Consider the following 81,274-nt stretch of genomic DNA (forward strand, 5'->3'; position numbering starts at 1 on the left):
CAGGGTGCGCAGCTGACTGGCCAGCGAATGACGGATGCGCAGCGGGTGGCGTCGATCGACCAGGTTGTCCTCCAGCGCCTCGATCACGCCGCTGTTATCGAGGGCTTCACGCAGCAGCAAGGCACCGCTGTCGCTGGTAGCACGCTCGCCGCTGAGCTGGACGTTGACGGAGCCGTTGCAGGACGGCGACCAGGTCGTTAGGGTTTCACCCATGGCGGTTGGTCCTCCTGAATCAGGTTCTGCCAGGAACTTTCTGATTTATCAGCAGGATACCAACCGCCATCTTCATTTTCAGGGCTGCCCGGTGAATATCAGGGGGTCCTGATCGACGTAGCCCTGGCGCATGTGACGGACGCCGTTTTCCAGATGGAAGGATGTGCGCCCATGGAGCAGGCGGTAGTTGTCCATGATCAGCATCTGGCCGGCTTCGAGCTTGATGTTCAGGGTCAGGGCTTCGGACGTGATCAGCCGGTAGAAGGCCTGGCGTGCGGCGTAATAGCGGCGCAGTTCAGCACCGGGCCGGGCCGAGACGCGCTCGGTACGGTTCGAGAAGCGCACCCGCATCAGGTGGTCCTGGCCGTCGAGTTCGATCAGCGGGCCTTCGCTTTCAAGGCGAGTGGTCTCGTCGTGATAGCAAAACCCCGGCGTCACGCGGGTCAGGCAGGCGAAGGCCTCCGGGTCTTCCTCGCGCAGGCGCTGCGCCGCGCTGAAACCGTCGACCAGGGTGTTGTCCCCGCCGCCGGCGGCGTTGGCCAGGCAGTGCAGCCAGACAAACCCCGGGATAGGATCGCGATAAGGGTTGTCGGTATGGGGTTCGAGCCCGCGCTGGGTCATGGTCAGGTCATAGGCATTGGCGACCGATTTGACGTCGGCGACGCCGCCCCAGTTGGTCCGCCGCAGCGGGCCGATGCGCGCCATCAGGGTCTGCATGCCTTCCGCTTCGTCAGGCACTCCATCCACCCGCACGAAGCCGAAGCGATGCAGATTTTCCAGTAGCTCGAGCAGGGCGCCGTCATCGTTTACCGCTGCGGAAAAAGCGCTGTGGGGAATATCACTCAAGCGTGAATCCCACAGACGACGCTCGGCGAATTCGTCGCTCGGCGTGACTTCTTCGTTCAGGGCCGCCAGAGAAAAGCAGCTTTGGTGACCGTCGCTGAAACGAATATCGAGCCGGTCGCCTTCGGCAGTGGCCGTAAGGATCGCCAGGTCCAGCGGCAGATCGGCGGCCTCGATCAGGCGCTGTCCGGTCTGCGGGTCGAGCGTGTCGGCATCCGGGGTGCGCTCTCGCAGCCACAGGGCATCCAGCTCGAGATCCTTCCCGTCGTAGTGGAGGTGAAGCTGCTGACCGTCGGCTGACTGGCTGAGATGACCGCTGATGCTCATGACACTGGGTTCTCCGTTGGGGGGCGATGGCCCCGTTGCTTGAGGACTAGGGACTTACCCTAACGCCGGCCTGTGGCGGCTATTTGATTTTTTTCGCCTTATTCATGATATAAATGGCCCCATGCCCGATACCACTTGGCCCTATGTAAGGCCCGATTCGCCCCCGTTGCTGGCACCTGATGATGCTGAGCTCACCCTCAACGTGTGGCTGGTGCCCAGGTTCTCGATGCTGACGCTGTTCTGTCTGCTCGAGCCCCTGCGGGTCGCCAACCGGTTCGGTCGTGACCTCTTCGCCTGGCGGCTGCTGTCCTCCGACGGGCAGGCGGTGGTGGCCAGCAACGGCGTGCGTATCGATGTGGATGGGCGGCTCGATAGCCTGTGTCAGGATGCTCGTCGGGATCATCTGGCTTCGGAGAGTCGCCTGATGGTGGTGGCGTCCTACGAACCGGAAGCCACCGTCGAGGCCGAAGACCGGGCGGTGCTGAGGCGGCTCGCGGCTCATGGGGCCTGGCTGGGAGGGCTCGACACGGCGCCCTTCATCCTGGCCCGGGCCGGGGTGCTGAATGGCTATCGGGTGGCCATGCACTGGGAGAGTGTGCCGGCCTTTCGTCAGGAGTTCCCTGAGCTTGTGGCGAGCTCGGCGCTCTACGAATGGGAGTATGACCGCCTCACGGGGTCGGGGGGCGCGGCCGGCATCGATCTGATGCTGTCATGGGTCGAGCGGCGCTATGGGCCGTCACTGGCCGATGCCGTGGGGCGACAGATCGGCTATCAGCGAGGCGAGGGTACTGCAACGAGCCGCGAGCGCCGCGGTGATCCGTCGCTGCCGCGCAGCGTGGTGCGGGCCCTGGCGGTAATGGAGGCCAACCTGGCGCAGGCGCTGGATATCCCCGAGATCTGTCGGCTGGCGGGGCAGTCTCAGCGTCAATTGACGCGCCAGTTCGCCGCCCACTTCGGCGAGACCCTCAAGCAGTGCTATCTCGGCATGCGCCTAGACCTCGCCCAGCGCATCCTCGCCGATAGCTATTCCAGCGTGACCGAGGCGGCCTATGCGGCCGGTTTTTCTCACCTGGCCCACTTCTCGAGGGCCTATCGCCAGCGTTTCGGCGAGCCGCCTCGCGCCACGGCGATGCGCGGGACCAAGTCCTGACGTCAGGCCGAGGCAGGCATGGGGTGACGAGTCGCGGGCCGTGTCGTGTCTGGCAGCGCTAGGTAGAGGCGTCCGGGTTGCCCGCTTAGTCAGTGACGGCGGGCGCACAGGGTGAGCAGGTCGTCGGCGAGATCGTCGGCAAGCTCATGGAGCTCGGCGGCGCTGATCGGCCGTTCGGCGTGGGCGCGCAGGCCCATGACTATCGCCTGATAGCGGCGTGCCAGGCGAGCCGGCTGCCCAGCAGAGGCGTTGTCTGTTCGTTCCTCGACCAGTTCACCGGCGTCACGGGCGGCCTCGAAGACCTGCGTGAAGCGCGCCGCCATGCCGTCCAGCAGCTCCTGGGCGAGGCGGGCGTTGGCTTCCTCGGCTCCAAGTTCCAAGAGCGTCTTCACCAGCAGGCAGGCGTGGCAGGGGCGTTGCATGTCGCGAAGGCCGCCGAGGGTTCGCAGGTAGTCGGCCAGCCCGCCCAGCGGCGAGGGGTTGGCGGCCAGCGTGCGCTCGAGCTCCACCAGCCCCTGGCGGCCATAGCGTGCGAGTACCTCGCCAAACAGCCGCTCCTTGCTGCCGAAACTCGCATAGATGCTGCCCGGACGCATGTCGAGCGCACCTTCGAGATCCTTGAGCGAGGCGGCGTGATAGCCCTTGCGCCAGAACAGGGCAAGGGCCTGATCCAGGGAATGCTGGCGGTCATGGCGAGTCTGGCGTGGCATGAAGCGTCCTTTCGACCGTAAGTCGGCCGGATGAATCTTGAGTGAGCGCTCAAATTTTATCTTGAGTGATCGCTCAAAGCCAGTTAGCCTGAGGACACATCTACGGCAGGTAGCGTCATGTCCTGATTTGAGTGATCGCTCAAAAATGAGCTCGGCGCTTCTCTGCTCCATCTATTCGTGACCCAAGGCAACGAGGTAATACATGAGCTCCTATACCCTGCACGACAAGACCACGGCCCCCGCGGAAAGCCAGCCGCTGCTCGAGAATTCCATCAATGCCTTCGGCATGATCCCCAACCTGCACGCAGTGATGGCCGAGGCGCCGGGCCTGCTCGAGGGCTATCAGCAGCTGCACCAGCTGTTTATCGACTCGAGCTTCGATGCCGACGAGCTGACCGTGGTCTGGCAAACCATCAACGTCGAGCACGAGTGCCACTACTGCGTGCCGGCGCATACCGGTATCGCCAAGTCGATGAAGGTCGACGATGCGATCACTGAGGCGCTGCGTAACGAGACGCCGCTGCCCAGCGACAAGCTTGAGGCGCTGCGCACCTTCACTCTGGCCATGGTGCGCAATCGTGGTGAGGTCGATGCCTCCGCGGTCAACGACTTCCTGGCCGCCGGCTATACTCGCCGTCAGGTGCTGGAAGTGGTGCTGGGCCTCGCCCAGAAGGTGATGAGCAACTACACCAACCATCTGGCCGAGACGCCCGTCGATGAGCCGTTCAAGGCCTTCGAATGGCACAAGGTGAGCTGATCCGCGCCTGGGCGAAAACGTAACGCTCAGGCTCTGGATCAGGAACAAGAAAGGCCCGCTCTAAGGAGCGGGCCTTTTGCATGGGTGGGCCTTTTGCATGGGTGGGCCTTTTGCATGGGCGGGCCTTGGTCGGCCGCCCTTTTTGCTACGGTCAGCCCGATGACCTGGCTCAGGAGGCGTAGGCTCCGGCCGCATAGGTCAGCTCGTAGCTGTGGCTGTAGATCTCGAGGATATTGCCGAACGGGTCTTCCATGTAGACCATGCGGAACGGCTTCTCGCCTGGGAAGTACTCGCGCACCGGCATGCGCTGCTTGCCACCGGCGGCCACGATGCGCTCGGCGAGGCCTTCCACGTCCGGGTCCTGGACGCAGAAGTGGAAGACACCGGTCTTCCAGTACTCGAAGTTGTTCCCCGGGGTTTCTTGGCCCTTGAACTCGAACAGTTCGACACCGACCCGGTCGCCGGTGGACATGTGGGCGATGCGGAACGAGCCCCAGCCCGGGCCGAACACATCGGAGCACATCACGCCGATGGCGGAGTCGTCTTCGACGATGGTGGTCGGCTCCATGATCACGTACCAGCCGAGGACTTCGGTGTAGAACTTGAGGGCGGCTTCGACGTCGGGGACTGAGATGCCGATGTGGGAAAAGGTGCGGGGATAGACCTGGCTCATGGTGATGTCTCCTGCCGGTAGGCGAAGGGAAGTGAACGCTTTCCATGCTAGGCGCCGCCGGCCATAATCATAACCACCATGCCGTTATGATCATGATAAGAGATGCTTATGCTTCAGCCCCAGTGGCTGCGTACCTTCGAGGCGCTGGTGGAGCTTGGCAACTTCACCCGCGCCGCCGAGCGCCTGGACCTGACGCAGGCCGCGGTCAGCCAGCACATCAAGCACCTGGAGGCCCGGCTCGGGCAGCTGGTGCTGCGCCGGCCTCGTGGCCTGGAGCTGACCCCGGCGGGGCATGCCCTGCTCGACTACCAGCGGGAAATGCAGGCGGCCGACCAGCGCCTCACGCAGCGTCTGGCGGGCGATGATGCCAGCCAGGGCGAGCTGTCGCTGATCACGCCGGGCAGCATCGGTCTGGCCATCTATCCCCATCTGCTGGCGCTGCAGCACGAGGCGCCGGGGCTCGCCATTCACCATCGCTTCGCCCCCACCGCCGAGGTCATCGACGCCGTACTGAATAATCGCGCGGAAGTGGGGCTCGCCACCCAGCGCCCGGAGGACCCGCGCCTCGCGGTGTCGCTGTTTGCCAAGGAGGCGCTGGAGCTGGTGGTGCCGGCGGGCGTCGAGATCGCCGGCTGGGATGATCTGGAAAGGCTCGGCTTCATCGACCATCCCGACGGCCATGACATGGCCACCCGGCTGCTGAGCCGGCGCTTTCCCGGCAACCCAGGCGTTGGGCGGCTGCCCCGTCACGGCTTCACCAACCAGATCGGGTTGATCCTTGCGCCGGTGGCCCAGGGGCTCGGCTTCAGCGTGCTGCCCCGCTTTGCCCGGGAGGCCTACCCGCATCCCGAGGCGGTCCGGGTCGTCGAGGGCGAACCGGCGGTGGTCGATACCCTTTGGCTCCTGCACCGGGCCGAGTGGCCGCTGTCGGCCCGGGCCCAGCGCGCCGTCGAGCGGCTGAAGGCCCGGCTGGTCAGCGCGCCGTCAGCCTAGCGGCGAGAAGCCGATGCCTTCGACAAAGCCCTCGAGGGCATGGCGACCGGCGATCGAGTTGCCGTAGCCGTCCAGGCGCGGCGACCACACGCAGATGCTCATGCGCCCGGGCAGGATGGCGATGATGCCGCCGCCCACGCCGCTCTTGCCGGGCAGGCCGACCCGCCAGGCGAAGTCGCCGGCGGCGTCATAGAGGCCGCAGGTCAGCAGCAGGGCATTGAGCTGGCGGGTCTCCACCGGCGAGACCACCCGGCTGCCGTCCAGCGGATTGACGCCGCGGTTGGCCAGGAAAGCCACGCTTTGCGCCATCTCCACGCAGTTCATCGCCACCGAGCAGCCATGGAAGTAGGTATCGAGCACCGTCTCGACGTCGGCGTGCAGGTTGCCGTAGGCCTTCATGAGATAGGCCAGCGCCGCATTGCGGGCCTTGTGATCCATCTCTGAGCGGGCCACCCGCTCGTCGAAGCCGATGTCGTCGCTGCCTGACAGTCGCCGCAGATGTTCGCGCAGGGTGTACTGGGTCGACACGATCCGCGATACCAGCAGGTCGGTGACCAACAGCGCGCCGGCGTTGATGAAGGGGTTGCGCGGCACGCCCTGTTCGACCTCGAGCTGCACCATTGAGTTGAAGGCCTGCCCCGAGGGCTCGCGGCCCACTCGCGACCAGATCTCCTCGGATTCGAGACGCTGCATGGCCAGCACCAGCGCATGCACCTTGACGATCGATTGGATCGAGAAGCGCGTGTGGGCGTCACCTGCGACCTGCACCCGGCCGTCGACATGACAGACCGCAATGCCGAAGTGATCCGGGTCGACCTCGCCGAGGGCGGGAATGTAGTCGGCGACCTTGCCCTCATTGAAGCAGCGAGGGGCGTCCTTGCTGAGGCGGTCCAGCAGTGCCTGAAGGGCATCGTGATCAAGGTCGGCGGTCATGTAGCCAGGGCTCCTCTTTTTTAGAACGGTTGGTAAGAACGGTGCGAAAGAACGGTTGGCAAGGGTGGCAGAAATCGGTCGAAATGACTCATCAAAAAGAGGCGCATGAAACGCCCGAAAAGGCTGGGCAGTCTAGCCGATCCGGCAACGCTTCGATATTGAGCGGGCGTTCAGTGACATTTGAAGACCGACCGATGCGCCGGTATACTGCGCGGTTTTTCCAATCGGCTACCCGATTCCCGCTGGCCCTTGCAGGCCACTCCATCCGCCCCCTCGCCACGTCAGGAGGCTCCGTGAACGAAAGTCCCCTCTCGCTCGCGAACACGTAACACTGCTCTGACATCGTCATCCCCGATCGTCTATCAGTGATCGCTCTTCTGACGCCATCGGCGTTGAAATACTCGCTCATCCCGAATGCCATGCTTGCGGCTCCCGCTCGCCTGGACGACGTGATGACATCCCAACCAAAGGCTCCCCATGACCCAACCTGACCATTCCATTCCATCAGAGACCAGCACCACCGGTTCGCGCCTGGGCGACCCGGTGGTGCTGGTCTTGAGCGTCGGCTTCATCGTCGCCTTCGTTGCCCTGTCGCTGTATGACATCGACATGGTCGCCAACGGCATCAGCGCCGGTTTCGCCTGGACCGCTCGTACCCTTGGCTCCTACTTCCAACTGCTGCTGCTGCTGACCTTCTTCATCGGCATTGGCGTTGCCATGTCGCCGGCCGGTGCCGCCAAGGTGGGCAATCTTCAGCGCCCGGAGATCAGCACCTTCAAGTGGCTGTCGATGATCATGTGCACCCTGCTCGCTGGCGGTGGCGTGTTCTTCGCCGCCGGTGAGCCGGTCTATCACTTCGTGGTCACGCCGCCGGCCTTCGACACCGAAGCGGGCACCGTTGATGCTGTCGCCGGCGCCCTGGCCCAGTCCTTCATGCACTGGGGCTTTCTGGCCTGGGCGGTGCTCGGCACCCTGACCGCCGTGGTGATGGCGCATGCCCACTACGTGAAGGGCCAGCCGATGCAGCCGCGCACCCTGCTCACCCCGGTACTCGGCGAGCGCCTGATGAGCGGCCCGCTGGGTGGCCTGGTTGACGCCCTGTGCGTGATCGCCGTGGTCGCCGGTACCGTGGGTCCGATCGGCTTCCTGGCCACTCAGGTCAGCTTCGGCCTGCATGAGCTGTTCGGCCTGCCGCAAGGCTATGGCACTCAGCTGGCCGTTCTGGCCGTGCTGGGCGCGATCTACGTCACCTCGGCGATGACCGGTATCCATCGCGGTATCCAACTGCTCAGCCGTTTCAACGTCTTCCTGGCGCTGGCGATTGCCGCGGTAATCTTCGTCTTCGGCCCGACCCTGTTCCTGACCGATGCCTTTACCCAGGGCTTTGGCACCTACCTGAGCTCCTTCTTCTCGATGGCCACCATGACCGCCGAGACGGCGCCGGCCTGGTGGATGAAGTGGTGGACGGTGTTCTTCTTTGCCTGGTTCATCGGCTACGGCCCGCTGATGGCGATCTTCGTTGCCCGCATCTCGCGTGGCCGCACCATCCGCCAGATGATTCTTGCCGTGGCGGTGATGGCACCGGTGGCCACTACCGTATGGTTCACCCTGCTGGGCGGCTCGGGCATCTTCTACCAGCTGACCGGCGTGATCGACCTGACCGAAGCGCTGAACAACTTCCAGTTCGACGTGGCGACCCTGACCGTGGCGCAGGCGCTGCCGGGTGGCTCGCTGATGGCGCTGGCGATCCTGCTGCTGACCACCATCTTCGTGGCCACCACCGGCGACTCGATGAGCTACGCGATCTCCGTGGTGGGTGCCGGCCATGACGCGCCGAACCCGCTGATCCGCGCCTTCTGGGGCATCGCCATGGCGATCATGGCGGCGATCCTGCTGTACATGGGCGCCGGCCAGATCAGCGCGCTGCAGCAGTTCATCGTGATCACCGCCATCCCGGTGTCGCTGGTGCTGCTGCCCTCGCTGTGGACTGGCCCGAAGGCCGCCTACGCGATGGCGCGCGAGCAGGGGCTGATCGACCAGCCGCGCACGCGCGAAGCCTGATCGACGCAGACGAACGCGTCGCTGCTTAGACGCTGCTGTTTGCCACGGCGTTTGTCAGCGAAGCGTGATAAAAAGCCGGCCCCGAGGGGCCGGCTTTTTTTATGGCCGCCACTTGGGGCTTGGCCGGGGTGACGGTCACTGGGGCAGGGACTTAAGAGAGGGGCTTAAGAGAGGGGCTTAAGAGAGAAACTTAGCCGAGGGGCTTGTGAAGGGACTTAAGGCGCTACTTTTACGCCTTGCCGTGAGGCGCAGCGGCGGGTCTTGATATAGTGGTGAGCCCTATAGGCCATCGGACGGCGACCATGCCCCTGCTCGATCTGCTCTCTCCTTTGCCTGCCGGGCTCAACCTGGGCCTGGTGGCGCTGTCGATCCTGACCTCGATGATCTCGGCGAGCGCCGGCATCGGCGGCGGCACCCTGCTGATTATCGCCATGGCGCAGGTGATGCCGGCAGCGGCGCTGATTCCGGTGCATGGCATGGTGCAGCTGGGCTCCAATGCCGGCCGCGCCAGCATGACGTGGCGCCATATCGACCGCCGGGTGATCGCCGCCTTCCTGCCCGGGGTGGTGCTTGGCGCCTTGCTTGCAGCCTGGCTGCTGGTGCGCCTGCCTTCGGGCGTGCTGGAGCTCACCATCGCCGGCTTCGTGCTGTTCTCCTGCTGGGGTCCGACGCCACCGGCCCGGGCGCTGGGGCGCGTTGGCACTATGCTGGCCGGTGCAGTGACTACCCTGCTGTCGAGTCTGGTGGGTGCCAGTGGCCCGCTGGTCGGCTCCTTTATCAAGCATTCCCAGTCCGAGCGAATGGCGCGAGTGGCGACCTTTTCCGCCTGCATGAGCCTTCAGCATCTCACCAAGGCGTTCGTGTTCGGCGTGGCCGGCTTCGTTTTCCATGACTGGCTGGGGCTGATGGTGGCAATGATCGCGGCGGGGCTCGCTGGCACCTGGCTCGGCCTGCGCCTGCTCAAGCGGCTCAGTGAGGCGCACTTCGACGGGCTCTTCAAGTGGGTACTGACCCTGCTGGCGCTGCGTCTGGCCTGGCTCGGCGTCGAGCGGTTGCTGGGCTGATGAGCCTAAGTTCCAGATGCCTCTCAGCTGCTTTCAAGTTCGTGCAAGAACTGTTTCAGCAAACTGTCCAATTGAGCGCGCTGCTCGTCGGTAAGAACCCCGGCCAGTGTTTCCTGCGTCTCAACATGGGCGCTAACCGCTTCGTCGATAAGCTCGCGCCCTTGCGGGGTGAGGGAAATCAGGAAACCACGCCCGTCCTCGGCATTCCGGACCCGCTCGACCAGACCGGCTTTTACCAGTTGGTCGATACGGTGCGTCATCGTGCCCGACGTGACCAAGGTCGATGCCATCAGGTCGCCAGGAGAGAGCGCATAGGGCGAGCCTGACCGGCGCAGGGTGGCCAGAACATCGAAGCCTGCAGCATTCAGGCCGTATGCGGACCAGCTCTTTTCCATGGCACGCATTAGCAACTGGTGCAGCAACTTGATCCGTCCGATCGTGCCCATGGACGCAACCTCAAGGTCGGGTCGCTCTTGTCGCCATTGCGTAAGAATTTTTTCTATATGATCCATGCCGCTTAGACTTCCACGCGCTTATCTTGACGTCAAGATTTCGGAGTAATATCTTGAACTCAAGATATGTTCCCGGAGGGACGATGATGACGAGCGTGTCCACAAACAAACCTGAGCGCATCAGGACATGGTTACCCGCACTGCTAAGCCTCTTGTTCGGCGGAGCGCTGTTGGGTCTATCGACCAATCTGGCCAAAGTGGCGAGTGAGGCGCGCCTGCCGCCTTTGGCGATTCTGTTTTGGTCAATCGTCGGGGCAGCACTGATTTTGCTCGCGCTGGCCGCGCAACGTCGGAAGCTACCGCCAGTTAACGCTCGTACGCTTGAATACTACTGCGTGTCTGCGCTGGTAGGCGTGGCCGGCCCCAATCTCATCTTCTTCTCGGCGGTTCCGCATGTTGGAGCCGGCTTCGTCGCTCTCATCATCACATTGCCGCCGCTTCTGACCTATGTCGGTGCACTGGCACTCAAACTGGAAGTGTTCAAGGCGATACGTGCCACGGGGGTGGCGGCGGCCTTGGCAGGCGCCGGCGTTTTGGCTTCGGAAAAGCTGGCCTCGCCCGATGCAGATGTCTTCTGGACACTGCTGGCGCTTGTCGGGCCGGTCCTGCTGGCCATCGGCAATCTGTATCGCACACTGCGTTGGCCCCAAGGCGTATCCGGCGATGCACTGGCGCCGGGCATGCTAGTGGCTGCCGCCATGATGTTGCTGTGCGCCGGATTCTTGCCAGGATTCTCGCTGGCGATACCGATGGAGCAAGGCCTATCGTTCGTCCTGATCGCTATACAGTCCGCAGTTTTCGCTGGCATGTTCTTGTTGTTGTTCCTGTTGCAGAAAACAGGCGGGCCGGTCCTGCTGAGCCTGCTGGGATCTGTCGGTGCCCTTGTAGGCGTACCCGTCGCCATATTTCTACAGGGCGAAGCGCCCCCTGGGGGGCTGTTATTCGGTGCTGTTCTGATTGCCGCCGGCGTTATCCTGCTCACGCTTGGCAATAATCAGCGGGTTAACCCAAGCCCTTACCACCACGAAAGAAAAGCCGGATGAAAATCGCTGGATATGAAGTCACCGGTCAAGTTGGCAGCCGTATTGCCCTGGCGAAGGGGGGAGCACGTTCGGGCCCGGCTATTTGCGTAGTTGGGCGTAACTGATCGACGCCAGTGAAGACGGTCACGCTGTTCTGCTTGATCAGGCCAAGGCGCTGAGATCAGTTCCCGATACCTAGGTGCCTGTTGTCCTGGTTCTCGGTGCTTGGGTTCTCTTTTCGATCACCAAGCGTTAGCCGCCCCGGGCATAGACACAGCGCCCCGCCACATAGGTCTGCTGCGGGGTGAGGGTGCGATCGAGCAGGGTCACATCGGCATCGAAGCCCACGGCCAGCCGGCCCTTGTGACCGTCGAGCCCCAGCACCCTGGCCACGTTGCCCGAAATCAGCTCCAGCGCCTGATCCAGCGTCAGCACCTGTTCGTGTACCAGGCGCCGCCAGTCGGCGATCAGGGTGGCGTTGCCCGCCACTCGCATGCCGATATAGCCGCCCTGGGCGTCGAACTCGGGCAGGCTGCCATTGCAGTCGGAACTCATGGTGATGTGTTCGACCGGCACGCCACGTCGCAGCAGTCGCGCCACCGCGCCGAAGCCGGTCAGGTCGTCTTCGTCGGCATCGTCGAAGGCGGTCACATCCACGCAGGCCTTGAAGGTCAGCGCATAGTCGGCGGCCTCTTCTAAGAGGTCGCGATGGCGGTTTACATGGGTGGGAATCACCTGCTCGGCGGGAATTTCGGTCTCGGTGAGCAGCCGGCGCAGCGGCTCGAGCCCCCGCGCGCCGTCGCCGATATGGAAGTGGCAGATGCCGCGCTTGCCGGCCAGCATGGCGCCGACCCTCACCTCGCTGACCAGCCGCTCGATCTCGTCCTGCCGGGGTTGGCTCGAACGGTGATCCGAGATCGCGATCTCACCCAGGCCGATGACCTCGGGAATCCAGGCCAGGTCGCGTTGCAGGTCGCCGGTGAGGGTCGGCGGCGGCACGCGATAGGACCCGGTGTACATGTAGGCGGCGATGCCCTCGGCGCGCAGCCCACGCACCTTGGCCAGCAGGTCCGCCGGCGAGCGGCTGATGCCGTCGGTGCCGAGCACCCCCACCACGGTGCCGATGCCCATGGCGGCGATCTGGTGGGCGGTGATCTCCGGGCAGCGAGATCCGCAGCCGCCTTCGCCGCCCCCACCGGTCACGTGCACGTGCTGGTCGATGAAGGCAGGCACGGCGATCAGCTCCGGCGCCTCCACGACCTGCACCGGCCAGCCTGCCGGCACGTCCAGGTCATGCCCCAGCGCGGCGATGCGACCGCCGGCGATCAGGATCTCGTTGGCCTCGAGCAGCTCAGGAGCCTGGATGCTGCCCACGCGCAACAGGGTCAGTAGTCCCGCATCCGGGGAAGGGCCGGTCAGCATGGGCGGTTGCCTCGTGAGGTATGGGGGGGATGGGTTTTTTCAGCGGGGTTTTCCCCCTCAGGGGCTTTATCTGTAGGGGGCGGGCTATCTGCTGCGCTGACGCTTTGCTCTGAAGTGTCCTTGGAATAGTCCTGGGCAGGCGCCTTGAGGCGTTCCTTGAGGCGCTCAAGTGTTCCTTCAATATCATCGATCAGCAGCACCAGCAGGTCGCCGTCGCTGGCTTCCTCGAAGGCTCGGTCGATGGCCTGCTCCTCTTCCAAGACGAGTTCGGTGTGACATGCTCGCGGCACTGAGGCGGCGCCGTCGCGCAACAGGCCGCCGGCTTCCCCCGGGGGGCGGCCGCGGGCGTCGGTCTCGCAGAGGATGACGACATCGAGCATCGCGGCCAGCCGCGCGCCCAGCTCGAAAAGGTCCTCATCGCGGCGATTGCCCGGGGCGCTGGCCACGCCGATGCGTCGCTTGGCGGGTAGCGCGCTGACCAGTTCGGCCAGTGCGTCGAGAGCCGGCACGTTATGCCCGTAGTCGATCAGCACCTTGAGGCCAGCGGCCTCGATCAGGTTGGTGCGCCCGGGGTTCTGGCTGGGCGTCGGGTGGAAGGTGGACAGGCCCATGCGGATATCGGCAGGCGACAGCCCCAGGGCAAAGGCCGCGGCGCTGGCGGCCAGGGCGTTGGCGACATTGAAGCGGGCGTGGCCCTCGAAGGTGATCGGCACGTCGGCGACGGGGATGACCTCGGCTTCGACCCGGCCCTGACGCATGACCAGGTTGCCTTGGTGGACAGTGAAGGCCACCCCCTGATTGTGAACATGCTGACGAATGGCCCGTGAATCCGGGTTCAGGGTAAAGAGAATGCTGTCGCCCCGCGCCCATTCCAGGGCGGCCAGCACCCGTGGGTCATCGGCATTGATGACGGCGGTGCCCTCCGGGCGGATGGCGTCGATCACCACCGACTTGCAGCGCGCCAGTTCGTCGAGGGTATGAAGGTCATGCTCGCCGAGATGATCGCTTGCGATGTTGAGCAGCACGCCCACGTCGCAGGCATCGAAACCGAGCCCGCGGCGCATGATGCCGCCCCGCGCCACCTCGAGTACCGCGCACTCCACCGTGGGCTCGCGCAGCACGATCGTGGCCGCCAGCGGGCCGCTGTAGTCGCCGCGCATGATGACGTGGCTGTCGATCTCGATGGCGCCGGTGCAGGCCATGCCCACCTTGCGGCCCACCTGGCGCAGAAGATGCGAGAGCAGGCGCACCGTGGTCGTCTTGCCGTTGGTGCCGGTGACCGCGACGATGGGGATGCGCGCATCGCTGCCGCTGTCCGGAAACAGCATGTCGATGACCGGCTGGCCGACATCCCGGCCCTGGCCGTGGGTGGGCGACAGATGCATGCGAAAGCCGGGCCCCGCGTTGACCTCGACCACGGCCGCGGATTGCTCCTCCAGCGGGCGAGTCAGGGTCTCGGCGAGCAGGTCGATGCCGATGATGTCGAGTCCAATGAGTCGCGCGATGCGCTCCGCCACATAGCGCACCTCCGGGTGCACATCGTCGGTCACGTCGGTGGCGGTGCCGCCGGTGCTCAGGTTGGCGGTGGGCTTGAGGAAGACGATCTCGTCTGCGGCAATCACGCTCTCAAGGTTCAGATGCTGCTGACTGATCATCCGCCGCGACTGCTCGTCCAGCTCGATCTGGGTAAGCAGATTCTCATGGCCAACGCCGCGTCTTGGGTCGGCGTTCTCCCGGTCGATCAGTTCCTTGAGCGTGGCCTTTCCATCGCCGACCACATGGGCCGGACGTCGCCGGGCGGCGGCCACCAACTGGCCATTAATAACCAGCAGGCGGTGATCCTCGCCGCTGATGCACTGCTCGACGATCACCGAGTGATGGCGTCGAGCGGCGATGTTGAAGGCGTCGCATAGCGCCTGGTCGTCCTCGACGCTGGTGCTCACGCCTCGACCATGGTTGCCGACCAGCGGCTTCACCGCCAGGGGGTAGCCGATGCGCCGCGAGACCTCGAGCGCCTCATCGACGGTGGAGCACACCTCGCCCTTGGGCACCGGGATGCCGGCATCGCCGAGCAGCTGCTTCGTCCATTGCTTGTCATCGGCGATGCTGTAGCCAATCAGGTCTGTTTGGCAGGTCACGGTTGCCTGAATGCGCTGCTGGCGGTGGCCATGGCCCAGTTGGAGGTAGCTGCTGTCGTCGGTGAGGCGCATATAAGGAATGCCACGACGCTCGGCGGCCTCGATGATTGCGGCGGTGGAGGGCCCCAGCATGTGCGCGTCGCGCACCACCTTTAGGCGGTCGATGATCGCCTGAATGTCGATCTCGAGGCCATGGAAGAGGCGGCGGACCAGCTCGACGGCCTCCACGCCAGCCGCCAGGCCGCTGGCCTCGTCGCGGTAGCGGTAGACGACGTTGTAGATCCCGGCATCATAGCTGTCGATGGTTTTGCCGTAGCCCACCGAGAAACCGATCAGGTTCTGCAGCTCGATTGCCACATGCTCGACCACGTGACCGGCCCAGGTGCCTCGTGCCAGGCGCTCCAGGAAGCCGCCGGGGCGACCGACCGAGCAACGGTGCCCCTGCAGAGTCGGCAATAGCTCGCTGAGTCGCTCGGCGATGCCGGGCACGGTGTCGCTGGGGCGGTGCTCCAGGTCACCGATGTCCAGGCGCATGAAGATGGTCAGATAGCGGCTGTAGTAGTTGGGGCCGCGCAGTGCGCGGTGCTCGAGAATATTCATAGTGTGTTCGCCAGCACGGCTTCGAGCGCCTCGGGGACCAGGTAGCGTCGCGCCCCGAGATCGAAACCGTGGCCGCTGACCAGGGCATGCAGAATCATGTGCTCGATGGCTACCGGCTCTCCCATCGACAGCTCGGCGATATTGGAGCTCGCCAGATCACGGCTGTCGATCAGGATGACGTGCCCCGAGCCGATCGCCTCGATAATGCCGTGAGGGTGGATGATCACGCCGGCATCCTCGCCGATGCCCACGCCCAGGTGCTCGGGGTTGCTCGCGCCGACCTCCATCAGGCGTGTGAAGCGGCCGCGCTCGAGGAAATGGCTGTCGATGATCAGTCCCTCGGCAAGTCCCAGGCCGAAGGTCATGTTGACGGCGCCCTTGCGCAGCGCATCCGCGGCGGCACCGTTGTAGATCATGGTGCCCGGCATCGCCGCGGCACCGGCACTGGTGCCAGCCACTACCGCACCGGCCGCCAGGCGCTCGCGAATGGCCTGCAGCGTGGCCGAGCCGCCCATCACATGGGTCAGGCGCAGCTGGTCGCCGCCGGTGAAGAAGACGACGCCGCTCTGCTCGATCAGCCGCACCGTTTCGGGGTGCCCTGCCTGCTGGCGGTCCTTGATGTCCAGCGAATGAATGCGGCTCGCCCCCAGGCGCGTGAAGGCCGCCTCGTAGTCGGGCAGCACCTGGTCGGGGATGCCGCTCGCCGTGGCGATGACCGCAACCTCATGGTTATCCGCAGGGGCCAGGGCAAACACCCGCGTCAGGATTTCGAGGTCCGAGGTTCTGTCCTCGGCCCCTCCGATGGCCACCAGATGGCCGGATACCGAGCCGAGAGAAGCAGTCATGGTCCTTTCGTCGCCAAGCGACGCTTTTGAGAAAGTGGTCTAGATCACTCTCGAGTTGGCTCTTGAGCAGGGACTTGAGCAAGTGCATGAGCAGGTTCTTGAGCAAGTGCTTGGGATGGCGCTTGATAAGGCCGCGAAAAGCGGCTGAGCACGTTCGGACGCGATGCGCGCACGGGTCATAGATCGCGCGGCGTTGTACATGAAGCTTAGCTGTTTATTCAGCGTAGTTTATTCAGCATAGTCGTCGTCAGGCTTCACACCCCGTCGATGGCTTGCTCCTCTCGAGAGAGCCCGCCATGATGAGTGATCCTTGCTCATGGCGATCTTCAGCCGATCTCTTCATCAGCCCAGTATCAGCCCAGTCTCCTCGCCACCCCATTCCCGATGAATCCAGTCTCTTGATCAGACCTCTCGCCATGCATTCCGCTCACTCCAGCTTTTCACCTTCAAACGCGTCTTCCTCAGGCCCTGTTTCCTCAAGTTCTGTTTCCGCAAATCCGGGGCCCTCAAGTACCCTGCCTGAGCGCTTGGGTTTCCTGCTGCTGCCGCGCTTCTCGATGATGGCCTTCTTCTCGGCGGTGGAGCCGCTGCGCATCGCCAATCGCATCAGCGGGCGGCCGCTGTTCGACTGGACGCTGATCAGCGAGGACGGCGGCCCGGTGACTGCTTCCAACGGCATGACGCTGCTCGCCGACCAGTCCATCGAGGCCGTCCATCATCTGCCGACGCTTGCCGTCTGCAGTGGGTTTGATCCCGAGGCGCACCAGAGCCGCGCGATCACCCGCTGGCTTAACCGCCTGGGGCAGGGCGGCTGCGTACTCGGTGGGCTGGATACTGGCTGCTTCGTGCTGGCCGCAGCAGGTTTACTGAAAGGGGAGCGGGTGACCCTACACTGGGAGAGCCTGCCGGCATTTCGCGAGCGCTTCCCATCGATTGCCACCAGCGATGAGCTGTTCGAGCTCGGCGTGCGGCGGTTTTCCTGTGCGGGGGGCGCCGCGGCCATGGACATGGCGCTGGAAGTGATTGCCCGCCGTCACGGCCAGGCGTTGGCTATCGACGTCTCCGAGCAGCTGATACATGAGCGCATGCGCACCCGCCGCGACCAGCAGCGCATGACCCTGGCGCGGCGCCTGGGCACCCATCGGCGGCATCTGGTCGATGCCGTGGCGCTGATGGAGCGCCACCTGGAAACGCCGTTGACGCTTGCGGCGGTGGCCGAGCGCAGCGGTGTGTCCTCCCGCCAGCTACAACGCCTCTTCGAACAGGAACTGGGCTCGACGCCCCGGCGGTGGTACCTGCGACTGCGCCTCGAGCGCGCCCGCCAACTGCTGGCCGAGACCGATCTGGATATCCTTTCCGTGGGGCTGGCCTGCGGCTTCACCAGCGCCTCGAGTTTCTCGCGGGCCTTTCGCCAGCACTTCGCCAAGACCCCGCGCCAGGTGCGCGAGGAATGAGTGGGCTGCCCCCCTCCAGCGTCACTACCGTCGATGTGGACGAGACGATCTCTCGACGGGCTGCGTTTAGCTCTGCTTCATGTTGGAAGGTGGGTCGAGAAAATACCGGGGCTCCCGTTTTTGACTCTATGCTGTAGTCCAAAATACATAACGCTCGCTTCAAGTGCATGGTGAAAATAAATTACTTTGCAGGCGCTTGTTAATAACTGACATGGTCAATACGGTCAAGCAATTTCAATACAGTTTCTGCAAAAAGCTCAAGGCTTAAGTTTAATGTCCAGGCCCTTTTTCTATTAGTGCCTTTAAGCTGGAAAGATATTTTTACATCGCTATCTAATAAATTCTTCGGGAATATTGGCTTGGTAACGCTATCGGCATGAATGATCTTATCACATATATCCTTAATAGTTACTGGTTTGACTATTAGCTCATGATCCTCGTAATATCCGGCTACCATCGTTTCCACCGGAATGGTTATATTCTCGATTGATTCTTGGTACAGGTTTATTCTTATAGCTACAGCAAGTCTCAGTAAGTGACTTGATAACAAGCTATGCAGTATAGACTTCGTCTCTATCGTAGGATTTGAATATGTTTCGCTACCGAAAATGGTGCTACTCGTTAAGTCTAACCCGTGACATAACAAGCATAGCCGCCTTATTTCATCAAATTCTTGCTTGTGCTTATCTAAAACATCTTCCATGAGAACTCTTAAAGCTATATAAGGTATTGGGTTGCACGCTCTTTTATTGCTTTGAACGCGCGTGTGCATTCAAGATATTATCTTGCACACCCTAGGGTGATCAATTATTTGATATTCATGAAACTATCCATGGTGCTGCAAGCTATGCAGGATTCGCGTGGTTGCGCAACATCCTGCGATAGGTCACCATATGGCACGGCGACACAGGCCCAGACAATGAGCACCCTCGCCTTCCTCTACCGGCATGTAATGAACAACCACTGAAAGATACTGGTGAATTCTCATACGGAACACAACCTCGCCGGCTGTTGGTGCTGCCGTATGAAGAAGTGGTGAGTGTTGAATATGTTATTTGGCCATTGGGCGGCACGGTCATTGAGCCTGGCTGGTGACTGAGAGCGGCTCGCCCAGGCGGGGGGCGGGTTTCGAGATAGGTCTTGAGAGCCACACGGCTAGTATGCGTCCGCTATCTGTTTACCGGCACCGATCTGGATATTCTTTCCGTGGGGCTGGCCTGCGGCTTCACCAGCGCATCGAGCTTTTCGCGCGCCTTTCGTCAGCACTTCGGCAAGACCCCGCGCCAAGTGCGAGAGGGTTGAGTGAGATTAGACACTTCGCGTAACAATCGTCGGTGTGAGATGGCCTCTCGGCGGGGGCTGTGTTTAGCTTTGGTCCACGTTGGAAGGTGAGCCGAGGAGGGGGCAGCACTGGTCCTTCTGACTCAAGCGTGTGGTTCAAAGTGATGCCGTTGCTCTATGGATCCTAGTCCAGTATGTGTAACGCTCGCAATAAACGGCGCGAGAAATGAGCGTCCAGTGTCCCTTGCCTGCGCTGTTTAAATTTTTTTAGGTCTCCTAAAAAGCCGCTCTTGTACCCCAAGTGCTTTAATTCTTTGAATGCCCTACTATAAGCTAGTATCGTGATGCAGATAACTCTGATGGGAAAGATAACCAGTAGTATGGTGATGATTGCCATGAAATAGCTGTATGCGACTTTAGCCAGCCAGGCAACTAAAAAACATAAGCGAGGTTGAAAGGAATAACGGCATACACCAAGGGTGATTCTCGAAGAAATAGTATGACGATCGCGTTGATGGTAATGGCCAGTAGAAAAGTGATGCTGACATACTTGATCGGTAAAGCTAGTTGCACAGCAGGCGATCAGCTGAATCGTTTTAATTATTTTAAATCCAGTAGTTTAACGCTGGTATAACGGGCCGGCCTGTGTGGCGCAGCGGAGCAAACCGGTCCCGTTGATGCATTGGTTAAGTGCGATTTGCTGCGATATTTTCAGCGGCCACATCTAAAATATCTTGATAATTTTGTAAGATAGTCCTAGATGTATTAGTCGGGTGCAACTGTACAATGAACTGCCCAACAGTTGTATTGCTCACCTGACTACCTAGCACCCTACTTGCCAATGCATCTAGTTGATGCTGAGTTGTGCTGCTCAAATGCGCAGCAGCGTTTCTAATCGTTTTAAGGTCAGCTAGCTCAGTTGTGATTGACGATATATTTGTCGAGAAAGGCTCCCCGTCCTCAAAATATAATTTTGAGAGCCGCTTCACTATCTCATGATTGGCCCAGTCAACATATTTCTGAGTGCCAATCAATATTTTCAGCGCGTGCCCCCTATCATTGGGTGTGACGAATTTATTTACGTAGGTGCCATTCGTTGAAACTTCACCAACAAGATATTTTGCAAACGTGTCTTCGACAAATGACTCCCAGAATATAAACATCTTTAAGAAAGCTGAAGATACTATAAACTCTTTCTGGTCTTCGCTGAATATATCATTTCCACTGGGGTCTGTATCGTATGCCTTTTGAGTAATCGAGTTGATTTCAGAAACGCCTGACCTAAAGTTGGTAACAGAATCAGATAAAGACACAGTTCACTCCGTCAGGACTCTAGAAATATATTCACTTCTTCGAATTCGAACGGCTTTATCTGTTGTCGCCCTGCGGCAGTCTTCAAGAAACTGCCTTTCATCACGATTTAGCCGATCCTTCTCTTCTTCTTCGAAGATATAATCAATTTTCTCTAATCTTTGCGATGCCCTGGCATAACCTATCGACGCAATGCTCTCCCTATGAGATTCCATGTTTGGAACTCCATATTCCATATGGAATATGGACATAAAAAGGGAGTAAAAAACATGGGGTCTTCTAAACTCACGTTTCTTCAAGTTGTCGCCAAAAAGCTCTCCTATAATAAAGAGTATATTTTGGAATTTTGCTTCCAGCTCTTCTGTGTCGTAATCAAAATCCTTTTCGTAAAACTCGTAGTACTTTTTGATCTGCTTTTTTGACTGTATTCCCTCAATCATTCCAATTATGAGGTCGGCAGCCATTTGCACATCATTCATCCTCAGGACGTTTTGCTCCGTAATGATTCGGTTTTCCGTCCAAAAAGAGTAATTCAAGTGCGCCAACCGGTCCGCTGTCGTTTTAAATGGTCCGAAGTGATTGGCGTTAATTTTTTCTTGCTCATTCAATGTTACTGCGTAGGAGTTCAGCCTACTAAAAACATCCAAAACATCGGGGTCTGACATATTGACGAGAAGGTCAACTGATATTTCATAATTTAGAATGTCGCTTTGGATGTTTTCATCAACTTCATTCAATTGGCTAAAATATAGCCCTCCGTACTCTTTGTTATGCCTCTTGCTTATTCTAAATCCATCTTTCATAAAGGATAAAATTGTACGCAAACGTTGCTGTCCATCGACCACTTCCCTGATGGATTTTCTTGTTTGAGGGTTGAGTTTTTGTCTAATAAAAACCTTAGGTATAGGCTTGCCGCTTACGATCGTATCCATTAGATACGATCTGGCTGTATCAGTCCAAACTGATCTTCTTTGGAATTTTGGTGATAGCTCGAGCTGATCGTTCTCATGCCACTCTAGAAAGTCATTAATACTATAGGTTCTTGAGTCAAAATTTTTCATCAAATCTCCGAATTTTTATCATTCATTTAACAGGTATTAGACTGCATGCTCGCTTACTAGATTGAACACTAATGCGCGTTCAATAATGTTGTCTAGCGCGCCATCTTTTTTGCCTAGCCAATTAATAGATATAGAAGTATTGGTATAAAACTGCAGCCTATGCAGGGGTCGCGTGCCTGCGTGTTTTGCCGGAACACCCTGCGGTCGGTCGCCCTATGACGCGGCGACACAAGTCTAGGGACTCAGCGCTCTTGTTCCGCTATCGGCCTGTACTTGAGCCACTACTGAAAGATACTGGCGAATTCCCTCACGCAACACAACCTCGCCGGCTTTTGCCTGACGAGGTTGTGATGTGTGCTGAATGAGCTAGGCAGAGAGGTGGCCCGGGCAGGTGCCTGAGGGCGGTTTGCCTCAGGCGGGGCGGGTGACGTAGCGGGTCTCAAGGTAGGCATCGAGGCCTGCACGCCCGAGCTCGCGACCGATGCCGCTTCTCTTCATGCCGCCCCAGCCGAGCCCTGGTGGCGCCACCTGGTAGCTGTTGCACCAGACATTGCCGGCGGTGAGTCGGCTCGCCAGGGCTTCGGCTCGCGCGGCATCGCCTGCGACCACGGTGGCGGCCAGGCCTAAGTCGCTGTCGTTGGCGAGCGCCACCGCTTCGTCGTCGTCCTTTACGGCTCGCGCGCACAGCACCGGGCCGAAGATCTCTTCACGCCACAGGCGGCTTGTCGCGGGTACATCACGGAACACGCGGGGGGCGACGAAGTAGCCTTGGGCGGGCAGGGCTATCGCATCCGCCGTGGTGGCAACCAGCCCTTCGCCTTCGGCAATCGCCAGGTAGGCATTCACCCGCTCACGCTGGGCGGCGTTGACCAGCGGACTGAGCGTGGTGGTCGCAAGCTGGGGGTCGCCGGCACTTAGCTCGACTATGGCGGCGTTCAAGCGCTCAAAGAGCGCCTCGGCGATGCTTTGGTGCACCAGCAGTCGCGAGGTGGCCGAGCACATCTGGCCGGCGTTGTAGCAGAACCCGGCCAGCACCAGCTCACAGGCCAAGTCGAGGTCGGCGTCTTCGGTGACCACAATCGGCGACTTGCCGCCAAGCTCCAGCGACACGTTGCGGGTGCCCCGGGCGGCGGCAGCCATCACCGCTTCGCCGACGGCATTGCTGCCGGTGAAGGAGAGTTTGTCGACGCCAGGGTGGCCGGTAAGCGCCGCGCCTACGTGTTTGCCATCGCCGTGCACCAGGTTGAAGACCCCGGCCGGCAGGCCAATCGCCAGGGCGATCTCGGCCAATGCCTGTTCCGGCAGCGGCGTCACTTCAGAGGGTTTGAAGACCACCGTGCAGCCGGCGGCCAGCGCTGGGGCGAGTTTCCAGGCGCTGCTGACCAGCGGAAAGTTCCAGGGTGTGATCAGCCCGGCCACGCCGGCCGGGTCCTGATAGCGGCGTGCGATCAGCCCGGGTTCGCCGGTGTCCACCGCTTCGCCCTGGCGAGCCTCCAGGCGGCGGGCCTCGCCGGCGTAATAGCGATAGCAGGCAATGGCATCGGACAGATCCTGCTCGGCCTCGGCACGGGGTTTGCCGTTGTTGCGGCTGGAGAGTGTCTCGAGCTCATCTCGGCGGGCCTCGAGCGCGCCGGCCAGGGCGTCGAGGTAGTCGCCGCGCGCCTTGCCGCCGATCGCCCGCCACTCAGGCAGGGCGCGACGGGCGGCGCTCACCGCGGTGTCCACGTCCTTCGCCGAGCCTTCCGTGACCTCGGCAATGACGGTCTCGCGGTAAGGGTCGGTGACCGCCAGGCGCTGATCCCCGCGACTCGCGACCCAGCGGTTGTCAATGAAGTGGTGCATCAGTTCTTGCATGGGGCCTGCTCCTTGCCGCGAACCGGCAGCCAGCGGTGGCGCGTCGGCTGCATGCCGGGGAAGTGGCGCTCCACCTGTCGCAGCACCAGGGTCAGCACCATGGTCATCGCCAGATAAATGCCGGCGATCAGCATCAGCGGCTCGTACACCAGGAAGGTCTCGTCGCGAATGATGTTGGCGGCCTGCAGCAGGTCCATCAGCGCGATGGTCGAGACCAGCGGCACGGATTTCAGCAGCAGGATCATCTCGCCGGTCAGCGTCGGCAGGCATAGCTGGATGGCGCGGGGCAGCCACAGCCGGAAGAAGACCTGGAAAGGCGACATGCCAAAGGCTCGGCCGGCCTCCCGTTCGCCGGGCGGCACGCTGAGCAGGGCACCGCGCAGCACTTCGCCGGAGTAGGCGCCAACGCTCAGAATGAAGGTCAGGGCGCCGTAGAAGAAGGGATCGCGCAGGATCGGCCAGATGAGGCTGTCCTGCACCCCGGGTATGCCTTCCAGCAGGCGGCCGACGCCGTAGTAGAAGAAGAACAGCTGCACCAGCAGCGGCGTGCCGCGCATCACGGTGGTAAAGCCATGAGCGAACCAGGCCAGCGGACGAGGGCCCTTGAGGCGTGCCATGGCGACGGCCACGGCCAGAATCAGGCCGCCTACCGCGGAGACGGCGACCAGCCACAGGGTGTTGACGAAGCCTTCGAGCAGATATTCCTGATAGAAGGGATCGGCGAGCCAGGAAAAGTCCATGTCAGGCCTCCTCGGGTGCGGGCTGGCCACGGCGCACGTAGCGCTCCAGGCGCGCGAAGAGCGCGGTGGAGGTCAGGGTCATCAGCAGGTAGATGACGCCGGCGGCGGCGTAGAACAGGAAGTGGGCCCGGGTGCTGGCGGCGGCCTGCTGAATGGTGAAGAACAGCTCGCTGAAACCGATGACGCTGATCAGGGCGGTGTCCTTGATCAGGATCAGCCACAGATTGGACATGCCGGGCAGGGCGTTGGGCAGCATGGCGGGAATCACGATGCGGTGAAAGCGCGCCCAGGTGGAGAAGCCGAAGGCGTCGGCCGCCTCTAGCTGGCCCTTGGGAATGGCCAGGATGGCGCCGCGCAGTACCTCGGTCATGTAGGCGCCCTGGACGAAGGCCAGCACGCCAACGGCGGTAACGAAGCCATTGATGGCGATCTGGCCAGGCAGCCCCATGGCGTGGATCAGCGCGGTGAGCGCCTGAGAGCCTGCGTAGTAAAGCAGGATGATCAGCAGCAGTTCGGGGACGGCGCGAACCGCCGTCGAGTAGGCGGTGGCCAGGCCGCGCAGCGGGGCCCAGGGGCTTAAACGCGCGCTGGCGCCGATCAGGCCCAGCACCAGGCCGATGGCATAGGCCAGTACGGCGATCTCAAGGGTCGTCAGGGCACCCTGGAGAATGGGGCCGGCCCAGTCGAGCAACCCCTCTTGGGAAACCGTGTTCATGGTGTGTCGCGTCCTTGATAAGACAGGGCGAGGCCGGCAGGCGGCAATGGCCACCTGCCGGGCGAACGTCGTCGAGGACCGGGATCAGGTGCAGATGTCGGTGCCGAAGTATTCCTCGGACAGGGTGCTGCAGGTGCCGTCGTCACGGACCTGGGTGATGGCTGCATCAATCTTCGTCTTCAGGGCGTCGTCGCCCTTGCGGATGCCGATGCCCACGCCTTCGCCGTAGGCCTCGTGGCGCGGGGCGGTGGCCTTGATCTCGTAGCCGTCGGCTTCGTCGCGCTCCAGGAACTCGGTCATGGCGATCTTGTCGGCCAGGATCACGTCCAGGCGGCCGGCCAGTAGATCACGATTGACCTGTTCGGCCTGATCGTAGAGGCGGATGTCGCCGACGTTGTCGCGCAGGGCGCGACGGGCATAGGTGGCGTTGGTGGTGGCGGACTGCACGCCAAGTACCAGACCGTCCAGGCCTTGCGGAACCTCGAGGGCGAGATCGTCGGCGGCCACGAAGGCGCCCGGCGTGAAGTAATAGGGCTGGCTGAAGTCGATGACCCGTTGGCGTGCCTTGGTGATCGACATCGAGTTCATGATCATGTCGATGCGGCCGGATTTCAGCGACGGGATGATGCCGCTCCAGCCGGTGGGGGTGATCTCGCATGCCTCGTCCATGGCCTCGCAGATGGCCATACCCAGCTCAACCTCGAAGCCGGTCCATTCGCCTGAGGCTGAGGTATAGGTGAAGGGCGGGTAGGGCTCGGCAGAAATGCCGATCTTCAGCGGCTCGGCGGCCTGGGCCGTCATACTCAGGCCGAGCGTCAGGGCGGCGGCGGTCATCATCAGGGTGCGTTTCATTGTGGTCTCCTTGGCTTTTTAAAGCTCTTGTGGGTCTTGCATCAGGGGGGTGTGACATCGGCGCTGCTAGCAAACGGTCGGTGCCACGAAGTGACGACAGCGCTCGTGATCGCTGTCCTCGAAGACATCGCTCGGGGTGCCGGCGACGCCGACGACACCGCGATCGAGAAATACCACCTGGTCGGATACATCTCGGGCGAAGGCCATCTCATGGGTCACCAGCACCATGGTGCGTCCTTCGTCGGCCAGGCCGCGGATGACGCTGAGTACCTCGCTGACCCGCTCCGGGTCCAGCGCCGACGTCGGCTCATCGAACAACAGCAGCCGCGGTTCCATGGCCAGCGCGCGGGCGATCGCTACCCGCTGCTGCTGGCCGCCGGAAAGATAGGCCGGATAGCTGTCGCGTTTGTCGGCCATGCCGACCCGCTCCAGGTAGTGTTCGGCGAGGGCATTGGCGCGACGCCGTGACAGGCCCTTGACCCGCATCGGGGCCTCGGTGACGTTGCCAAGCACCGTGAAATGGGGCCAGAGGTTGAACTGCTGGAAGACCATGCTGACCTTGGCGCGCAGCCGCTGCAGCTGGCGCCTGTCGAGGCCGACGACGTCGCCCTTGGGGTTGCGGTCGAAGCGAATGGCTTCATCGGCAATCGCTAGTTCGCCGAGGTTGGGGCGCTCCAGCAGGTTGAGACAGCGCAGCAGGGTGCTCTTGCCCGAGCCGCTGGCGCCGATGATGGAGGTGACGCTGCCCTCGGGGACCTCGAGGGAGACGTCGCGCAGCACCTCGAGATCGCCGTAGCGCTTGACGAGGTGGCGGGCCTCTACCGCTAGCGTGCTAGAGGCCGACGGAGTGACGTGTAGCGATGATGTCATAGGCGATTCACTCTGCAGTGGAAAGAGCAGCGGCATCTTCCCGCGCCGCTTCGGCGCAGCGCGCCAGACGCTGGCTGGCCGTGCGCAGACGTTCTTCGTCGACGGTCAGGCTCAGGCGCACGAAGCCGGCAGCGGAGGGGCCGAAGGCCTCCCCCGACAGCACCGACACGCCCTCGTCGTCGAGCAGGCGGTCGGCGAAGGTCTGGGAAGAAAGCCCGGTAGCGCGCACGTCGATCATCAGGAACATGCCCGCCGCCGGGGTGATGACGTCGATGGCCGAGCAGTTGGCGAGTGCGGCGCATACGGCGTCGCGACGCGCCCGGTAGGTCTCGCGCATCAGCTCGCGCTCGGGAAGATCCTGACTGAGGGCATCGCGAGCGGCGTCCTGGATGAACTCCGGGCAGCCATAGAGCATGCAAAGCGCCAGGTTGGCCATATGGTCGATCAGCTTCTGCGGGCCGAGCACCCAGCCCAGCCGCCAGCCGGTCATGGCATGGGACTTGGAGAGGCTGTCGATGACCACGGTGCGGTCGGCCATGACGGGCAGGCTCGCGGCGCAGATGTGTTCGCCCTCGAAGACCAGCTCGGCGTAGACCTCATCGGAGATCAGCCATAGGTCATGGCGATGGCACAGCGCGGCAATGGCGGCCCAGGATTTGGCGTCGATCAGCTGGCCGGTGGGGTTGTGGGGGCTGTTGAGCATGATCGCCCGGGTGCGCGGGGTGATCGCGGCCTCGATGTCGGCGACATCCAGGCGGAAGTCGTCGTCGCCGCGCAGCGGAATGTGCACCATGCGGGCGCCGGTTGAGCGCAGCACGGCTTCATAGGTGACGTAGCTCGGCTCGGGGACGATCACCTCGTCGTCGGGGTCGAGCAGGCACTGGGCGGTGGCATAGAGGCCGCACTGGGCACCCGCCATGACGATCAGCTGATCCGGTGTGGCATTGACGCCGTGGGCGCGATACCGCGCGGCGATGGCCTCGCGCAGGTCCTGCTTGCCCTGAACGTCGGGATAATGGGTGGCGCCGCCGCGCAGGCTCGCCACTGCACTCTCGACGATCGGTGCCGGGGTCGCGAAGTCCGGGTCGCCCACCGACAGCACCGTGATGTCCTCGCCGGCGGCCTTGCGCGCCAGCGCCCGGTTGTGGATATCCCAGGCGGCGGCGCCTTCGCCGGCAATACGCTCGGTCAGGCGGGAGAATCGCATCGCCGTCATAGGCTGGCCTCCACCGCCGTCAGGGCGTCGTGGCCGTCACGGGTCTCGACGCCCTCGAGGAAGGCGGCCACGCGCTCGGGGTGGTCGGCCAGCCAGTCATGGGCCACGACGTCGAGGTCGCGTTCCTGAAGGCTGTAGGCGCTGATGAACTCGCTCTGCTCATCGGCCGAGAACACGAACTGATCGAGTAGCTGGGTGAGGTTCGGGTTGGCCTCGGCGTAGGCCTTGGAAACGATGGTCTTGACGTCGCTGCGGCCGTTGTCGGGGCCGAAGACGCCTTGCGGATCGTCGAGGATGCGGGTGTCGTATTCCGGCACCATCCAGTGCGGCGTCCAGCCGTAATACAGCACCCACTTCTGCTCTGCCACGGCGGATTTGACCATGGACAGCATGCCCGGCGTCGAGGAGGCCGCGATATCCCAGTCGCCAAGACCGTAGGTATTGGCGCTGATGGCGCCGTCGAGCATGTCGGTGACCGTGGAACCACTCTCGATGCTGAAGATGCGGTTGTCGAAGCGCTCTGCCACGTCTGGGTCGGCCAGCTGCTCGGCACTGGTGATGCCGGCCTCATACACGTAGCCCGGTACGGCGAAGCCCATGCGGGCGCCGTTGACGTTGTTGCCAAGATCGACGATGGCGCCGGCCTGCATGGCGGCGTCGTAGCTCTCCTGCTGCGCGGGCAGCCAGCCGGCCAGGAAAGCATCGCTGTCGCCGGTTTGCAGGGTGTTGTAGCCCACTGTCGAGCTGAGTTCCTGGATCTCGATGGTATAGCCCAGCGGCTTGATGAGCTGCGAGAAAATCTCACTCTTGACGGTCACGCCCGGCCAGGGCGGTACCACCAGGCTGAGGGTGTCGTCCCGGTCGGTGTTGGTGTCGGCGAGGGCGGGGCCGGCCAGGGCCAGGCTCGCGAGCAGGGTCAGGGTGCTGCGTGACGACTTCATGCGTAGACGTCTCCTTATCGTTGTTGTGAGCCGGCAATGCCGGCCCATGGCGGTTCGAGGCCCCGGGGCGTTAGAGCGACGCGGCCCAGGCGGCGGCATCGACCTCAATGATCAGCGGGCTTGCGGCGTCGTCGAGCCGGCCCAGGGCGTCGTGCAGGCTCGCCGGGTCGGTCACGCTGAGGTAGCGGCAGGCATAGGCCTCGGCCAGGGCACGGAAGTCTGGCGCGGCCAGGTCCACGCCCAGGTGCGGGATGTCGCTTAGCGACATGTAGCGGCGAATCTCGTCATAGCCGTCGTTGTTCCAGATCACCACGGCGACCGGCCGGCCAAGGTCGCGGGCGGTGCCAAGCTCGCCGAGCACGAACTGCAGGCCGCCATCGCCGACCAGGGCGACCACCGGCAGGTCGGGCCGTGCCGTGGCGGCGCCAAGGGCGGCGGGCAGGCCGTAGCCGAGGGTGCCGAAGCCGGTCGCGGCGTTGAACCAGCGGCGCGGGGCCGGCATCGAGGCCAGGAAGTTGCCGGCATAGACCGGGCCCGTGGAATCGCCGACCACGATGGCGTCGGGCAGCGCCGCGCGCAGGGTGGCGTAGAGCGGCACATAGGGCGCGAGCTCCTGGTCGTCGGCGAGGGCCAGCGCGCCGCGCACCTCGTCGGCCCGGTCGGCGCCATTGCGGGCAGAAGCATGCTGCACAGAGGCATCGGCCGGCTGCTGACTCAACTGACTGAAAAGTCCGCGCATGGCCTGGCCGGCCTCGGCGAGCATGGCCAGGTCCGCCGCCTGGTTGCGGCCCAACTGCTGGGGGTCGATATCGACCCGGATCAGGCGGCCATCGAGCCGGAAACCGCCGTCGAATACCAGGTCGTAGTCGGTCTCGCCGATCTCGGTGCCCAGCGCCAGCACCACGTCGGCCTCGGCGGCCAGCCGCCGAGCGGCAGGCAGGCTTATGGTGGCGCCCAGATCCAGCGGGTGATCCTGACCCAATACGCCCTTGGCGTTGATGGTGGTGAAGGCCGGGGCATCGAGGCGTTCGACCAGTGCCTGAGCCGCCTCGGGAGCGGCGACGGTGCCGCCGCCGAGCAGCACCAGCGGGCGTTCGGCGTTGGCGAGCCAGTCGGCGGCCAATGCCAGGGCCTCCGGCGCCGGGGCCGGCGGAAAGACGTGCGCCGGGGAGGGCGAGCCCTCAGGCATCGGTGTTGCCATCACATCGAGCGGGATCTCGATATGCACCGGGCCCGGGCGGGCGCTCGCGAACACCGCGAAGGCGCGAGCCAGCACTTCTGGCAGTGCCGTCGGCTCATGCAGGGTGTGGCTGAACACGCTGACGCCAGACAGCGTCTCGCCCTGATGGGGCATCTCGTGAAGCCGCCCCTGGCCGCGGCCCAGGCTGGCGCGTTGGTTGACGCTCGAGATGACGAGCATCGGCACCGAGTCGGCCAGCGCCTGACCCATGGCGGTGGCGATGTTGGTCATGCCGGGCCCGCTGATGATGAAGCAGGCCGCCGGCTTGCCGCTGGCGCGGGCGTAGCCGTCGGCCATGAAACCGGCGCCCTGTTCATGGCGTGGCGTGATGTGGGCAAGCCCGCTGGTGCCCAGGGCGCGATACAGTTCGATGGTATGCACGCCGGGGATGCCGAAGGCAGTGTCGACGCCGTAGGCCTCGAGCAGGGCGACGAGTTGCTGGGCACAGGTCATGGCGCTGTCGCCTCCTCGCGGATCGCCGGCAGGCCGCCGAACGGGTCTCGGTTCAGCACGCGCTCGACCATCGGCACGAAGTGGTCAAGCGGCAGGGTGTCGTAGTCGGGGTCGAAGCTGGCCTGATCCCAGTCGTCGCAGAAGCGCACCGTGCGCGCATAGGCGGGATGGTCCGCAAATTGCTCGCGTGCGTGGCGATCCAGGCCGAAGAAGTGGCGGTAGTGATAACCCTGAAAGAGCTCGTGGTGGCGAATCATCCAGGTGTTCAACGGGTCGATGAACGGCTCGAGAATCCCGGCCGCGATCTCGGCATGGTTGGCCGGCGACAGGTCGTCGCCGATGTCATGCAGCAGGGCGCAGACCACCATTTCCTCGTCGGCACCGTCGCGCAGTGCCCGAGTGGCGGTCTGCAGGCTGTGTTCAAAGCGATCCACCGGATAGCCGTGAGTGTCGCCTGCCAGGCGGTGAAGGTGCTCGAGCACCCGCCGCGGGGCGTCGGCCACGTAGTCGCGAAAGCGATCATCGATCAGCGCCCACTCGTCGCGGCGGGCTTCACCGAAATGCCGGAAGCTGGCCTTTATCATGCGGCCTCCTCGGCGCTGGCCAGCTGCTGGCGCAGCACCAGACGGCGGCTGGCGGTGCTGTCGCGATCCACGTAGCCCTGGCGCAGGTGGCGCACGCCGCCGGCCAGCTCGAAGGCGCGACGACCGTGCAGCAGGCGGTAGTTGTCCATGATCAGCATCTGGCCCGGATCGAGCTTGAGGTTCAGGGTCAGCTCGTCGGAGGTGATCAGCTGGTAGAAGGCCTGACGGGCGGCGTAGTAGCGCGCCAGTTCCTCGGCGGGCAGTGCCTCGACGCGCTCGGTACGATTGCTGTAGCGCACGCGGAAAATGCGCCCCTGGCTGTCGAGTTCGATCAGCGGTCCCTCGCTCTCAAGCCAGGTGGTCGCGTCGCGGTAGCGGAAGCCCGGCGAAACCCGGGTCAGGCAGTCGAAGGCCGCCGGGTCGCGCTCACGAAGCAGCTGGGCCGCCCGGTAGCCGTCGGCCAGGGTGCTGTCGCCGCCGTCGGCGGCATTGGTCAGGCAGTGCAGCCAGATATAGCCGGGAATCGGGTCGCGATAGGGGTTGTCGGTATGCGGTTCCAGGCCGCGCTGGGTCATGGTCAGGTCATAGGCATTGGCCACCGATTTGACGTCGGCAATGCCGCCCCAGTTGGTGCGGCGCAGCGGCCCGACACGCTCCATAAGCGCCTGCATGCCATCCTCTTCGGTGGGCACACCGGAGACCACGACGAAGCCGTTGCGATGCAGCCCCTCGAGCATCTCGAGCAGGGCGGCATCGTCGTCGATGGCGGCAGCGAAGTCGGCATGGTGTGGCTTGGCCCGTTGCGCATCCCACAGCAGGCGTCCCGGGGCGACGAGGTCATCGGCGCTGGCGCGGTCACTGCCTTGGCGACTGTCGCCGAGCAGCGCGTCCAGCGGGAAGTGAACGTGGTGACCATCGCTGAAGCGCAGGGCCAGGGCATCGTCGACCAGCTCGGCGCGCTCCAGGGCCAGGTCGAGCGGCAGCTCGGCGGCCTCGATCAGCCGCTGGCCGGTGAGAGGGTCCAGCGTCTCGGCATCGGGCGCCCGTTCTCGCAGCCATAGGGCCGCGAATTCGCGGGGCTGTGCGTCGATGTCGAGGAGCAGGCGCTGTCCGTCGGCGGACAGCGTTGCCTTGGCGCTTGTGGTCATGGCGATGAATCTCCGGGTAATGCTGAGAGCCTGTTCCTGAGGCTCCTGGGGCGATGTGCTGTACAGATGTGCTGTGGCAGATGCGCTGAGGCGTCATTAGCTCCGTGGCCAGCGGCACCGATGACGCGACTCGCTTTACCCTAGCGGCAGACCGGCCATAGAATTGAACTAAATTAGCCATAAGATTGATATTTTTGGTCAATATGAATGACTACTCAGAGGCTTGGCCGTATCCGCGTCCGGATTCGCCGCCGCTGCTCTCGCCCGAGCAGGCCGAGCAAACCCTGGACGTCTGGCTGGTGCCCAAGTTCTCGATGCTGACGCTGTTCTGCATGCTGGAGCCGCTGCGCGTCGCCAACCGTTTTGGTCGAAACCTATTTGCCTGGCGACTGCGCTCGATGGATGGCCAAGGCGTGGTGGCGAGCAACGGCGTCTGCATCGAGGTAAACGGCGATCTGGCCTCGGTGCCTGACGATGCCCACCTGATGGTGGTGTCGTCCTACGAGGCAGAGGCGGTGGTCACGGCCCGGGAGCGAGCCGTGTTGCGCCGCTTGGCGGCCCATGGTGGGTGGTTGGGCGGCTTGGATACCGCGCCCTTCATCCTGGCGCGGGCGGGGGTGCTGGAGGGCTGCCGGGTGGCGCTGCACTGGGAAAGTGTGCCGGCCTTTCGTCGCGAGTTTCCGCAGCTACGGGTCAGCCGTGAGCGCTTCGAAGCCGATGCCACGCGACAGACGGGGGCCGGGGGCACTGCCGGCATCGATATGATGCTGGACCGTATCGCTCGCGATTATGGCCCGGCGCTAGCCGACGCCGTGGGGCGCCAGCTGGTGCACCATCGCCATGAGGCGTCGTCCGACGATGAGCAGCAGGTGCGCTATGCGGGGCTGCCGCGCAGTGTGGTCAAGAGCCTGGCGGTGATGGAGGCCAACCTGGCCCAGGCGCTGCCGATTCCGGAGATCTGCCGGATGGTGGGACAGTCGCAGCGCCAGCTTGCGCGGCTGTTCCTGGCGCACTTTGGTGAGACGCCCAAGCAGTGCTATCTGGGCATGCGTCTGGACCGGGCGCAGCGTCTGCTCGCCGGCAGCCATTGCCGGGTCACCGAAGCGGCAATGGCCACTGGCTTCCAGCAGCTGACGCATTTTTCCCGCGCCTATCGCGCCCGTTTCAGCGAGACGCCCAGCCAGACCGCCGCCCGGGGACCGGGCTAAGCCTCCTCAGCCCTGTGCCAGCCTCTTTCGCCAGGACGTTTGTCTCAGGGCTCTTCTTTCCGGACGTATCAGGCTTCTGCCGTCAGGCGGCGCCGCCGTTGGGCGCGCTGCACCATGCGGTAGCGCGAGCGAATCTCGTCGCGCTCCATGTAGCAGCCCTGCAGCCAGCGATGGCCGCTTTGGCCTTCGAAGGCATCCCGGGCGTGCAGCAGCCGGCGGTTGTCGAAAATCACCAGGTCGCCGGGCCGGTAAGTGAAGCGGATAGCGAAGGCCGGGTCGCGCAACAGCCGCTGGAGCGTCATCAGCGCCTCATAGGCGGGCTCGATGTCTTCGAAGGCAGCATCCAGTGGGCCCCGCAGGAAGTCGGCGATGCGCACCTCGAGCAGCTCACCCCGGGCGTCGAGGCGGATCATCGGTTCGTGCCAGACGTAGTCGGTGGTCTTGGCGGTGTTGGCGTAGCGCCAGCGCACGCGGGTCAGCGTCGCCCAGGCCTGCGGGTAGTGATCGCGCAGCGCCTCGGCGATGGCGAAGCCGTCGAGCATCACGGCCTGGCCGCCCTCCACGCTGTTCTCCAGGCAGTGCAGCATCTGCAGGCCCGGGTGGTACTCGCGGGTTGGCAGGTCGACGTGGGGCGGCAGGGCGATGGAGGTGTAGGCGTTGGAGTCCGGGTCCGGCTTGGCCTTGACGTCGAACAGCGCGCCGAAGTTGGTGGGGCGCATCGGGCCGATGCGCCCGGCAATGGCGGAAAGCGAGCCAGGCTCGGTGGGCAGGTTGCGCAACCGCACCAGCCCCTTGCCGAGCACGCTTTCGAGTGCCGGGGCGAGCATCGCCTCTTCCGCTTCGCTGTCCGGTGCGGTCTCGAGCAGGCCTGATGCGTCGAGGGTATCGGGCCCGCCGTCCGGGCCACCCAGCCAGGTCGTGACCGGCACCAGCGGCGCTTCCGGGTCGGCGGCCTTGTCATGCTGCTGGTCATAGTCGTTGGCGCGCAGCCAGCCCGGGTGGAAGCGCAGTCGACGGTCCTCCGGGGTGAAATCCACGCACAGGGCGCCGGCGGCATCGATCTCGGCGCCGGCGATTTCCGGCCAGGCGGGCAGGCTGGAAAGATCCAGGATGCGCTCGCGGGTCGCCGGGTTGATGGTGGTGTCGTCGGCGGCGTTCTCGCGCAGCCAGATGCTGTGGTAGCGGCTAACGCGGCCGTCCTTCCAGTGCACGGTCAAAAGGCGCGGCGAGAAGGACACGGCGTCGAGGGCAACATCGATAGGCCAGGCATCGTAATCGGGGGTGATCGGCAGGTCGGTCATGAGACTTCCTCGGCAATGAGTGACGTTGCGTCAGCATGCCAAGACGGGCGGCAAAGAGAGCGTCTGGATTCGACGCCGACTATGCACGATTCGACAGTTCGTGATTCGAGGGTTCGTGATTCGAGAACGGACTGTTTGAAGAGGCGCCCGATGGCCGACCCCGCAGCGCGCTGGGCGTCAGCCCGTGATGGCGACGAAAGGCCCGGGTAAAGCTTGAGGCCGAGCCGAAGCCGCAGGCCAGCGCGATCTCCATGACGCTGTGGCGTGTCTCCCGCAGCAGCCGGTGGGCATGATCCAGCCGGCGTGTCATATAGATGCGCTGTGGCGAGGTGCCCAGCTGGCGCACGAAGAGCCGCTCCAGCCGCCGCCAGGAAAGCCCAAGCTCGGCGGCGAGCTCGGCGATGCCGAGCGGCGTATCCAGGTTGGCTTCCATCAGGGCGATGGCGCGGGTCAGCAGCGGGTCTTCGGGCATCAGCGGGTCGCGCCAGACCGGGTCGCGCTGGCGGCTGGCCGGTCGACGCCCCTGGTCGTGAAGCAGTTGGTCGCACACCCGCTCGGCCAGGTCGTCGCCATGGCGGCGGCGAATCAAATCGAGGCTCATGTCGATGGCCGAGCTGCCACCGGCGCAGGAGAAGCCCTCGGGCGTCACCTCGTAGAGCGATTCCACGGCGTCGACTCGGGGAAAGCGGGCCCGGAACTCAGGCAGAGACTCCCAGTGCAGGGTCACGGTCTGATCATCGAGCAGGCCGGCGGCGGCCAGCACCACGCAGCCGGTATCCATGCCGCCCAGCACGCAGCCTTGTGTAGCGCGCTCGCGCAGCCAGGCAATCAGCGTGTCGTCGATGGCATCGTCGGGGGCGAAGCTCGAGCAGACGGCCAGGCTCGGGGTCAGAGGGGCATCCTCGAGGCTATGGTCGGCGTCGAGCGACATGCCGTTGGAGGCCGTTACCGGCCGACCGTCGCGGCTGACTACCTCCCAGTGGAAGAGCGGGCGTCCACTGATGCGGTTGGCGATGCGCAGCGGCTCGATGGCGGAAAAGAAGGCCACCATGGCGAAGCGCGGCAGCAGCAGGAAGCCGATGGATTCGGGGCTTTGCGCGCTAGAGGTGAGTCGCATGGGGCAGGTCATCGTCGCAAGAGAGGCGTCGACGAGTGTAGCGCCCAGTCAATCCGTTGCAACACGGCAAGTGAGGAAGAGCCTCCGCGAAGACGGCGGCCAGGACAGGCCACACATTCGAGCCCAACAGGCAGGCCGGCGACGCAGGCGTCGCCGACCCGTATGGCGCCGGATGCCGGTGGCGTCAGCGCTTGCCCGACGGCAGGCCGATGCGGCGGCCGGCGAGTTCCGGCCAGGTGTCGGCCTGGGGCAGGGTGTCGATGGCCGCGTCCACGGCGCCGGGAAAGGGCGCGGGACGATCATTGACCGAGTCGATACCCATCAGCATCTGTTCGCTCGAGGCCAGCAGGTTGCCTGCCGTGTCCTGCATCGTGAACAGGACGTGCAGGCGCTTGGCATCGCGCTCGAGCAGCGTCACGTCGATGCACAGCGCCTGGTGCTCGTGAGCGGCGCGGCGATAGCAAAGATGCGTCTCGAGGGTATAGATGGTGTAGCCATGCCGCTGGCGGCCCTCTGCATCCAGGCCGATGCGCTCCATCAGCGCCTCGACGCCCAGCGAGAAGGCCCGCGCGTACTCGGCGTCATTCATGTGGCCGTTGTAGTCGACCCATTCCGGGAGCACCTGTGTGTCGAGCAGTGCCATCAGATGCGTCCTTCCAGGCCTTCGGCCTCGGGCCAGTACTTCTGCACAAGGTCGAGCAGTTCGACCAGGAAGTCATCGCGGCGGCGGTCGAGTTCGGCGACCGGGCGGCCGGCGGCCTGGTGCTCGCAGCCTTCGACCACCTTGTCGATGAGCTCATCGGTGAGCTCCGGTGCTTCGAGCTTGGTCCAGGGCAGCTTCAGTGCTGGGCCGAACTGCTCGAGCATGTGGCGCATGCCCTGCTCGCCGCCCGCCAGGTGGAAGGTCATGAAAGTGCCCATCAGCGACCAGCGCAGGCCACAGCCATAAACCACGGCAGCATCGATCTCTTCGGTGGTGGCCACTCCGTCATTGACCAGGTGCAGGGCCTCGCGCCACAGCGCCTCCATCAGGCGGTCGGCGATATGCCCTTCGATCTCGCGCTTGACCACCAGCGGACGCATTGCCATCGCCTGGTAGAGCCGCTGCGCGTTGGCCAGATGGTCGGGGCTGGTGGCCTCGCCGCCCACCAGCTCGACCAGCGGCAGCAGATAGACCGGGTTGAAGGGGTGGGCGACGATCACCCGCCCCGGCGCCCTTGTACAATCCTGTTGCAGGTCCGTGGGCTTGAAGCCCGAAGTGGACGAGCCGATCACCACGTCCGGCGCTGCCGCGGCGTCGATGGCGGCCAGGATTTCGCGCTTGAGCTCGAGGCGTTCAGGCACGTTCTCCTGGATCAGGTCGGCTCCTTCCACGGCGGCTTCCAGGCTGTCGACGAAGCTCAGCCGCGCAGGGTCGGCGCCTTCGGCGAGGCCCAGCTTCTCGAGCGAGGCCCAGGCGTTGTCGACGAAGGCGCGGGTGCGCTCGGGGGCCTGCGGGTCAGGATCGAAGGCCACCACGTCGAAACCACGGGCCAGGGCCCTCGCGATCCAGCCGTTGCCGATGACGCCGGTGCCGATGACGGCCAGTTTCTTCGTCGAGAGTTGCTGGCTCATGCCTCACCTCCGACGATCTGACCGGTCTTGGGGTCGCGCAGCTTGAGGTGGGCGCGGGTTTCGGCGGGTGTCATGGTACGGCCGCCGAGGTTCTCGATGATGCCGGACGCTTTCTCGACCAGGCTTGCGTTGGTGGCCGGTACGCCCTTGCTGAGATACAGGTTGTCTTCAAGGCCGACGCGGGCGTGGCCGCCGAGCAGCATCGCCTGAGCGACCATCGGCATCTGGTGACGGCCGATGCCGAAGGCTGCCCAGTTGGCGGTTTCCGGCAGCTTGTTGCGCATTGCCAGCATGGTCTCGGTGTCGGCCTCGGCGCCCCAGGGAATACCCAGGCACAGCTGGAACAGCGGGTCGCCGTCGAGGAGACCTTCCTTCTGCAGCTGGCGGGCGAACCAGACATGGCCCAGATCGAAGCACTCGAGCTCCGGTTTCACGCCGGCGGCCTGCACCAGGCGAGCGTGTTCGCGCAGCCAGTCGGCGGTGTTGATGTAGACCATGTCGCCGAAGTTGAGGCTGCCGCAGTCCAGGGTGCACAGTTCAGGCAGCAGCTCGGCCACCGGCGCGTGGCGCTCGGCCGGGGTCTGCATGTCGGTGCCCGGGCCGCCGCGGGTCGGGTCCGCGACGTCGGGGATCCAGTCGCCGCCGCCGCCGGCGGTGATGTTCATGACGATGTCGGTATCAGACTCGCGGACGCGCTCCATTACCTCGCGGAAGTGCTCGGTGGAGTGGCTGATGCCGCCAGTCTCGGGGTCGCGGACGTGGATATGCGCCACGCTGGCGCCGGCCTTGGCGGCCGCGATGCAGTCGTCGGCGATCTGCTTGGGGGTGATCGGTACGTTGGGGTTCTTGTCGGCGGTATCGCCGGCGCCGGTAATGGCACAGGTCAGGATGACATTAGAGTTCATGGTCATCGGCTCCATTGCTGAATATGCCCTTAGTCTCGGCGATGTTAGGCGTTGGATATGTGCGTAAAGCGCCATTTAATTGATGAAAAGCGTCAGTTATGGCGCCGCGCATGCCGCATATGAGACTGCCCCACACGAGATTTCCCCATGAGAGTGCCGCACATGAGAGGCTAAACTGAGCTCAGGCTGTGCGAGAAGTACGGCGAAAGGCGCGGCGAGTCATTGGTCATCGAAAGACGTTAAGAGGAGACGGCGATGGGCATGCGGGGCGAACGGTGGCGAGGGCGGGCTGTTCTTTCTCGGTTGGGGCGGGTTCCTATGGGACTGGCCCCGTTGGGGCTAGTGCTGATGGGGCTTGTCCTTGTGAGCATGATGGCGGGCTGCGCCACGCCCGCTACCCGTGAGGCGCAGGCCATCGAGCTGGTGTCCGGTGAATCGCGCGACGGCTGGCTGGGGCCGGGCGTCGATGTCTATGCCTTTACCCTCTCGGCCCCGGCGCAGGTGAGGCTCGAAAGCGAGACGCCGGCCAGCGGCTGGACGCTTGACCCCAACGCCACCCTGTTCGATGCCAAGGGGCAGGTGGTGGCCCGTGACTGGCGCAGTGGCGAGGGGGAGAACTTCCGCCTGACCCGCGCACTGCCGGCCGGCCGCTGGTATCTGGAGGTCAGCGACGGCGGCGGCTGCACGATCATGGCGGAGGACTGCGAGGCCCACCGCCGCTATTCGGTTCGACTAGACGTCGAGACGGTGACGCCATGAGCCCATAACGCCCTGAACCCGAAACGCCAGGAGCCGGTAAGACATGAAACGGGACGCGGCCGGGGAGCCGGCTTCTCGCGCCGGCCGCCACCGTGTACCGTGAGAGCAGATTATTGGCCAACAAGACGGGGAAGCGAACCAACCATGCAAGCCACACTCGGGGTTACCCCCTACCGGATCGCCTGGCGTTCGGCCATCCTGCTGCTCGTCGCCATGCTGCTGACGGGCTGCGGCGTGAACAACCTGCCGACCTATGACGAGCAGGTGAAGTCAGCCTGGTCGCAGGTCGAGAACCAGTATCAGCGGCGAGCCGACCTGATCCCCAATCTGGTAGAGACCGTCAAGGGATACGCGCGGCAGGAGCAGGAGACGCTGACGGCGGTGATCGAAGCCCGCTCCAAGGCGACGTCAATCCAGGTCGACGAGAGTATCCTCAACAATCCCGAGAAGCTGCGTCAGTTCCAGCAGGCGCAGGGTGAACTCTCCAGTGCCCTGAGCCGGCTGATGGCGGTCTCGGAGCGCTACCCGGATCTCAAGTCCAACCAGAACTTCCTGGCGCTACAGTCCCAGCTCGAAGGCACCGAGAACCGCATCGCGGTCGCGCGCCGCGACTTCATCGCCGCGGTCGAGCGCTACAACACCGAGATTCGCACCTTCCCGGGGCGTCTCTGGCATAGCCTCCTGTACAGCGACATGGATCTGCGCGAGAACTTCGAAGCCACAGCGACCGACGCCGATCAGGCGCCTGAGGTGTCCTTCTGATGCGGCTGTTCCGGCAACTTCCCGTCGTCTTACTGCTGCTCGTGGCGCTGGGCGCCCAGGCACAGCAGTCCGAATTCCCGGAGCTCACCGGTCGTGTCGTCGATCAGGCCGACATGCTCGATGCCGCTGACGAAACGCGTCTGACCGAGATGTTGGCGGCGCATGAGCAGGCCACCACCGAGCAGGTGGTGGTGGCCACGCTGCCGAACCTCCAGGGGCGCACCATCGAGGAGTACGGCTATCAGCTGGGGCGCCACTGGGGTATAGGGCAGAAGGGCGAGGACAACGGCGCGCTGCTGATCGTGGCCCGTGACGAGCGCAAACTGCGCATTGAGGTAGGCTATGGTCTCGAAGGGCGCCTGACCGATGCGCAGTCCTCGCTGATCATCAACCAGGTGATCACGCCGGCTTTCCAGCAGGGGGATTTCGCCCGCGGCATCCTAGAAGGCACCCAGGCGATGATCCAGGTATTGGGGGGCGATCCGCTCGCCACCCCGGCTCCGACAGCTGAACAGGGCAAGCAGGGCCCGGATGGTCCGAAGTCGGTGCTGTTCTTCCTTTTGCTGCTCGCCGTCACCGGGTTCCTGCGCGGTGGTCGTGGCGGTCGCGGACTGCTGGGCGGGCTGCTGCTGGGGGCCGCGCTGGGTGGCCGAGGCGGCCACGGTGGCGGCGGAGGTCTCGGCGGTGGCGGAGGCTTCAGCGGCGGTGGGGGCGGTTTCGGGGGCGGTGGCGCCTCCGGTGGCTGGTAAATCCTTTCAAGCGAGTACAGATACCCCATGGCGTTATTGAGCGACAGCGAGCAGCGAAAGGTAGCCGAGACGATAAAGCGAGTCGAGCAGGAGACCGATGCCGAATTGGTCACCGTGCTGGCCGCCCAGGCCGATGACTACGCCTATATCCCACTGCTGTGGGCCGGCATTCTGGCCCTGGTGGTTCCCGGCGCGATCAACTACTTCCCGGGCTGGTGGGACGCCACCACGCTACTGCTGGTCCAGTGGGCCACCTTTGTGGTGGCGGCCCTGGTGTGCCGTAGGCCCTCGGTCACCACCCGGCTCATCCCCCGTTCGGTTCGCCACTGGCGCGCCGCGAACCTGGCCCGCCGCCAGTTCCTCGAGCAGAACCTGCACCACACCGAGGCCGGCACCGGGATGCTGATTTTCGTCTCTGAGGCCGAGCGCTACGTGGAAATTCTGGTCGACCGAGGCATTTCCGAGCGTCTCAGCGACGATACCTGGCAGGACATCGTCGCCGACTTTACCCGTCACGTCCGCCAGGGGCAGACGGGACAGGGGTTCGTGGAATGTATCGAGTCATGCGGCCAGCACCTCAAGCGTGAGTTGCCCGCCACCCACCCGCGCGACGAGCTGCCCAACCGTCTGGTGATTCTCGACTAGCCGAGTCGCTCGCCGTTCACTGGCTACTCATTCTCCATTCAAAAATAGGCGCTGGGCGGCTGCTCGGCGTCGTCGTTTGGCGTGGCGGCCTCATGGCACTGCCGCGCCGCCCGGTCGAGGGCGATGGCTGCGCCCGGTAGCTGAAAAGTCAGATACCAGGGTTCAGTGCCGTTCTCGATCTGAAGGCGCAGGGTGTCACCCACGTGCAGTTCGTGCAGCAACCGAAAGGGGGCTGCATTGGTGAAGCTCACGTAGGCGCCGTTATCGCCGCGCTCCTTGGCAAGCGTCGTCGGCCCGGCGTGGGGCGTGAAGCGGTCGACGCGCAGGGCGGCGTCGGCACTGACGGTCTCGTCGCGGCTTGCCACCTCGCCCATGTCGACCCGCAGCTCCAGCCGCGGCCGACACTCGGGCGGCGTGAAATCCACAGAAAAGGCGGTGCCCGGCATGTCGTAGCTGTTGCTGGCCCGGTAGGTGCGCTCCTCGCCGAGTACCAGCGTCATCGACGCCCAGTGGCCTGCCGCCTCGATACCTTGCTGGTTGTACATCAGCGCCATGGCCGGCGTAGAAAGCCCACCCGCGAGAGTGATGAGCGCCAGGGTTCTCACCTTCAGGGCTCGCAGCTTCTGCGTTTTCTCCTGCATTTTTCTTAATGGTAGTGTTTTTAACTGCATCGCGTTCGACTGCGGTGTTCTTACTTGTAATGCTCTCACTGACAGCGTTGTCACCGCTCGAGTCATCAGGGCCTGCGTGGCGCGCATCCTTTCGGTCATTCCTGTCTCCCGTCCAGCTCATCTGCGGTTGATCGTGCGGCCAAGCATACGATATCGCCGCGCAGGGCGGCAGCCCATTGCCCTGCGTGGGATGGCTTCGAAGGAGGCCGGCATTCGGAAACAAACCGCGATGGCGATTAAAGCTGGCGGCGCTTTTGCCGATAGTGCGTTAGCTATTGCCCATTATTGCATCGTGCACAAAGGAATTGATGGCAAGGTAATTCTTGTACAAAAATTATATATTATTTAGACTTTGTACATGTTGGCCTTGTGACCGGGCGAAGGGTTGTCCACGGTGCATGAGCTTTCTTCGACACGCCAGATAGGAACAGCACTGTGAAAACCATTTTTTCGTGGCTGCGGGGAACGACGATACGTGCCCGTATGACCGCCGGCTTTGCCAGCGTCCTCTTGTTGATGGTCATCCTGACCGCTGAAGGGGTGCGTGAGGTCAACATGATTGACCACAGCATGAAGGTCATCAACGACGTCAACAGCGTCAAGCAGCAGTACGCGGTCGACTACCGGGGCAGCGTCCACGACCGCTCCGTTGCCCTGCGCGATGCAGTACTCATTCACGACGACACCAAGCTTGAACCGGTGATCGCCGACATCAGGCGCCTCGAGGGGAACTATCGCGAGGCCGCCGCCGGTATGAAGGAGCTTTTCGCCTCGCGGGACGACATCACCGCCGAGGAGCGTAGTGGCCTGGCCGATATCCAGACTATCGAAGCCAAGACCATGCCGTTGATCGACCAGGTGATTGAGCTTCGCCAGACCGGCAAGACCGATGCCGCTGAACGGCTGCTGCTTGATCAGGCTGCGCCGGCCTTTACCACCTGGCTCAACACCATCAACGCGTTCATCACCCTGCAGGAGCAGCTCAACGAGGCAGAGACCGGCTTTGCTCGTAACATCGCCGAGAATTTCCAGATCACCATGCTGGCCCTGTGCTTCGGTGCCCTGGTGATCGGTGGCCTGGTCGCCACGCTGCTGACTAGCCTGCTACTGCGCGAGTTCGGCGCTGAGCCTTATAAGGTCAAGGCCTTCGCAGAGGCCGTGGGTCGCGGTGACCTGACTCGCAAGGTGACGCTAAAGCCTCAGTATCGCCACAGCATCATGGCGTCTCAGATGGAAATGGCAGCGCAGCTGCAAAGGACCGTACTGGACGTGCGTCAGTCCGCTGAGTCAGTGGCCACCAACAGCGAGCAGATCGCCGAAGGCAACAACGAGCTGTCGTCGCGCACCGAGCAGCAGGCCAGCTCTCTGGCCGAGACCGCTTCGGCCATGGAGGAGCTTGGCAGCACCGTTCAGCAGAACGCCGATAACGCCGTGGAAGCCCGCAAGCAGGCGGCCAACGCCTCGAAGGTTGCCGAGGATGGCGGCGAAGTCGTCGCCAAAGTGGTGCAGACCATGCGCGATATCGACGGCAGCTCCAACGAAGTGGCCGATATCATTTCGATGATCGATGGCATCGCCTTCCAGACCAACATCCTGGCGCTCAACGCCTCTGTCGAGGCGGCACGTGCCGGCGAGCATGGCCGCGGCTTTGCCGTGGTAGCCCAGGAAGTTCGCGAACTGGCCAGCCGCTCCGCGGCGGCGGCCAAGGAGATCAATACGCTGATCACCGCCAATCGCGAGCGCGTCATTGAGGGCACAGAGCTGGCCTCTCAGGCGGGCAAGACCACCGAGCAGATCGTCGCCTCCGTCAAGCGGGTTACCGAACTGATGGAAGAAATCAGCAGCGCCACCGCCGAGCAGAGCGATGGGGTGCAGCAGGCTGGCGAAGCCGTGAACCAGATGGATCAGGTGACCCAGCAGAACGCCACGCTGGTCCAAGAGAGCGCCACGGCGTCCAACAATCTCAAGGAGCGCGCGCATCAGCTGATGGACCTGATGTCGGCCTTCCAGCTTGGCGAAGTCTCGCAGCAGGCTGTTCGGCAAACGTCGGATCGAGCTCTGCCGTCGGCTTCGAGGCAGTCAGGCCAGCAGCAGGCATCGTCTCATCGCCTGCCGAGTGCCGGTAATCGCGCTCAGCAACGCGAGACCGAGTGGGAAGAGTTCTAACGCCGTTGCTGTTCGATGCAGGCATCACCAAACGACCGCCCGAGGGCGGTCGTTTTTATGTGGGTAAGGGGCGCTGACATTGGGTAGAGCGGGGTGGGGCGAGAGTTCCTGTGGGACTGATGCGGGTGACATGGCCCTGTCATGGGCCAACCTCTAGTATGATCAGCGTGCTGATCGTCGACGTTATTCGACAAAGACGAGGTCAGGGCGCGCTAGATGGATTGTCCTGCGGTCGGCTGTCCAGTGGCAGGCTGCCCGGCAGTGAGGGCTTGCCGGCGTTTGACCCGCTCCCAGGCCTTTTCATGAAAGAAATAGGCGACAGTGTTTACCGCAGGCTCGGTCAGGGCGATGACGCCGCCCAGCACCCAGCTGCCGGTCAGCAGGTAGGTCACCGTGAAGGCTACGGAAAAGTGGACGATAGCGAAGGTAGCGGTCTTGATCATGTCGGGGACTCCGTCAAGAGCTCTGGTAAGCGTTGGCCTCACTATAAGAGAGTGATTCTCATTTATAAAAACAGTTGCAATTATCTTTCCCATAGCTCTTGGCTATTAAATCTTGGCGATTAGTGCTTGGCCATTAGCGTTTTGCGATGACTTTTCCATGCCGGGACTCGCGACAGTGGACAGGCCGGTCGCGATCGGCATACTGAGACTAGAAGCGGTAACATGTTGGAAACAGCAGGGAACTCAGGGGATAACGACAATGCGGGATATAACAACAAGGCTACCCGCCACCCGGTCACGGCCGTGGCGTGCAACGACACCACTCATGATGAGTGTCTTTATGGGCATGATGCTGATGCTGATAGGGGGCGTGGCACAGGCCGATAACCCGCGCTACGCGGGGCTCGTCGCCGACGCGGCGAGCGGCGAAGTGGTCTATGCGGAAAACGAAGAGGCCCGTCGCTATCCGGCCTCGCTGACCAAGATGATGACGCTCTATCTGCTGTTCGAGGCCATCGAGCAGGGACGGCTGGATATTGATGATGCCTTGCCGGTCTCCACCCATGCGGCCTCGATGCCGGCCTCAAAGCTGTGGCTGCGCGCCGGCGACAGCATCCGGGTGGGCGACGTCATTCCTGCACTGGTGGTGCGCTCGGCCAACGATGTGGCCGTGGTGGTGGCCGAGGCCCTGGGCGGCAGCGAAACCGCCTTCGCTCAGCTCATGACCGTTAGGGCACGCAGGATGGGAATGGAGTCGACGCGTTTTCGCAACGCTTCCGGGTTGCCTGATGATGCCCAGGTCACCACCGCGCGGGACATGGCTACCCTGGCCGTCGCCCTGATGCGAGACTTCCCTGAGTACTACGGCGAATTCTCACGCACCGAGTTCGTCTTCCGCGGCAAGCGCCAGCGCGGGCACAATCGGTTATTGAACAACTATCCCGGCGCCGACGGCCTCAAGACCGGCTTCATCCGTGCCTCAGGCTTCAACGTGGCGACTTCGGCCGTGCGTGACGACCGGCGTCTCATTGCCGTGGTGATGGGCGGCTTCACCTCCCGCTCGCGGGATGAGCATATGGCCGACCTGCTCGATCGCGGCTTCGCCCGATTGGGCCTACAGGAGCGCACAGACTGGCTGGCGGATACCGATATTTCCGGCCCCATCGCCTCGCTGCCACCCCTTGCCGTTGATCCGAGCCGGGCCAATATGCCGGCTCTGCTGGCCTCGGTGGAAGCCGAGCCTGTCGCTCGTCTGGCGTCCAACGCCGTGGACCCGATCCGGGCCCTGATGGAGCGTAACGCCCAGGGGGATGGCGGCAGTGCCTGGGGCTTGCAGAATGCCAGCCAGGACATGGCGCGCTAGCGAGTTAACCCAGCCGATTAACGTTAACTAGACCGCCAATGGCTCGCCCAGAGGCGATGCCCTGCAACGAAGAGCCCCGCGCAACGAAAAGCCCCCGCCGTGTTCGACACGACGGGGGCTTTGCTTTGGGCTTCGCGGAGGGTATCCCTCAACTCGCCGGCATGGGGGGAATGGCCTCCTGCGGCAGCACTACCCTGACCCGCAGACCGCCCTGCGGCGCGCCCTCCAGCGCCAGTTCACCGCCATGACGCTGCACCAGGCGGTCGACGATGGAGAGCCCCAGTCCTGCCCCTGCTCCCGGGCCGGCGCGATGGAAGCGTTCGATTACCTTGCGGCGCTCTGCGGCCGGAATGCCGGGGCCCTGGTCGTCAACGACCAGTGTGAAATGCGGTGATGCATGGCGTGGGTCAGCTCCCTTATCCGTGCTGTGCTCTTTGCTGTGCCCCGTGTTTTGAGGGGCGCTGTGCGTCGCGCTCGGGTCGCCATGCGGGGCGGTGCTTGGCTCGACGCTGAGCGCGACGCGCACGGTTGAGCCCGCCGGGGAATGGTGCAGGGCATTGCCGACCAGGTTCTGCACCAGGGTATCGACGCAGCCGGGCTCGGTGGTGAGTCGCCAATCCTGAGTCTCGTCGGCGTCGAGCTGAAGTTCCAGCGACGCTTCGCCAGCCAGTGGGGAGAGTTTGGCCAGGGCCTCGCGGGTTTCGCTGAGCAGGTCGATCCGTTGGCGCGGATGGTCGGCATCCTGATCGGGGTCGAGCCTGGCCAGCGTCAGCAGCTGCGAGACCAGCCGAGTCGCTCGCTCGACGCCGGCCTGCAGCTGGTCCAGCGACTCCCGGCGGTCGTCGGGCTGGGTGGTGTCGCGAGCGTTCTGGGCATGCAGGCCAAGCACGGCAAGCGGGGTGCGCAGCTCATGGGCGGCATCGGCAATGAAGCGCTTCTCGCGGGTGCGCAGGTTGCGAATCTGATCGAGCAGTCGGTTCAGCGCGCCGGTAATGGTATCCAGTTCCTGAGGCAGGGGGGCCAGCATCAGTGGCTGCAGGTTGTGTGGGTCGCGCTCCCGGATCTGTTGCGCCATCCGCGATAGCGGCTTGAGCCCCCAGCCGATCGCCCACCACAGCAGCAGCGCCAGCACCGGCAGGCCAACCAGGTCGGGGATCAGGGTACGCAGGGCGATCAGGGTCACCAGTTCGCCGCGCACGTCCTCACGTTCCGCCACCACGACCCGAAGCCCCGGTGATGTGGAGTCGCTGGGGGCGGTGAGGGCGAAGATCCGCCACTCGAAGTTGCCGATCTCGGCGTTCTCATAGCCGTCGCGATGGACCTCCAGCGGCGACTGCGGGGCCCGCGCCGAGCGCAGCAGCAGCTGGTCCTGCTGCCAGACCTGGAACACCAGCTTGCTCTCGTAGCGGTGCCCTGCCACATTCATGTCGGCGTTGTCGGCGCGCGCCAGGGCACGGTCCAGACTGTCGAGCAGGCCGGCGCGCTGTTCCTGGGCCAGCGGTGCCTGCATCAGTCCCTGAATCAGCCGGGCGTTCTGCGCCAGGCGTGCATCGAACAGTTCCTCGACCTCGTGGGTGGCATCCCGGTAGCTGGTGATGCCGATGACCAGCATGCTGGCCGCGAACATCAACAGCACCAGGCCGAGAGTGCGGCGCCGAATCGAGGTCATGAGGCGCCGTCACAGGACGTGTCACTCGGCTTGTCGAGCACATAGCCGATGCCGCGCACGGTGCGAATCAGCCCCGGAAACAGCTTGCGGCGCAGGTGGTGCACGTGGACCTCGATGGCGTTGCTCTCCACGTCTTCGTCCCAGCCATAGATCACGCTGGCCAGGGTGTCGCGGGTGAAGACGCGGCCCGGATGACTCAAAAATTCCTGCAGCAGGGTGAATTCGCGCCGGGAGAGATTGATCGGCTCGCCCTGATAACTCACCTGATGTTCGGCGGCATCGAGGCGGATGCCGTGGACCTCGAGGGCGCTGTTTACCTGGCCGTGGCTGCGCCGCAGCAGCGCGCGCAGGCGAGCCTTGAGCTCAGCGACCTCGAAGGGCTTGACCAGGTAGTCGTCGGCGCCGGCATCCAGGCCGTTGATGCGATCCTCGATGCCGTCTCGGGCGGTCAGCACCAATACCGGCACCGGGTTATCGCGCCCGCGCAGCTGCTTGAGCAGACTCATGCCGTCGAGCTTGGGCAGTCCCAGGTCGAGGATCACTACGTCGAAGGGTTCGCCGTCGTTGAGAGTGGCCAGGGCCGAGCGGCCATCGCCCAGCACATCGACGGTGTAATGTTCGGACTTAAGCGCCAGGCGGATGCCCGATGCCAGGCTGGGGTCGTCCTCGACCAGCAGTACTCGCATGCCTGCTCCCTGTAGATCGTGTGAATGGGGCGGCGGTCCGCGCCGGCCGCCAATGACGACGCGGCCCTCGTCTGCCGAGGGCCGCGCCTGATGCCAACTCGCCTCCGGTTTCAGTCTACGGCAGCTGGTCGAGCAATGCCTGGATCTCCTTGCGACGCCCGCGATCGGCGAGCTCGCGCCCGGGCCGCGGCGGTGCCTCAAGGGCCTGCTTCAGCGCCTGGCGGGCCTCGGCGTTACGGCCCTGCTGATGCAGATAGTCGCCCCAGAAGTACAGGCTGTCGATCCCGTCCGGGTTGAACTTCAGCGCCTGCTGCAGGTGCCACTCGGCCTTGTCGTCGTCGCCAAAGGCCAGTGGCCAGCCCGGCACCTGATAATACAGCGCGCCGAGGCTGGTATATGCCGAGCCGTCGAGGGCCGCCGGATCCAGATCGATGGCGGTTTCCAGGTCGTCTCGCGCGGCCTTGACCAATGACAGGGCGCCGAGCCCGCCTTTGGCGCCGGCCTCGGTCGAGCGCACGATGCCGGCCCAGATATACAGCTCGGCGGCCTTAGGGTAGCGGGTCAGATAACCGTCGGCCTCGTGTTCCAGGGTCTCGAGGGCCTTGGCCTGGGCGTCTTCCGGCATCTGATAGTGAATTTCGGCCCAGCGCTGCTGGAGGTTGTGCACGGCATCCTCGATGTCGGGCGTCATGGCAAAGGCGGGCAGGCTTGCCAGGGCCAGCAGGCCGACAGACAGGACGCCGGTCAATGTGGCAGTGAGACCGGCGGTGCGCCGGCCATGGCGGGCCTGCGATCGAGCTTGGACGGAGTGGGTGCGCATAGCGTCTTCCTCAGGGCTTGCCGACGAAGCGGCGAATGATCGGCAGCTGGCGATGCAGGGCGCGATCGACCACCCGCGGCACGATGGCGTTGAGTCGTACGAAGAGGCCTTCTGGCCAGCCCACCTGGGTCTCCTCGCGCTGTCCTTCGATGGCGCGGCGCACGGCTCTCGCCACCCGCTCCGGGGTGTCCATGGTGGTGCCCAGTGCCTCGTTCATTGCTTCCACCTCGGGGCTGTTCATGGCGGTGCGGGTCGCGCGCGGGGCGACATACAGCACCCGCACCCGAGTATCGGCCAGCTCACGGCGCAGCGCCTGGGAAAAGCCGCGCATCGCGAACTTGGTGGCGCAGTAGGTGGCCTGCGACGGATAGCCGATGGCGCCGAAGGTCGAGCCGACATTGACCAGTTGCCCCTGAGGGGCGGCCATCAACTGTGGCAGCAGCTGATGAATCAGCTGCAGGGTGGCGGTCAGGTTGACGTTGATCAGCTCGGCGATGCTGTCGTCGGCCTCGTTCTCGAACAGGCCGACATGGTTGATGCCGGCCGCGTTGATCAGCACGTTGCAGTCGGCACGCCGCGCCGCCTCGACCAGACGAGCCCGAGCATCGGCGTCGGTCAGGTCGGCGGCCATCACGCTGATGTGTTCAGGGTTCTCGGCCGCCAGGGCAGCCAGGGTCTCGGCGTTGCGACCGCTGGCTAGCACCTGTGCACCGGTGGCGGCTAGCTCCTTGACCAGGGCGCGCCCGATGCCGCCGCTGGCGCCGGTGACCAGGATGCGCTGTGCCGGCCAGCCGCCCTCGAGGGTCGGCTTCCTGAACCAGGGCCTGGACAAGGGCTTGGACAATCGCTTAGACCAGCGCATCAGCGAGCTCCCGGCTGACATCGCCGCTGCCGCAGGCCGCCTCGACGCCGCGGAACATGGCGCCGTATAGGCGGTAGACCATGGCCGCGGTGTCGATCACCGCCGCCAGGTCGTCCTCGTCGAGACGTTCGATGAGCGACTCGAAGAAGGCCATGTGGCCGATATCCAGGCTGCCGTGGGAGAGCAGGTAGCTAAAGGCCTCCTTGGGCAGGCCGAGGTTCTGCTGGAGCGCCTCGGCGGCCTGGGTGGCCAGCGCCGTACTGGTGCCTTCCAGCACCAGCACCATGCCGAAGAAGCCGACCGGATTGTCGTGGGTGATCACGTCGCGCACATGGCCGACCATCAGCCGGGTCGCCGGCGCCAGCGTGGCCGCTACCACGGCATCGGGGTCGCCGCCCGCGGCGCGGATGTCGTCGAGAACCCACTGCTCGTGGCCATGCTCCTCGTCGATGTATTCCACCAGGGCATCGCGTAGCCACCCCTTGTCGGCGGGCAGTCGAGCGCCGCAGGCCATCATCAAAGGCACGGTGTAGCGCACGTGGTGATAGGCCTGGCCGAGAAAGGCCAGGTATTCGGCGTGGCTGACCTCGCCGCGCTGGGCGCGCTGCAATAGCGGGATGGCCAGCATGGCCTCGCGTTCGATCTGAGTCTCGGCGAGCAGGCGTTGGTAGGCGCTCATGAGGCGGCTCCTGTGGAATAGGAAGAAGGCGTGGCGGACGAAGGCGTCGACGTGACGATCGATGCGGCCTCGGCAGTCAGCCAGTCGCGGTAGGCCTCGAGCACGGTCCTGCGCCGCAGGCGTCCATTGGCAGTGAGTTGGTCATTGGCCGGGGTAAAGGGCGCCGCGCGCCGCCAGGCGTGCACCCGGGCATAGTCGGGCAGCCGGGCATTGGCCGCGGTGATGGCCGCGCTCAGGCTGTCATCGTCGGCGCTTGGGTCCCGGGGGACGATCAGTGCCCGGTTGTGGTCCAGCGCTTCGCCGTGCACCAGGGCCTGGGCGATCATCGGCTGCAGCGTGAGTTCGGACTCGACCCACTGGGGGTCGACGTTGCGACCGTAGGCGGTGATGAATACATCACGGCGGCGGCCGTCGAGGTGCAACCGCTCGCCGTCCGGATAAGGCATGAGGCGACCCAGGTCACCGCTTGAATACCAGGTGCCGATGGGAGCTTCGCCCAGGTAGCCGAGCATGGTGGCCCCCTTGATCTCGACGTCGCCGCTTGTTGAAAGCCGTACCTCGGCATGGGGCAGCGGGCGGCCGACGCCATGAGCCGGCTCGCCGGGGCGGTTCAGGCACACCACAGAAGCGCACTCCGACAGCCCGTAGCCCTCGAAGACCGGCCAACCGCGCTCTTCTGCCTGGGCAAGCAGCGCCGGGGCCAGGCGGGCACCGCCCGCCGCAACGAAGGACAGACTCTCGGGCGCCTCGGGCGCGACCGCCAGCAGGGCCTGGAGTAGCTGCGGCACCAGGATCAGGCTCTGGGGCTTCACGGACTCGATGACCGACATGGCGGTGCGCGGGCAGAAGCCGCTGGCGCCCTGCCAGCCAAGCGTCACGGTGTCTGGGAGGTGGCAGGTTGCGCCGAGCCATAGCGGCACATAGAGCCCGCCGATGTTCTCGAGCAGGGTGGCCAGCGGCAGCATCGCCAGGTGGCGACAGATGTCGAGGGGCGCGACGAGACTGGCAATGCTCTCGGCGACCCGCAGCATGGCCGCGCTATCGAGACACACGCCCTTGGGCGCGCCGCTGGTACCGGAGGTGAAGGTGATCTTGGCGGTGCCCGCATGCAGTTCGGGAGGCGCGCTGACCGTTCGGGAGGCGATGGCGCCATCGTCGCTAGGGGCGAAGCCGAGCGTGGCCGCCTCGTCGCCGGCGCCGATCCAGCTATCCAGCCCCGCGCTTGCGACCAGGTGCTTTCGCTGTGACGCCGAGAAGAAGCCCGGCACCGGGACGGCCACCCGCTCATCGCTGAGCAGGGCGAGATCCCACAGCGCCCAATCGATACCGTTATCCAGCGCCAGGCCAACGCGCCGGGCGTCCAGCGCCGCCAGCCGCTCACGGCGCCGGTCAATCTCGGCGAGCAGTTCGCCGTAGCTCAACTGTGCCTGCCCGTCGTCCAGAGCGATGCGGTTGGGCCAGGTCCGGGCATGCTCTGTGAGGGCCGCGAGAAAACGCTGACGTTCAGCGGACATGGCTGCCCTCCCTCTGGCGGCGGGGCAGCAGGCCCTGCGCCTCGAGGTTGGCATAGGCAAGCGCTAGCGAGCCGCCCATCACCCAGGGCACCAGGTCATAGTAGCTGCCCCAGGCCTCGCGGCTCTGGGCTGACAGGCGCGTCGGGTCGGCCAGCGCCAGGGGACTCGCGGAAAGCCCCAGTCGGCGAAAGCCATTGCGCACCGCCGGGGTGGCGGTGAAGACCAGCCAGGCATAGCCCTCTTCGTGCAGCTGCTCGACCAAGTTCAGAATCAGCGCGCGCTGCAGCCCTGGCCGATTGCAGGCCAAGTTGCCGATTTCGACGATGCTTGAGCGTTCCACCGGTTGGCCGAAGGACTCACTCAGGGACCGCTCGATGGAGGTGTCGAGGTAGGTCTCGAGAAACAGAGGCGCATTGTCGGCGCACTGGGCGCCGACCGCCGCCTGAGGAAGCTCGCCCTGCCAGAGGCCCAGCAGGCGGGGCAGGAAGTGGCTGACCCGGGCGCCGTGGTCGCAAGCGAAGCGCTCCCGGATCAGGGTCTCAAGGGCGGATTGCTGATGCCGGTTCTCGGCGATATGCCAGGATAGCGGCGCCACTGCCTGCGGCCCTGAGCTGCCAGAAGATCGTTCGGCCGAGCTTACGCCGGGCAGCGGATCGGGCAGGCTGCCGGCAAGGGTACCGGAAAGAGTTCCGGACGAAGGAGCGGAGAGATTGCCTGGTAAAGTGGCGCCGGGTCGGCCTTCTGGCTGTGCGTCGAGCAGGGGTGTGGCTTGGTGATAGGGCATCAGGGTCGCCTCCATGAGCTTCCCTGACAGTGTGGGTGGCCTGGCTTAACGCCGGCTTAAGATAGTCGCCCTTATTCGAATATTAGCGGGGGGATGTTCAACAGCGGATATAGCTCCACCCTGCGGCCTGATGCTCGGCCAGGGTGACCACGGCTGCCTCGACTTCCTCAATGCCGGCCGCATTCTCGAGCCCTTGGGCCGCCAGCGAGTTGCGACACAGCCGCAGCAGCGGGTCGGTGGCCGCATCGGGGGTTTCCAGCGCCGCTGCCACGCCGACGCCGTTGGCCACGATCAGCACCTCGGCCTCGGGGCGCGCGGCCAGCAGGTTGACGGCATTGCGCCGGGCCCTGGCCAGCGAGGCCGGGGTGGGGGCATGCAGCAGTACGTTAAGGGTCGACATGGCGGGACTCCAGGCGTGATGTACAAGCGTAATGTTAAGGCGGGGTAGAAAGGGCTGATAAGGCGGCTGGTCGATATGGTTGATCTAGAGGGTTGATCTAGAAGGTTGCGAAAGACGGCTCAGAGTGATCGTTGAAGCCGCCCGTTCAAACCGCCTGTTTAAAACCTGGATTCAAGCATTAAGCGCATCAGGAGGATTCATCGGCGGCCGAGGTGCCGATCAGGCCTTCTATGCCCTGCACGCACTCGGCGAAGCCAGCGTGCTCGCGGCGCTCTTCCTTGGGCAACGCGACATCGATCACATCCACCATGCCGGCGGGGCCGTCGTCCTTCCCACCGCCCAGCACCAGCACTCGGTCGGCCAGCAGCACGGCCTCCTCGATATCGTGGGTGACGAAGACGATTGCCGCCTCGCTGCGACGCCGCAGGTCGACGAGCTCGGTTTGCAGGCGCCGCCGGGTGATGGCATCCAGCGCCGAGAAGGGCTCGTCCATGAACAACACCCGGGGGCGCACGGCCAGCGCCCGGGCGATGCCGATCCGCTGCTGCTGGCCGCCGGACAGGGTGTGCGGCCAGCGCTCGGCATAGCCGTCGAGCCCGACCAGCGCCAGGGGTTCCAGGGCGCGCTCGCGGCGCTGAGCCCTCGACAGCGCCAGGCCCTCGAGGCCCAGTTCGACGTTGGCACGCACCCGGCGCCAGGGGAACAGCCGCGGGGCCTGGAAGACCATCGACCAGGCGCGGGTATCGTCGCTGTTGCCGGCGGGAATTTCGACCTGTCCCTCGCGGGGCGCGATCAGCCCGGCCAGCGCGCGCAAGAGGGTCGACTTGCCGACCCCGGAGGCGCCGACCACGGCCACGAACTCCCGGGGCTGAACCTCGAGATCGACGCCCTGCAGGATGGTGGTGCCGTCGAAGCCAAGGCTGACACCCTGGGCGCGCAGCACCGCCGAGGGAGACGCGCTCCGAGAGGGCGTATCGTCTTGAGAGGGGGTATCGCTCAGGGTTGCCACCGCAGCATCCTCCGTTGCACGACCATGAACAGCGCATCGAACAGCGCATAAAGCCCGGCGATGGTCAGCATGTAGACCACCACGATATCGGTGGCCAAGAGGCCCGAGGCCTCCATCATGCGCTGGCCGATACCGGGAATGCCGAACAGCTCGGCGGCGACCACGGTCATCCAGCCTTGGCCGAGGCCGGCGCGCAGGCCGCCGAGGATGCCCGGTGCCGCGGCCGGCAGGCTGACCTTGGCCAGGCGATCCACGAAGCGCTGCTGGCCGAAGGCGATAGCGACCTCGTCATAGCCCGGGTCCACCGCGCGCACCGCGCTATAGCTGGTGAAGTAATTGATCCAGAACACGCCGATGCTGATGATGAAGGCCGCCGCGGTGGGATTGACGCCGAACCAGATGATGGCGAACGGTATCCAGGCCAGCGGCGGAATCGGCCGCAGCAGCCGGGCGAGCCAGGCGTGCAGGGCATTGAAGGTTGGCACCAGGGCCGCGCCGACGCCGACCATGATGCCGAGCAGCGAGCCGATCGCCACGCCAACGGCGTAGTGCGACAGGCTCGAGCGCACCACCTCGAACCAGATGCCATCGGCGATCTCCGCCCAGAACACGCCGGGAATGCTCGACGGCAAGGGTACTAGGTTGCCCGGCAGCAGGCCGGCGCGCAGGCTCGCCTCCCACAGGGCAACGAAGCCGGCCAGGCCCAGGGCGCTGATCAGCAGACGGCGGGGGCGCGACAGCCGAATCACGGCGCGCCGGTCTCGGCGTCGTTGCCCTTGGCCAGTGCGGCGCTGGCCGCGTCATACAGGCCGGTGTCGAACAGCGCCTCGATATCCACCGACTGGCGCAGGGTGCCGTTGTCGAGCTGGAAGTCGCGCATCACCCGGGTCGCATCGATGATCGCGTGCGGGTCGCTCAGGTAGTTGGACGACGGCGAGCGCAGCGCGGTCTCGACGGTGGCCAGCGGGACCAGGCGCTTGCCGACGAACTCGCGCACATGGGGCGCGGCCCGCTCGGGGTCGTCGCGAAGCATGTTGGTGGAGCGGATGTGCAGCGTCATCAGCCGCTGCATCGCCTCGGGGTGGTCCGCGAGCACTTGCTCCCGAGCGGCCAGCACGGCGCCGGGCTGGTTGGGCAGCATGTCGCCGCCGCGGGCGACGACGCGGGCGCTGTCGTCGCGCTCCTGCACGGTGGTCAGGATCGGCTCGAGGATCGAGGCGGCATCCACGGCGCCGGCGAGCAGCGCCTGCTGCACCCGGTCGGCGCCCATGGCGACGATGTCCACGCTATCCAGCGACAGGCCCAACTGCTGGGTCAGGTAGTAGCGCAGCACGGTGTCCGGCACCGAGCCCTTGGGGAAGGTGGCGATCTTGGGCTTGCGGCCCTGGGTCTTCGTGAAGCGGGCGATGGCGTCCTGGGCGGTGGCGTTCTCGAACTCGCCGGCGAAGTCGCCGCGGGCCACCAAGCCGATCTGTTCCTTGATGCTGGCGGCGAGCACCTTGAGGGGCACGCCGTTGGCGCGAGCCACCATGGCCGGGCCGATGCCGAAGTACATGACGTCCAGCTCGCCGGAGGCCAGCGCCTGAACCATGGCCGGGCCGCTGGAGAAACGGGTCAGCTCGAGATCGAGGCCCGCTTCCTCGGTCCAGCCTTCGCCTTCCATGACGAATAGCTGCGCGACAGGCAGGATCGGCATGTAGCCGACCTGAAGAGTGGTGACGTCATCAGCGGCTTTTGCATGTGCCAGGCCGGGCAGGGTGAGCAACAAAAGGGCCATGGCGCCCAGATGGCGGGTGAAGCGCAACATGAGCAATCTCCGGAAGGCGTAAGGGGCCGCCGATCATATCGGTTGGATCAGTGGCTCGGAAAGTTCTACTAGGACGATTTGCTTATAACCATATCAATAAAAAAGACCGCCGCCCCGAAGGGCGGCGGTCTGCTGCCAGCGCTCAGCGATCAAGCCGAGCCGGCCGCGCTCAGGCCGCAGGTGCCGAGATGCCCGGCGAGGCTTGTCTCTTGCCTCAGCCTTCAGCCCTTGTTGGGCTGCTTGGTAACACGCAGGTAGGGTTTCTGCTCGTCCCAGCCGTTCGGGAACAGGGTCTTGGCTTCTTCATTGCTGACAGCGGGCACGATGATGCAGTCATCGCCGTCGCGCCAGTTGACCGGTGTGGCCACCTTGTAGCCGTCGGTGAGCTGCAGGCTGTCGAGCACCCGAAGGATTTCGTCAAAGTTGCGCCCGGTACTGGCCGGGTAGGTGAGGGTCAGGCGCAGCTTCTTGTTGGGGTCGATGATGAAGACGCTGCGCACCGTCAGGGTGTCGTTGGCGTTGGGATGAATCATGCCGTACAGGTCGCTGACCTTGCGATCGGCATCGGCCAGCAGCGGGAAGTTCAACGCCTGGCCCTGAGTTTCCTGGATGTCGCCGACCCAGGCCTTGTGATCGTCAAGCGGATCCACCGACAGGCCGATCGCCTTGGTGTGGCGTTTGTCGAACTCTGGCTTGAGGCGCGAGACCTCGCCTAGCTCGGTGGTGCAGACCGGGGTGAAATCCTTGGGGTGCGAGAACAGGATCACCCAGCTGTCGCCGGCCCACTCGTGGAAGTGGATCGGGCCGTCGGTGCTGTCTTGAGTGAAGTCCGGAGCGATATCGCCAAGTTGCAGAGCCATGCTGTCCTCCTTGGAAGTCTGTGATCATCACGTCTTGCCTACCCTCCTATATCAGGGCGAGGAGGCTGGGAAACAAGGCCTACGATAAGCCGATTTCCCATAAAGATATGGTGGAAAATAACGCGCGCGTCTTCAGGGGGCCGGCGCGGCGGCCCCCAGGAAGCGTTTCTGCCAGTAGTCCAGGTCCAGCGAGGTCGTGGTGACCTGTCGTCCGCGTCCTGGGGCGTGAATCATCTGACCGTTGCCTGCATAGATGCCCACGTGGCTGGCGCGGCTACCGCGGCCGAAGAACAGGAGGTCTCCCGGGCGTGCCGCCTCGATAGGCGGTAGAGCCCGGTACTGATCATCGGCGGTGCGCGGTACTTGAAGCCCGGCCGCGCGGTAGCTGACCAGCACCAGCCCCGAGCAGTCGAGCCCGTTTGTCGAGGCGCCGCCCCAGCGATAGGGCGTGCCGAGGGCGTCTCGAGCCTGGTCGAGCACCAGCAGCCGCTCGATGGAGAGCCCGGCGGAGCGATCATCGGTGGCGAGTTGCTGCCCGGCGCAGCCGGCAAGCAGTGTCAGCACAAGCGATGTCAGCAGAAATCGAGTCAGCAGGAACGGGGTCAGCAGGCCCATCAGCCCGGGGCGTCGAGAGATAGGAAGAAGCCTTTGCATGTCGTCGTGCCTGTCCATGTCGTCGTGTCTGTCTATGTCGCCGTGACTGTCCATGTCGTCGTGACTGTCCATGTCGTCGTGACTAGGCCGGTTGGTGCGATAGCGCTGTCGGCACATTGCCGAGGTGAAGATGAACGGCACAGGCCACTCGCAGCATCGAGGCCAGATTGGGAACGCTGCCCTTTTCTGCGATGACTTCTCCATAGAGCTTGCTGATGAAGCGCCCGGCCGTCATGCCCTGGTCGCTGGCCAGGCAGTCGAGGATATCCCAGAACTCGTTTTCCAGCCTGACGCTGGTCACGCTGCCCTGCAGGCGGACCGAGCGGGTAGTGCTTTCGTAGCGCGTGGGATGCGTTGACGCATAAACATGACACATGGAAATACCCGCCGCAGAGGATGGTAATTATTTCTACATTAGCTTCGCTCTGCGCAGAGAGCCATGTTGAAGCGCGTAACTGCTACCTTCGGCTAAGTAGTAATCCGCTGTTACCCCACCCTTCTATTTCAGGCATAGCCTCAGAACAAGATGCCACCACGCCGCTGACATGGTGAGACATCACCGCCTGAGAGGTCGCCGCGTGATGCCGTGTCCTCACTGTCTGATTCCATGGGGAGAACCGCCATGCCGTCCACATCGCTATCACGCCGCACCTTTCTGAAAACGACCGGCGGTGCCCTGGTAGGCACGTTGGCCTTCGCCAGTGGGCCTATCGCCCTGCTGGCACCCAGTCGTAGCTGGGCCATGCCGCTCGATGTGCTGGGCTCCCATGACGGCGAGGTACTGCTTCAGGTCACTAAACACCTGTTTCCGCACCCTGGCCTCGAGGATGCCGTCTATGCCTTCGTGGTCAAAGACCTGGACCGTGCCGCCGAGGCTGAGGCGACCCGTACCCTGCTCCAGGGAGGGATCAAGGCCCTCGATGATGATGCCAGCGGCGATTGGCTGGCTCTCGCGACCAATGATCAATACCTGCGGGTCGCCTCGCTGTAAGGCACGCCGTTCTTCGAGAAGGTCCGTTCCACTGCCATCGTCTCGCTATACAACAACCCTTTGGCCTTCACCCATTTCGGCTACCAGGGCGAGGAGGGCGACAAGGGCTATCTCTACAACGGGTTCAGTGATCTGACCTGGCTGCCCGAACCGCCACAGCCCGCCAACGGCTATATGCCCGGCGAAATGCCGTCCTGAGCCCAAAACAAGACAAAAACAATAAATATAAGTAGAGGAGAGCCATCATGGCCATGACTGACAATCAGACACGCTTCCAGCATGACGATGATCACGTGGCAGTGATCATCGGTTCCGGCGCAGGCGGGGGCACCCTCGCTAACGAGCTTGCCCAGCAGGGCATTGATGTCGTCGTTCTCGAGGCCGGTGCGATTCATACCCGCGACGACTTTCTGGCCGACGAATGGGCGTCCTTTAGCCAGTTGGCGTGGCTGGATCCGCGAACCACGTCCGGCAGCTTTCGGCTGGCCAAGGATTTCCCTAATCTTCCGGCCTGGATCGTCAAGTCGGTGGGAGGCACCACGGTGCACTGGGCCGGCGCCAGCCTGCGCATTCAACCCCATGAATTTCGGGCCCTGAGCGAATACGGCCAGGTCGAGGGTGCCAACCTGCTCGATTGGCCGGTGACCTATGATGAGCTGGCACCCTATTACGCGCGAGCCGAGGACCGCATGGGCGTTACCCGCACCAATGACATTCCCGGCCTGCCGGGCAACAACAACTTCCATGTGATGTACGCCGGTGCCAAGAACCTGGGATATGAATGCGACACCGGACATATGGCGATCAACAGCCAGATCCGCGATGGCCGGGCATCCTGTCAGCAGCGCGGCTTCTGCTTCCAGGGCTGCCGTACCGGCGCCAAGTGGTCGACGCTTTACACCGAGCTGCCGGCGGCGATCGCCACGGGGCACATGGAGCTGCGGCCCCAGTCACATGTGGCCCACATCGAGCATGATGCCCAGGGCAAGGTGACAGGCGTGGTCTACTTCGACGCCAACGGGGATCAGCAGCGTCAAAAGGCGCGTCTGGTGGCCGTTGCCGGTAATTCACTGGAAACGCCCCGGCTGCTTCTCAATTCGGCGTCATCGCTGTTTCCGGAGGGCCTGGCCAATGGCTCTGGCCAGGTCGGGCGCAATTACATGCGTCACACCACTGGCTCGGTGTACGCCACCTTCGATGACCCGGTGCACATGTATCGCGGCACCACCATGGCCGGGATCATTTCCGACGAAGCGCATCACGATCCATCGCGGGGCTTTGTCGGCGGCTACGAGATGGAAACCTTATCGCTGGGCCTGCCGTTCATGGCCGCGTTCCTCGATCCCGGTGCCTGGGGTAGCGACTTCGCTGGCGCTCTCGACCAATACGACCACATGGCCGGCATGTGGCTGGTCGGCGAGGACATGCCCAGGGAAAGCAATCGCATCACCCTGAATGCCGACCTCAAGGATGCCTTCGGCATGCCGGTGGCCAACGTTCACTACGACGATCACCCCAATGACATCGCGATGCGCGAGCATGCCTATCGCCAAGGCTCGGCGATCTACGAATCGGTGGGGGCCAAGAACATCTATCGCACGCCGCCCTACCCCTCGACGCACAACCTGGGATCGTGCCGCATGAGCCAGCGCGCCCAGGATGGCGTCTGTAACGGCTACGGGCAGAGCCACGACATTCCCAACCTGTTCATCTCCGATGGCAGCCAGTTTACGACCTCGGCGGCAGAGAACCCGACGCTGACCATCGTCTCGCTGGCGATTCGCCAGGCCGAGCATATTGGCCAACTGATGAAGGAAGGTGCCATCTAAGCTCTTTTCGGACAGCGCCTAGGCCAGCCTGATCATGACACGGGGGTGGAAGTTGTCCCGGGCCGCCCCCATACCCTACTCAACTGCAACGACTAACTAGAAGGGAGATCCCATGAGCTTTACCGGAGAGCAGCATCCCGGCGTTCAGGCGCCAACCGCCGAGTCCCAGGGTTTTCGCCTCAACCACACCATGGTGCGGGTCAAGGACCCTGCCAAGTCGCTGGCTTTCTATACCCGCGTGTTTGGCATGCGCGTGCTGCGCAAGCTGGACTTCGAGGAGCTCGGCTTCTCGCTGTACTTCCTGGCGCGTCTGGAAGACGGCGATGACGTGCCCGAAGACAAGGGGCAGCGCACCGTCTGGACCTTCAGCCAGAAGGGCCTGCTCGAGCTGACCCACAACTGGGGCACCGAGAACCAGGAGGACTTCGCCTACCACGACGGCAACGCCGAACCTCAGGGCTTTGGCCATATCTGCTTCTCGGTACCGGACCTCGACGCCGCCGTTGAGTGGTTCGATGCCAATGAGGTCGAGTTCGTCAAGCGCGCCGATCAGGGCAAGATGAAGGACGTGGTCTTCGTCAAGGATGTCGACGGCTACTGGATCGAGATCGTCGAAGCCGCGCGCCTAGCCAACATTGGGGACTGACTCGAGGGCCGGTTTGAGAACGGAGTTGAGGACAGTACTGAGGACTGTGTCGGCGATTGCGTCGGCGACCTAGCCAGAACCTAGCCGAAAAGCGTCGGAAGCGCGCCGCCTCATGCGGGGCGTCTTTGCGACCAACGGTAGATTGGAGTAGCGTTGCGCCGAACCCATTCATGGCATGACCTGCCAAGGATTCATCCCTTGAACAATCCCAACCGTCCCATGACTCGCATCCTCGCCAGTGGCCTCGTCGCCGCCCCCCTGGCCCTGCTGCCGGCTCTTGCCTCCGCTGATGAAAGCGCCGAGATCCGCTTCGCCACGCCGTCCTGGCCGGGCGTCACGGTCAAGACTCAGCTCGCCGCCGAGCTGCTGACCGCGCTTGGCTATGAGCCCAGCCAGCAGGAAATTGGCGCGACTATCGCCTACGAGGCGCTGAACCTGAATGAAGTCGATGCCTTCATGGCGGCCTGGCTGCCCGCTCAGCAGCCAATGTTCGAAGCCTCAATGGAAAAGGGCACCCTGGTCGACCTGGGCAACAACGTCGATGGCGCCCTGATCGGCTTCGCCGTGCCGCGCTACGTAGCCGAGGCCGGTGTGAAGCAGGTCGGTGACCTGGACAAGCCGGAGTTTGCCGACAAGTTCGGTCGTGAAATCTTCTCCATCGAAGTCGGCTCCGGCATGAGCGACACCCTCAATGAGGCCATCGATAACGATACCTATGGTCTGGGTGACTGGGAGCCGGTGGAAACGTCTACGCCGGGCATGCTCAGTGCCGTCAAGAACGCCATCAACAACGATGAGTGGATCGTCTTCGCCGGCTGGACGCCGCACTGGATGAACATCGAATACGATGTGGTCTATCTCGAAGACACCGAGGACATGTGGGGGCCGGACGGCGGCGGCAGCGATGTGCGCACGCTGCTCAACAAGCCCTACTCCGAGTCGCACCCCAATGCGACCCGCCTGCTCGATCAGATGACCTTCAGCGCCGACGACCAGAGCGCGATGATCTACGAGTTCAGCTTTGAAGAGCGTGACCCGGACGAGGTCGCGGTCGAATGGATCAACCAGCATCCTGACCGCATCGAAGCCTTTGTCGATGGCGTGACCACCATCGACGGCAAGCCGGCCTGGCCTGCCCTGCAGCAAGCCTTCGACTTCGAGTCCTGATCGCTCGCTTGCCCTGATCCAAGGGCAGACGCGCAACGACAAAGACCGCCTTCGGGCGGTCTTTTTTGTGTATCAGTGCTTATTCGTCAGGGCTTGTTCACAAAGGCGAAGCTCGCAGGGCGGTCAAGCAGGGACCTGTTTTTCAGGCCTGATTCGTTGTGTAGCGAAGGTCACCGCGCCTAGCGAAAGGCGATGCGGGTACCGTAGGTCAGCATTTCCTCGGCGGTGATCGGTTGGCTGGGCACGCCGATCATCTCGTCACCGCACTGGTCGGCCCAGGTCAGCACCCCATGGGTCAGGCCCAGCGAGCCCATCAGGTCGCGGATTGCACCTGTGCCCTTGAAGGTGCAGACGCTGCCTGACTCGTCGACCAGACTCGATATCCCGTTAGCATGATGGAAGCGCACCGAATAGATGCCATCCATGGATTTGACCTCGACAATCGGTGACATGCCCTGTTGCAGGGCGTGGGAGAGGCTGGTGATAGTGAACTGCGTCTCGGGCACGGGATAGTCGTCGGTGTAGGTGTCGTCGGCCGTCATGACGGTAGGCTCCAATAGAAAGATCGTACAATTAATGTAGAGCTTATTGGCTAGGTGTCCAATGCGATGTGAGCCTGTGATGCCAACATTAACGCCTGCTGATGATTACCAGAGCGCCTATCGCGCGCAACGACCGTCAAATATGTACAAGTTTTGTCCTCGATTGATCCCCTGCTGGCTGGCCCAAGGCTGACGGCTCGGGGGCGCTCGAGTCTGAGCGCCTAGTAGCCGGTCATTTCTAGATAACCCTCCCCCCGCGGCCGGCCGTCGGGGCCCTCAACCGTCACCGCGCCCTCCCAGTAGGGCACTTGCGTGGTCATCCAGCGGTTAGGGTGGCGTGCGGAGATTGTCAGGTCGATCCCCTGGCCGGGCACTTCGAGTCGCCAGCGGGTGGGGAGACGCCGGCCGGCCACCGAGCGCTCGGCGATTGGCGTCAGCGAGAGCTCGGTGGGGCCGAGGGGGGTGAGGGTGCCATCGGCGCTGATCAGGCTGCCGGACAGATAGTCACCGGTATCGCCTTGCGTTTCTCCTCCACCTGCCGCGCCGCCGCGCAGGCGAAAGGCCATCAGCTTGGTGCCATCGGCGAGATGCAGCGACAGCCAGTCCCAGCCCTGTTGAGCCTCGCTTAGCAGTTGGCTGCTCCATTCCCGGTCGAGCCATGCCCGGCCGCTGACGCGATGGGTCTCACCGTTGAGGGTCACCTCACCCTCGGCCCGATAGAAGGGCTGGCTGTAATAGAAGGAACCCTGGCCGTCGGCTGCCTTCTGGCTGAAGCCGGCCTCGCCGTGAGCGACGAGCGGCCCCTCGGTGGTCAGCGTCAGCCGGTAGTGGGTGACCTCATCCAGGGTGGCGCTAACGCTCAGCTGGCTCAGGGCATCGGTCGAACTTGAGAGGGTGCTTGCGAGAGTGTTTGGTAGAGCTTTTGAGAGCGTTTCTGAGAGAGCCCCGGTTAGCTGCCAGTCGTCGATCCAGGCGGCGAAGGGCATCGCGCGCACCCCTGCCGGGCCGGCAAGGCCCTCCGGGCTGCCTCGTGACAGGCGCTCGGCGACCACATGCGCCTCGTCCCGGGAGACGGCGGCGTGGGCCATCCAGAGCTGATTCGAGGCCCAGGGGTTGGTCGTGCCTACTGTAGCCTTAGCGTCTTGCTGAGCGGCAGGCGGCGCCAGCGCCTGGCGAAACAGCGTCCACTGCACGCCCAGCGGCCGGCCCTGCTCATCGTGGAGGTTGGCGGTGAGGTACCACCATTCGGTACGAAAGCCGGGGTGGGCGCCGTGATCCTCGGGAAAGCGCAGCGCCTGGCCGGGCCTTGCCTGCGTGAAGCCATCGGCCGCGCGGCCAAGGCCCGCGAAGCCGCCGTTCGACGCCTGGGCCGCAGGGGGCGTCGAGTCGCCTGTCGGCCCCGTCAGCAGCGCGAGGCTAGGTACCAGCCCCAGCACGAGTGCCAGCGCCAGCCCCGCCAGCAGTATGCGCTTCCAGCGTGGAAGGTGGCTGAAAAGACGACGTATCGGCGAGCGACGGTTCATGAGGCGGAGAACTCCTCGAGCAACTGGCGGGGCGGTGCGCGCCATAGCCGCCAGGCGGGCAGCGCGGCGGCCAGCAGGGCCACCAGCACGGCGAGCCCTAGCGCCTGTACCCAGGCGGCGGGGAAGACGTGCAGCGGCAGCCGCCAGCCGAAGGCGGCGACATTGATCTCGGCGACCAGGGCCCAGTTCAACGCGACCCCCAGCGGCAGTGCCAGCAGCGCCGTGGCCAGTGCCAGGCCGCCGAGCTGGGCCAGTGTCACGCCGAGCAGGGTGGTGCGGGCCAGGCCCAGCGCCCATAGCGGTGCTAGCCGGGCGCGGCGCTCGCGGGCCTGGGCCAGCAGGCCGGTGAACAGCGCCAGCGCGGCAACCCCAAGCGTCAGGCCGGTTAGCGCGCGGGTCACGGCAAAGGTGCGCTCGAAGACCTGGCGGGCCTGACGATGCAGGCTACGCTGGTCGATCAGCGATGGTGCCGGCGCCTCGCCCGCCTCCGGCAGTGGGCGGGTCAGCCTCTGGCGCAGGGCGGCTTCATCGGCCGCCGACAGCCCTGGCGTGAGCACCAGCCCCATTGAGCCCGGCTTGGCCGCGAAGCGCTGACTCAGCCGCTCCACCGTCAGAGTCACTTCGCCGCGAGGATTGCCGTAGTCCGGGTAAATGCCCGCCACCTGCGTGGTGAAGGGCCCGCTGGGGCTTGCAAGCGTCAGCATATCGCCCGGGGCCAGGCCGGTGGCAATCGCCAGCTGCTCGTTGATCAGCGCCGCCCCTTCGCGCAGCGACTGCCAGGCCGCCGCTCGGTCAGCATTCAGGGTCGCCAGCAGCGGCCAGCTTGCGGTCAGCGCCGGGGCTGGGGTGATGCCCTGCAGGGCCACCGGGCGCTCGCCCTCTGCGCCGATCAGGCGGGTATCGGTCTCGCGGCGTTCGAGCAGGGTGGCGATCTCGGGCCGGGTTTCGAGCCAGTCGCGCCAGCTGTCATAGGCCGCCGGCGGTGGGCGCAGGTAAAGGTCGGCGACCAGGCGCTGGTCGAGCCAGTCGAGGAAGGTCAGGCGAAAGCCACCGACCATGCCGGCCACACCGAGATTGGTGGCAAGCGCCAGCAGCAGCGCCATCATCGCGAGCTGCAGCCGGGGCAGCTGCAGTTGCAGGTCGGCCAGCGCCCAGCGGATTAGGGCAGTGCGCGGCGAGTTGCCAGGTAGGCAGCGTTTTAGGCCTTCCAGGGCCGCACCCAGCAGCACCGGCAGGCCCAGCGCGCTGCCGGCCAGTGCCAGCGCGACCATGGCGAAGCCGGCGATCAAGCTGGGCGTGCCGGCGGGCGTCGGCCATAGCCACAGCCCGAGCGCGGCAAGCCAGGTCAGGGCGGCGAGCCCCGCCTGGCGCCGGTACCGGCGGCGACTGTTCGCGCGGGAAGGCTGGGCGTGACCGAGGGCGAGAATATCCAACCGCGCCGTGCGCCACAGCATGCCGAGGCCGGCGGTGGCCAAGCCGCCCAGGGTGATGGCCAGGCTACCGGCCCAGAAATGCCAGGGCAGCGACAGGCTGGCCCCGACCGACGCCGAGAAGAGCGCCTCTAGGCTTGCCGCGACGTCCGGCAACAGCACGCTTGCCAGCCACAGCCCGGCAAGAATGCCGGGCAGGGTGCCGGCCAGCCCCAGCAAGACGAGCTCGATAGCCAGCAGGCCGACCAGGGTCCGCCCCGGCACCCCCAGCGCACGCAGGGTACGCAGCAGCCCCAGGCGCTGCTCCAGGGCAAGGCCCAGGGCCGCATGCACGATCAACAGCCCCACCACCAGCGCCAGCAGGCCCATGGCGGTCAGGTTGAGATGAAAGCTCTCGGTGAGCTGGCCGGGCGACAGCCCCTGGGCGGCGGGTATTGGCCGATAGGCAGCGGGCAGCGCCGCCTGAGTGCCCGGCGCCAACAGCAGGGTATCGATGCGGGTGCCGCGCTCGAGCAGATCGGTGGCGCAGGCGATATCCATCATCAGCGTTCCCGGCGGTAACTGGGCGTCTATGACCAGCGGTGGCAGACGCTCGCCGCCTGCGCCGACAAGGCGCTCCCCCGGGGACGCATCGAGCGTGGCCAGGGTCTCAGGGGCGAGCCGAGTCTGGCCGGGCGGCTGCAGCAGGCCGATAGGGCTACCGCCGCTGCGATTTTCACTAACCCCCTCACTACTAGCTCCCCCGATGCCGCCTACCGGCAGGCTTAGCGGCTCGATGCCCAGCACGTTCAGGCGCTGACCGTCGTTAAGCTCGATGGTGCCTTCGACCAGCGGCGATACCGCCAGGCCGGCGCGGCGCAGGGTGGTGAAGTCGGCATAGCTAAGAGGCGCACCGTCACGGCGTTCGATGCGCTCGAGGCTGGGTGAGAGCAGCGCCTCGGCGCGGGCGTAGCTGTCGCGGGCCGAGGCGTTGATCGCCTGCACGCCGCTCCATAGGGCGCTGGCGACCCATAGCCCAACCAGCAGCATGGCCAGTTGCCCTGGATGACGGCGGTAGTGAGAGAGCAGCGTGACCAGCGCGGTGCGCGCCATGGCCAAATGAGGAACCAGACGAGGAGCGCCACGCTCGGTCATCACCTGGCCTCCTCGGCCAGCAGCCGGCCATGGGAGAGCGATAGGCGCCGCTCCAGGCGGCTTGCTACCCGCGCACTGTGGGTCACCATCAACAGTGCACAGCCGCTGTCGCGAACCAGTTCCAGCAGCAGCGTCAGCACCGTTTCGGCGCTGGCCTCATCCAGGTTGCCGGTGGGCTCGTCGGCCAGCAGTAGCGCCGGACGCCCGGCCAGGGCACGGCCGATGGCGAGGCGCTGTTGCTGGCCACCGGAGAGCTGCTCGGGGTGGCGGTCGGCCATCTCGGCAAGGCCTAGTCGTGTCAGCAGCTCCCGGCTCCAGTCCGGCGTCTCGCGCCCCGCCAGGCGCGCCTGCAGGGTCAGGTTGTCGGCGACCGACAGGCTCGGCACCAGATGGAACTGCTGGAAAACCAACCCCAGTCGCGTGCGGCGCAGGGCGGCTCGTGCCGGTTCGCTGGCCGTTGAGAGGCGCTGGCCGTCGAGGGTGATCTCGCCGTTATCGGCGGTATCGAGGCCGGCGGCCAGGTGCAGCAGGGTCGACTTGCCGCTGCCGGATTCGCCCATCAGCGCCAGGCTCGCCCCAGCGGCTAGCGTGAGGTCGACGCCGTCGAGCACCGCCAGTGGCCCCTGCGGGGTGGCGTAGGCCTTGCGGATATCGCGCATCTCGAGCATGACGCCTCCTGGCGAGCGGTGAGCCTTGCTGACAGCATCCCATAAAAAAGGCGCCCCCCGCAGGGAGCGCCAAAGGAAGTAGCTCTTGTCGCGCGTTAATGCTCAGTGTTCATGCTGGTGTTCATGGTCATGGTCATGATCGTGACCTTCTTCATGCTCATGCTCAGACGCACGGTCGGCCTGGTGGCCGGCTACGCCCAGGGCATCATGCAGCACGCGGGCGTTATGGCGCATCATGCCCAGATAGGTCGAGGCCTCGCCTTCGGCCGATAGCGAGCCGGAATACAGGGTGCCGGCGATCGGCAGGCCGGTTTCCTCGGCGAGCTGTTCGAGGGTCGCGGTGCTGGTCATGCTCTCGTTGAACAGCGCGCTGATGCCTTCGTCACGGATGACGTCGATCAGTCGGGCCAGGTCGGCCGCCGAGGGCTCGGCCGAAGTGGAAAGCCCGGTCGGCGACAGGAAGCTGATGCCATAGGCGTTGGCGAAGTAGTCGAAGGCCTCATGACCGGTGATCACGCTGCTGCTGGCGGGCACCTCAGCGAGCAGGGCGTGAAGCTCCTCGTCCAGTGCAGTGATGGCCTCGCTGTAGCGGCTGGCGTTGGTGCGGTAGGCGTCGGCATGCGCCGGGTCGGCGGCGATCAGACCATCGCGGATGTTGGCGACATAGGTGGTCGCATTGCGTAAATCCTGCCAGGCGTGGGGGTCCGGGCTGCCCTGTGCATGGTCATGGCCGCTGTGATCGTGCTCTTGGCCGTGGGCGTGAGTCTCATGATCGCCGTGGTCGTGTCCCTGGAAGGTCAATGGACTGATGCCGTCCGTGGCGGTCACCAGGGCGCCGTCATAATCGCTGGCGGTGATCAGCCGTTCCATCCAGCCCTCGTAGTTCAGGCCGTTGAAGACCACCAGGTCGGCCTTGGCGACCGCGCGAGCCTCGGTGGGGCTCGGCGAGAACATATGCGGGTCGCTGTCGGGGCCGACCAGCGCAGTGACCGCGACGTGCTCGCCGCCGACCTGCTCGACCATATCGGCGAGCACGCTGAAGCTCGCCACTACATTGATAGGTTCGTCGTCGATAGGCTCAGCGGCGTACAGCGGCGAGCTGGCAAGCGTTACGGCAAGGCTGGCGGCAACCAGGCTAAGCCCGAAGGGGAGAATGTGGCGCATGTCATGAGTCTCTTGGTTAGAGGGACGGTTGGATGGCATAGGCGGCTGCAGGGTCCGCCGGCCGTGCGCGGCACGATGGCATCTGCAGCAGTCGGTTTGAGCCAGGCACTACTGGGCTTCGCGAGGCTCCAGCGGCGCATCACGGCGGCGAAGCCTTGCCAGCAGGCTGTTGTAGCGCCCCAGCAGTGCCGAGAGCACATAGCAGGCCCCGGCGAGCAGGATGATGCTCGGCCCCGAGGGCAGTTCCAGGTGATAGGAGAGCAGCAGTCCGCCGCTGGTGGCGAACATGGCCAGCAGAATGCCCAAGCCGATCAGCCCCTCGAGGCGCTTTGACCAGAAACGGGCGGTGGTGGCCGGCAGCATCATCAGGCCCACCGCCATCAGGGTGCCCAGCGTCTGAAAGCCGGCCGTCAGGTTGAGTACCACCAGCCCCAAAAAGACGCCATGCACCAGGCCGCCGGCCATGCCCTGACCGCGCAGAAACAGCGGGTCCAGGCATTCGACCACCAGCGCACGGAACACCACTGCAAGCACCACCACGATCAGCGTGCTGATGGCAGCGATCAGTACCAGGGCGGTGGAATCCACGGCGAGGATCGAACCGAACAGCACATGGGTCAGGTCTACGCTGCTGCCGCCCAGCGACACCAGCATCACCCCGCCGGCCAGCGAAATCAGGAAGAAGCTGGCCATTGCCGAGTCCTCCCGGTGGCCGCTCATGTGCGAAACGCTGCCGGCGAGTCCGGCGACGAGAAGCCCCGAGAGAATGCCACCCAGGCTCATCGCCGGCAGCGAGAAGCCCGCCATCAGAAAACCCAGCGCCACCCCGGGCAGGATGGCGTGCGCCATGGCGTCGCCGATCAGGCTCATGCCGCGCAGCATCAAAAAGACCCCCAGCGCCGGGGCGGCCAGCGACAGTGCTAGCCCCGCGACCAGCGCCCGCTGCATGAAGCCGTAGTCGAAGGGCGCGAGGAAGAGGCTATTCAGCAGTTCGAGCATGGGGCGCGTCCGTAGGGTGAGTCGGCTTCAATGGCGGCAGCGATTGCAGGCCGCCCTGTCGGTGGTCGATGACGGCCTGAGGCGTGCTCCATTGGGCGTGGCCGTCGGCCAGCAGCAGCACCTCGTCGGCGAGCCGGGTCAGTTGGTCCAGGTCGTGGAGCACCACCAGGATGGTGGTGCCCTGACGCGCCATGTCGCGCAGCACCCCAGTCAGCACCTCGACGGTTTCGATATCGACATTGGCGAAGGGCTCGTCGAGCAGCAGCAGTTCGGCTTCCTGCATAAGCGTGCGGCCGAACAGGGCGCGCTGGCGCTGACCGCCGGAGAGCTCGCCAAGCGGGCGGTGCGACAGATGCGAGATACCCAGCCGCGCCATCACCTCCCGCGCCTTGCGATAGTGGGGGCCGCAGTAGCCCTTGAGCGCCCCGTGGCTTGGCCAGGTGCCGGTCATTACCAGCTCTTCCACGCTCATCGGAAAGGACAGGTCCAGCGCCAGCTGCTGGGGCAGCCAGGCACGGCGCTCCCTGGGCACGGCGCACTCAATGCGACCCTGGGAGGGTTTGAGCAGGCCCATGATGCCCTGGATCAGCGTGCTCTTGCCTGCGCCATTGGGGCCGATCAGCGCCGTGATGGCGCCATCCGGAAACTGTCCCTCGACGTGTTCGAGCACGGTACGGCCGCCCTGGGCGAGGCTTACATCGTGCAGTGCCAGGCGCGCCATCAGGACCACCACCCCGCGGCCCAGGACACCGCGAGCCACAGCACCGCCAGCGGCGCCGCGGCCAGCAGCAGGCGCCGCGCCCAGGACAGCGACATCAGTGAGAAATGACAGGGGCCTTCCGGCCGGTGGTGGTGGCGATGTGCCATGGTGCGATCTCTTAGGATTGGGCTTGAAACGGTGGCTTGAAACTGGGTCTTGAAACGAGAGCGAAGGTTATAACATAACAATTGCTATTGAGGCTAGAGGGCGAGAAAGAAGGAAGCCGCCAGTCATCACTACATTCGAGCAGAGCGGTCGACGTTGACCAAGGGGGAGTAGCACACCAGAGCGGCAGAATGCTTAGATGGTTTACCCCTTCCGATTGGCATAAGCAGGCAGGTACTAGTCATGGATGACTTCTCCCCTAGCGACATGAAGACGATCCTGCATTCCAAGCGGGCTAACCTCTATTACCTTCAGCATTGTCGTGTGCTGGTTAATGGCGGTCGCGTCGAGTACGTCACCGATGAAGGGAAGCGCTCGCGTTACTGGAATATTCCGATCGCCAATACCACGTCACTGTTACTGGGAACAGGGACGTCTATCACTCAGGCGGCCATGCGTGAGCTGGCCAAGGCCGGCGTGTTGGTGGGGTTTTGCGGCGGCGGCGGGACACCGCTGTTTGCGGCCAACGAAGTCGATGTGGATGTCGCCTGGCTGACGCCGCAGAGTGAGTACCGACCCACCGAATACCTGCAGCACTGGGTGCGATTCTGGTTTGATGACGATAAGCGATTGGAAGCGGCGCGATGTTTCCAACGAGCCAGACTCGCTCAGGTCGAACGCCTTTGGCTTGAACCGCGCTTCCAGCGCGATAGCGGCTTCACCCCGAGCAAGGCCGAGCTGGGCATGCTGATGACCCGCAGTCGAGAAGCGATCGATCTTGCTGCCGACACCACCGCCTTGTTGACCGAAGAAGCCCGACTCACCAAGCAGCTATTCCGGCTGGCCAGCCATGCTGCCGACTACGGCGAGTTTACCCGCGTCAAACGTGGGCAAGGGGCGGACCCGGCCAACCGTTTTCTCGACCACGGTAATTACCTGGCCTACGGGCTGGCCGCCACCGCGACCTGGGTGCTGGGTATTCCTCATGGACTGGCAGTACTGCACGGCAAAACGCGACGCGGTGGGCTCGTCTTCGATGTTGCCGACCTGATCAAGGATGCCGTGATCTTGCCGCAGGCGTTCATTTCCGCAAGCCGCGGGGACGAGGAGCAGGAGTTTCGCCAGGCCTGTATCGACCGGCTCACGCAGGTCGAAGCGCTCGATTTCATGATCGACACGCTGAAATCGACGGCCGAGCGCCTTGGGAATGAGGCGCTGGTATGAATGTGCTTCTGGTCTCGCAGTGTCGCAAGAACGCGTTGAAGCAGACACGCCGCGTTCTCGACCAGTTTGCCGAGCGGCGCGGAGAGCGCACCTGGCAAACCCCGATTACTAAGGCTGGGCTCGACACGCTCCGCAAACTGCTGCGCCAATCCGCCCGCAAGAATACCGCCGTCGCCTGCCACTGGATCCGTGGTCACGATCACAGCGAGCTTTTGTGGATCGTGGGCGATGCCTCTCAGTTCAACGCTCGCGGCGGTGCGCCGACCAATACCTCGCGGCGTAATATCCTGCGTACGGAAGACGAGAACGACTGGCACAGCGGCCAGCTGATTCATCTGCTGGCCTCCATGGCCGCGCTATTGCACGACCTCGGCAAAGCCAGCCAAGCGTTTCAGGATCGACTCAATGGCCGTTTAGAAGAGCGTAACCGTTACCGCCATGAGTGGGTGTCACTACGGCTGCTACAGGCGTTCGTCGGCGAAGATGACGACCCCAGCTGGCTTGCACGCCTAGAAAAGCCAACCGCGGAAGATGATGCTTGCTGGCTGAACCGTCTGATTCGCGATGGCGTAGATGAATATGCCAGCGACAGTGCACCGTTTAGCCAATTGCCACCGCTGGCGGCGGCAATTGGTTGGCTGGTCGTCAGTCACCACCGGCTGCCGGCTCTGCCCGCCACCGATGAAATTGGCGCCCAGAAATGGGTGGGCGCCAGAGCCCATCTGAACGCGGGAAATCTGCCCACGCTTCCCCAGGCGATTACTGCCGCCTGGAACGAGCGGGTGGAACCAGCGGCCTTTGAACGCGTGGCCCCTTACTGGACATTTCCGCATGGCCTGCCGGTCACCGAAGCGGCCTGGCGTGAACGCAGCCGGCGCCTGGCACGCCAGCTTCAGCAGATACGCAGCGACGCGTCACCGCTCGAGTCGCCCTACGTCATGCATCTGGCCCGACTTTCGCTGATGCTGGGCGATCATTACTACTCCAGCCTCAAGGACCAGGGGCGCCTGAATGGCCAGTGGTCGCTCGATTTCTACGCCAATACGTCCAACCATCAAGGTAGGCGGCGCCTCAGCCAACCATTGACCGAGCACTTGCTTGGCGTGACCCGAAGCGTCGGTGAAATTACACACCACCTGCCGGGAATGGAGACAGCGCTACCCAGGATTGCTCGACACAAGGGCTTCAAGGCGCGCAGCCGTGATGCGCGCTTTCGCTGGCAGGACAAAGCGTTCGACCTGGCAACCGGGCTTCGTGATAAAAGCCAGCGTCAGGGGTTCTTCGGGGTCAACATGGCCTCGACCGGCTGTGGAAAGACCATCGCCAACGGCCGGATCTTCTATGCGTTGAGCGACCCAGAGTCGGGGGCGCGCTTCACCATCGCGCTGGGGCTTCGCACCTTGACGCTGCAAACCGGCCAGGCCTATCGCGAGCGCTTGGGGCTTGGGAGCGACGATCTCGCCATTCGCGTCGGCGGCTCAGCCAGCAGGGCGCTGTTCAATCAACAACAGCTCGAGCATCAGCAGCGCGATTTTGGCGGCTCGGAATCTCGCGCCAACCTGCTGGATGAACAAGCTCACGTGCATTTCGAGGGCAATCTCGGTGATCACCCCTTGCTATCCAAGGCCGTTGCCGACCCTCACACCCAGGGGCTGATCAATGCGCCGATCCTGGTGTGCACCGTCGATCACCTTATGCCCGCTACCGAAAGCCTGCGAGGTGGTCATCAGATCGCACCGATGCTGCGCTTGATGAGCGGTGACCTGGTGCTTGATGAGCCCGATGATTTCGACACCGCTGATCTTCCAGCGCTGACGCGACTCGTCTATTGGGCAGGAATGCTCGGTTCAAGAGTGCTGCTTTCATCTGCCACCTTGCCACCGTCACTGGTGCGCGGTCTGTTTGAAGCGTATCTCAGCGGGCGGGCCGAGTATCAGCGCCATCGTGGCACCCCGGGGGCGCCGGTCCATCCAGTGTGTGCCTGGTTCGATGAGTATGGCTGTACGCACAGCGACGGTGATGATGGCAACGCGTTTGACGCCGCGCATCATGCGTTTGCCCGCCGTCGAGCCGACAAGCTGAGCATGCAGCCAGCGACGAGGCGCGGGCGAATCGTGCCTCTTCTCGCCCCGTCGGCTCACCCGGATGCCGTTCATCAAGTGGTGGCTGACACCCTACTCAGTGAAGCGCTGACACTTCATGCACAGCATCACAGTGTTGATCCGCATAGCCACAAAAGGGTCAGCTTCGGCCTCGTGAGAATGGCCAACATCGAGCCCTTGGTCGCCGTGGCCCAGGCCCTATATCGCGCCGACATTCCCGACGGCTACCAGGTTCATCTGTGCGTTTATCACTCGCAGTATCCGCTGGTGCTGCGCTCGCGACTGGAAGCCCGGCTCGACATAGCACTGGACCGGCGCGATGAAAACGCCGTCTTCGATCTGCCCGATATTCGCTCCCGACTGGACAGCAGCGAGGAAGTGAATCAGCTATTCCTGGTGCTAGGTTCACCCGTCACGGAAGTTGGTCGCGATCACGATTATGACTGGGCCATCGTCGAACCCTCCTCGATGCGCTCGATCATTCAGTTGGCCGGCCGAGTACGTCGACATCGCCCAGCGCTGGTGGAGGCGCCGAACATTGCGCTGCTCGATACCAACATCAAGACCCTCAAGCGGCAGCAAGCGGCCTTCAGTCGACCAGGCTTTGAAACCGAGAAACTCTGGCCGCTGGCCCAACACCGGCTGGAAACGCTGCTGCGAACGGAGGAGTTTGATTCCATCGATTCTCGCCCCCGCCTGCTGCCGGCCGAAGCGTTGGAACCTACCAAGAAACTCGTTGATCTCGAACATGCTCGCCTCGCGTCGCTGATGGTCGAGGGCGCTGCATCTGCTCCCGGCCAACGGCGGCGCAAGCGACGTGGCGAGCCACAGCAGACCGAACTGGGGGCCTATCTGTTTTATCGCACGCCGGCGATGACGCTCGGCGCCGTGCCGATACAGCAGCAGCCCTTTCGCGAAGATAACGAAGCAGACAGCGAATTCGTGCTATTGCCAGACGAAAACGAAGAGGATTTCGGCTTTTGGCGCAGCGACCGGCAAGGCAAGGACGAGCGGCTGGTGCCCGTCGAATCCGAGCTAGATCGACTGCCGGACGAGGCCATCGAACATCCGCGTGTCACGCCCTGGAACGAACCGGACTATCTGGCCGCGTTAGCCGACCAGGCCGACGCGATGGGCCTGGGTCTCGAACGTTGCGCGAACCGCTTCGGCCGTATTCGCCTTAAACCGAATCGCGCCCCGCAGGGCTGGCATTTTCATCCCGCGCTGGGGTTCGTGCGGAAAAGGTAATGCCGGCCCTGGCGGGCCGGCGGGCTGCCTGTGCGGCAGCGAAAGGTTTAGTACACCCACGAGGTGTTATTTCTAAGCGACCTGTACGGCGGCAATAATGATTTTATCACCTCGCATCAATTGTATGCTTACCTTATCTTCTAAATTTAATCATCAACGAGTTGTTAGGTTGTTTTTTTGGGTGAGGTGGAATACTCTGTTTCCAAGCTTGGTTTTGCCGAGTGACGTGCTCGCCCAAAGAGTGGCCGCTCAATGGGCGAGCAAAGCATCGATAACAGCAGTGTTGCTTTCGGAAGAGCAAGGAGGTTTGAGGATGGTTAGCTACTGTCCCGTTAGAAGAGACTGACCGTATGTCCAACCATGCCCCAAGCGTTACCGCGCTTGGGGCTCATTATGTCATGCCTTTGGTATCTCCCCCAAGCTAAGGCAGGAAGCCTATGTCAGAACCTTTACCGCCGACGTCCATCCGCGAGCTGATCGAGCAATTTATCCATGACCGTTTTGCCACCAAAACGGAGAAGCTCGCGCCGGACGATCCCGCCTATCTCAAGCTGCAGCAACAGTTCGAACTGCAGACCTGGCTGGCCGATGCCGCGCGGCGTGTCGGTCAGCTGCAGGTTGTCACACACTCGCTAAAGGCGATCCATCCTGAGGCGAAGGGCACCAACCTTTATGTCGAGCCCGGTCAACTTCACGGGAAAGAGGGGGTCGGAAGCCACTGCTTGCCCACTGATTTCGAGGGTGACGTCGTTGGCAATGCCGCCGCGCTGGATGTCTATAAATTCCTGAAACTGCGATGGCAAGGGCGTTCGCTGCTGGAGCTAGCACTCGAGAACGATGAATCGCTGATCGACGCGCTAAGTGAGGATCGGGCCGAGGCGCAAGCCTGGGTGCATGCTTTCGCCGGTATCGTCGAACCGAAGGGCACTCCCAGTTCGCATGCGCGCGGCAAGCAGATTTATTGGCTGGTCGGTGACGAGCCTACCGACAACGCCAGTTATCACTTGCTGGCACCCCTTTATGCCACCGCCCTTACGCACCGCTTCTATGCCCAGGTCAGCCCCAACACCTGGTTCTTTGGCGATCACAACAAGGCGGCGCGCAAGGCGCTTCGTGAACGAACCGCCTTCGAGGGTGGCTACACGAGCTATCCCAACCTTGCTGTACAGAAACTTGGCGGTACCAAGCCGCAGAATATCTCCCAGTTGAATAGCGAACGTGGCGGCCAGAATTACCTGCTGGCCTCGTTGCCGCCTACCTGGACCTCACGCGAGGTCTACGCTCCGATGCGTGACGTATTCCGGGCATTCAATGGTCGTCCAGAGGTCCGTAGGATTGTGGGGGAGTTGAAACGCTTTCTGGAAGCGGAACCCGCCAAGAACATGCATACGCGCGACCTGCGTGATGATTTGACCACGATGCTGGTCGATGAACTGATGCTGTTCACTCTCGATATCCATTCACTGGCGGCTGGTTGGACAGCCGATGAGAAGTGCCAGCTCGCGCCGGAAGAGCAGTACTGGCTGGACCCTGAGCGGGGGCTGGAAGATGCCGACTTCGATGATGCCCGCCGCCGCGCCGACTGGCAGGAAGCCGTGAGCTCACGAGCGGCCCTTTGGCTTAATCGTGAACTGAACCATAAAAGCCAACTGAGCTTTGGTGACCCAGAACACCAGCATTGGAAGAGTCAGTTCGAGGGCATTGTGACCGAGTTCCGCCGCCAGGTGGACGACCTGCAGGATGCGCTGCGCGATGACGTCGACGACCCCGATGATCCCGACGCCCCAGAAGGAGACGCCGCATGATCAATCACCTTCTGGTACTTCCCCGGCTGCGTATTCAGAACGCCAATGCCATCTCAAGCCCCATGACCTGGGGGTTTCCCGCCATGAGTGCCTTCATGGGCACCATGCAGGCGTTGGAGCGCAACCTGCCCGACGATATCAAGCTGGTCTTCAACGAGGTCGGCGTGGTGTGTCATCACATCGAGCCCCTGGTCACGCAAGGGGGTGTCGCGCGCGCCTTTCATCTCACCCGCAACCCGGTGGATAAATCCGGTGGCACAGCAGCCATCGTCGAGGAGGGCCGCGCGCACCTGGAAATCTCGCTGCTGGTGGGAGTCGAGTCCGAAGGCGATGACCTGAGCAGTGCTGAACGCCGCCAGGTAATCGCCCAAACCTTGTTTGATCAGGTGTTGGGCATGCGCATCGCGGGCGGCAGTGTGATGCCGTCACGCCCCGGCGAGCGGCGCCACCGCCCAGCGCTGATCAGCTTCGATGCCAGCGAGGACGAAAACGCCAAGCAGTGGCGCCGAATCAAACGCCGGCTGTTGCCGGGCTTTGCGCTGGTGTCGCGCGATGATCGGCTGGTCGAGCACACCGCGATGCTTCAAGCGCAGAACGATCAAGCGACTGCGCTGGATGCCTGGCTCGATCTCTGCCGGTTAAACCACGAATGCCGGGTTGTAGAAGAGACAAACGCAAAAGACGGCGAGACAAGGCAAGCGGTGCACTGGGACATTCGTCGCCCCTATCCCGGCTGGCTAGTGCCGATCCCCGTCGGTTATAGCGCCATTTCCGAGCTTTTTAAGGCCGGTGAAGTGGCCAACGCTCGCGATGCCGACACGCCGTTTCAGTTTGTCGAAAGCCTCTACTCGATTGGCGAATGGGTCAGCCCCCATCGCATCCAAGACCCCGAAGCGCTGCTCTGGTACGTCGACAACGACCTAGAGGCAGGAAGCTATCGGCTGAATAACGACTACAGCCTCGCCACAGCACACGTCGAATGACAAGGAGCTTCATCATGGCCAAGAACGATACTCTCAAGACCGCTTCCGTCCTCGCTTTCGAGCGCAAGCTCGACCCCTCCGATGCACTGTTCAGCGCCGGCAACTGGGATGAGCGCGACCAATATGCCCAGTGGAGCAGCATCCCCGTTCGCGAAAAATCGGTCCGTGGCACCATCTCCAACCGGTTGAAGGCCAAGGACCAGGACCCAGCCAAACTCGATGCCGCCATCGAGAACCCCAACCTCCAGACGGTCGACGTTGCCGCGCTGCCTCATAGTGCCGATACCCTGGCCGTTCGCTTTACCCTGCGGGTACTGGCGGGCGCCGGAACGCCCTCGGCCTGCAATAACGCCGAGTATCAGCGCAAGTTGAAGCAAACGGTAGCGGGCTACGTCAGCGAACACGGCTTTGGCGAGCTCGCTCACCGCTATGCCTGCAATCTCGCCAACGGTCGTTTCCTGTGGCGCAATCGTGTCGGTGCCGAAGAAATCGAGGTCGTGGTCAGCCAGAAGAAGGGCGGCCAGGCAGAGAAGTCGTGGACCTTTAATGCACTCGATTATTCGCTGCGCGATTTCGAGGGCAGCCAAGCCACGCGCGAACTGGGTGGGCTGATCAATGATGCGCTTGCCGGCGAGCGCTACCTGTTGCTTGATGTGGTGGCCTTTGCCCGAGTGGGTGCCGGTCAGGAAGTCTTCCCCTCGCAGGAGCTGATTCTGGATCGTTCGCGCGGCGACAAGAGCAAGACGCTTTACAAGATCGGTGATGACGATAACGCCGCCATCCACTCTCAGAAGCTGGGGAATGCCATTCGCACCATTGATACCTGGTACCCGGCACCCAGCGATGACAGCGATCTTGGCCCGATTGCTGTCGAGCCCTACGGCTCCGTGACCACCCAGGGCAGCGCCTACCGCCAGCCCAAGCAAAAGGTGGATTTCTATTCACTGCTGGATAACTGGTTGCTCAAGGATCAGGCGCCTGCCGCCGAACAGCAGCACTTCGTCATGGCCACGCTGATTCGTGGCGGTGTCTTCGGCGATGCGGGGTAAGCCATGGATCACTATCTCGACATTCGCCTGCGACCCGACCCGGATTTTCCGGAAGCGATGTTGATGGGTGCGCTTTACAGCAAGCTGCACCGGGCCCTTTATGACCTGGATGCGAATGACATCGGCATTAGCCTGCCGGACCACAAAAACGGCGTGCGTGCTCGCACGCCGGGCAACCGACTGCGGCTGCATAGCGGCAAGGAACGGCTGGAACAACTGATGGCTGTGCCCTGGCTGACGGGTATGCGGGACCATGTGCAACTCGAAGTCGTCCAGTCGGTGCCAGAAAAGGTGAGTTACCGGGTGGTTCGGCGCAAGCAGTTCAATACCGGAAGCCCCAGCCGGGCAAAGCGGTATGCCAAGCGTCACGACATCGGCATCGACGAAGCCCAGCGTTTGATGGAAAAGCCTGCTGAACGTCAAATCGCCTTGCCATTCGTGCAAGTCAGTAGCCGTTCAAGCGGGCAGCGGTTCGCCTTGTTTATTGAGCATGGCAAAGCGCAGCCACAACCCAGCTCCGGGCGCTTTAACCATTATGGCTTGAGCACGGAAGCAACCGTGCCCTGGTTCTGACCCTTTTTCCGAGCATTTTTATAGAGCTAGGAAAAACAATAAGTTAGCGACGCTTCCGAAAAAAGGGAGGCGTCGCGCTTTACGGCTATTGCTCTTTAATAATCAGAGGTTTAGCTTGAAAAAGCTCTAGTTCGCTGCCGCCCAGGCAGCTCAGAAAATCGCGGGTGGGTGGCGGTGTAGGGGCGTTGCGTTCGCTGCCGCCCAGGCAGCTCAGAAATTCTTGCGATAGTGGGCAGCCACCGGCGGCGGGTTCGCTGCCGCCCAGGCAGCTCAGAAATGACACTGCTCGTCGCTGTGCGTCTGGCCGATGTTCGCTGCCGCCCAGGCAGCTCAGAAAAGCCGGGCCGGATCCCCCAGGCGCTCGGGATGGTTCGCTGCCGCCCAGGCAGCTCAGAAAACCCGCTCGCAAGGCGGCGTTGGCCTCGTTCGGTTCGCTGCCGCCCAGGCAGCTCAGAAAACCTGGTGCCTTGCCCGCCATCGCGACGGGCCGTTCGCTGCCGCCCAGGCAGCTCAGAAACAGGTCAACCAGTACGCCAAGGGCCTGATTGCGTTCGCTGCCGCCCAGGCAGCTCAGAAATAATCCGCGCAATATGAACCGCAATATCTGTTGTTCGCTGCCGCCCAGGCAGCTCAGAAACACGGAAGGAAATCGTTCGAGCAGTACAGGAAGTTCGCTGCCGCCCAGGCAGCTCAGAAATGGGCAACGGCCGCAACTCGCCGCACGTCAGCGTTCGCTGCCGCCCAGGCAGCTCAGAAAATTGCCCATCGCAGACACGTAGCGATAGACGTGTTCGCTGCCGCCCAGGCAGCTCAGAAAAGAGGACGGCGGTATCGACGCCACCATGCTTGGTTCGCTGCCGCCCAGGCAGCTCAGAAATTGTCGCGCAGGGTGTCGATCTGCTCGCGAAAGTTCGCTGCCGCCCAGGCAGCTCAGAAAATCATGATTGGCGGTATGCCAAGAGCCAGCGAGTTCGCTGCCGCCCAGGCAGCTCAGAAAATCATGGAAGCTGCAATCACCGCTGCTCAAACGTTCGCTGCCGCCCAGGCAGCTCAGAAAGACACGCAGCGGAAAGTCGTAGGGAATATCCTGTTCGCTGCCGCCCAGGCAGCTCAGAAATAATGCCCTCTATCGACTACCGCCACGCCCTCGTTCGCTGCCGCCCAGGCAGCTCAGAAAGCGACAGTGGCTCGCCTTTGATGTGGCGAACCGTTCGCTGCCGCCCAGGCAGCTCAGAAAATCACCGGGAGACCACTTGGCGGCATTTCCCTGTTCGCTGCCGCCCAGGCAGCTCAGAAATGATCATCATGCCGGCCAACGCCATGATGATGGTTCGCTGCCGCCCAGGCAGCTCAGAAAACGCCAAGGCCGAAAGCCTCAAGCGGCAGGTGGTTCGCTGCCGCCCAGGCAGCTCAGAAACGGTCCCGCGCTCGCGGGCCGAATACGACAGCGTTCGCTGCCGCCCAGGCAGCTCAGAAAGTCGAGGGTGTCGAAGAAGTCATCCTCGACGAGTTCGCTGCCGCCCAGGCAGCTCAGAAAATGAGCGCGAGCTATGACGACGTGCTGGCGCGGTTCGCTGCCGCCCAGGCAGCTCAGAAATGTGTGCGCCGCTGCTGCTTAGTGATCGGGGTGTTCGCTGCCGCCCAGGCAGCTCAGAAAACCTCCGGCTTCGACATCGCCGGGCCCTGCTAGTTCGCTGCCGCCCAGGCAGCTCAGAAAATCAAGGTGGCGTCGCAGAAGGCGCGAGCGGCGTTCGCTGCCGCCCAGGCAGCTCAGAAATGTGCTTCAGCCCATGCAGCAAGCTCTTCGATGTTCGCTGCCGCCCAGGCAGCTCAGAAATCCATGTCGAGGATCCGCTCGACAAACGCCCGGTTCGCTGCCGCCCAGGCAGCTCAGAAAAGGCT

The 81,274-nt window shown here is 63.8% G+C and carries 78 protein-coding genes and 1 CRISPR repeat array; of the genes, 27 read left to right on the forward strand and 51 right to left on the reverse strand.

The genetic code is table 11. The features are described 5' to 3' along the window. Together BCL93_RS15585 and tmpA (BCL93_RS15590) are read right to left on the reverse strand one after the other, a co-directional pair. Positions 1 to 213: transposase (locus BCL93_RS15585; RefSeq protein WP_181463115.1), on the reverse strand; the 213-nt coding region annotated here is incomplete at its 3' end. Between the two features lie 78 nt (positions 214 to 291). Further along, complete coding sequence (gene tmpA / locus BCL93_RS15590) at positions 292 to 1,383, reverse strand: 2-trimethylaminoethylphosphonate dioxygenase (RefSeq protein WP_112056169.1); 1,092 nt, start codon at positions 1,381 to 1,383, stop codon at positions 292 to 294. Between the two features lie 121 nt (positions 1,384 to 1,504). Between tmpA (BCL93_RS15590) and BCL93_RS15595 the strand changes: the two genes are divergently transcribed. Then, entirely contained in the window at positions 1,505 to 2,533 is a 1,029-nt protein-coding gene (locus tag BCL93_RS15595) for a GlxA family transcriptional regulator (protein ID WP_112056170.1), read from the forward strand. Between the two features lie 89 nt (positions 2,534 to 2,622). Here the strand turns inward: BCL93_RS15595 and BCL93_RS15600 are convergent, their stop codons facing one another. Then, positions 2,623 to 3,243: a TetR/AcrR family transcriptional regulator gene (locus tag BCL93_RS15600; protein ID WP_112056171.1), complete on the reverse strand. Its 621-nt coding sequence runs from the start codon at positions 3,241 to 3,243 to the stop codon at positions 2,623 to 2,625. 202 nt (positions 3,244 to 3,445) lie between these two features. Between BCL93_RS15600 and BCL93_RS15605 the strand changes: the two genes are divergently transcribed. Further along, entirely contained in the window at positions 3,446 to 4,000 is a 555-nt protein-coding gene (locus tag BCL93_RS15605) for a carboxymuconolactone decarboxylase family protein (protein WP_112056172.1), read from the forward strand. Between the two features lie 169 nt (positions 4,001 to 4,169). Here BCL93_RS15605 and BCL93_RS15610 read toward each other — a convergent pair whose 3' ends face one another. Continuing rightward, positions 4,170 to 4,673: a lactoylglutathione lyase family protein gene (locus BCL93_RS15610; RefSeq protein WP_112056173.1), complete on the reverse strand. Its 504-nt coding sequence runs from the start codon at positions 4,671 to 4,673 to the stop codon at positions 4,170 to 4,172. Between the two features lie 108 nt (positions 4,674 to 4,781). Here BCL93_RS15610 and BCL93_RS15615 point away from each other — a divergent pair, with 108 nt between their 5' ends. Next, positions 4,782 to 5,666: a LysR family transcriptional regulator gene (locus tag BCL93_RS15615; protein WP_112056247.1), complete on the forward strand. Its 885-nt coding sequence runs from the start codon at positions 4,782 to 4,784 to the stop codon at positions 5,664 to 5,666. On the opposite strand, the gene glsB is transcribed toward BCL93_RS15615, so the two are convergent. Then, positions 5,658 to 6,599 (reverse strand): glutaminase B, encoded by a 942-nt coding sequence (gene glsB, locus BCL93_RS15620; protein ID WP_112056174.1) that lies wholly within the window; start codon positions 6,597 to 6,599, stop codon positions 5,658 to 5,660. The two genes, BCL93_RS15615 and glsB, sit on opposite strands and share 9 nt — an antisense overlap. Before the next feature lie 477 nt (positions 6,600 to 7,076). Between glsB and BCL93_RS15625 the strand changes: the two genes are divergently transcribed. Then, complete coding sequence (locus BCL93_RS15625) at positions 7,077 to 8,660, forward strand: BCCT family transporter (protein WP_112056175.1); 1,584 nt, start codon at positions 7,077 to 7,079, stop codon at positions 8,658 to 8,660. Positions 8,661 to 8,962: 302 nt separating this feature from the next. Next, a complete protein-coding gene (locus BCL93_RS15630; RefSeq protein WP_112056176.1) occupies positions 8,963 to 9,724 on the forward strand; it encodes a sulfite exporter TauE/SafE family protein in 762 nt (253 codons plus the stop codon). 23 nt (positions 9,725 to 9,747) lie between these two features. On the opposite strand, the gene BCL93_RS15635 is transcribed toward BCL93_RS15630, so the two are convergent. Then, positions 9,748 to 10,236, reverse strand: coding sequence for a MarR family winged helix-turn-helix transcriptional regulator (locus BCL93_RS15635; RefSeq protein WP_112056177.1), 489 nt, complete (start codon positions 10,234 to 10,236; stop codon positions 9,748 to 9,750). An 83-nt stretch (positions 10,237 to 10,319) separates the two neighbouring features. Between BCL93_RS15635 and BCL93_RS15640 the strand changes: the two genes are divergently transcribed. Further along, on the forward strand, positions 10,320 to 11,279 hold the full coding sequence (locus BCL93_RS15640) for a DMT family transporter (RefSeq protein ID WP_220086293.1): 960 nt from the start codon (positions 10,320 to 10,322) through the stop codon (positions 11,277 to 11,279). A 231-nt stretch (positions 11,280 to 11,510) separates the two neighbouring features. Here the strand turns inward: BCL93_RS15640 and iadA are convergent, their stop codons facing one another. From iadA to BCL93_RS15655, 3 genes are read right to left on the reverse strand one after another with little or no spacing between them, the layout of a single operon-like run. Beyond that, the gene (gene iadA, locus BCL93_RS15645; protein WP_112056178.1) at positions 11,511 to 12,680 is read right to left on the reverse strand and encodes a beta-aspartyl-peptidase; all 1,170 of its coding nucleotides are present in this window, start codon (positions 12,678 to 12,680) and stop codon (positions 11,511 to 11,513) included. Continuing rightward, positions 12,674 to 15,418, reverse strand: coding sequence for a cyanophycin synthetase (gene cphA / locus BCL93_RS15650; RefSeq protein ID WP_112056179.1), 2,745 nt, complete (start codon positions 15,416 to 15,418; stop codon positions 12,674 to 12,676). The genes iadA and cphA overlap by 7 nt, the downstream gene beginning before the upstream one ends. Continuing rightward, entirely contained in the window at positions 15,415 to 16,263 is an 849-nt protein-coding gene (locus tag BCL93_RS15655; protein ID WP_112056180.1) for a cyanophycinase, read from the reverse strand. Before BCL93_RS15655 ends, cphA begins: the two co-directional genes overlap by 4 nt. Positions 16,264 to 16,820: 557 nt before the next feature. Between BCL93_RS15655 and BCL93_RS15660 the strand changes: the two genes are divergently transcribed. Next, a complete protein-coding gene (locus tag BCL93_RS15660; protein ID WP_258396650.1) occupies positions 16,821 to 17,717 on the forward strand; it encodes a GlxA family transcriptional regulator in 897 nt (298 codons plus the stop codon). A gap of 199 nt (positions 17,718 to 17,916) precedes the next feature. On the opposite strand, the gene BCL93_RS17165 is transcribed toward BCL93_RS15660, so the two are convergent. After that, a complete protein-coding gene (locus BCL93_RS17165; RefSeq protein ID WP_146742503.1) occupies positions 17,917 to 18,420 on the reverse strand; it encodes a hypothetical protein in 504 nt (167 codons plus the stop codon). 437 nt (positions 18,421 to 18,857) lie between these two features. Between BCL93_RS17165 and BCL93_RS15665 the strand changes: the two genes are divergently transcribed. Beyond that, positions 18,858 to 19,019 carry a helix-turn-helix domain-containing protein gene (locus tag BCL93_RS15665; protein ID WP_258396629.1) on the forward strand — a complete coding sequence of 54 codons (162 nt, stop codon included), beginning with the start codon at positions 18,858 to 18,860 and terminating at the stop codon, positions 19,017 to 19,019. 665 nt (positions 19,020 to 19,684) lie between these two features. Here BCL93_RS15665 and BCL93_RS17170 read toward each other — a convergent pair. The 12 genes from BCL93_RS17170 to tmpA (BCL93_RS15720) form a co-directional block, all read right to left on the reverse strand. Beyond that, entirely contained in the window at positions 19,685 to 20,311 is a 627-nt protein-coding gene (locus BCL93_RS17170; protein WP_146742504.1) for a hypothetical protein, read from the reverse strand. Between the two features lie 3 nt (positions 20,312 to 20,314). Continuing rightward, positions 20,315 to 21,370 (reverse strand): DUF262 domain-containing protein, encoded by a 1,056-nt coding sequence (locus tag BCL93_RS15670; RefSeq protein WP_112056182.1) that lies wholly within the window; start codon positions 21,368 to 21,370, stop codon positions 20,315 to 20,317. A 411-nt stretch (positions 21,371 to 21,781) separates the two neighbouring features. Next, a complete protein-coding gene (locus BCL93_RS15675; RefSeq protein ID WP_112056183.1) occupies positions 21,782 to 23,224 on the reverse strand; it encodes an aldehyde dehydrogenase family protein in 1,443 nt (480 codons plus the stop codon). Next, complete coding sequence (locus BCL93_RS15680) at positions 23,212 to 23,964, reverse strand: ABC transporter permease (protein ID WP_112056184.1); 753 nt, start codon at positions 23,962 to 23,964, stop codon at positions 23,212 to 23,214. The genes BCL93_RS15675 and BCL93_RS15680 overlap by 13 nt, the downstream gene beginning before the upstream one ends. 1 nt (position 23,965) lies before the next feature. Then, a complete protein-coding gene (locus tag BCL93_RS15685; RefSeq protein WP_112056185.1) occupies positions 23,966 to 24,679 on the reverse strand; it encodes an ABC transporter permease in 714 nt (237 codons plus the stop codon). Between the two features lie 84 nt (positions 24,680 to 24,763). Continuing rightward, positions 24,764 to 25,531, reverse strand: coding sequence for a transporter substrate-binding domain-containing protein (locus BCL93_RS15690; RefSeq protein ID WP_258396632.1), 768 nt, complete (start codon positions 25,529 to 25,531; stop codon positions 24,764 to 24,766). Positions 25,532 to 25,597: 66 nt separating this feature from the next. Then, positions 25,598 to 26,401 carry an amino acid ABC transporter ATP-binding protein gene (locus BCL93_RS15695; protein ID WP_112056186.1) on the reverse strand — a complete coding sequence of 268 codons (804 nt, stop codon included), beginning with the start codon at positions 26,399 to 26,401 and terminating at the stop codon, positions 25,598 to 25,600. A 7-nt stretch (positions 26,402 to 26,408) separates the two neighbouring features. Beyond that, on the reverse strand, positions 26,409 to 27,617 hold the full coding sequence (locus tag BCL93_RS15700; protein ID WP_309251241.1) for a pyridoxal phosphate-dependent aminotransferase: 1,209 nt from the start codon (positions 27,615 to 27,617) through the stop codon (positions 26,409 to 26,411). Beyond that, positions 27,614 to 28,558, reverse strand: a complete 945-nt coding sequence (locus BCL93_RS15705; protein ID WP_112056187.1) for a glycine betaine ABC transporter substrate-binding protein — start codon at positions 28,556 to 28,558, stop codon at positions 27,614 to 27,616. The genes BCL93_RS15700 and BCL93_RS15705 overlap by 4 nt, the downstream gene beginning before the upstream one ends. A 70-nt stretch (positions 28,559 to 28,628) precedes the next feature. Then, the gene (locus BCL93_RS15710) at positions 28,629 to 30,251 is read right to left on the reverse strand and encodes a 5-guanidino-2-oxopentanoate decarboxylase (RefSeq protein WP_112056188.1); all 1,623 of its coding nucleotides are present in this window, start codon (positions 30,249 to 30,251) and stop codon (positions 28,629 to 28,631) included. Next, a complete protein-coding gene (locus BCL93_RS15715) occupies positions 30,248 to 30,835 on the reverse strand; it encodes an HD domain-containing protein (protein ID WP_112056189.1) in 588 nt (195 codons plus the stop codon). The genes BCL93_RS15710 and BCL93_RS15715 overlap by 4 nt, the downstream gene beginning before the upstream one ends. Further along, on the reverse strand, positions 30,832 to 31,983 hold the full coding sequence (tmpA, locus tag BCL93_RS15720) for a 2-trimethylaminoethylphosphonate dioxygenase (protein WP_112056190.1): 1,152 nt from the start codon (positions 31,981 to 31,983) through the stop codon (positions 30,832 to 30,834). Before tmpA (BCL93_RS15720) ends, BCL93_RS15715 begins: the two co-directional genes overlap by 4 nt. A gap of 203 nt (positions 31,984 to 32,186) precedes the next feature. Here tmpA (BCL93_RS15720) and BCL93_RS15725 point away from each other — a divergent pair, with 203 nt between their 5' ends. Next, entirely contained in the window at positions 32,187 to 33,191 is a 1,005-nt protein-coding gene (locus tag BCL93_RS15725; RefSeq protein ID WP_112056191.1) for a GlxA family transcriptional regulator, read from the forward strand. A 68-nt stretch (positions 33,192 to 33,259) separates the two neighbouring features. Here BCL93_RS15725 and BCL93_RS15730 read toward each other — a convergent pair whose 3' ends face one another. The 5 genes from BCL93_RS15730 to BCL93_RS15750 form a co-directional block, all read right to left on the reverse strand. Then, entirely contained in the window at positions 33,260 to 34,492 is a 1,233-nt protein-coding gene (locus tag BCL93_RS15730) for a TauD/TfdA family dioxygenase (RefSeq protein ID WP_112056192.1), read from the reverse strand. Between the two features lie 79 nt (positions 34,493 to 34,571). Beyond that, entirely contained in the window at positions 34,572 to 35,609 is a 1,038-nt protein-coding gene (locus tag BCL93_RS15735; protein ID WP_112056193.1) for a GlxA family transcriptional regulator, read from the reverse strand. Between the two features lie 184 nt (positions 35,610 to 35,793). Next, positions 35,794 to 36,252 carry a thioesterase family protein gene (locus tag BCL93_RS15740; RefSeq protein ID WP_112056194.1) on the reverse strand — a complete coding sequence of 153 codons (459 nt, stop codon included), beginning with the start codon at positions 36,250 to 36,252 and terminating at the stop codon, positions 35,794 to 35,796. After that, a complete protein-coding gene (locus BCL93_RS15745; protein ID WP_112056195.1) occupies positions 36,252 to 37,223 on the reverse strand; it encodes an L-carnitine dehydrogenase in 972 nt (323 codons plus the stop codon). Before BCL93_RS15745 ends, BCL93_RS15740 begins: the two co-directional genes overlap by 1 nt. Further along, complete coding sequence (locus BCL93_RS15750; protein WP_112056196.1) at positions 37,220 to 38,128, reverse strand: 3-keto-5-aminohexanoate cleavage protein; 909 nt, start codon at positions 38,126 to 38,128, stop codon at positions 37,220 to 37,222. Before BCL93_RS15750 ends, BCL93_RS15745 begins: the two co-directional genes overlap by 4 nt. 318 nt (positions 38,129 to 38,446) lie before the next feature. Between BCL93_RS15750 and BCL93_RS15755 the strand changes: the two genes are divergently transcribed. From BCL93_RS15755 to BCL93_RS15770, 4 genes are all read left to right on the forward strand, one after another. Then, positions 38,447 to 38,887 carry a PPC domain-containing protein gene (locus tag BCL93_RS15755; RefSeq protein WP_181463116.1) on the forward strand — a complete coding sequence of 147 codons (441 nt, stop codon included), beginning with the start codon at positions 38,447 to 38,449 and terminating at the stop codon, positions 38,885 to 38,887. 144 nt (positions 38,888 to 39,031) lie between these two features. Beyond that, positions 39,032 to 39,649, forward strand: a complete 618-nt coding sequence (locus tag BCL93_RS15760; RefSeq protein ID WP_112056198.1) for a LemA family protein — start codon at positions 39,032 to 39,034, stop codon at positions 39,647 to 39,649. Further along, the gene (locus tag BCL93_RS15765) at positions 39,649 to 40,398 is read left to right on the forward strand and encodes a TPM domain-containing protein (RefSeq protein WP_112056199.1); all 750 of its coding nucleotides are present in this window, start codon (positions 39,649 to 39,651) and stop codon (positions 40,396 to 40,398) included. The genes BCL93_RS15760 and BCL93_RS15765 overlap by 1 nt, the downstream gene beginning before the upstream one ends. 27 nt (positions 40,399 to 40,425) lie before the next feature. Next, complete coding sequence (locus tag BCL93_RS15770; RefSeq protein ID WP_112056200.1) at positions 40,426 to 41,043, forward strand: TPM domain-containing protein; 618 nt, start codon at positions 40,426 to 40,428, stop codon at positions 41,041 to 41,043. 38 nt (positions 41,044 to 41,081) lie between these two features. On the opposite strand, the gene BCL93_RS15775 is transcribed toward BCL93_RS15770, so the two are convergent. Further along, complete coding sequence (locus BCL93_RS15775; protein ID WP_146742505.1) at positions 41,082 to 41,648, reverse strand: hypothetical protein; 567 nt, start codon at positions 41,646 to 41,648, stop codon at positions 41,082 to 41,084. On the opposite strand from BCL93_RS15775, the gene BCL93_RS17175 reads away from it, so the two are divergent. Beyond that, positions 41,629 to 42,063 carry a hypothetical protein gene (locus tag BCL93_RS17175; protein ID WP_146742506.1) on the forward strand — a complete coding sequence of 145 codons (435 nt, stop codon included), beginning with the start codon at positions 41,629 to 41,631 and terminating at the stop codon, positions 42,061 to 42,063. The genes BCL93_RS15775 and BCL93_RS17175 overlap by 20 nt on opposite strands. An 86-nt stretch (positions 42,064 to 42,149) precedes the next feature. Then, a complete protein-coding gene (locus BCL93_RS15780) occupies positions 42,150 to 43,880 on the forward strand; it encodes a methyl-accepting chemotaxis protein (RefSeq protein ID WP_258396636.1) in 1,731 nt (576 codons plus the stop codon). 212 nt (positions 43,881 to 44,092) lie between these two features. Here the strand turns inward: BCL93_RS15780 and BCL93_RS15785 are convergent, their stop codons facing one another. Further along, the gene (locus BCL93_RS15785) at positions 44,093 to 44,323 is read right to left on the reverse strand and encodes a DUF2061 domain-containing protein (protein ID WP_112056205.1); all 231 of its coding nucleotides are present in this window, start codon (positions 44,321 to 44,323) and stop codon (positions 44,093 to 44,095) included. A gap of 325 nt (positions 44,324 to 44,648) precedes the next feature. Here BCL93_RS15785 and BCL93_RS15790 point away from each other — a divergent pair, with 325 nt between their 5' ends. Next, the gene (locus BCL93_RS15790; RefSeq protein WP_112056206.1) at positions 44,649 to 45,686 is read left to right on the forward strand and encodes a D-alanyl-D-alanine carboxypeptidase family protein; all 1,038 of its coding nucleotides are present in this window, start codon (positions 44,649 to 44,651) and stop codon (positions 45,684 to 45,686) included. A gap of 148 nt (positions 45,687 to 45,834) precedes the next feature. Here BCL93_RS15790 and BCL93_RS15795 read toward each other — a convergent pair whose 3' ends face one another. The 14 genes from BCL93_RS15795 to BCL93_RS15860 all read right to left on the reverse strand — a co-directional run bounded on the left by BCL93_RS15795 (position 45,835) and on the right by BCL93_RS15860 (position 57,806). Beyond that, positions 45,835 to 47,355, reverse strand: coding sequence for an ATP-binding protein (locus BCL93_RS15795; protein ID WP_112056208.1), 1,521 nt, complete (start codon positions 47,353 to 47,355; stop codon positions 45,835 to 45,837). After that, the gene (locus BCL93_RS15800; RefSeq protein ID WP_112056210.1) at positions 47,352 to 48,041 is read right to left on the reverse strand and encodes a response regulator; all 690 of its coding nucleotides are present in this window, start codon (positions 48,039 to 48,041) and stop codon (positions 47,352 to 47,354) included. Before BCL93_RS15800 ends, BCL93_RS15795 begins: the two co-directional genes overlap by 4 nt. 115 nt (positions 48,042 to 48,156) lie before the next feature. After that, the gene (locus BCL93_RS15805; protein WP_220086294.1) at positions 48,157 to 48,861 is read right to left on the reverse strand and encodes a hypothetical protein; all 705 of its coding nucleotides are present in this window, start codon (positions 48,859 to 48,861) and stop codon (positions 48,157 to 48,159) included. Positions 48,862 to 48,871: 10 nt separating this feature from the next. Beyond that, positions 48,872 to 49,723, reverse strand: a complete 852-nt coding sequence (locus tag BCL93_RS15810; RefSeq protein ID WP_112056212.1) for an SDR family oxidoreductase — start codon at positions 49,721 to 49,723, stop codon at positions 48,872 to 48,874. Next, complete coding sequence (locus BCL93_RS15815) at positions 49,710 to 50,402, reverse strand: TenA family transcriptional regulator (protein WP_112056214.1); 693 nt, start codon at positions 50,400 to 50,402, stop codon at positions 49,710 to 49,712. The genes BCL93_RS15810 and BCL93_RS15815 overlap by 14 nt, the downstream gene beginning before the upstream one ends. Beyond that, positions 50,399 to 51,916, reverse strand: coding sequence for an AMP-binding protein (locus tag BCL93_RS15820; RefSeq protein ID WP_112056216.1), 1,518 nt, complete (start codon positions 51,914 to 51,916; stop codon positions 50,399 to 50,401). The genes BCL93_RS15815 and BCL93_RS15820 overlap by 4 nt, the downstream gene beginning before the upstream one ends. Next, positions 51,906 to 52,700 (reverse strand): thermostable hemolysin, encoded by a 795-nt coding sequence (locus BCL93_RS15825; protein WP_112056256.1) that lies wholly within the window; start codon positions 52,698 to 52,700, stop codon positions 51,906 to 51,908. The genes BCL93_RS15820 and BCL93_RS15825 overlap by 11 nt, the downstream gene beginning before the upstream one ends. A gap of 97 nt (positions 52,701 to 52,797) precedes the next feature. Continuing rightward, on the reverse strand, positions 52,798 to 53,100 hold the full coding sequence (locus BCL93_RS15830; protein WP_112056218.1) for a hypothetical protein: 303 nt from the start codon (positions 53,098 to 53,100) through the stop codon (positions 52,798 to 52,800). 187 nt (positions 53,101 to 53,287) lie between these two features. Continuing rightward, the gene (locus BCL93_RS15835; protein WP_258396638.1) at positions 53,288 to 54,109 is read right to left on the reverse strand and encodes an ABC transporter ATP-binding protein; all 822 of its coding nucleotides are present in this window, start codon (positions 54,107 to 54,109) and stop codon (positions 53,288 to 53,290) included. Continuing rightward, complete coding sequence (locus BCL93_RS15840) at positions 54,097 to 54,858, reverse strand: ABC transporter permease (protein ID WP_258396639.1); 762 nt, start codon at positions 54,856 to 54,858, stop codon at positions 54,097 to 54,099. The genes BCL93_RS15835 and BCL93_RS15840 overlap by 13 nt, the downstream gene beginning before the upstream one ends. Beyond that, positions 54,855 to 55,916, reverse strand: a complete 1,062-nt coding sequence (locus BCL93_RS15845) for an ABC transporter substrate-binding protein (RefSeq protein ID WP_220086295.1) — start codon at positions 55,914 to 55,916, stop codon at positions 54,855 to 54,857. The genes BCL93_RS15840 and BCL93_RS15845 overlap by 4 nt, the downstream gene beginning before the upstream one ends. Before the next feature lie 221 nt (positions 55,917 to 56,137). After that, positions 56,138 to 56,776: a peroxiredoxin gene (locus BCL93_RS15850; RefSeq protein ID WP_112056220.1), complete on the reverse strand. Its 639-nt coding sequence runs from the start codon at positions 56,774 to 56,776 to the stop codon at positions 56,138 to 56,140. Positions 56,777 to 56,908: 132 nt separating this feature from the next. Next, on the reverse strand, positions 56,909 to 57,430 hold the full coding sequence (locus BCL93_RS15855) for a C40 family peptidase (protein ID WP_425339126.1): 522 nt from the start codon (positions 57,428 to 57,430) through the stop codon (positions 56,909 to 56,911). An 82-nt stretch (positions 57,431 to 57,512) separates the two neighbouring features. Further along, on the reverse strand, positions 57,513 to 57,806 hold the full coding sequence (locus BCL93_RS15860; RefSeq protein ID WP_112056223.1) for a ribbon-helix-helix domain-containing protein: 294 nt from the start codon (positions 57,804 to 57,806) through the stop codon (positions 57,513 to 57,515). Positions 57,807 to 58,052: 246 nt separating this feature from the next. On the opposite strand from BCL93_RS15860, the gene BCL93_RS15865 reads away from it, so the two are divergent. The 5 genes from BCL93_RS15865 to BCL93_RS15880 all read left to right on the forward strand — a co-directional run bounded on the left by BCL93_RS15865 (position 58,053) and on the right by BCL93_RS15880 (position 62,063). Beyond that, positions 58,053 to 58,421 (forward strand): twin-arginine translocation signal domain-containing protein, encoded by a 369-nt coding sequence (locus tag BCL93_RS15865; protein WP_220086296.1) that lies wholly within the window; start codon positions 58,053 to 58,055, stop codon positions 58,419 to 58,421. Positions 58,422 to 58,481: 60 nt separating this feature from the next. Then, entirely contained in the window at positions 58,482 to 58,619 is a 138-nt protein-coding gene (locus tag BCL93_RS17375) for a hypothetical protein (RefSeq protein WP_220086297.1), read from the forward strand. 47 nt (positions 58,620 to 58,666) lie between these two features. Then, the gene (locus BCL93_RS15870; RefSeq protein ID WP_181463117.1) at positions 58,667 to 60,250 is read left to right on the forward strand and encodes a GMC family oxidoreductase; all 1,584 of its coding nucleotides are present in this window, start codon (positions 58,667 to 58,669) and stop codon (positions 60,248 to 60,250) included. Between the two features lie 112 nt (positions 60,251 to 60,362). Further along, complete coding sequence (gloA, locus tag BCL93_RS15875; protein ID WP_112056224.1) at positions 60,363 to 60,896, forward strand: lactoylglutathione lyase; 534 nt, start codon at positions 60,363 to 60,365, stop codon at positions 60,894 to 60,896. Positions 60,897 to 61,094: 198 nt separating this feature from the next. Beyond that, on the forward strand, positions 61,095 to 62,063 hold the full coding sequence (locus tag BCL93_RS15880; protein ID WP_258396641.1) for an ABC transporter substrate-binding protein: 969 nt from the start codon (positions 61,095 to 61,097) through the stop codon (positions 62,061 to 62,063). A 179-nt stretch (positions 62,064 to 62,242) separates the two neighbouring features. On the opposite strand, the gene BCL93_RS15885 is transcribed toward BCL93_RS15880, so the two are convergent. From BCL93_RS15885 to BCL93_RS17290, 8 genes are all read right to left on the reverse strand, one after another. Next, positions 62,243 to 62,605, reverse strand: a complete 363-nt coding sequence (locus BCL93_RS15885) for a DUF6482 family protein (RefSeq protein ID WP_092528116.1) — start codon at positions 62,603 to 62,605, stop codon at positions 62,243 to 62,245. 221 nt (positions 62,606 to 62,826) lie between these two features. Further along, a complete protein-coding gene (locus BCL93_RS15890; protein WP_112056226.1) occupies positions 62,827 to 64,128 on the reverse strand; it encodes a lipocalin-like domain-containing protein in 1,302 nt (433 codons plus the stop codon). Next, positions 64,125 to 66,692, reverse strand: coding sequence for an FtsX-like permease family protein (locus tag BCL93_RS15895; RefSeq protein WP_258396642.1), 2,568 nt, complete (start codon positions 66,690 to 66,692; stop codon positions 64,125 to 64,127). Before BCL93_RS15895 ends, BCL93_RS15890 begins: the two co-directional genes overlap by 4 nt. Further along, positions 66,692 to 67,360: an ABC transporter ATP-binding protein gene (locus tag BCL93_RS15900; RefSeq protein ID WP_112056228.1), complete on the reverse strand. Its 669-nt coding sequence runs from the start codon at positions 67,358 to 67,360 to the stop codon at positions 66,692 to 66,694. The genes BCL93_RS15895 and BCL93_RS15900 overlap by 1 nt, the downstream gene beginning before the upstream one ends. A 102-nt stretch (positions 67,361 to 67,462) precedes the next feature. Further along, positions 67,463 to 68,524 carry a metal ABC transporter solute-binding protein, Zn/Mn family gene (locus tag BCL93_RS15905; protein WP_112056230.1) on the reverse strand — a complete coding sequence of 354 codons (1,062 nt, stop codon included), beginning with the start codon at positions 68,522 to 68,524 and terminating at the stop codon, positions 67,463 to 67,465. A 108-nt stretch (positions 68,525 to 68,632) separates the two neighbouring features. Next, the gene (locus tag BCL93_RS15910) at positions 68,633 to 69,523 is read right to left on the reverse strand and encodes a metal ABC transporter permease (protein ID WP_112056232.1); all 891 of its coding nucleotides are present in this window, start codon (positions 69,521 to 69,523) and stop codon (positions 68,633 to 68,635) included. After that, the gene (locus BCL93_RS15915) at positions 69,504 to 70,244 is read right to left on the reverse strand and encodes a metal ABC transporter ATP-binding protein (RefSeq protein WP_112056234.1); all 741 of its coding nucleotides are present in this window, start codon (positions 70,242 to 70,244) and stop codon (positions 69,504 to 69,506) included. The genes BCL93_RS15910 and BCL93_RS15915 overlap by 20 nt, the downstream gene beginning before the upstream one ends. After that, positions 70,244 to 70,390 carry a hypothetical protein gene (locus BCL93_RS17290; RefSeq protein WP_181463118.1) on the reverse strand — a complete coding sequence of 49 codons (147 nt, stop codon included), beginning with the start codon at positions 70,388 to 70,390 and terminating at the stop codon, positions 70,244 to 70,246. Before BCL93_RS17290 ends, BCL93_RS15915 begins: the two co-directional genes overlap by 1 nt. A gap of 241 nt (positions 70,391 to 70,631) precedes the next feature. Between BCL93_RS17290 and cas1f the strand changes: the two genes are divergently transcribed. The 6 genes from cas1f to cas6f all read left to right on the forward strand — a co-directional run bounded on the left by cas1f (position 70,632) and on the right by cas6f (position 79,372). Next, positions 70,632 to 71,612, forward strand: coding sequence for a type I-F CRISPR-associated endonuclease Cas1f (cas1f, locus tag BCL93_RS15920; RefSeq protein ID WP_112056236.1), 981 nt, complete (start codon positions 70,632 to 70,634; stop codon positions 71,610 to 71,612). Further along, positions 71,609 to 74,962: a type I-F CRISPR-associated helicase Cas3f gene (gene cas3f / locus BCL93_RS15925; protein ID WP_112056238.1), complete on the forward strand. Its 3,354-nt coding sequence runs from the start codon at positions 71,609 to 71,611 to the stop codon at positions 74,960 to 74,962. Before cas1f ends, cas3f begins: the two co-directional genes overlap by 4 nt. Before the next feature lie 437 nt (positions 74,963 to 75,399). Further along, complete coding sequence (gene csy1 / locus BCL93_RS15930) at positions 75,400 to 76,767, forward strand: type I-F CRISPR-associated protein Csy1 (RefSeq protein ID WP_112056239.1); 1,368 nt, start codon at positions 75,400 to 75,402, stop codon at positions 76,765 to 76,767. Continuing rightward, entirely contained in the window at positions 76,764 to 77,750 is a 987-nt protein-coding gene (gene csy2, locus BCL93_RS15935) for a type I-F CRISPR-associated protein Csy2 (RefSeq protein ID WP_112056241.1), read from the forward strand. Before csy1 ends, csy2 begins: the two co-directional genes overlap by 4 nt. Before the next feature lie 14 nt (positions 77,751 to 77,764). Then, complete coding sequence (csy3, locus tag BCL93_RS15940) at positions 77,765 to 78,799, forward strand: type I-F CRISPR-associated protein Csy3 (RefSeq protein WP_112056243.1); 1,035 nt, start codon at positions 77,765 to 77,767, stop codon at positions 78,797 to 78,799. Positions 78,800 to 78,802: 3 nt separating this feature from the next. After that, positions 78,803 to 79,372: a type I-F CRISPR-associated endoribonuclease Cas6/Csy4 gene (gene cas6f / locus BCL93_RS15945; protein WP_112056245.1), complete on the forward strand. Its 570-nt coding sequence runs from the start codon at positions 78,803 to 78,805 to the stop codon at positions 79,370 to 79,372. A 129-nt stretch (positions 79,373 to 79,501) separates the two neighbouring features. Continuing rightward, a CRISPR array of direct repeats spans positions 79,502 to 81,269; the repeat unit is 28 nt; unit sequence GTTCGCTGCCGCCCAGGCAGCTCAGAAA. The last annotated feature ends 5 nt before the right edge of the window (positions 81,270 to 81,274 follow it).

The sequence above is a fragment of the Onishia taeanensis genome, assembly GCF_003268885.1.
Taxonomy (GTDB): Bacteria; Pseudomonadota; Gammaproteobacteria; order Pseudomonadales; family Halomonadaceae; genus Onishia; species Onishia taeanensis_A.

Coding starts and splice junctions, on each gene's coding strand:
- BCL93_RS15785 (WP_112056205.1), bottom strand. CDS start 44,323: ATGATCAAGACCGCTACCTTCGCTATCGTCCACTTTTCCGTAGCCTTC.
- BCL93_RS15825 (WP_112056256.1), bottom strand. CDS start 52,700: ATGCCCTATCACCAAGCCACACCCCTGCTCGACGCACAGCCAGAAGGC.
- BCL93_RS15755 (WP_181463116.1), top strand. CDS start 38,447: ATGGGACTGGCCCCGTTGGGGCTAGTGCTGATGGGGCTTGTCCTTGTG.
- BCL93_RS15600 (WP_112056171.1), bottom strand. CDS start 3,243: ATGCCACGCCAGACTCGCCATGACCGCCAGCATTCCCTGGATCAGGCC.
- BCL93_RS15695 (WP_112056186.1), bottom strand. CDS start 26,401: ATGACATCATCGCTACACGTCACTCCGTCGGCCTCTAGCACGCTAGCG.
- gloA (WP_112056224.1), top strand. CDS start 60,363: ATGAGCTTTACCGGAGAGCAGCATCCCGGCGTTCAGGCGCCAACCGCC.
- BCL93_RS15800 (WP_112056210.1), bottom strand. CDS start 48,041: ATGCGAGTACTGCTGGTCGAGGACGACCCCAGCCTGGCATCGGGCATC.
- BCL93_RS15760 (WP_112056198.1), top strand. CDS start 39,032: ATGCAAGCCACACTCGGGGTTACCCCCTACCGGATCGCCTGGCGTTCG.
- BCL93_RS15750 (WP_112056196.1), bottom strand. CDS start 38,128: ATGAACTCTAATGTCATCCTGACCTGTGCCATTACCGGCGCCGGCGAT.
- BCL93_RS15670 (WP_112056182.1), bottom strand. CDS start 21,370: ATGAAAAATTTTGACTCAAGAACCTATAGTATTAATGACTTTCTAGAG.
- BCL93_RS17290 (WP_181463118.1), bottom strand. CDS start 70,390: ATGGCACATCGCCACCACCACCGGCCGGAAGGCCCCTGTCATTTCTCA.
- BCL93_RS15625 (WP_112056175.1), top strand. CDS start 7,077: ATGACCCAACCTGACCATTCCATTCCATCAGAGACCAGCACCACCGGT.
- BCL93_RS15790 (WP_112056206.1), top strand. CDS start 44,649: ATGATGAGTGTCTTTATGGGCATGATGCTGATGCTGATAGGGGGCGTG.
- BCL93_RS15810 (WP_112056212.1), bottom strand. CDS start 49,723: ATGCGCTGGTCTAAGCGATTGTCCAAGCCCTTGTCCAGGCCCTGGTTC.
- BCL93_RS15795 (WP_112056208.1), bottom strand. CDS start 47,355: ATGACCTCGATTCGGCGCCGCACTCTCGGCCTGGTGCTGTTGATGTTC.
- BCL93_RS15630 (WP_112056176.1), top strand. CDS start 8,963: ATGCCCCTGCTCGATCTGCTCTCTCCTTTGCCTGCCGGGCTCAACCTG.
- BCL93_RS15685 (WP_112056185.1), bottom strand. CDS start 24,679: ATGAACACGGTTTCCCAAGAGGGGTTGCTCGACTGGGCCGGCCCCATT.
- BCL93_RS15865 (WP_220086296.1), top strand. CDS start 58,053: ATGCCGTCCACATCGCTATCACGCCGCACCTTTCTGAAAACGACCGGC.
- BCL93_RS15700 (WP_309251241.1), bottom strand. CDS start 27,617: ATGACGGCGATGCGATTCTCCCGCCTGACCGAGCGTATTGCCGGCGAA.
- BCL93_RS17175 (WP_146742506.1), top strand. CDS start 41,629: ATGAGCGCCAGGGTTCTCACCTTCAGGGCTCGCAGCTTCTGCGTTTTC.
- cas6f (WP_112056245.1), top strand. CDS start 78,803: ATGGATCACTATCTCGACATTCGCCTGCGACCCGACCCGGATTTTCCG.
- BCL93_RS15745 (WP_112056195.1), bottom strand. CDS start 37,223: ATGAGCCAGCAACTCTCGACGAAGAAACTGGCCGTCATCGGCACCGGC.
- csy3 (WP_112056243.1), top strand. CDS start 77,765: ATGGCCAAGAACGATACTCTCAAGACCGCTTCCGTCCTCGCTTTCGAG.
- BCL93_RS15900 (WP_112056228.1), bottom strand. CDS start 67,360: ATGCTCGAGATGCGCGATATCCGCAAGGCCTACGCCACCCCGCAGGGG.
- cas3f (WP_112056238.1), top strand. CDS start 71,609: ATGAATGTGCTTCTGGTCTCGCAGTGTCGCAAGAACGCGTTGAAGCAG.
- BCL93_RS15640 (WP_220086293.1), top strand. CDS start 10,320: ATGATGACGAGCGTGTCCACAAACAAACCTGAGCGCATCAGGACATGG.
- BCL93_RS15845 (WP_220086295.1), bottom strand. CDS start 55,916: ATGTTGCGCTTCACCCGCCATCTGGGCGCCATGGCCCTTTTGTTGCTC.
- BCL93_RS15860 (WP_112056223.1), bottom strand. CDS start 57,806: ATGTGTCATGTTTATGCGTCAACGCATCCCACGCGCTACGAAAGCACT.
- csy1 (WP_112056239.1), top strand. CDS start 75,400: ATGTCAGAACCTTTACCGCCGACGTCCATCCGCGAGCTGATCGAGCAA.
- glsB (WP_112056174.1), bottom strand. CDS start 6,599: ATGACCGCCGACCTTGATCACGATGCCCTTCAGGCACTGCTGGACCGC.
- BCL93_RS15660 (WP_258396650.1), top strand. CDS start 16,821: ATGATGGCCTTCTTCTCGGCGGTGGAGCCGCTGCGCATCGCCAATCGC.
- BCL93_RS15895 (WP_258396642.1), bottom strand. CDS start 66,692: ATGACCGAGCGTGGCGCTCCTCGTCTGGTTCCTCATTTGGCCATGGCG.
- BCL93_RS15730 (WP_112056192.1), bottom strand. CDS start 34,492: ATGACCGACCTGCCGATCACCCCCGATTACGATGCCTGGCCTATCGAT.
- BCL93_RS15740 (WP_112056194.1), bottom strand. CDS start 36,252: ATGGCACTGCTCGACACACAGGTGCTCCCGGAATGGGTCGACTACAAC.
- BCL93_RS15830 (WP_112056218.1), bottom strand. CDS start 53,100: ATGTCGACCCTTAACGTACTGCTGCATGCCCCCACCCCGGCCTCGCTG.
- BCL93_RS15885 (WP_092528116.1), bottom strand. CDS start 62,605: ATGACGGCCGACGACACCTACACCGACGACTATCCCGTGCCCGAGACG.
- tmpA (WP_112056190.1), bottom strand. CDS start 31,983: ATGACCACAAGCGCCAAGGCAACGCTGTCCGCCGACGGACAGCGCCTG.
- BCL93_RS15910 (WP_112056232.1), bottom strand. CDS start 69,523: ATGCTCGAACTGCTGAATAGCCTCTTCCTCGCGCCCTTCGACTACGGC.
- BCL93_RS15595 (WP_112056170.1), top strand. CDS start 1,505: ATGCCCGATACCACTTGGCCCTATGTAAGGCCCGATTCGCCCCCGTTG.
- iadA (WP_112056178.1), bottom strand. CDS start 12,680: ATGCTGACCGGCCCTTCCCCGGATGCGGGACTACTGACCCTGTTGCGC.
- BCL93_RS15765 (WP_112056199.1), top strand. CDS start 39,649: ATGCGGCTGTTCCGGCAACTTCCCGTCGTCTTACTGCTGCTCGTGGCG.
- cphA (WP_112056179.1), bottom strand. CDS start 15,418: ATGAATATTCTCGAGCACCGCGCACTGCGCGGCCCCAACTACTACAGC.
- BCL93_RS15735 (WP_112056193.1), bottom strand. CDS start 35,609: ATGCGACTCACCTCTAGCGCGCAAAGCCCCGAATCCATCGGCTTCCTG.
- BCL93_RS15715 (WP_112056189.1), bottom strand. CDS start 30,835: ATGATAAAGGCCAGCTTCCGGCATTTCGGTGAAGCCCGCCGCGACGAG.
- csy2 (WP_112056241.1), top strand. CDS start 76,764: ATGATCAATCACCTTCTGGTACTTCCCCGGCTGCGTATTCAGAACGCC.
- BCL93_RS15905 (WP_112056230.1), bottom strand. CDS start 68,524: ATGCGCCACATTCTCCCCTTCGGGCTTAGCCTGGTTGCCGCCAGCCTT.
- BCL93_RS15725 (WP_112056191.1), top strand. CDS start 32,187: ATGAATGACTACTCAGAGGCTTGGCCGTATCCGCGTCCGGATTCGCCG.
- cas1f (WP_112056236.1), top strand. CDS start 70,632: ATGGATGACTTCTCCCCTAGCGACATGAAGACGATCCTGCATTCCAAG.
- BCL93_RS15890 (WP_112056226.1), bottom strand. CDS start 64,128: ATGAACCGTCGCTCGCCGATACGTCGTCTTTTCAGCCACCTTCCACGC.
- BCL93_RS15815 (WP_112056214.1), bottom strand. CDS start 50,402: ATGAGCGCCTACCAACGCCTGCTCGCCGAGACTCAGATCGAACGCGAG.
- BCL93_RS15820 (WP_112056216.1), bottom strand. CDS start 51,916: ATGTCCGCTGAACGTCAGCGTTTTCTCGCGGCCCTCACAGAGCATGCC.
- BCL93_RS17165 (WP_146742503.1), bottom strand. CDS start 18,420: ATGGAAGATGTTTTAGATAAGCACAAGCAAGAATTTGATGAAATAAGG.
- BCL93_RS15655 (WP_112056180.1), bottom strand. CDS start 16,263: ATGACTGCTTCTCTCGGCTCGGTATCCGGCCATCTGGTGGCCATCGGA.
- tmpA (WP_112056169.1), bottom strand. CDS start 1,383: ATGAGCATCAGCGGTCATCTCAGCCAGTCAGCCGACGGTCAGCAGCTT.
- BCL93_RS15675 (WP_112056183.1), bottom strand. CDS start 23,224: ATGCAAGAACTGATGCACCACTTCATTGACAACCGCTGGGTCGCGAGT.
- BCL93_RS15870 (WP_181463117.1), top strand. CDS start 58,667: ATGGCCATGACTGACAATCAGACACGCTTCCAGCATGACGATGATCAC.
- BCL93_RS15770 (WP_112056200.1), top strand. CDS start 40,426: ATGGCGTTATTGAGCGACAGCGAGCAGCGAAAGGTAGCCGAGACGATA.
- BCL93_RS15605 (WP_112056172.1), top strand. CDS start 3,446: ATGAGCTCCTATACCCTGCACGACAAGACCACGGCCCCCGCGGAAAGC.
- BCL93_RS15850 (WP_112056220.1), bottom strand. CDS start 56,776: ATGGCTCTGCAACTTGGCGATATCGCTCCGGACTTCACTCAAGACAGC.
- BCL93_RS15690 (WP_258396632.1), bottom strand. CDS start 25,531: ATGAAACGCACCCTGATGATGACCGCCGCCGCCCTGACGCTCGGCCTG.
- BCL93_RS15635 (WP_112056177.1), bottom strand. CDS start 10,236: ATGGATCATATAGAAAAAATTCTTACGCAATGGCGACAAGAGCGACCC.
- BCL93_RS15610 (WP_112056173.1), bottom strand. CDS start 4,673: ATGAGCCAGGTCTATCCCCGCACCTTTTCCCACATCGGCATCTCAGTC.
- BCL93_RS15915 (WP_112056234.1), bottom strand. CDS start 70,244: ATGGCGCGCCTGGCACTGCACGATGTAAGCCTCGCCCAGGGCGGCCGT.
- BCL93_RS15855 (WP_425339126.1), bottom strand. CDS start 57,430: ATGCAAAGGCTTCTTCCTATCTCTCGACGCCCCGGGCTGATGGGCCTG.
- BCL93_RS15705 (WP_112056187.1), bottom strand. CDS start 28,558: ATGAAGTCGTCACGCAGCACCCTGACCCTGCTCGCGAGCCTGGCCCTG.
- BCL93_RS15710 (WP_112056188.1), bottom strand. CDS start 30,251: ATGACCTGTGCCCAGCAACTCGTCGCCCTGCTCGAGGCCTACGGCGTC.
- BCL93_RS15680 (WP_112056184.1), bottom strand. CDS start 23,964: ATGGACTTTTCCTGGCTCGCCGATCCCTTCTATCAGGAATATCTGCTC.
- BCL93_RS15615 (WP_112056247.1), top strand. CDS start 4,782: ATGCTTCAGCCCCAGTGGCTGCGTACCTTCGAGGCGCTGGTGGAGCTT.
- BCL93_RS15805 (WP_220086294.1), bottom strand. CDS start 48,861: ATGCGCACCCACTCCGTCCAAGCTCGATCGCAGGCCCGCCATGGCCGG.